A 115,343-nucleotide genomic window follows, 5' to 3' on the forward strand; every position below is an offset into this window, starting at 1 on the left:
GTCGGGTTGTCACCGAGCCAGATGGAGTGTCCGAGTTCGTGGACAAATACGCTTTGAATGAAGTTGGATAAGTTGGTCGCGTCAGGGGTGATCGTGGATGCATTGAGTTCGATGCGGAAGCTTACGACTTGACTGCCGGATACGGAGGCGTAGTTGACACCATATGCTGTATTATTGAAGTTTCCTGCGGTGATGGTGTTTGGGGAGTTACTTGTTTTGGTGAATTTTACTTTGGCACCTGCATTGTTCCAGTTGGTAAGGGAAGCGTCCATGGGAGTCTGCCATGCGGCGGCGTAATTATACGTACGAATGGGGATGGTGGTGCTGGGATAACCGTAGGTCAGAAAGGTTGCCGCATAGATGGTACTGCCAAACATCGCAATCGCTGAGAACAACATGATGCTCATCAAAAATTTCCTTTTCATACTTAAAACCTCCAATAAATGTATTTTATTCTCTATTATAGTAACAAGTAATATTGGAGTTGAAATGAGTCCGAGGTCGTTGTTTTTGTCGTGAAAAACATGAAATATATCTTGATCCGACCATAATGGTGTCAAAATAAGTCATTTCCTGTTCAATGTTCATGAATAATTTCCCTAAAATTACAAACAATACGTTCAACTTCTCATAGGGAAAGGTAGTGCTTGAACATGTGCAACCGTTTTTCATTGGCAGCCGATTTGGACGATGTCAGAGATCATTTCAAGATTCAGCGAGTGATGTATTATTACAAAAACCGATACAATATCAGCCCAACCCAGCATACGCCGATTATTTTGCATCAGGATGGTGAGCGTGTATTGGATGAGTTCCGGTGGGGGTTCATTCCATTCTGGGGTCGTGATGCCGTTAACGCAAATCTCATGACAGTGCATGAGAATCCTTCCTATTACAAACTGGTAGAGACCAAGCGCTGCGTTATTCCCTGCAATGGATTATATTACTGGCGGCAAGAGGGCAAAAAAAGTTATGCGGTTCGTGTTGTTATGCCGGATCGTGGCCTGTTCGGTATTGCTGGGTTATATGAGGTGTGGAGAGATACACGGAAAGAGCCGCTTCGTACCTGCACGATGCTTATGACAGGCGCAAACATGGTTACACGCGAGTTTGGCAGTAAAATGCCAGCGATCCTTTCCGAAGAAGAGATCAACACCTGGCTTGACCCGGCAAATACACGGGTGACTCAGTTGTTACCGCTATTGAAATCGTATAACAGTACAGAGATGAATCTGTATCCAGTAACCCCAATGGTCGCCAACGATGAACACGATTGTTACGAATGCGTAGAAGAGATGGATCAGAAGCTGGCTTACGTTCGGAGTTTCTGAGTATCTTTTGGATGATGTGAAGAAAATGAAGAGGGCTGAGAGTCTGGAGACACTCTGCTCTTTTTTTCCTTTCTGAAAATGAAAAGTTGCAATTGCAGTGAAACGTAACTATAATCATTACAGTAAGTGAACGCATATATTCATATATCTATTAAAAGAGATATTTATAATCAGGAGGGAACCACGAATGAATCCAAAGTTTAACCAGATGTTTGAACAAGTTTCACTACCGACTGGCATTACACTGAAAAACCGAATCGTGCTCGCTCCCATGACTCATCTGTCCTCGAATGCTGATGGTACAATATCCGACGCTGAACTTGCTTATTATGCACGTCGCACCGGTGGTGCGGGCATGTCAATTACGGCTGTAGGGCATGTAACAGAGACAGGCATTGGTTTCCCAGCTCAATTTGGTGTTTATGACGACCGCTTCATTCCTGGTCTGAAAAAACTGGCTGAGACCATTAAAGAACAAGGCTCCGTAGCCGTATTGCAAATTTTCCATGCGGGCCGTCTGACGCCTGAACAAGCTGTACCTGCGGGTCAAGTGGTTGCTCCTAGTGCGGTTGCAAGTGAGCGTCCAGGATCTCCTGAACCAAGAGAATTGACGGATGCCGAGATTACTTCGATTATCAAAGACTTTGGTGAAGCGACACGTCGTGCAATCGAAGCCGGCTTTGATGGTGTTGAGATTCACGGTGCTAATGGTTATCTGATCCAGCAATTCTTCTCCCCGCATTCCAACCGACGTGAAGATCGTTGGGGCGGAAGTGTAGAGAAACGTCTGACATTCCCGCTTGCTGTAGTAGATGAGATTCAGAAAGTGGTTGCCAAACATACCAAACTGCCGTTCATCATTGGTTACCGTTTCTCTCCGGAAGAACCGGAAACACCGGGACTCACAATGGAAGATACGTACCTACTAGTGGATGCGCTGAAAGATAAAAACCTGGATTACCTTCATGTCTCTGTGAACGAGTTCTGGTCCAAGCCAAGACGTGGCGAAGCAGATACACGTTCTAGAATGGAATTCATCCTGGATCGTGTGAACGGCAAATTGCCTGTTATCGGCGTAGGTTCAATTCATACTGCTGATCAGGCCGCTGAGGCGCTCCAAACGGGAGTACCTCTGCTAGCCATTGGACGTGAACTGATTATCGAACCGGATTGGGTCGAGAAAATCGAGAGCGGACGTGAAGAAGATATTGAGACGATTCTGACCAAATCCGATCAGGAACGTCTGGTTATCCCTGACGGGTTGTGGAATGCAATCATCCACACACCGGGCTGGTTCCCTATGGCAGAAGATAAATAAGATACACTTCAGAACTGGAATGGAGGGGGCGAAAGCTCCCTCTTTTTGCACATGGTCCAAATTCTCCTTGTCATCGCTCTGTGGTATGATGGATGAACAGGATCAACTGGATAATCAACGGTTTGGAGTGAAGGAATATGCTCGTAGCTGAACGGTATGAGAAAATAGTGGAATGGGTGGATACGCAAGGCAGCATGCGTGTGACCGAACTTAGTGAGCGCTGCGGGGTGACGGAAGAGACGATTCGTCGTGATCTGGACAAGCTCGAACAGGCGGGCAGGCTCAGACGGTCCCATGGCGGGGCGGTCAGCGTAAAATATAAGGATGAGTTACAGTCGGAGATTCCGTATCCGGAACGGGCTGTAGCCCATGCAGAAGAGAAGCGCAGAATTGCAAGCGAAGCGGTGAAAATGGTGGAATCCGGCGACCGGATCGCCTTGGATGCAAGTACAACGGCGTGGTATATGGCGGCAGGATTGCCAAACATTCCACTGACGGTATTAACCAACTCGATTAAGGTCGCCGCTGAGCTGAGTAACAAGGAGCAGATTCGTGTGATTGCCACAGGTGGGCAATTGGCTTCGAAGTCACTGTCTTTTGTAGGACCGCTGGCGGAACGTTCGCTTGATGCCTATCATGTGGATAAAGTATTCCTGTCTTGCAAAGGAGTGCATCTGACCAAAGGCATCAGTGAATCCAATGAATTACAGGCCTTGGTGAAGCAGAAAATGATCCATATTGCGGATGAGGTCATTCTACTTGCAGATTCCAGCAAATTTAACATACAGGCGTTTACCAGAGTTGCTGCGATGAGCAGTGTGGGCAAAGTGATTACAGATCAGGGTGTAGATGAAGAGCACGTTAGCGCATTGATTGAGCAGAATATTACGTGTATACGTGTGTAAACAAGAAAGGAATGAATGTCATGAAACATCCTTTTCATCTGAAAGCGGTATGGAATGGTGGGCGTAACAGTGAGGGAACAATCGATGCAGGTGGATTAAAAACGGTCATATCGATTCCGCAGGAGATGGGCGGACCCGGTACGGGAACTAACCCGGACGAGATGCTGCTGGGTGCAGCCTCCACCTGTTACCTGATCACGCTGGCAGCGATGCTGGAGCGTTCGGATATTACGCCGGATGAATTAACGCTTGAATCGGAAGCAACGGTAGATGTTACGAATAACGTATTTACGTACGAACGGATCGTACATAGACCTCGGATTGTGCTCAGCGCAGATGCCTCTGAGGCGGATCTGACAAAGGCTGAGCGCTTGGCGCATAAGGCTGAATCCTCCTGTATGATCTCCCGAGCGGTGGCAGGTAATGTCCAGATGGAGACACAGCCAGTCATTGTTATCACTGGAGCTAACGCGGTGTGATATACTGAAGAATAGACGATTCAAGTCGTCATTTGTACAAAATAAGGAGAAATTCGGTATGAACACACAGAAGCGCAAGACTAACCTCTGGGTACGTTTAACACGTGCTATGAAGCTGAATTTCCTCAAATTGTTACGTGCTCCCGGAGGTGCTCATAAAGTATCCACCGGATTTGCAATAGGGTTCGGACTGGAGCTGATCGTGATCTCGACCGCATCCCTGATATATCTCATATTCTACCCAATTGTGCGACTGTCTGGGGGTTCGATGCCAGCAGCGATTGTTGGTAACGTGATTGGAAAACTTACGTTTTTGCCTATCATTCTGATGCCGCTCGCGAAGCAGATTGGTTCCTGGATTCTACCTGCTCACAGCATGGGACAAGGACCGGTACATGAGAGTGCATTCATGGAGCTGTTTCGCGGGAACTGGTCGGCCGTGAGTGAATTGTTGCTTGGTGGACTGGATATTCTGGCAGGGATGTCAGTGTTTGGTGTCATTCTGGGTGTGATTTCGTACTTTGTCGTAAAATTCTTCTACGTCAGAGCGCTCAACCGGCGTTATGAACGCCGGTTGGAGAAACGCCGACAAGCGGATCTAGCGTCGGTGTCGCCTCCGGTACTAATCAGGAAGCCATCACAATCATAATCGGCAGCATCAACATGGATGCAGCGGTTGTCCACAGGATGCAACGGGATACAAACTGCGGAGAAGCATTGAACTGTTCAGCCAAAATAACGGCGTTCACTGCGGTCGGCATCGATGCGAGGATCAGCAGCACACTGAACAACGTACCCTCGACCTGAAGCGCGGTCAGAATCACCCAGGAGAGGATGGGCGCAGCTGCGAGACGGACCACAAGTCCGGTCCAGAAGGCTCGGCGTACATTGGGCAGCCAGGGCACTGTAGCACCTTTTGGTCTGAGCATCTGTGCTCCCAGAATGGCGAGAACGACAGGAGAGTAACCCGCGGCCATCATGGAGATGCCTCCATCGAGTGCGTCAGGCAGGCTCAGATTGGACGCACGTAGCATAATGGCGATGCCAGCAGCATAGATGGATGGCATGCGGAAAACGGACAGAATCGCATCTTTTACCGTGAATTGGGATCTTGCGGCAAAAAAGATACCTACCGTATTAACAATGATCATCTGTCCAATGACATAGACGGAAGCCTTGTCCAGTCCAAGTTGACCAAAGGCAAGCAGTACAAGCGGGAGCCCGTAATTCACGCAGTTCGTAAACGTGGACACGAGGGTGAGACCCGCTTTTTCGCTTGCACCCAGACGGAAAACCCGGCTTAACAGCTCGGCGAGTGCCCAGAGGGCAATCAGATTAATAATAGAAAACCAGAACGTGCTGGTGACGTCCGTCCAGGTAATCTCTGCATGCAGCAATGTATTGAAGATGAGCGCAGGGCTCAAAATATAAAGGGAAAAGGTCGAGAGCGACCGGGTATCCCAATTTTTAAAGCGTTTTAACAGAATACCTCCGATCACGGGAAGTGATATCGGCAAGAACACATGGTATAAGGTGAGTAAAAATGAGTGAAGCAATGCAATTCAGTCCCTTCTGGATGAAAAACCTATCTTATCATAGCAGAAGATGCATCTCCTATGAATGGATTTCAGTATGATGATGTGTAGTAATCGCCTTGCTTAACTAAGGATTTCCCTAATGGGCAGCGACAGCGGATTGCTATTTTGATATGGCAGATTTATTATAGAAGAGGTGCAACAAGATTACATACACATAGAGGAGGAAACTGTAATGAGTGAATCAAAACGCTTGCTCGTACTTGCCGGCTCTTACGCCGAAGCGGAAAATGAGGGCATTTATGCATATGAATTGAATGAGGATACAGGCAGCTTGTCCAAGCTTGACGGCATCGCGGGCGTGAAAAACCCAACGTTTGTCAACGTGGATGCTGAGGGTAATAAACTGTATGCGATTGGTGAAACAGCGTCAGCTGAAGGCAATAAAATGTCTGAAGCTGTAGCTCTGAGCATTGATCCTTCTACAGGAAAATTAACGTTGCTGAACCGGAATAACTCCATTTCAGCTCCACCATGTCATATCCAGCGCGATCCTTCCGGGAAATACTTGATCCTGTCCAGCTACCACGGTGGTCTGGTAGGACTGCAAGCCTTGACGGATAACGGTGAAGTGGGAGCGCTCTTGGACGAGAAGAAACATGAAGGACAAGGTGCGCATCCTGAACGTCAGGACAAGCCACATGTTCACTCCGCATTCTTCAGCCCAGATGGTAAATACATGATGGTACAGGATCTGGGCGCAGATAACATCGCGATCTATTCCATTGACGCAGACAAAAATGAACTTGTGCTGCATAGTGAAACCAAAACACATCCGGGAGCAGGCCCACGTCACTTGGCGTTCCACCCGAATGGTCAGTTCGCATATGTCATCAATGAAGTGGATTCTTCCATTACTTCGTTCAAATATGATGCAGCAGCGGGCACGTTGACTGAATTGTCTACTGTATCCACACTGCCTGATGGATATGATGGCAAAGAGAATACAACAGCCGAAATCACGGTTTCCAATGATGGACGTTATGTATATGGTTCTAACCGTGGACATGACAGCATCGTTGTATTTGCAGTAGATGCAGACAAAGGTCACCTGACACTGGTTGAGCATGTATCTGCAGAAGGTGAGCACCCGCGTCACTTTGCGCTGACACCTAACGGCAAATTGCTGATTGCAGCTAACCGCGATACGAACAACCTCGTGACATTCACGGTAGATCAGGAGAGCGGACGTCTGAAATACACTGGTCACAGCACAGGTGTATCCAAGCCGGTATGCGTGAAACCTGTATATCTGTAAAATGATAAATTTCTAAACCAGCTTTGGCTGGATTGAAAATGAAACGATAAAGATAAAGACCCTGCCATGTGGCGGGGTCTTTTATATTGAATATCTAATTGGATGATTAGGCTGTTGTTCTGCTTTAAGCGTGTGGATTGGGATAGAGGATTAATTCTATATTTTATTCACCTAACAACGAATAATTATCAATAGTATCGTGCAAGTAACTACCCCACTTCAAAGTGCGTACTTCCTGAATGGATAGTCAGGGTCTACAATGAGTGAGTAGCCAAAACAAACACTCCATGCATCTGAACAGACCAATTGGTGCAGGCTAAATATCTGATTATTATTTTTACAGGAACGAATCATACTTGAACAACAAAGGAGAAATAAATGATGAAATTGCAATTGGCGCTTGACTTGGTAAATATCCCTGAAGGTATCGCACTGGTTAAAGAGGTTGAACAATATATTGATATCGTTGAGATTGGTACTCCAATCGTTATTAATGAAGGTTTGCACGCGGTAAAAGCGATGAAAGAAGCATTCCCTAATCTGCAAGTTCTTGCAGACCTTAAAATCATGGACGCTGGTGGTTATGAAATCATGAAAGCAGCTGAAGCTGGTGCGGATCTGATCACTGTGCTTGGGGCAACCAATGACAGTACGATCAAAGGTGCAGTAGCAGAAGCGAAGAAACAAAACAAACAAGTTCTTGTAGACATGATCAACGTGCCTAACCTGGAACAACGTGCTCGTGAAATTGATGCGCTTGGCGTAGATTACATCTGTGTACACACAGGTTATGACCTGCAAGCTGAAGGACAAAGCCCGTTCGAAGATCTGCAAACGATCAAAGCTGCTGTGAAAAATGCTAAAACGGCTGTCGCTGGTGGAATCAAGCTGGAAACATTGCCAGAAGTAATCAAAGCACAACCGGATCTGGTTATTGTAGGCGGCGGTATCACAGGACAAGCAGACAAAGCGGCAGTTGCAGCTGAAATGCAACGTCTCGTTAAACAAGGGTAAGCAGATGAGCAAAACACAGTACGCATCTGACATCTTGAAGGAGCTGGAACGTACGTTAAGCCAGATCGACGATGCAGAGATGCAAGCGATGGCTGAGCACATTCTGGCTGCGGAACAGATTTTTGTAGCAGGAGCAGGCCGGTCAGGACTTATGGGGAAGGCTTTTGCCATGAGACTGATGCAGATGGGGCTTCGTGTATATGTGGTGGGCGAAACCGTAACACCTGGGATCAGCTCGAAAGATTTCCTCTTGCTGTGCTCTGGCTCAGGAGAGACAGGCAGTCTGGTGGCCATGGCTCAAAAGGCTAATCAGGCTGGTGCGCCTGTAGGTCTCATTACGATTAAGCCAGAGTCCACGATTGGGAAATTGGCAACTACGGTAGTGCGTCTCCCGGCTTCAGCCAAAGAGGACACAGCAACTTCCGGAGCGGCAGTAACCATTCAGCCGATGGGCTCGTTGTTCGAACAAGGACTGTTAATCGGCATGGATGCTCTCATCCTTACGATGATGGAAATGAAGGGTATGACCGGAGCGGATATGTTTGGCCGCCACGCGAACCTGGAATAGTGAATAGATGAAAGACCGGAATCCTTTGATTATGAAGGGTTCTGGTCTTTTCTGCGATACATAATCATTCATCTGTATAGGTTTTATCCTTGATTTACAGTTAAACTTTGCATCCCGACCAGGCTGTAGTAGAATTAATAGATAGCTGTATCGAATGAATGTACTTATTACATCATGCATGGAGCGGAAAACTTACCTCGTGTGAAGTGTCCCCGTGATATGCGTATTATACGCGATATAAGATTGAAGATGAGGGGGCTCGGAGCCATGGCGTCCGAAGTGAAGGAACGGATTAATCTGAAAGAAATCAACTGTGAGAAGGAATTGACCCTTGCGGTGATCGGTGGCAAGTGGAAACTGATTATTTTGTGGCACTTGGGCCTGGAAGGCACCAAACGTTTCAGTGAGCTGAAACGCCTAATCCCTCATATTACCCAGAAGATGCTGACCAACCAGTTACGTGAGCTGGAGGAAGACAAACTGATTGAGCGCAAGGTGTATGCAGAGGTACCACCTCGGGTGGAATATACGTTGACAGATCACGGTCAAAGCCTGATGCCCGTCCTGCACGCAATGTATAACTGGGGTAAAAATTACGGTGAAAATGTAATCTGGAAAGAAAGCTAAATAAGTAAGTTCTATAATGAACCGCCGGGTAAATGGATTCTTCCATTACCTGGCGGTTTTTTTAGTTACTTTCAGAACATGGTCACATGAGCAAAAGCATATACTGGCCTTTATCCTAGATACCCCTTTTATATAGATGGAACTAAACATTCACACGAGAACGTAGAGGACAGAAAGAACCTGAAGAAGCGGAGCGTGCGCCTTTATCACCGGATTTTTACCTTTGAAAAAGGGGAATCAAAAAATCTGGGGATAACAGCGATCGGAAGGTTGTTCTGTCATCGAAGTGGTAAGTGAGAATAATCTTTAGTCCAATCTATACTCCCTTGAACTGGAATATGATACGATGAGAGATATTGGAAATGCAAGGAGGATGACAACTAAAGATGGAAAAAATACGTACACGTGCTGAGGTAAACCCAGAAACCACTTGGGATCTGAGAGACTTGTTTGTAACCGATGTAGAGTGGGAGCAGGAGCTTCGATCACTTCCGCTGGCTGCTGCCCAGATCGAAACGTTCAAAGGACGTCTGGGCGAAGGCGCTGAACAATTGCTGGCTTGTCTGGATGCGCGTGAAGCTTTGCAGGAGCGGATCGGCAAGACGGCTTCTTATGCTCGACTGAAGCAGTCAGAGGACAGTACCAATCCGGTCAATATTGAGAATTCAGCCAAGGCAGGAGATATCCTATCAAATCTGTCTTCGTCCTTGTCTTTTGTCAATTCGGAGATCGTTGATCTGCCGGAGGGAACCGTTGAACGTTACCTTGAAGAACTTCCGGGATTGGAGCCGTATGCGCGCAGTTTGGAGCGTTTGATTCGAGAAAAAGCACATCGGCTTACGCCTGAGACCGAAAAGGTACTCGCTTCATTAGGAGAGGTACTGGATTCGCCATACCGTATCTATCTGCGCGGTAAACTGGCAGACATGACGTTTGACGATGCTCTCGATGGAGAAGACAATAATCGTCCGTTATCCTGGTCATTCTATGAAAATAATTATGAGATGTCGTCTGATACAAAGCTGCGCCGTTCTGCTTATGCTGCATTCAGCTCGACATTAAATGATTACAAAAATACGTTTGCAGAAGGTTATGCAACCGAAGTGAAGAAACAGGTTGTTTTATCCAGGCTGCGTGGTTACGACGATGTTACAGATATGCTTCTCAGCCCACAGCAAGTGAGCAAAGAGATGTACAATAATATTCTGGATATTATCCAGCAGGAACTCGCACCTCATATGCGCAGACTGGCGGCTCTTAAGAAACGTGAGCTGGGTCTGGACAAACTGATGTTTTGTGATCTGAAGGCGCCGCTTGATCCTGAATTTAGCCCTGCCATTACATATGATGAGGCGTGCATACTCATTCGAGAAGCACTTGATGTGCTTGGGCCGGAATACGGCGAGATCGTAGAGCGCGCATTCAGTGATCGCTGGGTGGATTACGCAGATAACGCAGGCAAATCCACAGGGGCATTTTGCTCCTCTATATATGGTTCACACTCCTATATCTTAATTTCATGGGCGAACAATATGCGCGGAGCATTTACACTTGCCCATGAAGTGGGGCATGCGGGCCACTTCATGCTTGCGGGACGTTACCAACGTCTCACGAATACACGGCCATCTCTTTATTTCATTGAGGCACCGTCGACCATGAATGAAATGCTGCTGGCCGATCATCTATTGAAGCGTTCCGATAATCCGAGAATGCGTCGTTGGGTCATTTTGCAACTGTTGAACACGTATTACCATAACTTCGTTACACATCTGCTGGAAGGTGAATTACAGCGCAGGGTGTATGCACGCGCAACCAATGATGAGCCCATTACGGCGAAGACGTTAAGTCAGCTCAAAGGAGACATCCTTTCCGAATTCTGGGGACCCGATCTGGTAATTGATGAAGGGGCCAAACTCACGTGGATGAGACAACCCCATTATTATATGGGACTATATCCATATACCTATGCGGCAGGCTTGACGGCTTCTACAGCGGCAGCACAGCAGATTCGGGAAGAAGGACAGCCTGCGGTAGATCGCTGGCTTGATGCACTCAAAGCTGGTGGAAGTCTCACCCCACAGGAGTTAATGAAGCTTGCGGGTGTGGATATGTCCGGACCTGAGCCGATTCGTTCTGCGGTTGCTTATGTCGGCAGTCTGGTCGACGAACTTGAACGTCTGTATTCCTGATCTGGTTCATATAGTATACGGACAAGGCAGAACGGGTTGTCTGCATGCACCGCCTTCCTTGCGTGGGGGCGGTGCATCTTATTTTTGCAAGGGGAAAGGAACGATGATGAATGGCATTAACGAGCGTGTCCTCATCGATGGGCCGATTAAGCGTAGACGGCTTTGGTGTGTTTGACGACATGAATGGAGTACCAGGTTTTGAAGGCAATCAGGGTGGTTTTTTTTCGGGATTTAATGAGTTTGCTTCAATGAATGCATTTGCTTCGATTTTCATTGGCGGCATATTTCTCATCATTGCGGGAGTTATCGTTTATGTTATAATTTCAGGGGTACGCACGTGGTCATCGAATAACGCAGCGGCCTTGTTAACCCTGCACTCAACGGTGGTGGCCAAACGAACGGAAGTCTCAGGTGGCAGCGGCGATAGCAGTGCGACTACCCGGTATTATGTTACATTTGAATTCGACAATGGGGAGCGCACTGAACTGATCGTTGGTGGAAACCATTATGGCATGATGGTGGAAAATGATCGAGGGATGCTGACGTATCAGGGAACACGCTTCAAGCATTTTGAGAGAGATGTACAACCCCAGTCGGGGGTAAGCAAAGGTCAATTTTATACGTAAAAAAAAGAAATGCGGCTCCTCCCAGGTGGGAGAGAGTCGTTTTTGGTATACCCAAAAGAAAGAAAAATCGAAGGGTATTCAAACGCTTACAATGGTGATATACTCGTAAAATAAAGTAAAACAGTATTAAACAAAAACAAACAAACAATAAATACAGAATAAAGTACAGGGTTACGGACTGAATTCAAGAGATGCCGTTTGGAAAATAGGATGGGTTCGAAAGGTTGGTGAAGCGCGGTGAGTGTGCTGGCTTATGATTTGGGCGCTGGGAGCGGGAGAGCGCTACTGGGACATCTGAATGATCGAGGGATCGAAACGAGCGAAATTCATCGGTTCAAGAATGAACCAGTGAAGGTTGGCGAGCGGATGCACTGGGATATTCTGCGATTGCATCATGAATTGTTGCAGGGGCTTACCCTTGTGAAACAACAGAGAGAACAGCCGGAGAGCCTGGGGATCGATTCCTGGGGCGTTGATTTTGGTTTGCTTGGCAGTAATGGTGAGTTGCTTGGTAACCCGTATCATTACCGTGATACACAGTTTAACGGCATGATGGATCAGGTACGGCAAGAGCTGACCTCTCAGCGAATTTTCGAACGTACAGGGATACAGTTTCTTGGCTTTAATACCCTGTATCAATTGGCAACGCTTCAACGTAGCGGTTCCCCGTTACTTCATGAAGCAGAGCGTTTTCTCATGATTCCGGATTTGCTACGTTATTTCCTGACAGGGGAAGCGGTGAATGAGTTCACCAATGCAACCACAACACAATTATACAATCCATCGGCTGGTCAATGGGACAGTGAGTTGCTAGCGCATATTCGTATTTCGGAAAAACTGTTCGGTGAAGCCGTACTGCCAGGTACCCGTGTTGGACAGTTACGCAGCAGTATCTGTAACGATCTGGGTCTTACCCCGATTCCTGTGATCGCGGTTGCAGAGCATGATACGGGTTCAGCCGTTGTGGCTGTTCCTGCAACGGAACGTTCATTTGCTTATCTGAGCTGTGGAACCTGGTCCCTGATGGGTACGGAGATAGATCATCCTGCGATAAGTAGCCAGAGTCTGGCCTTGAATTTCACGAATGAAGGCGGGGCGGGCGGAACATTCCGTCTGCTGAAGAACATCATGGGACTATGGATTTTGCAGGAAAGCATGCGGGAGTGGGAGCGCCAGGGGCAGGGAATTAGCTATGATGCGTTATTGGCGCAGGCGGAACAAGCACCTCCATTTGCCAGTTTGTTTGATCCGGATGATGAACTATTCATGCCAGCAGGAGATATGACGACCCGTATACGTCAGTATTGCCGTGATACAGGGCAAGTGGTACCAGAGGATCAGGGGGCTATTGCCCGGGCAATTCTGGAGAGTCTTGCATTGAAGTATAGAAGAGTTCTGGAATGGACGGAGCAATTGTCGGGTCAGGCGTTCAACGGATTGCATATGGTCGGTGGAGGCATCCAGAACCGCCTGTTATGTCAGTGGACTGCAAATTCCATTGGTAAGCCGGTATGGGCAGGTCCAGCAGAGGGAAGTGCCATCGGGAATATGGCTGTGCAATGGATGGCGAGCGGAGCTTTTAAAGATATCTGGGAAGCTCGTAAGGCCATTCGTGATTCATTTCCGGTAACTGTGTATGAGCCGCAGGACGGATCAATCTGGGAAGATGCTTACGGCAGATTTCTGCGTGTGACGGCTTCATCTAATTCACAAGCGGGGAGTGAGGTGTAACATGCTGGCAGCCGAGCGGTATGACCGAATTGTGGAGATGGTGAATGTAAAGGGCAGTATGCGTGTATCCGAGCTTAGTGAGCGCTGCCGGGTGACGGAGGAAACCATCCGGCGGGACCTGGATCGGCTGGAACAGGCAGGCCGACTGCGACGATCTCACGGTGGTGCAGTAAGTGTGAAGGAAGATCAACCGGAGATCCCTTACCGGATCAGGGAGACAACCCATGCAGAAGAGAAAAAACGGATTGCACAAGCGGCTCTGGCGATGATTAATCCGGGTGATCGCATTCTGTTGGATGCGAGCACAACGGCAGGTTATATGGCAGCGAACATGCCGGATTTTCCGCTGACGGTCTTAACCAACTCGATCCAAATCGCTACTGAACTCAGCAACCGTGACAAGGTTGAGGTCATCTCAACAGGGGGCCAGTTGGCATCTCGCTCGTTGTCTTTTGTTGGGCCGCTGGCGGAGCGTTCTTTGGAAACGTATCACGTGGATAAAATGTTCATGTCGTGCAAAGGTGTACATCTCGAAGGCGGCGGAATCAGTGAATCCAATGAACTCCAGGCAAGGCTGAAGCAGAAGATGGTTGGCATATCCGATCAGGTCATCTTACTTGCAGATGCCAGTAAATTTGGTGTCCGTGCTTTTGCCCGAGTATCCGGGTTAAATGCAGTCCATATGATTGTTACCAATCAGCCATTGGAGGCTGAACAGACAGAACGTTTGAGCGGATACGATATTTGTATCATCACGGTTTAATCTTTTGGATTTTATCTATATAAAATGAACTAAACATTTACACGAAACGGAGTGTCCAGTGTAAATATTCTTAGTCAATTTATCTACTAATCAGTTAATAGGAGCGTGTAATTATGAAGGTCTCCTTATTCATTACCTGCCTCAGCGATGCCATCTATCCCCGAGTGGGGGAAGCCATGGTCAGATTGCTCGCCGCTCATGGCGTTCGGCTGGATTTTCCGCCGGTGCAGACCTGCTGCGGTCAGCCTTCCTACAATAGCGGGTACTGGGATGAGACTCGGGTAGCGGCCAAAACGATTCTTGAAGCGTTTGACGACAGTGATTTTGTGGTATGTCCTTCGGGATCGTGTACGTATATGATTCATCATTATCCCGAGCTGTTCGCGGATGAACCAGTATGGTTGGAGAAGGCAAAACGATTGGAAGCCAAAGCTTATGAGTTTACTCAATTCCTCGTTCAGGTACTCGGGATAACCGATCTGGGCGCACATTTTCCGCACAAAGTAACCTATCATCCATCCTGTCATGGCAGCCGTCTGCTGGGTGTAAAGGATGAACCGATGGCGCTGCTCTCTCAGGTGAAAGGACTGGAATTGGTTCCGCTTCCTTTCGCTGAGGATTGCTGTGGGTTCGGGGGTACGTTTGCCATTAAAATGTCCGATATTTCGGGAGCGATGGTGACGGAGAAAGTTGATCATGTCAAAGAGACACAAGCCGAAGTGCTGGTTGGTCTGGACATGGCCTGTCTGATGAATATCGCAGGTAATCTGCGTTATCGGAATGAACCGGTGCGTGTGATGCATCTGGCGGAACTACTGTATGAGGGGGTGCGAACAGGATGAGCCAACCGGGAGTTATGGATACTACGGTCAAAGAACGTGCCGGACTGGCCTTGAATGATGATTTTCTGCGTAAAGCAGTCAAATTCACGACAGAACGATTGCGTAACGGGAAGAAGTCTGCCTCAGAAGAACATGGAAATTGGGATGAGTGGCGGGAACGTGGCCGTCAGATTCGTTTGCATACAATTGCGTATCTGGATTATTATCTGAATGAATTTGTGAACAACGCCCGTGCGAACGGGGTTCATATTCATTTTGCAGATACATCGGTGGAAGCAGCGGCAATTGCGCTGGATATTGCGGCGCATAAGCAGGCTTCTACGGTGGTGAAGTCCAAATCGATGGTGTCGGAGGAAGTACATCTGAATCATGTGCTGGAGTCGGCGGGCATTGAAGCCATCGAGACCGATCTGGGTGAATACATCATACAGTTGGCAGGCGAAGCCCCATCTCATATTGTCATTCCAGCGATCCATAAGAACCGCTACCAGATTGCAGAGTTGTTATCCAAGGAAGCGGGTGAAATTCTGGAGCCGGACACAACGGTACTTGCTGGATTTGTTCGCAAAAAGCTGCGCGAGAAATTCCTCGAAGCAGATATCGGCATGACCGGCTGCAATTTTGCGATTGCAGAGACGGGTTCCATGGTTTTGTTTGAAAATGAAGGTAATGCCCGTATGGTATCCACTGTTCCGAAAACGCAGATTACACTGATGGGCATGGAGCGGATCATCCCGTCGTGGACGGATCTGGAGGTCATGGCAACCTTGTTGCCGCGTTCCGCAACAGGTCAGAAACTCACGATGTACATGTCAGGCATCACAGGTCCTCGCCGTACAGCGGATGCGGATGGACCAGATGAAATGCACATTATTATCGTGGATAACGGTCGATCCTTACAGCTCGGTGATCCCGAATTCCAAGAACTGCTGAATTGTATTCGCTGCGGCGCTTGTCTGAATGCTTGCCCGGTATATCGCCATATTGGAGGTCATGCCTATGGCGGAACATATAGTGGTCCGATTGGCGCGGTACTGACACCTGCGCTCAATGGCAACATTGATGAATGGAATGATATTGCTGGTGCCTCTAGTCTTTGCGGGGCCTGTTATGAAGCATGTCCGGTCAAAATTCCGCTACATGATATGCTCGTTTATCTACGTAGGCGTAAAGTGGAAGACGGCCATGGAAACAAAATGGAGAGCATGGGCATGAAGGGTTTTGCTGCCGTGGTTTCCAATTCCAAACGTTTCAGTGCGGCCATACGTCTGGGACAGATCGGGCAGAAGGCAGTTGTACGCAACAACGGCATTTCACTCAAATTGGGTCCACTTAAAGGCTGGAACAATTATCGGGTTGCGCCAAGCCTCGCCAAGAAATCCTTCCGGCAACAATGGAACAAGCTGGATCAGGAACTGAACCAGGAGCAACCGGCCATGGATTCTTCCGTTCGCAGCCGTATGGAGCAGATTATTCGTGAGCGAGAAGAAGGGGAGGGTACTAAGCATGGTCACTGAACATCAGCAATGGCTTGCACAATTGGAGAAGAAGTCCATTGAGAAACAGGAGCAGTTCATGAATGACATTGCTTCGAAATTGAGAAGACCAAGGCAACGCCATGCACCGACCCAACCCTTTCGGGGAGCACCCGACTTTTGGACTGAACTGGAATGGGATGAAGAGAAGCGTATTCAAGCATTTACGGATAACTTTGTGAGTGTAGGCGCACACATCGCCCGGGTTCAGAACATGGAAGAAGTATCTCAATTTATAGCCAACAAATCTCATGAACTGAGTGCCAGGTATATCATTCGTCAGAATGAACAGGCGTTACAGGATCTCGGATTGGAAGAGCAGCTTCCCGATGTGCAGATCTCAGTCTGGAATAGTCAGGCTGATGAGAATTGGAAGGCTCGGGCAGCTGAGGCGGATCTCGGTGTGGTTATGGCGGATTATGCAACAGCATACACAGGCTCGGTCACTGTGCTTTCTTCACCGGAAAAAGGTCGTTCAGTCAGTCTCTTGCCTACGGTACTCATCATCATTATTCCAGTAGATCGACTGTACACCAGACTGGGTGAGACGCTGGATCGATTTGACGAAGCGGGAAGAGAGAATCTTCCGGCAGGCATCCACTTTATTTCAGGGCCAAGCCGATCTTCCGATATTGAAAATGATTTAACCATTGGCGTTCACGGACCAGGCATTGTATATGGTTTAATTATGGGTTAACGGTGTGTTGAGTGTGATGGCACATCATGATTTTGATAACTGTCCGAGATGCAGTATTTGACTGCTGAGGGCAGTTTTTTGTTCACGATTTATAGTTAAAAGCTATTAAAATTATATTAATTATATATTTCACCTATTAATAATGGAGGTGTATAATCCATTTCAAGAGAGAATTCATATGAGATACAAAAGAGAAAGAGGAGGATGAATACAGATGAGTATATTTTCTTACCAAGTTCCGTTTATGGATGGACACAACGATGATTTTTCTGCTTTTAAAGGGAAGGTTCTGCTTATTGTGAATACAGCAAGTCGGTGTAGCTACTCCCGGCAATTCAGTGAACTTCAGCAGATGTATGAGAAATATGGTGATCAGGGGCTAGAGATTCTGGCGTTTCCATGCAACCAGTTTAACGACAAAGAACCTGGGAATAACACTGAGGTAGCCGAGTATTGCAGAAGTCAGTTTCAGATATCCTTTCCGATCTTGGAGAAAATTGAGGTCGTTGGGCGATCGATGCATCCGTTGTTCCGTTATCTGATTGAAGAAGCGCCATTTCAAGGTTATGATCTGAACACGAAGGAAGGACAGTGGATGGACACCTTTGTGAAGGAGAAACATCCAGAATTGTACCAAGGAGACGGGATCAAATGGAATTTCACCAAATTCCTGATTGACCGTAATGGGGACGTCCATGGCCGTTATGAAACGACAGTAGCTCCATTAGAGATGGAGTCAGCTATTCAGGTTCTGTTAAAGAATTCATAAGTATACCTTAATCCCTGTCCTGAGGTCCTATGACTTTGGGACTGTTGAAGATTAGAACTGGAAATGTTAGGGTAAAAGAAGATAACGAAGGCTTCCATTTTTTTTAATCAAAAATGACCAATATACCATTTCAGTCAGTTAGTTCTTTAAATGGTTTTATCGTTATCTGGATGAAATATGAAAATGTGCAAAAAATAACTTGAATCTGTTGATCTGAAGAGTAAGTGTAATCACGTCTGTAAATCAAGTCATTATTTTTTAGTTGTAGAACTCTTAACTTGGGAAGAAGGAGTGAGCGTCATGCCACCAATTTCAGTGCCTCAACCAAAAACATTTGGCCCACTAGGCAATTTGCCGCAATTGAACTTTGAAGAGCCGGTGCAATCCTTGGTGAAACTGGCTGAAGAATACGGACCGATCTTTCGTATGGAGTACCCTGGGCGAAGTGAATTGTATATTTCAGGTCACGAACTGGTCGCCGAGGTAACAGATGAATCCAAATTCGACAAACGGGTGTGGGCACCCCTTGCGAAGGTTCGTGCTTTTGCGGGAGATGGGCTATTTACGAGTTGGACCGAGGAGCCAAATTGGAAAAAAGCCCATAACGTACTGCTGCCAAGTTTCAGTCAACGTGCGATGCAGGGATATCACAACAAAATGATTGATCTGGCTGTGCAGCTGGTTCAGAAATGGTCACGATTGAACCCGGATGAGACGGTTAACGTTCCGGATGATATGACACGTCTTACGCTCGACACGATTGGCCTGTGTGGGTTTAACTATCGGTTTAACAGCTTCTATCGGGAAGAACCACATCCATTCATTACGAGTATGGTTCGTGCGTTGGATGAATCCATGAGTTCATTGCAACGACTGCGTCTGCAAGACAAGCTGATGATCACCAAAAAGAAACAGTTTGAACAGGATATCCGTTCCATGTTCTCTTTGGTGGATCACATCATTGCCGAGCGTAAAGAGAAACCGCAGGAAGGCGCAGATGATCTGTTGTCCCACATGCTTAGCGGCAAGGACCCGGAAACAGGAGAAACGCTGGATGATGAGAACATCCGTTATCAGATTATTACATTCCTGATCGCTGGACATGAGACCACAAGTGGACTGTTATCCTTCGCTGTTTATTATCTGATGAAGAATCCGGATACGCTGGCTAAAGCCCAAGCTGAGGTGGATCAGATTCTGAAAGATCCGGTTCCAACGTACAACCAGGTTCGCAATCTGAAGTACGTTCGTATGGTTTTGAATGAAGCATTGCGGTTATGGCCTACGGCCCCGGCATTTTCTCTGTATGCAAAAGAGGACACGGTACTTGCGGGTCAATATCCTTTGCAAAAAGGAGACAGTGTCAGTGTACTTATTCCCAAGCTGCATCGTGACCGCGAAGCATGGGGAGACGACGTAGAGGAATTCCGCCCGGAACGGTTCGAAGATCCGAGCAAAGTGCCGCATGATGCCTATAAACCTTTTGGTAATGGTCAACGGGCCTGTATTGGTCAGCAGTTTGCACTTCAGGAAGCAACGCTGGTACTGGGCATGGTGTTGAAGCATTTTGACTTCATAGATCATTCTGATTATCAGTTAAAAGTGAAAGAAACGCTGACGCTCAAACCGGATAACTTCACAATTCGTGTACGTGCGCGTGGCGGGCAGCCAGTCATGGCCGTTCCGGGTGTAGCGGTTGAAGAACCAAAGCCGGTTGCCAAAAGAACGGAGCCGGATGCAGCCAATGCCCACCACACACCGATGCTTGTTCTGTACGGTTCCAATCTGGGTACCGCTGAAGGCATTGCACGTGAAATTGCAGATACCGCCAGATATCAGGGTTTCCGGAGTGAGGTTGCTACGCTGGATGATCGTGTTGGCAAACTGCCAAAGGAGGGTGCCGTCATTATTGTCAGTGCATCCTATAATGGTCAGCCGCCAAGTAATGCCAAGATGTTTGTCGAGTGGATCGAACATGCAGATGCGAATGAATTCAAAGGTGTGCGTTTCGCCGTTCTTGGATGCGGTGACCACAACTGGGCCAGCACCTATCAGCGTATTCCGCGTTTAATAGATGAACAGTTATCTTCCAGAGGAGCAGAGCGGTTATCACCGCTGGGTGAGTCAGATGCCAGCGGAGATTTTGAGAAACAGGTGGGGGATTGGACAGAGCAATTATGGCCAGATCTCGCACGAACGATGGGACTGAAACTGAACACAAGCTCCAATAGCGAACGCAGTTCACTGTCTGTACAGTTTGTCAGCGGACTCGCCGTAACACCGCTTGCCGATACGTATGATGCACATGTGGCAGAAGTATTTGAGAACAGGGAGCTTCACGACGCGGGCAGTGAACGCAGCACACGTCACTTGGAGATCAAATTGCCTGAAGGCATAACCTACAAGGAAGGGGATCACCTGGGCATTCTGCCGCAGAACCCACCGGAGCTGGTGGAACGTGTACTTCGTCGTTATGGATTCACCGGAACGGAGCATCTGGTTCTGGATGCATCCGGTCGCAGTGCCGCGCATCTGCCGCTGCATCAACCGGTTAATCTGTATGATCTGCTCAGTCATAGCGTTGAGCTTCAGGAGGCGGCAACTCGTGCGCAGTTGAGAGAAATGGCAGCATACACCGTATGTCCACCGCATAAGAAAGAACTTGAAGCGCTGCTTGATGAATCTGTGTATATGGATGAAGTGCGGAATAAACGGATCTCCATGCTGGATTATCTGGTGAAATATGAGGCATGTGAACTGCCGTTTGAGCGTTTCCTTGAATTATTGCCTTCACTAAAAGCCAGATATTATTCGATCTCCAGTTCACCGCGTGTTCAGCCCGATCAAGCGAGTATTACGGTCAGTGTTGTGCGCGCCCCAGCATGGAGTGGACAGGGAGAATACAAAGGCATTGCGTCCAACTATCTGGCTAACCTGAAACCGGGTGACGAGATCGTCATGTTCACGCGGACACCGGAATCCGGGTTCCAACTGCCGGAGGATGCACAGGTTCCCGTTATCATGGTAGGTCCGGGTACAGGTGTTGCTCCATTCCGAGGTTTCTTGCAGGCAAGGCACGTATTGAAGGAACAAGGTCGTGAGGTTGGCGAAGCCCACCTGTACTTTGGATGCCGGAATCCCGAGCATGATTATCTGTACAAAAATGAATTGGAAGCAGCCCAGCAAGAAGGGCTTGTGAAACTTCATACGGCCTTCTCCCGTGTAGACGGGGAGGAGAAATGTTATGTACAGCATCTGATGAGAGACGATGCCCGTCATCTGATTCCTTTGTTTGAAGAGGGAGCGCATCTGTATATCTGCGGTGATGGCAGCAAGATGGCACCTGATGTGGAAGCCACACTCCAGCAGGCATACGCTGATATACATGGCAAATCCGCGAAGCAAGCAGAAGATTGGCTTAATCAACTTCAGCAGGATGGTCGTTATGCCAAGGATGTATGGACAGGCATCTGATGTACACATATGAAGGGTCAGCTTGATCCGTAACTGGCTGAGCGGTGAGATACAGAAGCAGTTCTGTTCTCACCGCTTTTTGACATAAAATGATTCTTCAGCAGATAAGTGGTTGCATGGGTTATAATTATATATTGGAAGGGAGCACCCGTATGCAGACATTTGGGAACCATTGTATGGCTTGCGAAAAGAACCAGCTTTACTTCCGCCTACAAGCCCGTTTCAGGTTTTTTCTTCCGGCGGTTGGCCGATAGATCGACTCGACGCTGGAGAGAGGAAATAAAATACGGGAAGGGACTCTGCCTTTTCCCTGGAGTTCAAGATAATCCAGTCCCACGCCCACAAGGCTGATATTGTTAAATGCATTCCTGGAAGGGAACGTCGTGCGGATTCCGACTCTGATGCCTCGCCGTGTTCGAGGAATATCGAATACCCGAATGGAATTCAGGCTGAGTGGAATGAATATCTGACGGTTTACTTTGATAAACTGCTTTGAAAAGACACGACGAATACGTCCCGGTTCCAACCCGGAGAGTGGAGTATTTAGTTCTGCAAGGTGCCCCTGGAGTTCTGCCAGACGCTGCTGAAGTGTTTTTCCAGTATGGAGATGCTGCCAGCTCATAAGTATTCCTCCGTTCGCCATTTGTACCTAGTATATGAAGGAACGGGGTAGGAAGGTGTACGTTTGATAGCCCATGTTCGTTAAGGCTAACGGGGTTTCTTTTATAATAGAGGAGTGATTCACATGATCGTAGAGATGTATAAAGACCTCATTAAGGATGAGCGTGGCAATTATTATATGGCAGTGCAGATCGAGGGCAATGAACTTACGCTCGTTAATGCTTTCGTCGAAGCGGCATTCACACCTGAACTGATCTACAATGAAGAGTTTCGTACCAAGCATAAGGAGACGGAAGGCGGATTTGTAGGCAAAATTGCGATGGACCTGCTAAGGCATGATGTGGTCATGGGGATGAAGCAAATCGACCGAAAACTGTTGAACCTGTCGGATGTGGAGCAGCAGTTCACGGTAAATTATATTGATACGATTGAATTTTATCGTCACCCGGCGTGGAACCGGAAGGTGTAGAAATAAAGAAATGTAAAAGCGCAAGTGCAGGGGCAGTAAACCTCCGCAACTTGCGCTTTTTGCATACAAACAATTAACGATACGTAGGATGGATGATGCCAATATCGCGCTCGGTGCTCAAATTTCCATCAGCATAACGCTGCATTTCATTTCCTTTGACCCGAATCGGAATGCGCTCTCCTTGATAGTAAAGCTCCCCCTCGACGGTGCGAACGCTCATTCCAATGATGCCTTTCAGATGTCCACTATGATCCGTCACCAGTCGAATCCCTGACGGGCCGTCCAGATGAACCTTGCCTTCCAGATATACCGTCATGCGATCAGGCGTGTTGACCAATTCATATCCTAATCCGTTGACTTTTCGGCTATAAGCCGTGTTACCAGATACGATCTCGCCATGATCCATATCGATGGGGAGCAGTCCGGTAAACCAGAGCTGATTCGATCCAACAGGCATAATTCCGCATAATCGCTCCACATAATCGAGGAGACAGAGGATGGAGGGGGAGTAAGTCTCGGTAAAACCTTGTTCTCCGGTCCACGGGCTTAGTACCTGACCAAATCGCTTATCTTTGGATAGAGCGGACAAGATAGGCTGCATTACCCAAGTTAGCTCCACATATCGATGATGATACTCGAATGCGTGTGGCGCCCGAATCAGACTCAGGAAATTGGATGCCCCTCCCCAGCTGTTATAGGAGGAAAAGGGATCAAATCTGGGATCATCCATTGAAATCGATGTAAACGGGTATTTAGCGAAAAACTTGCTTGTATTCAACAGGTACCGACGCAGTAGGTTATCGAATAATTCACGGTCACCCACCTCGCAGGCCATTACGCGGAGCAACACATCGGATTGGACTCTGACCAATTCGTCATTGCGATCCCGATCATAGAAGAACATATCCTGTTCGTCGTAACAATAACGGAAAAGACTTTCCAGGCTAGACTCGGCTTTTGCTTTCCAATCCGTTCCCGATTCTCCCAGTTCTTCAGCCATGCGGGAAAGATACAAGCGCTGACAATAGATATTGGCAGTCAGATCTGGTGCCAGAAAAGGCAGAATCGGAGAATCCGGGTGATAAGCAGAAGCATCATTCATGTAAGGTGTGTCCGGAACATGCCAGAATCGCGGGGATAAGTCATGTCCGGTGTCAAACGTACTGAAGGCCTCTACACAGCCAGTTCCTCGGGTATTACGGTTGCGTGCAATCCACTCATCGTAACGAACCATAGCCTTATACATCGTGTTCAGGAAAGGCGACTGCTTCCCATGATTGCTATGAAGCTGATAGTGGTTCCATACACTGCGTGCCAGCGGAGTGACCAACTGGATTTGCCGGAAAGAGGGTCCGTTTGCCGTGAGTTTATACGGGAGCAATCCATCTGCTCTTTGCTGCTTGGCAAATGCGAGGTACGTTGTTTCGGACACGGAAGGCAGCAGGCGAGACAGCAGCTGCGCATTGATGGTACCTGTGCTCTCTAACCAACATCCCAGATAGATGCCACCTTCTTGTAAAATAGGATCGTTGTCTCCCATGGGCAGGATACAAGCAAGCAACTTCTCCACCGCTGCATAATACGTAGCTTCCAGTTGTCCGCCCGATGCCGCAAACCGGATACCCGACGCATGCCATTCTTGTAATAACTGCTGATCTTCCGGTTTAACTGGCTGAACTTGATCCATAATCGAAATGTTGCGCAGCCGATTCAGTATCTCTTCTGTCATATGTTCCTCCTCACAGCGTCTGCTTATTGATTCGATTCAAAGATACGAACGGTCCCGTTATAGAAGTCGGAGACAGCTTGCTCCACACTTTTTCGTCCAAATCCGATCTCCTGATTCGTTGTCTGAGCTAACTTGGAGAACTCTGCAAATCCAGGAGGGTTGTAACTCACATCAAATGGTTCAGTCTTCGTTGCTTCAGAGACAAGATTTGTATAGTTATAGACAATCTCCTCCACAGGGCCTGCACCTTCCTGAAGAAGATTTCGATTGGCTTCCGTAACGGGCACGCCACGGTCATTACCAAGGATTTTGGTTGCTTCAGGATCATGAATCCAGAAGTCCATTAATATAGCTACTTCCTTCGGATGTTTGGTATTTGCATAACCCGATAATCCCTGACTGGATTCAAATACAACACCCGTTCCCTTAGGGCCTCGTGGTACAGGGAGTAGCACCAGAGGATCTTCCGTCAAGCTCTGGAATGCAGCAAGTTGGTTGGATGGTAGTAGAGTCATGGCTGCTTTGCCTGTGATTAACAGGGATTTACTGGTGTCATCATGCGGGTTGGACACCTGCAATTCCGGTGTGACTACACCGCCGGATGCCGAAGTCTTCTCCCAATACTGGAACCACTCCAGAATGTCTTCCTTGGTGAATCCGAGTGTGCCGTTTTTCATGTCATACAGTTGTTTACCCCTTTGTTTTAGAAAAATATCCATCCCGTCGACGGTAAAATTGTACGTCCCATAGAAGCCATCTCCGAGCTTGTCGGACAACTCTTTGCTGATGGCGGCATAGTCCGTCCAGTCCCAATCGGATGCTGGCAAAGGCACGCCGGCTTTCTCAAAGAGTGCCTTGTTAACAACAATTCCTCGTGCGTTCGCACCGGCAGAGATATGTTGCAGCTTCCCGTCGAGACGTCCGTATTCGATCATAGTTTCATCCATACCGTCCAAATTCAGTTCGTTGCCAACATACGGGTCCAGATTGAGCAGGACATCTTTTTTGGCATAGTCCACGACATTTCCGCCAAGGAAAAAGATATCTGGTGCTGTGCCTGATGCCAGCTGGGTATTCAGTTTGTCGAAATATCCGGAGGAGGGTGCAAATTCACCTACAATTTTAATATCCGGATGTTTCGCCTGAAAGATCTTCAGGGCTTCATTCGTAATATCTTCCCGTTTCTGGTCACCCCACCACATGATGCGAAGTTCGACCTGTCCGCCCTCGGTCGTTCCATTATCATTACCATTGCCTGCATTATCATTGGCACCTGTATGGTCTGTTCCAGAGCAAGCTGTTACGAGTAACAAAAGTGAAGTAATCATACCAATCATGAAACGTTTGAACATGGTAAATCCCCCTGTCTATTGATATGAGAAACGTGTTGTTACTTCAGACCTGTGGTTGCAATGCCCTCAAGGAAATATCGCTGAAACAATAAAAAGATGATAGTCACGGGAAGCAGTGACAGGGTGGACATGGCAAGTAATGCGCCCCAATCGGATTGTCCTGATGGATCGAAGAGAGAGCGAATGCCCAACTGCACGGTGAACAGATCAATTTTGCTCAGATAGATCATCTGACTGAAAAAATCATCCCAGCTCCACAGGAAGGTGAAGATCGCGGTTGTAATCAGTGCTGGAACGAGCAGTGGCACTACGATTCGGAAAAAGATCTGTGATTGCCCGCAACCGTCAATGGTTGCACTCTCGTCCAGCTCCCGCGGTATACCGCGTATGAATTGAACCATGAGCAAGATGAAGAAGGAATCCTGCGCAAGCCACTTAGGCAGAATCAGCGGGAAATACGTATTAATCCATTGAAGCTCATTATAGAGAATGTACTGAGGCACCAGGGTAACATGGTAAGGCAACATAATCGTAACCAACATCATGCTGAACCACAGGCCTTTGAATCTGAACTTTAATCTGGAGAAAGCAAAGGCTGCAAGGGAACAGGAGATCACATTACCTAACACACTCATGACCGAGATCAGCACGGAGTTGCCGAAGAAACGGCCGAAAGAGATGCCCTGCAGACCTTTCCAGCCATTAATATAGTGCTCCAGCGTGAAGCTGGTTGGGAATAGACTGCCACTGGTGAAAATGAGATGGTTTGGTTTAAACGAACTGAGAATCAACCATAGTACTGGATATAACATCAGTAGACCGAAGAGTATAATGGCGGCATGCCTCCCGGCCTGAACCAGTTGTCGTTTGATTGGCATATGCATTACCTCCCCTCCTGATTGTCCCCGTAGAACACCCAAAATCGGGATGTAACAAAGACGATTGCGGTGAATACCCCGATAATGACCAACATGATCCAAGCCAGAGCCGAAGCATAACCCATATCAAAGAATGAGAAACCTTTCAGATACAGATACAAGGTATAAAACATCGTTGCGTCGAGTGGACCCCCGCGGCCATCTCCGATCACGTAAGCTGGTGTAAACGCCTGAAATGAATTGATCATGCTCATGATCAGGTTAAAAAAGATAACGGGGGAGAGCATGGGCAGAGTGATTCCGAAAAATTGACGTATTTTTCCCGCTCCATCGACATCGGACGCTTCATATAAGTCTGCCGGGATCTGTTTCAGGCCAGCAAGAAAGATGACCATGGCAGACCCGAATTGCCACACGGATAGTGTAATGATGGTGTAGACCACATAATCTGGATGCGCAATCCAGGATGGTCCCGAGATACCAAACCAGCTTAAAAACTGATTGACCAATCCATTCCCCTCAAAGAGTTGCCGCCAGACGATTGCAATCGCAACGCTGCCGCCCAAGAGGGAAGGGATGTAATATACAGTCCGGTAGATGCCGAGGGCTCGAATACCTTTGTTCAGCGCCATCGCCACCAGTAAAGCAAAGGCGAGCCTTAGTGGAACGGATAAAAAGACATAATAAAACGTCAGCCCAAGGGACCTGCGAAAGGTATCGTCCTCGGTAAAGATGTGAACATAGTTGCTAAGTCCAGTCCAAGTCGGTGATGACAGTAGATTGAATTTGGTCATGGATAAGTATAGGGACGCAACCATCGGTCCCAGTGTCAGACAGAAGAGTCCGATCAGCCAGGGGAGAAGAAACAAGTAGGCTGTGGTATTGTGCTGACCGTATAAGGGCTTGGTCTGTTTTTTCATCATGTGCCTCCCTTCTGAATGGGTAAGAATAATAGTCACCAATTATGAATTCGCTTACAACATACGGCGTTCTCTTGGTAACCACATCATACCGGGGAAGGGGAGAAGCTTGAATCTCATTTCTTCGGATCATGGCTATCGATTTTTTCGGAATGCAGCAAGCGATAGTCTGACGGACTCATGTTGAACATTCTTTTGAATTTCGAACTGAAATAACTTGGCGAACTGAAACCGGTCAGTTCCGTAATATCCCACACGGCTAATTGGGTTTCCTTCAGCAGTTGCAAGGCGTGTTTCATCCGAACACCCGTCACATATTGAATAAAAGAGGTACCGGCACCTTCCTTAAACAATTCGGAGAAATAGGTAGGATAATAGTTAAATCGTTCAGCGAGTAACGTCAGCGTTAGCTCCTGCATGTAGTTCTCCTCGATATATCGCTTGGCTAAGTCTATAACCGTCCCATCCCCATCTTCTGAAGGAAGTTGTCGACCCAGGAAGTCTTGAGCCCATTGCATTAATAAGCGTTCTGCTTGATCTGGCGTCTTAAGCCACAGTATCCATTCCGGGGTCATAGGAAAATCCATCAACAGTGAAATTTGAAAAATACTTCGCGTCATTCGGGAGGGAGAAAGCTGGAATGCCTCGTGAAGTTCCTTGCGGATGATGCTGCGGAAGGAGTCCAGTTCCCCTCGAATGAGGTAACGATGCAGCTTGCGTGTTGTTTCTTCAGGCAGTAATGGACTATAGTCTGTTCCCGCCTGAAGGTTTGGCCCGCTGCCAGCCCGTTCAGCTGAATTCCATGCCAGAAGGGAATGGATATAACCTTCTTTCCAGTGCTCAAGTCCGGAACCAGAAAGTCCCACCCCAATCTTGAGTTCGATGGAAAAAAGGGATGCCGTATGTCCCGAGAGCAGTTGGATGAATTCATGCTGCATACCGTCTTGCACCATGAAATGCATGATGCCTGCGTGTGCCGAATCATGAAAAACCTGGACATTGTCTGAATCAGACTGGGCGATTTCGTAACATACCATTTCGAAAGGAAGATGCATCTGCTCGTGTAATCGATCTTTTCGAATATCCTGCTTGTCCGAGTGACTTATACTCGCGGTGATGAAACAGACCTTCTGATCCTGCCATGATTCGAGATGGAACAATCTGAGCCGTTCTGGCATGGAGGAAGGCGGTAGGCGATTGCCTTTGACGAGATCAAGAAGGAAACGTTCCTTCATTTCCCGGTAATACTGAGAGAGTCGCCATTGCATCAATTCGGAATCGCCTCGTATTTTACGTTTGTCATCCAGATCCGCTTTGATTTTGCCTAATGTGGCTTTCAATTCATCCCGGGTTACAGGTTTCAGTAAATAATCCATGACCTGGCTGCGGACCCCCGCTCTGGCATATTGAAAATCCTCATAACCCGTGATAATGATAATCTGAATAGAAGGGTTATAACTGCGGCAGACATCCAATAGTCTGATGCCATCCATGACAGGCATATTCATATCGGTAATCAGCAAGTCAAAATGTTCAGATTTCAAAAGTTCATCCGCTTCGATCCCATTAGAGGCTTCTCCTGTTATGACAAAACCCATGCCATGCCAATCGACTTTCAATTTTAATCCTTCGCGAACTTCGATCTCGTCATCTGCGATTAATACGTTGTACATCATATTCCTCCTGTACGGGTAGAGTCAGTTCAATGTAAGCTCCTCCGCGCTCATCGTTCTCCACATGGACCGTGAACAAGCCACCATAATGCAGACGACAACGAGCAATGACATTGCTCAGTCCAATATGCCAGCCTTCATTATGCAATATGGATTCCAATGAGGAGGGAGCAACCGGATGTTGCAACTTATTGATTATTTCTGCTGGGATACCCGGTCCGTTGTCTAAAACGCTGATGTGCAGACGATCATACATCCGGTTGATCCGTATCTGTACCTGAGCTGTCGTCTGATGTTGGAAGCTGTATTTCACTGCATTTTCAATAAGTGGTTGAAGAATAAACTTGATGATGACCACGTAGTTCAGTGTACCTTCCAACGTTACTGAAATGTCGAGTTTATGACCGAAACGAGTCTGCAAAATGGAGATATAACGCTGCACATAATCCAGCTCTTCGGTTAGCGGAACACGGTCGTCATTGGTATTGATAGAAAAGCGCATCATTTTACCCAGATCCTCAATGACCTGAACCGTATCATCCGTTCGGCGCTGAATGGCAAGGCTGCTAACCAGCTCCAGAGTATTAAACATAAAATGTGGATTAATCTGTATGAGAAGTGCCTTGTACTCTGCTTGCTGGCGAAGTAGTTTCAGTTCAAATTCATTCTGGATATGCTGCCGCAGCTGACTGATCATGTAACGGAAGGTGAAGATCACATAACTGATCTCGCTCTTTACATTTTTATCCGGAGGCAGAAGTGAATCCGCTTGGTCAAAAGCACCTCGTTGAACCTGTCTCATCGCCAGCACCAGTCTGGTCAAAGGTTTGGTTACGCCGTGGGATAACCATGCAGCAGCCAAGAGGGAGACCAGAATCAGGGCAATCGTCACCACCACAATTGTGCTTTGGAGCTTATGGAGAGAGAGGTACATTTCCTTTTCAGGTGCGATACCCGCCAACATCCAGCCGGTACGTCCCAGTTTCTTGAATACAAGAATGTCTCGCTGTCCTTCCTGGTTTTTGAGGTATGCCACACCGGATTTGAGCGGGCTGTTTCGAAAACGATCGATCTCTGCGGTAGCTACAGCACCCAACGTTTCTACCTGCTGTGACAGAATAGGATTTCCTTGCTCGCCCAGCAGAAAAATAGTGCTATTCTCCGCAAGATGTATGCGCCGGAGCGGCTCCAGAAAATAAGATTCACTGACATTCACCTTCATGACATTCTGCGCTGTAGCATGATGAAAGGTGCCGATGGGCATCAGCAGACTGACCACCGGATTACCATGATCTCTGACACGTTCATGTTGATCGGTGTGTGCAGGTAACCAGCGTTCTCCCAACGTGTAGAAATTCGTATACCAGGATTCTTTTACAAATGCAGGGTCATATGTTACCTGATTCTCGCTGCCAATTCGCAGTCCATTCCGACGATAGATGGATACATCCGAGATACTGGTGTAACTGTTGGTTGCCTGAGTAAGAAAACGGCTCATCGCAAGATTGGCCAGCATCTTTTCTCCTTCGGGCAGGTTCGGATCACCGATCGCGTTATCCCAGTTTTTGCCCATATCACTATTGAAAACAAGAGAGGCGACATCGTAGATCTGCATCTGCACCATGTCTACGTATGAACCGTATTCCTCCATTTTCTCAAGAGCAGAGGATTCGATGTAAGAGCGAATGACCGTGCGTGATTCCTTGAAGAGCAGGTAGGAGAGTGTGCCAAAAGCGAGGACAAACAGGACAACGATAAAGGCAATCAGACGGTTTTTTAAAGAGAAGAACATAGATTTCCTCCTTCTACCGAGTCAACTTGCGTGCAGATTAATTATAAAAATATAAAAAAGACTGCGTGATATGCGCAGCCTTTAAATGAAATTAATAATGTAGTGCAGACCTGGGGGACTTAGAAACGAACCAGATTATTGACGTTGACAGGCAAACCCGTCGCGATGGCGCGATTGGCAGCAATACCCGTCAGAATGGATCTGGCACCGTCCACATGGTTAGCAGCACGATGGAACGGATCTTCTACAGGCTCTCCAAACAGATCATTCAGCAGAACCGGGTCACCTCCGCCATGTCCACCTGCTTTCTCTTCCACTTCAACCTCATATGGCGCATCGAACATCGGGAGAACCCGCAACGTTTTACCGATTAAAGCACCTTCTTTACTTTTGTCACCCAATGAATTGACATAAGATTGCTCCACAATGTTCATTTCAATCCGGCCTTTGGTGCCATTAATGGCAATGCGATAACCCTCCCATGGCTGGTAGGCAACGAGGGAGTAGGTCAGAATGGCTTTGTTCCGATACTTCACAAGAACACCCATTGTATCCTCAATGTTGATGCCATCCCCAAATACACTCTGATCGCGCTGGTAACCATCTTCCGATTCGGCATCCAGATACATGTACTTCATATGTGCGTCTGAATCCAAATGCAGTGCAAAAGGGTCATCCTTTGCGATCGGGTTGCCGGTTGCCCGGTTGTAGAATTGCGTTACACCGCGTTCTTCTGCGTTTTCTCTGCCGTAATACATCAGATCACCAAATGCAAACACGGTATCCGGTTGCGAGCCAATCCAGAAATTCACCAAATCGAAGTGATGGGTGGATTTGTGCACGAGTAATCCGCCGCTATTACGCTTGTCCCGATGCCAACGGCGGAAATAATCTGCCCCGTGGCGGGTATTCAGCAGCCATTCAAAGTGAACGGAAGTGACTTTCCCGATGGTATCATTCAGAATAAGTTCTCGAATCTTAGTATGGTGCGGTGCATAACGGTAATTAAAGGTGACTCTTACGTTCTGACCAGTCCGCTTGACAGCATCCAGAATCTCCTGACATTTCTCCTCATCGATGGTCATCGGTTTTTCGGTGACAACGTCACAACCCAGTTCCATCGCACGAATGATGTACTTGTGATGGGTGCGGTCAACACTCGTTACGATGACATAGTCAGGTTTCTCGTTCTCAATCATCTGATCAAACTGATCTGCAGGATAAGTGGGTACCTCAGGATACTCGTACTTTTCCTTCAATAGTTGATTCGCGTAGTTCATACGGACTTGATTTATATCACAAAAGCCGACAAGCTCGGATGTATCCCTATAATCCCGGGTCAAAGCACCATAAAAAAATTCGGCGCGGCCGCCAGTTCCGACTAATACATAACGTTTCTTGTTACTCATGTCTATCGCCTCCTTGAATATAGCTCTAGACTATAACAAGGGAGTACTTCTTTCGCCGCATTTTATGCGTAACCGCTTTCAAATGCCGCATATTTTGCTATAATTTATGGAAAGGAGAGAGGGCGACATGACAGAACCTTTTCGTGCAGATTTTCATGATCCGACGGATTTGTTGCACATCGAATATGATCGTCGCATTGGATATTTCTCGATGACGGATGACCATCTGCATGATCATTATGAGTTGTATTATCTGTTGTCTGGCGAGCGTATTTATTTCATTAAGGACCGGACCTACCGGGTAAAGGCTGGTGATCTGGTGTTTGTTGACCGCAATACGGTTCATAAAACATTGGAGAGTGGCATGCCTGACCATGAACGGATGGTGCTGTATTTGAAGCCTGAGCTTTTTGCAACCATAGCTATTTCCGCGGAGTTAGTTGAAGGCTTGAAGGAACCCTTCTGTTGGGAGATTCCTATTGTAAGGTTTCCATCTCAAGTCACTGAGGTTCTAGAACGGATGGTTAGCGAAATGGTGGATGAAATGCTTCGTCCTCAACCTGGAAGCAACCTGTTGCTCCGTCACCGGGCTGTTGAATTGTTGCTCCATGCCTATCGTAATCAACACTTGGGCAGGTTAAGCTCCGATGATCGTGAGCCGATTCTTCATCCCAAGACACAGGCAGTTGTACGTTACCTGAATGAGAACTATCAGAAACCACTGACATTACCGGAGGTGGCGGGCATGTTTCGCATTAGTCCGCATTATCTGAGTCGATTGTTCAAACAAACGACGGGCTTTACCTTCAGTGATTATCTGAATCTGTTACGGGTGAAGGAAGCGCAGCGTTTACTGCGAGAAAGTGAAGAATCCATTACGGACATCGCCTGGCTTGCGGGGTTCAGTAACTTCTCTCATTTTGGCAAGATGTTCAAACGTACCGTTCAGGTATCACCAAGAGTTTATAGACAGGAATACAAGGAATCGGGTTCCGTGAGGACCATAAAAGAGGGAGAGAATATACGATGATTGAAGCGAGATTAAATGAACTGGGGATCATTTTGCCACAGGCCAGTGCCCCCGCAGCGAAATACGCCAATGCCGTTATTGTGAATGGAATTATGTATGTATCCGGGAAAGGACCGGATACCTCCGAACGCGGCAAACTGGGATCAGACTTCACAACAGAGCAGGGGTATGATTTTGCCCGGAATGCTGGACTGGAGGTGCTTGCTGTCGTTCGAGATGTGTTGGGTTCACTGGATCGGGTGAAGAGAGTGGTTAAAGTGCAGGGATTCATTAATGCGTCCGCTTCGTATCAGGAGCATCATAAAGTGCTAAATGGTTTCTCGGATCTGATGATGGAGGTATTTGGGGATCAGGGGGTACACGCCCGTTCGGTATTCGGTGCCGTATCTGTGAGGGATAATTTGCCGCTGATCATTGATTCCATATTTCAGGTAGAGGAGTAGGTATAACGATGACAGAATCGTCTTCATCTAATCCGATCATGCTAACGATTCCAGAGAGCTTCCATACGGAACGCCTCACGATTCGAGCACCGCAGTGGGGGGATGGCGCAGCCGTTAATGAAGCGGTCCGTGAGAGTGCGGAGCAGCTGCGGTTGTGGTTACCTTTTGCCGAGAAAATCCCTTCATTGGAAGAGTCTGAAGTGACTGTTCGCAAAGCAAGGCTGAAATATCTGGAACGTACCGACATGATGTTACATTTGCGTGATAGACATACGGATGAATTCGTAGGCAGCAGCGGGTTACATCGTATTGACTGGAATGCACGCTGTTTTGAGATCGGTTACTGGATTCGAACATCGCGAGCTGGTGAGGGTTTGATGACAGAAGCGGTGAGAGGCATTGAGCAATTTGCCATTACTCATCTGGAGGCGAACCGGCTGGAGATCCGCTGTGACGCCCGCAATGTGCGAAGTGCCAAAGTAGCCGAACGAGCGGGTTATACGCTGGAAGGTGTACTGCGCAAGATGAGACGTGACAGCACAGGTACGCTGGTCGATTGTATGGTTTTCTCCAAAATCAGAGGCAGTGAGTTCGAGTAAAGGGAGGGTAGATATGGAGCGAATCGGTCAAGGAAGAACTGCGGAAATCTATGCGTATTCGAACGAGCACATTATGAAGTTATATCGAATGGATTTTCCTCACGAAGCCGTCCAGAATGAATTTAGAATAAGTGAGTTGGCATTCAAAAAAGGACTCCCCGTCCCACAGGCAGTATCCTTAATAGAACATACTACATCGCGAGCAGGCATCGTTTTTGAGCGAATCCAGGGGATTACCCTGTTATCACTTATCATTCAGCAACCGGAGTTACTAGAGCAGCTGGCGTTTAAAATGGCTGACTGCCATTACAGACTTCATTGCGAGCGAGATGATGAAGGAACACTCCCCTTACAGAAGCAGATTTTATCGGGAGCGATTCGCAATGTTCGATTATTGTCGGAGGACGATCAAGCGCGAGTCCTTTCTTACTTAACAACATTGCCTGATCAACAACAGATCTGTCATGGCGATTTTCACCCTGATAATGTTATGCTCAGTGAGGCTGGCGATCAATACTGGGTCATTGATTGGATGACTGGTATGTCCGGTGATCCTGCGGGTGATGTGGCTCGAAGCTGGGTAATATTAATGAGTGCCACATTGCCGGAAGATACAGAGCCAGTTATACGAATGGTTTTTGAAAAGGCTCGTGAATCGCTGGTCGAATTTTACATCCATCATTATATGCAACTTTCCGGGATTACACGTGTAGCAATAGAGTCCTGGATGCTGCCAGTTGCTGCCGCGCGTCTTGACGAGGATTTGCCCGCTCAAGAGGTGGAACAGCTGCTCAAGTTTGTTCAGGAACGAATTCGTCTGTTATAAAAGTTGAATTACATATTATTTACACTGACACTACGATGACAGAATAACCTTTCAATCGCTGTTATCCCCAGATTTTTTTTGATTCCCTTTTCCGAAGGGGAAAATCCGGGGATAAAGGCGAAGCATATGCTTCCGAAGCAGCTTTCTTGCAGAAAGCTTTTAGCTTCGCTTTTTCAGGTTTTTTCTGTCCTCTTCGTTATAATGTTAATAATTAGTTCAACTTCTATAGACGAATCTAATGATTTTTTTATATAAGGGTAGAGAAAGAGGGGACATATTTATGCTGCATTCATTAAAGGCCATACAATCATACAAGTCAGGTAATACGCCGGAAGCCCAGCAGCTATGGCTGCAACTGCTGGCAGCAGCGGAGAAACCCCATATTAACCTCGAACGCATTCATTCCATTGCCGAACTTGAGGGAACTAATCCGGTACTGGACTATACCGAGCGTACACTTCACGTACTGGAGGAGCTTCAGGTTTCTTTTTGGGTGCGAGAAATTCTGGAAGACGTATTAATCTGGTCAGAGACGGCGAAGGCCGGATCACGGGAGCAACGGCGGGTATGGCAAAAGCAGGGCGTTAACTTGTTTGTACACAATGTGGGGTCCGCTCAGTTATATGACTTATACGCAGTGGCGGAGCACCTGGATAATGACATCGATAAGACCAAGGAGACGAGTATATATCAACTTGGTTCTCCGAGTGGTGCTCTGAGTAAGAATGCGGATATAAGCGAGCATGCTGCACTGACTTCACACACACCAAGGCATGAGATTATTCGTACTCTGATTGCTACGCATGGACTTATTGGTCAATACATACGGGGCGAGATTCCATTTGCCGAGAATGCTTCGCTCCACGCCTTGATCGTCAAAGGATGGCTTACTACAGATGAATTGCACACTATACTGATGGCATTAAATGAATGCATTATTGCAGGTGTTGATCCAGCGTTATGGAATCAGGTTCAGGCTGAGGTGCAGCGCATTGTAGGCTGGATTATCGTTGGACCGGATCATGAGGACTGGAGCGTGAAGGAACGGTTATCCCGCTTAAGAAGTTCATCCATTCGGCAGGGAGAAGCTATGGATACGGCTTACGCCAAGCTACAAACGGAACTGGATGTAGAACAGGCGCTGGCTCCGCTGGCTCATCGCACATTATGGTATGTGGAGTCGGCCATGCAGGATTTTTCGTTGCAGGAGATGGTAAAAGTGTTCCTGTTGACGCTTCGCAGCGAAAGTATGAATCCAACATCCATGGAGAGTCGATCTGAAATCGTTCGTCATATCAGCTTCGAACCATTGATGAATACGATGTATTACGACTACAAGGGTGTGAAGAAGCTCAATATTTACAAGAAACGAATGATTGAAAAATATTTGGAACAGTATGCATGGGAACAGATTACGGCTGGAGAGCAGATCGTCTATCCCCATCTAACCCATCGCATTGAACGTCATGCGGATCTGCCGGATACACTGTTTGTGACCTTTGAATTTTCTCCAGCGGCGGAGAAGCTGATTGCATTCTGTATTGAAGCGGAAAAGTCGCCGTTATACGAGAAGGCTGTACTGCTGTTATTTGACCTGTTCGGATTACGCCGGGATGCGTATGATCGTTTCCACAACGAAGAGACGTATTTGTCCGATATGAACAGCTCCGGTGATTACAAAAAAGTACTGCTCGACTATATCGTTGGTAAACGAGTACTGGATATTGGTCCAGGTGGAGGAATTCTGCTGGATCTGATTGAGCAGGAAAAACCGGAAGTGGAGCCGATTGGTATCGATATCTCAGCCAATGTCATTGAAGCGCTGGAACGCAAAAAACAACGTGAGGGACATCGCTGGCAAGTGATGAAGGGCGATGCCCTGCAACTGGAGCAATATGTGCAGCCGGGCACAGTGGATACGGTTATTTTTTCATCCATTCTGCATGAATTATATTCATATATTGAACTGGACGGTCGAAGATTTAATTCCGATACGGTTGTAGCAGCGCTGAGAAGTTCATTCCGTGTGCTGTCACCTGGAGGAAGAATCCTGATTCGGGATGGGATCATGAGTGAGCCGGAGGCGCAGAAGCGCCGGATTCGTTTCCAGGAACCGGATGGGATGCGCTGGCTGGAGCGGTATGCAGAGGATTTTCAGGGACGTGCAATTCAATATGAGCGGGTCTCAGACAATGAGGTCGTATTGCCGATCAACGATGCAATGGAGTTTCTCTACACCTATACGTGGGGCGAAGAGGCATACGTGCATGAAATTCAGGAACAGTTCGGTATATTCACGCCGACAGCCTATGAGAACTGTATTCGAGAAGCGCTGGGTGAACAAGCCGCGATGATTACGTTCCGACATTTTCTCCAGGAGGGGTACACGGAAGCACTTGGAGAACGAGTGATCTTCATGAAGGAAAATGGTGAGCCTGCGCCTTTGCCAGACAGTACCTGCCTGATTGTCATTGAGAAGAAAAAAGGGTTGGCGGATGAATGATGAGTGAGGCCAGTACGTTTTTGTATTTTGTCAGACATGCGGAGTCTCGATATGTTGAAGGACAGGAACGCGAGCGTGGACTGACAGAGCAAGGTCATCAAGATGCGGGAACGGTTGCCAGTCTGCTCCATGGGGAGCAGATTCAACTGTTTTATTCTAGCCCCTACAGGCGAGCGGTAGATACGATTCAGATTCTGGCAGATTGGTCAGATGGAATTGTGGTGACAGAGGAAGATTTGCGTGAACGCCAGTTGTCGAGTTCAGATGTGAAGCATGCTAATTTTCGTGAAGCCAAGCAGCAGTTGTACCGTGATCCTACGTATGCGTATTCAGGTGGGGAGTCTGGTGCACAGGCTCGCTCAAGGGCAGTAGCGGTAATCGAGAAAATTTTGGATAAACATATGGGTCACAAGGTAGTCATCGGAACCCATGGAGATGTAATGACACTTATTTTACAACACTATGATTCTTCCTACGGGTATGACTTTTGGGAGGGTACTACGATGCCGGATATTTTTAAATTGCAGTTTGATGGAACGCGCAAGTTGGTCCAGGTCACCCGATTGTGGGAGTGACAGAGTTATATATGAGAAATGCATTTGCCAGAATGATAGTGGGGAGGAGTGAGTTGGCGGATGAAAATTACGCTTTTGCCTGATACATACTTTATTGAAAATCTAAGCGTATCTCCATTACAGGATAGAATGTACTGCATATTTGATCTCGAAGGTACAGGCATTAATCCGTCTCTACGGATTTTCTGATTCGGTATTACGATCTGAATACAGATGGAATTCACAGGCACAATGCTTTGGCAGATTGTGGTGTGATCGCTGGTATCTTTGAAAGTATCCTTAGCGAATATGAGGAACTTCAATTGGATCATTTTACAGCCGATCCAAAGCAGATGATGAAACGTTTTGTTATACCAGAGATGTATCTGACTTGACGAGGAACTGGAGGAGAGATCAATGAGCAAAACGGATGTGGAGAAGCTACTGTTGGATCTTAACGAGGGACGGATTCTGACCCAGCAGACATTCGAAGGATTGGATGTGGAAATTTACTTGGATGAAAGGGATGCTTCTGCATTTGCTGACGAGTGGATGCAAGCTTTTGTACGATGGGCTCAAGATAAAGTGGTGGCTGAAGAAGAGGTGCTGCGCGCATGTAGGGAACAGGCGTTCAAACAGACCTTGGCTCTCACCGGCGAACCTGAGTTAGCGGGGTATGTGAGTGATGATATGGGTTTAATTGGTGCTGCATTGTTACAGGGTACGGCGAACGATTTCTTTGTGGATCAGTTGTTGGAAAGTTATCGTCAAGGCAGGTTGCCCCTGCGATAAGCGGGGGAGGACCAACAGGGTTGTTTTCGTTTGTATAAAAAAACAACATCAAATGTACATTGTGGGTCGGCTGAGGCATAAGGTACAATTCACCTAAGCAATCGATGAGAATGATAATCATTATATGTGAGATATTCTCACGGTTACATCAACAGATCACATAGGGGTGAAGGGTAACATGGTAGGTTTAGTTAAAGGTTTCAAAGGGTGGACGATTACATTACTGCTCATGGGTCTGGTTATTTCAGGATGTAGTACAAATACCGCTACGAATGCGGAACAGACTCCTGCAACTGAAAGTGGAGCTGCTGGAGAAAATACTTCTGGAAACGAGACAGAGCCTGCGACACGAGTTGTACAGGATGAATTTGGAGATGTGACGATTCCGGTTCAACCACAGCGGATTGCTGGAATATATGTAGAAGATTATCTGAAGGCGCTCGATATTACACCTGTAGTGCAGTGGTATCATCCATTGTGGGGTGTACAGGATTATTTAGGACTGGATGTTCCTCAATTTGATACTACGGGGAGTATTGAAGCTTTGTTGGAATATGATCCGGATCTCATCATTGTAGATGGTGGGGTAGATATGGAGAAATATGAGATGTACTCCAAGGTGGCACCGACATATCGTCTGCCTGAGAGCGTACTGCAGGATTCGAATCAAATTTTGAAAACCATTGCCGATGTTGTAGGGAAACCGGACAAGGGTGAAGAAGTTGCTGCGGCATTTAAGGCCAAGATTGCAGATGCTAAGGCGAAGTTGCAGGAAGCGGTTGGAGACGAGACTGTCGCAGTTGTCCGACTGAATGTTAACGATGATACACTGGCACTGTTCGGTGTGAAAAATCGGTTCACCGGATTTATTTATTCGGAGCTTGGCCTAACACCTCATCCTCTGGTTAACAAGATGGAAGAATACCAGGAAATTCTGTCTGAAGAGGCCGTGCCGCAACTTGATGCAGATCATCTTATTGTGTTCCCTTCCAATGGTGAATGGTCTTCTCCTGAGAACAAGGAAGCCTTGAAGGTACTTGACAGCAAATTGTGGAAATCTCTTCCGGCCGTTAAGAACAATCAGGTATATATTATGGAAAGATCACATTGGCAATCAGGTGCGATTACAGCAAATTCCATGAAAATTGATGATCTCTTGGAAAAATTGACTCCATAATTGAATCGATTACTTAAAGAAAGTTCTTCAGCCAGGGTTGAAGAGCTTTCTTTTTTCGTATACACTATTTTAAATGATAATAATTCTCAGTTAAGGACGATGAACATGTGCCCCACGATAATACAACTGATCCCCAAGCCCTGGCTATGCTCACTTCAGCATATGGAATACGTAGATCACCATCAATCTCATATCAATAAACGTTTGTTATACAGAATGTCGACTTCACACTCCATATTTGTTGTAACGTCTGGGAAAGGTTCAATAGTTTGCTCAGATCGGGAATCTCATCTGGAAAAAGGAATGATTATGTTTGTTCCGGCTGGAACATCCGTTAAAATAGAAGGTTCGCCTTGGACAGAAAGTGAATTGCAGTATTATAAGCTTGATCTTATGGTGGCTGAGTTGAAAGAAGAGACTTCGAACGCTTTGTCTAGAAGAAACACGGAGAAGCAGCAGGAACTTTCCCAAAGTCCAGATTCTCCGACATTATTACCGCTTATGCAACTCAGTTACAGTCCGTGGAGTTCCTGTCTGGAAGCCTTGGAACAAATACTGCGTCAACAGGTCACTGGCGATTGGCTGGAGCAATGGGAGGTACAGCTTCGTTTCCAGGAGTGGTTTCGTGCCTTGCTTCGCCATAGTGCCCTCGAAACAGAAGTACCCGATGACCGTGCCCGTCTTCAAAGTTCAATTCGTTATATTGGCGACCACTATGATCAGACCATAACCGTGGATGAGCTCGCAGCAGATATTGGTCTAACAAGAGCCAGCTACACTCGGCAATTCAAAAAAATTACGGGCAAGCTCCCGCTTGAATATGTAAATGCGGTTCGGCTGGAGCGCTCGAAGCAACTATTGCAGCTTACGGATGATCGCATCCATGAAATTGCACAGAATGTGGGATTTAGCAGCGAGTATTATTTTGGCCGCCGATTTAAGCAATACGCTGGTATTTCACCTGGGTTATACCGCCGTCATCACCGTCAAGAGGTTCGTGTCTTTGCTCCTTATCTGGAGGACTTTGTGTTGGCTCTTGGCGTAAAACCTGTACTGCAATGTTCGCATCATTCTTGGGGCAGGCAGCAATATTTGGGGTTGGATGACGTACCTGAATTTGATGTGAGCCAGATGGATGCGCAGTTTAATCTGGGTAATGTACCGGACTTTATCATGCTGGATAAGGGATATGATCGATGGAATCTGGACCGCTTCAAGCAGGTAGCACCTACATTTTACGTAGATCATTTGGGAGAGGACTGGCGCTCCATTTTAAGATCGACAGCCGATGTGTTAGGGAAGGTGAATCGGGTTCAAGATGTAATTGGTGCGTATGAGGACAAGGCAATGGAAGCTAAGAGTCGGTTAGCACGTTATATGCGTGGTCAAACAGTAGCTTTTTTGCGTATATCTGCTTCGGATATTACTCTCTATGGGGTTCAGCAGGGCTATGTCGGACCTGTAATTTATCAGGATCTTGGACTGACTCCGCACTCCCGTGTGCAGCAATGGACAAGACACGAGCGGAGGGTCTTCATTAGATTGGACCAGTTAAGTCAGCTTAATGCGGATCACTTGTTGATTACATTTGACACTGGAAATTCTGCTAAACCTGGAGAGGAGCGCGAACTGCTCGAAAGGGATGAATGGAAACGTCTGCCTGCGGTGAAGAACGGTAATGTGTATGAAGTAGATTTCATGTCGTGGATGAACTACGGTGTGATCTCTCATGGGAAGAAGATTGAGGATATATTGCGGTTTATGGCGTGATAATGAATGGTCTGTGAAATGTTTTTCGAAAAAATCAAGAAAATCATATAATTTTCAATAATATAAATTTGTGATGTAATTCACGGGCACTCTATTAATCTACTGGTATTATCCTTTTCGTTAATCTATAATCTGCTTGTTTAATAGACTAAATAAAGGAATTTTAATTAGATTGAGGAATATATTATATACAGATAGGATATAAACTAAAGGAGCAGATCAATGATAAAGGATAAAATTCCAATTTGGTTCTGGTGTACCTCGGTAGTAGTTGTCATTATGCTAGTATATAACTTGTTTCAAGTAGATTCTCGTATTAACATGCTTGCACTAGGCATACTAAATATTGCTAATGCCATTCGGATGTGGAAAAAATATCGGAACTCAGCAATTATATTTTTGATAATAGGTGTTCTTTGTGTAGTTTTATTTTTCAAATATCTATATCAATAATCATCTTGAAGCTTGACCGTCATATATCTGGCGGTCTTTTTCGTTTTTAAAAATCAAAACAGTGGAGGAATTACAATGAGCGACAAACTACAAAATAACAAACACGCTGGATTCAACATCAGAGAAAATATTATAACATTCCATTTTAATGTATAATATAGGAAAAATGAATTGGAGAATAGACATTCTATGCGAAAAAAAATCTGGGCCTCGCTTTTAGTAATAGCTGTTATTGGAATGACCCCTGTTACAGCAATATCAACGACTACGGTTGCCGAATCGCATGAAATTTCGGGTGAAGATCTTCCTGAAAGCTTAAGATATGATTCTAACCATCCAGATGTAATTTATGTGAAGGATTGTGGGATCTTCGAAAAAGTTGATTCGAGTTTAGTAGATTACGGCGAAGAAGAAGTTGTGTTCGATGATATACAAAAGGTAACAGATAAAACGAATGTAATTGTTGCTTATGATGCTATTTACATCAAAAAAGGTGAATGGGAATAGCTAATTCCTTAGATTTACAATCTGGAAGCGCAAGGAGAGATTGATTCTTCTTGGGCTTTTTCAATATCCAATAAAAAAATAAAAATTCAAGAATTTAGCTGAATTTTATAGATGAGCAAGTTTATGTTTAGACACATAAACATATATACACTAAAGTGTGCTTGTACATAAACACTTTAGGAGGATTCATGTGAAAACAACATTTTTTAAGAAAGTCGGATTATTTATTGGAGCATTTATTTTTACAATTGGTTTTGCATCTAATTCAGGGGTACATGCTGCGGTAGATTATAGCGGCGGGCTCATGGATAAGATGGTAATGACACTTAGCGATACTGAAAGCAAGGGGAGTAAATCTACATATGCATTAACAGATAATAATGAAGCTACAAGCGCGATTATAGAAAAATGGAACACGCCATCTACAGCGGTGGATCATGCAGTTGGAATCTTTAATGGAACAGTTACAGCGAATGCTATCCGTGTAAAAGCAGATTTTGATGTTTCAATTGGATTATTCGATTCCACTGGAAAGGCGATTTTACCGACGTATTGGTACACAGTAAAAGCAAATCAGGCTGATGGAAGATTAATTTATCTTCCTACAACGTACAAAGGAATAGCAAAAGTTAACTTGTTTAATTACTCCAATACACGGACAGTCAGTGTATCCGAGTTTCAGCTGTATAATATCACACCTCCAGCTAATCCATTAGATCTCGAAGCATCTGCAGATGAATCATCCATTGGATTGACATGGAATGAAGTAGCAACAGCAACCAGTTACACAATTAAAAGATCGACTACAGCAAATGGGCCATATACAACAGTGGCAACTGGCGTAAACAAGGCCAATTATACAGATCCAGATGTAACCTCAGGTACAACCTATTATTACATAGTGACTGCTGTTAATCCTATTGGTGAAAGTGTTAACTCAAACGAAGCATCAGCAATTATTGAGAGCAACGGTCAGGTTGATCCGGAACCAGAGCAACCAACCACACCAGAACCTGAAGAACCTACAACTCCGGAACAACCAGAGCAACCATCCACCAACCGTGCCATCTTTGTCGTCACCATGACAACGGGTTTGGAGAAAGAATTCGACCTAAGCATGAAAGAAGTAAATGATTTCATCAACTGGTATGAAGCCAAGCAAGCGGGAAGCGGAAAAGCTTCGTATGCCATCGATAAACACGACAACAACAAAGGGCCATTTAAGAGTCGGAAGGATTATATCCTGTTTGATCGGGTGCTGACGTTTGAGGTAAGTGAATACTAAAAATGTGAAGTTCCTTCAGCTTAGCTGAAGGGGCTTCTTTTTTGTTCACTACGATGAATTAGCGATATAAATCCATTGACATGTGTTGAGTGTGGCGACGAAGACCTAATGTTATGAATATATAAATACAGGTTAGAACAGCCGACACAGCACTACTGATCCAGATTCGTTCAAGCCCCGAAAAAGAGGAAAACAGCTGAAGCAAAAATTGAGCGATCCATCCCCCCAGTGTGATAAGGGGAAGTGCAATGCCCTGTGTACGCTTGTGAATTAAAGTCAGGAGTAGCATGGGACCAAGCATGCAACCATGCAATGATCCGAACAAATACAGGATTTGAATCGGCGTCATCGACACGGAAAGGGAAATGATGGTTGCTATAAACATGGCCATGCAAATGATGCTGTTCCGAGTACGTTTTTCACCAGAGTTGGCAAGGTTGAATTGTTCCATACATAATTTCAGAACGGCTTGAAACCGGCTCATATAGGACACCGTGAACATCAAAATTAGACATATAATCAACATTCCAAACAAAACGGGTGAATGGGTAATGGATAATAGCGGATAAATCAGAGACGGTATATTTGCCAGCCCACCAGAATGAATGGAGACCATCACGAGCAGTAGAAAAGCCATCAGCACGGTCGCATACATCATGCCGGACATCATAAATGCTGGCACAATTTTGGATCGTTCGATGTGAAATAGACGCTGCCAGGTAGCCGGATCAGCAATAACCTGTCCCAGTCCCACCAATATACCAGTTGCTATAAAAAGCAGGGCAGAATGGTTGTCGATCACAAGCATATAAGGATGATAGAGTCGAATTCCAGAGTAAACCGGGTCAACACCTTGCCGGATAAAATAAAACAAAGGAAACATGATGGCAACGCTGAAAGTCAGAATGACTTGGGGGATAGCCAATGCATAAAGTGTCTGTAATCCAATAAAACCTGCAAGCAAGGAGAAGATGACAATAAAAGCCGTTCGCCCAGCAACTTCGGGAAGATCAAATAATTGATGGAAGAAGAATCCGGACACCATTCCTTGCAGGAGCACCGTTTCCAGAAGTAATATCGCAAACAATCCTGTCATCAAACGAGCCCCTGAAGGTGTCAGTTTGGCTGTGAGCCATTGACTCATTGTTGCCGCATCACCGGAGTGGCTTCGCACATATTTACCCAACCACCCGAATAACATCAGCGCGAGGGCGGTAGCGAGAGAGTACCCCAAAGTGCCGTACAAGCCATAACGCATCAATGCTTCAGGCGAATCTACAATGTTGAGGCCGGTGAGCCATCTTCCAAGCAACGCAATAGTTCCAAGTCCAATACCCAGTTTGACAGGCGTCGCCAAATTTTCGTGGAAATGATTGTAACGCATCTTAATTCCTCTTCTCACGGAACTTTTTGGGTGGCATCCCCACATGTTTATGGAATTGTGTGCAGAAGTAGTGCTGGCTGTTAAAGCCACACCGTTCAGCAACGTCTGCAATATTCAAATCTGAATGGCGGTGAAGAAGCTGTTTGGCGTACTCCATTCGCAATTGATTCAGATATTCAGAGAAAGAGATGCCTACTTCTTCATGGAAGAGTCGGCTTAGATAGGTTGGATTCATGTGAACAGCTGAGGCGAGCCCGGAGAGATTGATTTTTCCTGAAAACTGTTTTTGCATAATCTGGAGTGCTTCCTGAATGACTTTGGACTGCACAGCTGGCGAGTCATTATGATCAAACTCATGCAGTACTTCAAGCAACTCCTGTTCAATAATGGGTTTGGTGATGTAATCCATAACTTTCAGCTTGATCGATTGACGAGCGTATTGAAAGTTGTGGTGTGCAGAGATCATGATAATATGAATTTCGGGGTGAAGACGGCGTAGGTCCTCGGCAACGAGCAGACCGGATTTGCCAGGGAGATTGATATCGAGCAGGGCGAGTTGAATCTGTACTTCTTGTCCAATCGAATTGGCTTGTGTTCCATCGGCAGCTTTGTAGAGACGCCAGAAAGGAAATTGAGGCTGAATTAGAAATTCCAGCTGCTCCAGTTCCAGAGGCTCGTCATCAACCAGCAATACATTCATGATGAAGTCCCCCTATTTGTGATGTATCGTTCTCTGTTTCTAATGAGCTTTCAATATCTCTTCTTGGGTATAGGGCCAACGGACCTCAACGACAGCTCCTCCTTGTGTTTCAGCGGATAAGCTGAGCGAACTCTCCTCACCAAAAAAGATATGCAGTCGTTTTCTGATATTTTCCAGCCCATGTCCTTGAATCATTTCATCTGAGGATATTGGTTTAAGACCCACACCATTATCGATTACGGTTAGCAACACTTGCTTTTGATTTCGAAGACAACGGATGGTTAACTCGACAGGGCCCATTTTTGGTTCAAGTCCATGTTTGAACGCATTTTCTACAATCGTTTGAAGCACAAAGGGAGGGATATAAGCATCAAGCACATTCTCATCGTAATCCGTTACAAGTCGCAAGCGTTCACCGAACCGCAGATGCTGAATCTCCAGATAATGACCGGTATAACGAATCTCTTCTTCCAGACGAATCATGGGCTCATCGGTATTGTACTTGAATTTGAGGAATTTGGAGAAAACCTCGAGTGCACCGACAACCTGTTCGGTACGACGTAGTCTGGCGAGACTGAGAATGACATTGAGGGTGTTAAACATAAAATGAGGCTGGATCTGTTGACTGAGCTGTACATACAGTGATTTTTGGAACTCTTTCTCCAGCTCGATCTGTCTTTTTTGCATCCGAAGCAAGTCCAGTTGTTTCTCGAAAAAAAACAAAATTAATAGCGCAATCGCCCCCACGATGGGAGCGATAATGAATATTAGGACGATGAGAGTAAATTGATCAAGATTAATCATGATGGTCCTCCATACTAGCATCGGGTGTATATTGAATCGGATAGAGCCATCCGTAAATCATAAAATTATTAAATTATGAAGTTGAAAGAGAAATGTATTGTCATATTAATTTATTTTGGTAAGTGATTCAATAGAGGGAAAGCATTTTGTAAATGGTGCCCAAAAAGGATTCATGATTTTAGGAAATCAGATGGCAGGCAGCCTGATGTCCCTCATGAATGGTGCGCAGTTCGGGAACTTCAGAAGAGCAACGATCAACTGCAAATGGACAACGTGTATGAAACCGGCATCCACTAGGTGGGTGAATGGGAGAAGGGATATCACCGGTTAAATGAACACGTTCTTTTGGCTGATTACGTTTCGTCGATGGAATGGAACTCAGCAGTGCGCGTGTATACGGATGTTGCGGGTGATCAAACAGCGATTTTTTATCAGCGATCTCGACGATTGTGCCCAAGTACATCACGATTACACGATCAGAGATGTGACGGACCACACCAAGATCATGGGAAATAAACAGGTAGGTCAGTTGATGTTGTTTCTGAAGTTTTTTAAGTAAATTAATAATCTGAGCCTGAATGGATACATCCAGTGCGGAGACGGCTTCGTCACAGATAATCAATCGAGGCTCCAGGGCAAGTGCTCGAGCGATACCAATCCGCTGGCGTTGCCCACCGCTAAATTCATGAGGCAAACGATCAATATGCTCCGGACGCAAACCAACATTGTCCATCAGTTCACGGATGCGTTCATCCTGTTTGCTGCGGGGGACGACTTTCTGAATCTCCAGTGCTTCCTTCAAAATATGCCGTACGGTCTGGCGTGGGTTTAAAGAGGCGAAGGGGTCTTGAAAAATAATCTGCATATCCTTGCGCATTCGCTTTAACTCAGCTTTATTTAACTCTAGAATGTTCTTACCCTGAAAATATATCTCTCCACTCGTTGGGTCATCGAGTCGCAGGATGGAACGGCCCGTCGTTGATTTGCCACAACCCGACTCCCCTACAATGCTGAGCGTTTCACCTGCATGAATCTGAAAGCTGATGTCATCCACAGCTTTGACATGGTGAACCACTCTGCCGAACAGGCCTCCTCGAATCGGAAAGTATTGTTTCAAATGCCTGATATCAGCAAGAACATCAGAACTCGAAAGTGCCGAAGATTTCATGTCCGTTGCGGATAATTGGTGCTTCACATGGATGTTTGTCATATCACTTTACTCCCTTCCTGATTCGAGATGTGCGGTTGGCCGCTTGCATCAGATCCACTCCAGTTTTCGTCATACATCCAACAGCGTACCGATTCTTCATCGGAATTCTTCAACAGCTCAGGCTGAGCCGTAGAACAGATATCTTTGCGGAAAGCACATCTGGGAGCGAATCGGCAACCTGAAGGCAGATCATAAGGACTCGGAATAGTTCCCGGGATGGCTAACAACTCATCCTGGTCTTCATCGATCCTTGGCAGTGACTGAAGCAGTCCCTGGGTATAGGGATGTTTGGGGTTATCAAATATGGAATCCACAGAGGCGTATTCAACAATCTGTCCTGCATATAGAACAGCCACGCGGTCACAGGTTTCTGCTACAACACCCAGATCATGTGTGATCAGGATGATGGACATGCCCATACGCTGCTGGAGTTGCTTCATCAGATCAAGAATTTGAGATTGTACGGTTACATCGAGCGCTGTCGTGGGTTCATCTGCGATTAACAGATCAGGTTGACAAGCCATAGCCATTGCAATCATGACGCGTTGGCGCATGCCACCACTAAGCCGAAAGGGTTCCTGATGCGCGCGTTCTTCAGGGGAGGGGATTCCTACCATGCGTAACAGTTCAACGGCTTTTGTCCAAGCTTCTTTCCGTCCCAGTTTCTCATGCAGCCTGAACACCTCAGCAACCTGTTCTCCGACTGTATAAACAGGATTCAGCGAGGTCATCGGCTCTTGAAAAATCATGGATATCTCTTTGCCACGAATGCGCCGCATCTGTTCTTCAGACTTGGTTAACAGATCCTCATTCTTGAACAAAATCTGACCTCCAACCGTTCGTCCCGGCCGACTTAGAAGCTGCATGATAGAGAGAGATGTCATGCTTTTTCCACAACCGGATTCTCCAACCAGACCTAGTGTTTCTCCGCGATATACACTGAAATCAATGCCATCAACGGCTTTGCTAATTCCTTCGTCCGTAAAAAAGTATGTTTGCAGTCCTTGTACTTCCAGCAACTTCTCCTGTGATACCATAGCCATGCGATTTCCTCCTCCTTAATCCATCTCAATCCTTTTGTTGAAGTACCGATATAACAGATCCACACCCAGATTCACGAATACAAAAATGACAGAAGCGACAAGTACGCCTCCTTGAACGACAGGTAGGTCTCTCATACGGATGGCATCAACGATCAATCGCCCCAGACCATTGATAGCAAAAACAGATTCGACCAGAACGGTCCCACCAAGCAGTGTTCCAAATTGCAATCCGATGACTGTGATTACGGGAATAAGTGCGTTTTTGAGGGCGTGTTTGTACACGATGAGTCTATTTTTCAGACCCTTTGCCCGTGCGGTACGGATGTAGTCCTGATGAATGACATCCAGCATACTGGAACGGGTCATGCGGGCAACGATGGCGGCTCCCGAAGCACCTAGCGTGATAGCAGGTAAGATGACGTGTTCCAGGCTTCCCCAGCCGGTAACGGGCAATAGATGATATTTGACGGAGAAAAAGGAGATTAACATCATGCCCAGCCAGAAGCTGGGGAGTGAGATGCCCAGCAGGGCAACCAGCATGATCAGGCGATCCGCTGTACTATGTTGGCGGGTGGCGGATACAATTCCCGCTATCATACCAAGTACAATCGTGATGACAATACTCGCGAGTGCCAATTGAATGGTGGTGGGCAAGCGAAGCATAATTTCGTCCATTACCGGATGGTCTGAGCGATACGAGGTTCCCAGATCTCCGCGAAACACATCGAGTACATATTGGATGTATTGCAGCAGAAGAGGTTGATCAAGTCCCAGATCATGGCGGATGGCTTGTACCGTTTCTTCAGATGCTCCGTCTCCGGCGATGAGAACGGCAGGGTCTCCGGGGACCATCTGCATAATGAGAAAGACGACTAGAATGACGCCGAATATAACAGGAACGGTCTGAATGAGGCGTCGCACAATGTAGGTCAGCATATATGATGTTCTCTTCCTTTCATGAGCAAAGTTATTTTAATTTGGGGTCAAGTGCATCCCGAAGTCCATCACCAAACAGATTGAAGCCGATCACAAGTGTAGAGATGGCAAGGCCGGGGAAAAGAGCCAAATATGGGGCACTGAACGTGTAATCACGTCCACTGCTTAACAGGGCGCCCCATTCTGCGGAAGGAGGCTGAGCACCCAGACCTAGAAAGGAAAGGCCTGCTGCGGACAGAATTGCAGTTGCGAGTCGCAACGTAATCTGCACGATAATAGGCGACATAATATTGGGCAATATGTGCACGAGAATGATTCGCAGATCACTTCCGCCAAGCGTGCGTATGGAATCAATGTATTCGAGCTTACGGACGGTCAGTGTTGAGCCTCTTACAATTCGTGCGAACATGGGAATGGAGAAGACGCCGACAGCAATCATGACATTGATCAGGCTTGCTCCCAGTGCACTAACAATAGCCAAAGCGAGCAAAATACCCGGAAAGGCTAGAAGGATATCCATGATTCTCATAATAATGGCATCCAGCCAGCCACCGTAGTAACCAGCTACCAGTCCCAGAAACACGCCGAAGATTGCACCAATACTTACAGCAGCAACACCGATTAATAGAGATAATTGTGTTCCGTAAATGATGCGGCTAAGCAGGTCGCGACCTTTATCATCCGTACCCATCCAATGATCCCAGGAGGGGAGAAGTAATTTGTCAGGCAGATGAATGTTATAAGGATCGTACGGAGCAATCCATGGGGCAAAAAGAGCAACAATAATATAGAAGAGAACAATGAGGCCTCCGGCAGAGGCTAGTTTGTTTGCTACCATACGGGTAAGAAACTTACGCAGTTGACCAGGTCTTATTACCGTGTGTGGAGCAGCAGGTGTGATCACAGATTGATTCATAGGAGCCTCCTTTATTGCTTATTATGTTAATAAAACTAACACACAATAATGAAAAATAAAGGATTTTTACTCATGAAGTAAAAATAACGAAAAATTAAGTAAAGATCATGTAAATAAACATGACAATTAATCGCTAGAATGGAATTCAAGGCAGGATTGATAGCCTCCAACTCTAAAACAAAGAAGCTAAGAAGGGGGAGATGCGAATTGGACTACATGAATTCAACAGACTACTGGCTGCTTAATGTTCAGATTGAACGCCGCTATGTCTATGACGGGGATGCTGTACGGGGTACGGAAACAGAACTTAGTCATGTACAGATTAGAGAAGGGGTGATTGTGCAAGTCATTGCGGCTGACAGGATGAATTCGGTCAACATGGACGGAGAACAGATTCTGGCGGAGCCTGCGTATGATGGCAGAGGAATGCTGATGTTACCTTCATTTACCGAGAAGCATGTTCATCTGGACAAAACGTTGCTGGGTGAACCGTGGCAAGCGGTTATACCCGCCAGCGGGGTGGCGGGCAGATGTGAAATCGAAAAAAGGCTTCTTCCGCAGCTTGTCACACCGCCGTTGCAAAGGGCTGAACTTCTGCTTCAACGTCTGATCGAATCAGGTTCTACTCATATACGGACCCATATCGATGTGTATCCTGAAGCAGGAACGAAACAACTGGAACCCGTATTGAACTTGTTCCATTCTTATCGTCATCAGATTACACATGAGGTTGTGGCGTTCCCTCAGCATGGTTTATTGCGTTCAGGCAGCAAGGCATTGGTTCGTGAGGCGCTTCAGCAAGGGGCTCATCTGGTTGGCGGGGTTGATCCTGCAACAATGGACACAGATCTGGAAGCGAGTTTGCAGCTGATGGTGGAGCTTGCAGTTGAAGCGGGTGCAGGTATTGACGTGCATCTCCATGATCCGGATTATTTGGGCACCTATACAATGAAGAGATTGGCAAGATTAACTGTGGAGGCAGGACTGCAGGGTAACGTATCGATCAGTCATGCATTTGCACTTGGTGAAGTCAGTGAGGCAGAAGCGCGATCTACAGCAGATCTGTTGGCAGAGGCGGGAATAACCATCATAACCAGTGCGCCTCATGGTCGAACACTGCCACCTTTGCCTCTGCTGTGGGAGCATGGAGTGAATGTGGAAGCAGGGTGTGACAACATTTATGATACGTGGCAACCCTTCGGAAACGGGGACATTCTGGAACGAGCTTCAAGACTCGCAGAACGGTTTGCCTGGATTGATGAACGTTCGTTAGCCCGGTCGCTGAGACTGATCACGGGAGGCAGAGAAACACTGGATGCTCAAGGTGAACGGGTGTGGCCAGTTCCGGGCGATTCGGCAGATTGGGTATTGGTCGATGCAAGCTGTGCAGCGGAAGCTGTAGCCCGCAGAGCACCAAGAAAAGCAGTTTTCTCCAAAGGACATCTCATCTGGGATGATCAGACGGGACACCGAATGGTGCATGAGTGAGCTTGTCTGACAAACCTACGGAAGTTCATTGGATTCGAATCATGTGACGAAGAAGGGGATGAGGGGCATTATACAGCATCAGCATACACCGTATTGGTTACGTAATGTGCGTTTGGAACAAGGGTATTGTTATGAGAATGATCATATAACCGGGACCATAAGTGAACTGTTTGATCTATGGATCGAGCATGGAAAAATCATGCGAATCGTTAAAACGGAAAATCGTAATATTTCAGATTCGTTAACAATTACTACAGAATTGATGAATGAAGAAGAAGCGGGGTTGGCCAAGCCATGCTCAGATCGGGATGCGGGAGGGATGCTGCTTTTACCCGGCTTCCGCGAAATGCATATTCACATTGATAAAACATATTACGGTGGACCTTGGATCGCGCCGACGCCGCCTGAAGGAATTTTCAAAAGAATTGCAGAGGAGTGTGAACTATTGCCACGGCAATTGCCGCATGCGCAGGAGAGGGCTGTGAAAGTATTGTCTCTTCTTCAATCCAGCGGGGTTACGCATGTGCAAACCCACTGCAATATTGATCCTCAGATTGGGCTTGCCAACCTTGAAGCAACCGTGTCAGCTGCGGCTCAATTTAGCGAGAGTCTCACGTGTGAGATCGTGGCGTTTCCACAACATGGTCTTCTACGAAGTGGCGTCGTTGCAGAAATGAAAGAGGCACTACGACGCGGTGCGCGCTGGGTAGGCGGGGTGGACCCGGCAACGGTGGATAATGATATTGAAAAATCACTCTTTACCATCATGGACTTGGCGGTGGAGGCCAATGCAGGAGTGGATATTCACATTCATGATCCGGGTCATTTGGGCACATTTACGATGAATCGTCTTGCGGCGATGACGGAGCAGGCCGGTTGGCAGGGGCGAGTGAATGTGAGCCATGCACTGGGTTTTGCAGACGTTACAGAAGCGATGCAGGTGCAACTGGCCGAACGGTTTGCGGAACTGGATATCTCGATAACGTCGACTGTACCGCTTAGCCGCTGGATGCCCTATTCTCTTCTGAAGAAATACGGAGTTCGAGTTGAATTGGGTGAAGATACCATTACGGATCACTGGGGACCTTTCGGCCGTGGTGACATATTGGAACGAGCCGGACGGTTGGCCGAGCGTGAGCGATGGAGTTCAGAACGGGGATTAGCCGAGACACTGGGATATATTACAGGGGGAATCACCCCGTTAGATGAACAGGGTGATGTTCAATGGCCTCTCATTGGTGATCCAGCGACAGCGGTTCTTGTGCAGGCTTCCTGCTCGGCTGAAGCGATCGCAAGGCGTTCAAGGCGAGGGGCATTCATATATCAGGGGAATCTTGTTAACGTGTAACATTCAGACATATTACATCATTCAATCCAATTCAATTCATAACGGAAGTAGGAGATTTATATGAAAAAAAGAGGGTTTGTCGGAAGCATGCTGGCATTGTCCATGACACTTGTAATTAGTGCCTGTTCATCGGGAGGAACATCTACAGCAGGTGGTGAAGCGGTCTCTCCGGGAGAACGCCAATCGGGAGGTACACTGGTCATAGCGAGACAGAGTGATGCAAATAATCTGGACCCTCAGTACAGTTCCCAGATTAATTCGATGGCGGTATACCATCATAAAATAACAGAAGGACTTGTCTTGATGGACAAGAACAGCAAGTATCAACCATTGCTGGCTACGGAATGGACGCAACGGAATGATATAACATGGGAGTTCAAACTGCGTGAGGGAGTGTCTTTCCATGATGGGACACCTTTTAATGCAGAGGCTGTGCAAAAAACGTTTGAACGTATTCCGACTACACCCAAAGCAGGCATGTTCTCCATGATCAAGGAAGTGAAGGCGGTGGACGAGCATACGATTCAGTTTATCCTGAATTATCCTTACGCTCCAATCATGTCGTTGCTTGCCAGTGCGGAAGGAAATATACTTAGCCCGGCTTCCATAGAATCTGCTGGAACAGATATGGTGAAGGAGCCTAGCGGAACAGGACCGTTTGTATTTGAATCATGGACGCCAGGAGACAAAATTGTACTTGCTAAAAATGATAATTATTGGGGTGACAAACCAAACATCGATAAAGTGGAATTTAAAACCGTCCCGGAAGATACGACTCGCTTAGCGATGGTTGAGACAGGAGAGGCTCAGGTAGCCGAACAGGTTCCCTCCACGGAGATTGCACGGATTGAAGCATCTTCAACCATGAAACTGGGGCGTTACGAGGCTTTTTCTACGGACCATATAGGGTTTAATACAAGCAAAGAGCCATTTAACAATCCGTTGGTTCGTCAGGCTGTAGCGTACGCGGTGGACAAGGAATCTATCGTCAGCGGCGTGTACAACAATATTGGCAAGGTAACGGACTCCACACTCGGAACCACGATGATCGGATACAGTTCCAATGTGAAGGGATACAGTTATGATCTGAACAAGGCTAAGTCCTTGCTTGCTGAGGCTGGGTATCCGGAGGGGTTCTCGGCCACGCTATATACCAGTGATAACAAAACAAGAGTGAACGTAGCAGAGGTGTTACAGTCTCAGTTGAAAGGTATCGGAATTAATCTTGAGGTGAAAGTACTGGAGTTTGGAGCTTACATTGATGCAGCGGCCAAAGGGGAAACCGAAATGTTCCTGAGTGGATGGGGTAATGCAACAGGCGATGCGGATTATAATCAGTTTAACCTGTTTCATAGCACCTCCAAAGGAGTCCCTGGTAATCATTCCTTCTATAATAATCCGGAAGTGGATCAGTTCATTGAAGATGCCCGGAAAGAAACGGACCCGGATAAACGCACTGCCATTTATGAAAAAGCCATTCAACTTGAGCTGAACGATGTTCCAATTCTACCGTTCCGTAATGGCGAGAATCTGGCAGCCCTCTCCAAAGATGTGGATGGGGTATGGATTAGTCCATCCGGTTTTGTTGAGATCAATAGCGCAAGCTTTCTGAAATAACGAACGGAGGAGTGGTCAACATGATCCGCCAACTCATTCAAAATTGCCGGATTCCCGGGAGTCATGGACTTCATAATATCGTATTGCATGGTACAACCATTGAGCAGATCCTGCCGTCTTCGGACGGTGGGGGTTCATCCATAAGTGACATGACAGGTATGATCCATGGAGAACTTGAAGAAAATCATGGGCAGTATGGATTTATATTTGATGCTAAGGGTGGTCTCGTACTGCCGGGATTAATTGAACCCCACATCCATCTGGAAAAGGCGCTTTTGCTTGATCGCATGCCTGGTGATGCTGCCTCATTGCAGGAAGCGATCTCGATGACAGCTGCGCTTAAGGCAGGGTTCACGGAGCACGATATGATCCAAAGATCCATAGAAGTCATCCGAAAACTTTCCCGTTACGGCGTAACCAGACTCCGTTGTCATGTTGAAGTGGACCCGATGCTGGGACTAAGGGCTATGAACAGTGCTTTGACTGTGAAAGAAAAAATGGAGCATATGATGGAGATCCAGATTGTGGTCTTTCCGCAAGAAGGGATTATTAGTGCCCCAGGTACCGCAGATCTTATGGAAGAGGCAGTAAGGATGGGAGCCGACGTAATTGGTGGAATTACTTATGTTGATCCCATACTGGATGATCATCTGAATTTTGCGTTTGAACTGGCTGCGCGGTACAATCGCCCCCTTGATTTTCATGCTGATTTCTCACTAAATCCTGATGATGAAGCTATACTTCACATAGCGAATAAGACCTTGGCTTATGGTTTCCAGGGCAGAGTTTCGGCTGGTCATGTAACTTCGCTTGCGGCTATGCCACGGGAAAAGGTGAAGTTATGTGCTAGAAAGATTGCAGAGGCAGATCTCCATCTCATGACCCTTCCTGCAACAGATCTGTACCTGAATGGTCGAGCGGATAACGATAACACCCGCAGAGGCATAACGCCGGTTGGTTTGTTGCGGGAGGAGGGGGTGAACGTAATTTACGGCACCAACAATATTCAAAATGCCTTTACACCTTTTGGTAATGGCAATCCGTTTGATATCGCTTGGTTGCTTGCCCATGCGGCCTACATGGGGAGTGAAGAGGATGCCGATACTTTGGTGGAGATGGCAACACTTGGTGCAGCACGGGCGCTCGGAATAGACAATTACGGTCTTCGAGCTGGAGCACAGGCCGATCTGGTCATATTTCCAGTGCAGTCAAGGCGTGAACTGATTATTGAACGACCGCGACCTGTTGGAGTATGGAAGGAAGGTCGCCTTCTGACTACAAGAGTGGAGGATGGAGAATGTTATGAAATTAGTTATCGATAATGTACTTTTGCCTACGGGAACACACACGTTGGTTATTGAAGAGGGGAAGATTACACAGGTTATAGCAGAATCCACTGATCAGGATCAAATCATACATGCTCGCCAGAGCGATGCCGATTCATGGAACGCTGCCGGGCTTGTGTACCTTCCGGCACTTGCAGACATGCATTGCCATCTGGATAAACATCATACCGGTGAACGCTGGATTCCCCTGAAGCCGTTCCAGACATTGGAGTCCCATCTTGCTTATGAAAAAAAACTGCTAAGTGAATTGACTCAAACGGTGGGAGAACGGGCGAAAGTTCTTGCGGAACAAATGATAGATTACGGTACAACGCGCATTCGTACACATGTTGATGTGGATCCTGAGGTGGGTCTCCGAAATCTGGAGGCCATACTGCGAGTACGAGATGAGCTTTGTGATTACATGGACATTGAGATTGTGGCATTTCCTCAGCAAGGGCTCATTCGTTCATCTTCTGAACAGATCGTGAAGGAGGCGCTGGCACTGGGGGCCGATCTGGTTGGTGGTGTCGACCCGGCAGGTCTGGATGGGGATATGGAACGCAGTTTACAGATGATGTTTGATATCGCTACAACTGCAGATAAGGGGATCGATCTTCATCTTCATGATGGAGGTGAAACCGGTTTAGCCACCTTACGGCGATTTGCTGAACTGACAATGGAGGCAGGACTTCAGCATCGAACAGCGGTTAGCCATGCCTATTGCTTGGGGGAGCAAACGGAATCCGGCGTACAGCCTACCCTTGATGTGTTAAAACAAGCCGGAGTAACACTTGTATCTAGTGTACCTATAGATCGTCCAATGCCGCGAGGAAGCCAGGTTCTCGATACAGGTGTTAACTTTATGCTTGGTTCCGATAACATCCGTGATGCCTGGTCACCATTTGGCAACGGCGATATGTTGCAGCGAGCTTCCCGAATGGCTGAACGTGAAAATTGGGTCAGTGATGACAGGTTGTTAGGCACCTATTCGTGGGTGAGTAATGGCAAGTTAACCCCAAGCGTTGGTGATCCGGCTGACTTCATGTTAGTACGGGCATTGAACGCCCAACACGCTCTAGCTTCTGTACCTGCGCGCACGGCGGTATTCAAAAAGGGCAAACGTATACGTTAAGATAGAAAATACGTTTTACATTCCGAACACAAATGTCGAAGCAAATGTCCTTGACTGCCTCATTGCAACATACCATTAACTAAAGGGCAATTCGAAAGGTTGAGTTGCCTTTGAAGCATAGCCATGTAATGGCAGATGGGAGCGCTGTAATGACGAAACGGGTAGTTCTGTTGGAAGAAGGTACGGCAGAGATGAAAGGGCTGATGGGTAGTAAAGGGGCTGGACTTGCAGTGTTGCTTCAGGCAGGTTGGCCCGTTCCGGCCGGGTTCATTGTAACAAGGGAAGGCTGTCGCGCGTTCTGTACCCGTCTTGGACATCTTTCCACAGAAGAAGTTCAAGAGATTGGCAGCGCAGTTCGGCACTTGGAAGGGCAAACAGGAAAATTCTTCGGCGATGCTTTAGCACCGTTGCTACTTGCCGTGAGGTCAAGTGAAGCGAGTTCCCATGATATGGAATCCCTTGCTTTGCTTCATGTGGGATTGAATGATGTGACGGTTGAAGGGTTCGCCAGGCAGACCAATGATCGACAGTATGCGCTTAATTGTTATCGAATTTTATTGCAGGATTATGGTCAGCTAGTACATGGCATCTCGTATTCCCTATTTGAAGAGAAATTGGGTGACTTCTCGATCCTCGATGAAGCGAAGCTGGAATTCGCCATTGCAGAATATAAGCAATTAATAGAAGATATAGGGTTTCATCCATTCCCTCAAGATGTTCAATTACAATTAAAAGAAGCGATTCGTGCGGTTTCTCATACACAACGTGCACCACGACTTAACTCCCAGCAAGAACTTCTTCTCCAATCTACTCGACACTCAGGGGATCATCAAGGAGCTCCGGCTCTTATTCAGGTGATGGTTAATGGTGAGCAAGGTGAACGTAGCGGCAGCGGCACGGTATATTCCCGTCATCCGGGTACGGGCGAAAGAGGCATGACAGGCGAGTACTCTGCATCTGCTTTTTCCCAATCTCAGGATGAAGGACTGGATCAGTTGCGGAGAGAAGAACCTGGATTATATGGTCTTCTGTTGGATGCTTGCAGTTATCTGGAGCGCTATCTGGGGAAAGTTCAAAAAATCCAATTCATTATCGATTCAGGGGAGCTGTATCTTCTGCATGTCAGTCCAGCGTGCTTGAGTGCTAAGGCCGCCTTGCAGAGTACTATTGATTTTGTGCATGAAGGGGTAATCACCAAAGCGGATGCGCTGTTACGTATCGAGCCGTGGCATGTGACGGAGATGTTGAAAGGGTTCTCAAGTGGTACACCGGAACTACAGCTTCTGCTCGAATGGTCTGATGAAATAAAGGAACTGACGATACTGTCCAATATAGATCATCCACAGGATGCCATGACAGCACGGCTACAAGGGGCCGAGGGAATAGGTCTATGCCGGACGGAGAACATGCTGTTATCACCTGCGCGGTTACCATTTGTACAAAAAATGATCCTGGCAGACAGTGAGTCCGAACGCAGGCGTGGGTTGGAGCGTCTGTTGCCAATGCAGCAGTCTGATTTTGAACAAATATTCGAAGCGATGGATGGATACCCGGTAACGATACGTTTGCTCGATTCGCCGTTGCATGAACTGTTACCGGATCTGGGAGTGTTGGAGAAACGACGTGAGTGGTTACAAGCAGAGGAGTGGCAGGAGCAAAAAGACCATCAGAATGAACTGGAGGAACTGGAGCGTGTCATTCGCAGAGTCTGTGAATTGCATGAACATAATCCGACATTGGGGCAACAGGCTTGTCGGCTGAGTACGGTGTTCCCGGAGATCGTTGATATGCAGCTGGAAGCGATATTCCGCGCAGCGGTGAAAGGCATCCGGCAAGGCTGGTGGGTACGTCCCGAGATTATGATCCCGCAGATCGGTCATGTGCATGAACTTCAGGTGATGAGAGATCTGGTGGATCATGTGGCGGACCAAGTGCTTGGTGAGGAGAAGCGGCATTGTCTCTATAGAGTGGGGGCGATGATCGAAGCTCCGAGAACGGCGCTGACGGCGACTCACATTGCTCGCCAGGCTGACTTTTTCTCGTTTGGCACGGATGAGCTGACAGAGATGACATTTGGATATAGTCGCCATGAAGCTGAGAAGCGGCTCCTTCTCCTTCAACGTGATACGGACTCTCGTACGGTAACGAATAATCCATTTCATGTGTTGGACATTGAGGGAGTCGGACAACTGATTGAGATGGCGGTAGTCCAAGGTCGAATTCGAAAACCTCATCTGAAGACAGGGATCTGTGGGGAAAATGTTGTGGACCTGGAGTCGATTACGTTCTGCCACCGCATTGGACTGGATTACGTAAGCTGTTTGCCTGAACAGATCCCTTATGCACGAATTGCTGCTGCACAAGCAGCCATTAAGGCACAGAGAGAGGGAGCAGACACGCAGAACACGGATATTTCTACAATTGCGTAACGCTCACCCTGTCCTACACGGAACTTCCATGGAATAGCAACCAGAAAACTGTTATACTGAAATATGCGTTTTGTAAAATGAACGTAAAATTTCAGGGTAAGGGTTGAAAGCGACCATGTATAATTCCAAAAATGAACGAACTTCATCACGGACCTTATTCGCCGTGTTATTCATTCTTATGCTGCTGAAGCTGTCACTGCTACGGTATTTCTTTTTCCAGGGTCTGTCCGGCATCGGTCTGTTAACTGACGCATTAGGCGCACTAACCGTGGTATGCCTGCTGGATCTGATCGTGCCCAAAGGCTGGAAGCGAGCAGTATACGGAGGATTCAATATTCTGTTTTCTCTGGTGTTGTTCGCGGCTACGCTGTATAACGTTCATTTCAGTTCGGTACCCACATATACCGCGCTAAGTGAGTTGGGGCAAGTTGCCCAAGTACGGGGAAGTATCGGACCACTGGTACGACCGGAGCACTTTCTGTTTTTTGCAGACATCGTACTGGCATTGCCAATATGGTTGATTATGCGCAAACGTGCTGGCGGGCGTAACCGCAGCAGTTACCGCGATAGCGGTTTGACTTTTGGCAGAATTCGTAGACGTTACTGGGGCAAGCTCGGCGTTGCGCTTACGGCTGCATTCTGCATCGTGCTGTCTGGCAGTTTTATTGTCAAAGGTGAAACGATTGATAACGAGTTGGTGCGAGCCGAGAATCTCGGTTTCCTGAACTACCAGGTATCGTCTGCCATTCTGACGAGCAAAGAAAATGAGGCCATTGCGAATGGCAACATTAACGAAACGATTGCCAAGATCAATGAGCTGGTTAGCCAGTATCCGTATCAGGATAAACCAAGTGACGGTACAGCCGTGAAAGCCAAATATTTTGGTCAGGCCAAAGGCAGCAATCTGATCGTACTGCAACTGGAGTCCTTTCAGAATTTTCCGATTAATGCTTCATTAGACGGTCAGGAGTTAACACCGGTACTGAATGATCTGGCCAAAGAAAGCTATTATTTCTCTCATTTTTTCCAACAGATCGGACAGGGAAACACATCAGATGCGGAGTTCATGTCGAACACGTCTATCTATCCAACCGGAGTTGTGCCCATGTCAGCAGGGTATAGTGACCGCGAACTTCCAAGTCTTCCTAAGTTATTAGGAAAAGAGGGATATGAGTCCGAGACGTACCACGTCAATGACGTCACCTTCTGGAACCGGAACAAGATGTATCCGGCACTCGGATTCACTCGTTACTTCGACAAGCCCAGCTTCGAGAATGACAGATTCAATGACTTTGGACCATCGGATGAAGAGTTGTACCGTGTAGGTGTGGAAAAAATGACTGCGCATCAGGCTGCGACTCAGCCGTTCTATGCTCAGTTCATTACGGCATCGAGCCACTCGCCGTTTACGGTTCCCGCTGATCGTGCACGCATCACGATTCCTGCGACTATTACGAACAAACTGCTTCACGATTATCTGCAAGCGATCAATTATACGGACTATGCCATCGGTCAACTCATTAATGAGTTGAAGGCGAACGGATTATGGGATAACACAACGTTAGTGCTCTACGGAGACCACTTTGGTCTGCCTGCTGACGAAGAGATTACACAGCAGATTCAGGCCAATCTGGGCGTCCCTTATGACGGTAAAGTAAGTCGATTCAACATCCCGTTCATGATCCACACGCCGAAACAGACCAAAGGACAATTGATCGAGCAGCCTGGCGGTCAGCTGGATATGCTGCCAACGATCATGAATCTGATGGGAGTTTCGCTCCAGGATGAGAAATTCACTGCCTTCGGACATGATCTGCTCAACATGGACCACAATGCCTTTGGTATCCGGTATTACTTGCCGACGGGTTCATTTGTCAACGATGACATTATGTTTATCCCGGGTGCGGGCTTTGACGATGGAACAGCCTATTCGCTGAAGACATACGAGACGGTAACGGATTTGGAACCGTATCGTGCCGATTATGAACATGTGCTCAGCCTGATGAAACTGTCTGACGAGTATGTGAAGTTGTTACCAAAACGTGCACCATAAATCAATTTTCTGCAATAGGTCAGTCAAAAACGTCACCAGTTCAAAAGCTGGTGGCGTTTTTTTGCATGTTTCTTGCACAAGTGTGGTAATAAAGAGAATAACTAAAGTTTGAAACTGTAATAATTAATGTTACAATGGAATGAGCAAGAATGAAGTGAGCAAAAGCGCGTAATATTCGCAGATCTCATATTCACAGTACTTATGAACCTAACAGACGAGAGGATTGAATATATATGAAACTGAGTGTACTCGAACATGGACATATCAATGAAGGACGAAGTGTACAGGATACGTTGCAGGAAACGGTGAAACTCGCACAACATGCAGATCAATTGGGGTACTCCCGGTTCTGGATGTCGGAGCATCACGGTAGTGGTGCGCTGTCATTCTCCAGTCCTGAAGTTATGATTGCACATGTGGCTGCACATACGGATCGAATTCGCGTAGGTTCCGGTGGCGTTATGCTTCCTCATTATAGTGCCTATAAGGTTGCAGAGAATTTCCGCCTGCTGGAAGCTTTGCATCCGGGGCGGATTGACCTGGGGATTGGCAGAGCACCAGGTGGCATGCCGATTGCCAGCAGAGCTCTGAATGAGGGGAAATCATCGAATGTACAATTCTTTCCGCAACAGATCGCGGATCTGGGCGGATACTTCCACGAGCAGTTGCCCGAGGATCATCGGTTTGCATCTCTGGTAGCCGGACCATCGGTTCCCACGGTACCAGAAGTGTGGTTGCTGGGTTCCAGCTCCGAAGGTGCGAGAATTGCTGCAGCGCAAGGGACATCGTATGCGTTTGCCCAATTCTTCGGAACACCAGGCGGCGAAGAAGCGATGAAACATTACCGCAGACATTTCAAGCCGTCCATCCTGAATGACAAACCACATTCAATGATTTCTGTCTCGGCATTCTGCGCGGAGACAGAGGAAGAAGCCGCTGAACTTGCGCGCAGCAATGAACTTTTCTTCTTACGCCTTGGACGAGGTCTTGAACAAAGTTCATTCCCATCTCTGGAGACGGTGAACAACTATCCATACACAGCTATGGAGATGGAACAGATTCGTCAACGTCGTTCTTTTTCCATCGTGGGAACACCGGATCAGGTGAAAGATAAAATTACCGCAATGGCTGAACGCCATGAAGCAGATGAAGTCATTATCGCATCAGCGGTCCATTCGTTTGAAGCACGTCTGCGCTCATTCGGCTTGATTGCAGAAGCCTTTGGACTCAAGCAGGACTAATGGTAAGCAAGCGGGAATAACTACTCTGAACAGACTGGAATCTTGCTCATGCAAGGTTCCGGTTATACTCTTGCGTGATCAGGGAGAGGAGAGATTCACATGCGCAGATGTGTCATTAGTGATATTCATGGCTGTTACGATGAATTTAATGCACTGCTTAAGCTTGCAGATTATAATCCGCAGCAGGATGAATTGATTTTACTCGGTGATTATGTGGATCGAGGTCCAAGCAGCAAACAGGTGATCGAACAGATTATGCAGCTTCAGCAACAGCACGATATTATGGTGATCAAAGGCAATCACGATGCCATGATGGTCAAGGCGTTAACCCAGGATGTTGAGCAATATGATCAACACTGGATTCGTAATGGCGGATTACAGACGATGGCAAGTTATCTGGATCTGGAGCTTACTTATGATGAGCAACAGATAGATTGGGAAGCTTATGCTGAAGCCAAAAAGTGGATACGTACACACTATGAACACCATCTTCGTTTTCTGGAACAGCTTCCGCTGGTGTACGAGATTCCGGGTTATATTTTTGTGCATGCCGGGATCAACCCGGATATCGAGGATTGGAGAAGCCAGTCCGAGCGGGACTTCATCTGGATTCGTGAATCATTCTATTCCAAACCAACGACGATTAGAGAGACGGTCGTATTTGGACACACCCCCGTGAAGCATTTGCATGATGAGACAGGCATATGGTTTGACCCGAGCGGAGACAAAATTGGCATTGATGGTGGATGTGCCTACGGAGCACAATTGAACCTGCTGGAGATTAGCGAAGACGGCAGTCTACAGACCTTTTTTGTACGGCAAGGGCAGAGCGCGGAAGAGCCTGAGATTTAATGTTTTCGTTGCGTATCAGAGTTTCGTATGCTAATTTATAAGGTTGTACGATGGAGTAAATAGGATACATACCATATCGACTTGAGGGTAATGAACCAAGCTTGGCTATTTTCCAAAATGACTTGCCTGAGAATGATTTGCAATTAATTCGCTGTAAAGGGATTGGAATTAAGCCTTATTAGCGCTATAATCAGTAGGGTATGATTGAAATATGACATATATTTTCTATATAAGTTCAACAAAATTTTTTACACGAGAACGGAGAGGACAGAAAAAAGCTGGAGAAGCGGAGCGTTCGCCTTTATCACCGGATTTTCCCTTTAAAAGGGAATCAAAAAATCTGGGGATAACAGCGATCGGAAGGTTATTCTGTCATCGGAGTGGCAAGTGTAAACATTCTTTGGTTAAACTTATATAAATCAGAATTGACGGAGGGCTATGAATATGGAAAAAGCGTTAATCTTCGGTCACAAAAATCCCGACACGGATACGATCTGTTCGGCAATCGCCTATGCGGATCTCAAAACAAAATTGGGTCAAGATGTTGAAGCTGTTCGCCTCGGCGAAGTCAATGGTGAAACCCAGTTTGCACTGGATCAATTCAAAATTGCAGCACCACGTCTGATTAAAACAGCTGCAAATGAAGTAAACAAAGTTATTCTGGTTGACCACAACGAGCGTCAGCAAAGTGTAAGCGATATTGAGGAAGTGACTGTTGTTGAAGTTATCGACCATCATCGTATCGCTAACTTTGAGACAAGCGGACCTCTGTATTTCCGTGCAGAGCCTGTAGGTTGTACAGCAACCATTTTGAATAAAATGTACAAAGAAAATGGCATCGAAGTGAGTGCACCGATTGCTGGCCTGATGCTGTCTGCGATTATCTCCGATTCCCTGTTGTTCAAATCCCCGACTTGCACAGAGCAGGACGTAGCCACTGCGCGTGAACTGGCTGCCATTGCTGGTGTAGATGCAGACAGCTATGGTCTGGACATGCTGAAAGCTGGCGCGGATCTGAGCCAAAAAACAATTGCTGAACTAATTTCCCTGGATGCCAAAGAATTCGTAATGGGTCAATCCAAAGTGGAAATTGCACAGGTTAATGCTGTTGACGTGAATGATGTTCTCGTGAAGCAACCTGAGCTTGAAGCAGCTATTGATGCGATCATTTCCAGCAAAGGTCTCGACCTGTTTGTATTTGTCGTAACAGACATTCTGAACAACGATTCCGTAGCTTTGGCATATGGTACATCCACTAAAGCAGTGGAGAAAGCCTACAATGTGACGCTGTCTGATAGCAGAGCTATCTTGAAAGGCGTAGTATCACGCAAATCACAAATTGTACCGGTTCTGACGGAAGCATTCAACACGCTGTAAATCAAACCGATTGGCGTATTTGTACGCTGATAAGTATTACAAATAAGTAGCAACACCATCCTAGCCTGCTCTGATCCGTAAATGGTCAGGACAGGCTTTTGATGTAGAGGAGGAAGAATCATGATCAAAAATGAAAAGATCAAAGCAGCCGAAGTGCAGCTGACCGACCTGAATGGTGAAGATCTGGGTGTGATGTCCACGCAGGAAGCACTTCTACTTGCAAAGCAGCATAAAGTAGATCTAGTATGCTTGTCCTTGATGACAAGTCCACCGCCATGCAAGCTGATTGGAGCTGGAGCGGCCAAAGCAGAAGCGCAGCAGGCGAAGAAAAAAGCCAGTAAATCTCCCGATAAACGTAAAGTCAAGGAAATTCGCTTGAACCTTGCGATGGAAGATCATGACCGGGAGACGAAGCAGTCTCAGGCGGAGCGCATTCTGAAGAAGGGTGATTCGGTAAAACTCGTCATCCAGGTGCATGGAGCCAAAGAAGGAGTTGCAGGCAAGGAGTGGGCTGAGCAACTGAGCAAATCGCTGGCTGAATTCGGTAGCAAAACGACAGGTGTTCAGGTAAGTGGTAAACAGGTTGTTGTGCAACTGGACCCGAATGCGTAAACTGCCAGAAGCGATCCTCGATGTAGCACAAAGGTAAAGCGAATGTCGATATAGTAATGATTTTTTTTTGGATGTAAAAAAGCCCAATGAGGTGGCAGGTTAACTGCTACTGTATTGGGCTTGTTTGTCATCACTTGGATTGAGGTATTGTTCGCAATTTAATGCAAAATCCGTTTCCGTTTCAGTAGTTCAGCTGCGTAAATAACGGCTGCCACCAAGTCGTACATATAACTGTCCGGGTAATACGGGCGTAGAACCAGCGGCAATATTATTCTGGCTGTTTTTGGCGAATCGGGATAAATAAAAGAAGTCCGGATAGATCACCATATCCATTAAGTAGGCGGAGACTCGGCTACCTGGAACGCGGAACTGATTCAGGGTGCGTATAATCTCTTCGCCACTTGCAATACCAATGCCATGACCATAATACAAGTTCTCGCGCAGCATGAACGTATTCTCTCCCTGCCACTCGGGGGTTTCCGGAGAAACATCCGGATTTTTGAAATACAGCACATCTCCTGGCAGGGCGGTTTCGCTACCGTTTTTTTCGGTTAATCGCAGGTCACTGTCATAATGCCAGTCAAAGAGTAACAGATTGCGAAACAGGGAATTAAAGGCGTCTTCGCGAATGCTTCCCAGCACGCCACCATACAGCACAATAACGGTAGCTGTTGCACATTCAAAAGCATATAAGTGTCCATTCCTCCAGATATCCCGGATGCCGTCGGCAGGGGTCACGTTTGATCTTAGCTCAAACCCACCTTCCGCATTACGATTCCAGTAGGCAGGATTACATCTGGATTTTTCAAAGGATGCAAAACTCACACCGCTTCGATCCAGCCCTTCCGCGGCTTCCACGAGAGAGCCCCTCAAGTCCCATTCAAATCGAAGATGATCCATGGATTGGTACACATACCTCGTTGGACGATTCTGGAGTTGCTGTAACCAATACCATTCAAAATCAGACCATTCCGAGCGGTTCAGCTGGACGGGTTGATTAGCAACAATGATCATGATCCATAACCTCCGTTCCTATTCGAATATTCAACATTGTATAATCGGGAGAGCACGGGTATTGTGTAGTATATGTCGATTCATGCAGGGATTTTGCCCGATCTCGTTTATAAATCATGGCATTTGGGGTAGTACTCTATAGATGAAGTTATGTTCAGGTCGATCTATTCATACGGAATACATTCAGATTCTCATAAAGGAGGACATGTAATGTCGAAATCCATTACAGAGAGCCGATCTCTGTTCGAACAATTGTATACGCACGCACCAATCGGCATTGCTGTCGCATCGCATGTAAATGGACGGTGGTTGCAGCTTAATCCTGCATTTTGCGAGATGCTTGCATACAGTGAAGATGAACTGATCGATACTTCGGTCATACATATGATCTACGAAGAAGATCTGCATATGGAGGAATTCCGCAGCAAGTTCTGGGAAATGACTCATGAAACAAGTCCGATGTACGAGACGGAGGTTCGTCTGAAACGAAAGGACGGTTCGTTATTGTGGGCAACCATTAGAGCTTGCATTGTTAGGGATGAAACGAATGGTGAGCCATTGTATCTGTTGGTACAGGCTGCTGACATTACGAAACAAAAAGATGCAGAGGAAATCCTCATTGTGCAACGTAAGCAATTGGAAGAGAGCAGTCGCATCTCTCGCCTGCTGGCGGAGTCTTCACTAGACCTGATTGCAATACATGATGCCGATTCAAGTCGTACATTTAAATATGTATCAAATGCATGTAAAAGCATGTTGGGCTATGAGTTGGAAGAAGTTATAGGTAAGCCGGGAACATTTGTTATCTATCCGGAGGATGTGCCTTTGGTTGAAGCGTACGTAGAAGAGCAGAGAAAGGGTCTGGCTCCCAAACGGCTCAATTATCGCCTGTTACATAAGGATGGATCTACGGTATGGGCAGATACGATTACGCACTATGTATATGACGATTCAGGTGAATTAATGGAGATGGTCGCCGTAACCCGGGATATCACAGCCAGCCAGCAACAACAGTTAAGCATGCAGGAGTACAGATCGTTATTTGACTGTAATCCCCTAGGTGTGGCTTCTCTTGATCTGGAAGGCAATCTGCTGAAAGCCAATATGGGTCAGGAACAGTTGACAGGACACACCAAGGAGGAGCTGCTGAGTCGGCCTTTTGATCACCTCATTGATCCTGTGGATCTGGAGAAGACTCGATATCATTTTGAGGAAACGGTGAAGGGCAATGCACAGAGCTACGAGATAGGTTTAATTCACAAAAATGGGCAGCGGATTGAAACAAATGTGATTAATGTTCCTATTATACTTGAGGACAAAGTTGTTGGGGTCTACGGGATTACAAGTGACATCACAGAGTCCAAACGTTACGTCGAGGAAATCGAGAATCTTAGTTATGAACGGGCATTGATTTTGAATGGCATGTCTGAAGGTGTTATTGGACTGGACCTGGAAGGGAATCTGAACTTTGCCAATCCGGCCGCTGCGGAGATCATGAACTTCTGTCCAAGTGAATTGAATGGCAGACCATTAGAGCAGATGATGATCCAAATGCAGAGCGAAGGCATCCCCTACCCATCCAAGGATACACCAATTCTACAGGCTGTTCGTGAGGGACGAGGTCTGCCACGTACCGAATCCGTATTCTGGAGACAGGATGGGTCCAGTTTCCTGGCGGAGTTCCAATTGAAGCCGATTATGGATCAGGGTAGAACCCGCGGAGCAGTGTTGGTTTTCCGTGATATGACATCTGTTAAGGACATCATACGTGCCAAGGAAGCAGCAGAGCATGCAGACCGGGCAAAGTCCGAGTTTCTCGCCATCATGAGTCATGAGCTTCGTACGCCATTAAACGGCATCATGGGCATGGCCCATCTGTTAATGGAAACCGAGCTGGATGATGAACAGAAAGGTTTTGCGGAAATCATGATTGATAGCGGCGAATCCCTTTTGTACATTTTGAACGAAATTTTAGATTTCAGCAAAATCGAAGCAGGCAAAATGGATCTTGAGCGCGCACCTGTAGATATTAAGGCGATGCTGGGTGGGGTGATCGAGCTGTTTGCACTGAAGGCATCAGAGAAAAATATTGAACTCTATTGTGAAGTGTCGGATCATATTCCTGAACGCATTCGAGGGGATGAGACACGAATCCGGCAGATTTTGATTAATCTGGTGGGTAACGCCGTTAAATTCACAGAGAAGGGCCGTATTATGGTGAGCGTAGGTGCTGATTTTTCAGATGAGCATGGTCAGGATAACCTGATGTTGACCTTTAAGGTGAGAGATACGGGGATTGGCATTCCAATAGAAAAGCAGCATCAGTTGTTCCAATCCTTCTCACAGCTTGATCCGGCCATCAATCGTAAGTTTGGCGGGACAGGTCTAGGCCTTGCGATCAGCAAAAAACTGGTAGAATTAATGGGCGGCGCGATTGGCGTACAGAGTGAGATCGGTGAGGGGGCAGAATTCCAGTTCACCCTCGTAGTGGAGCGGTGGTTAGAGGAGAGTAATGACCCAATCGAAATCACCACGAATGATGAACTGCAATTGGATCGAGCGAATCTAGCCCATGACATCAAAATTTTGATTGCTGAGGATCAAGCGGTCAACAGTCATCTGTTGGAGGAGATGCTGCGAAAGTTTGGCGGAGTATGTGATATCGTTGAGAATGGTGCACAGGCCGTTGATTCATTGAACAAGGTTCAATATGACCTGGTGTTTATGGATATTCAAATGCCAGTTATGGATGGGATTGAAGCGACCTGCCACATCAGACAGAGCCACCCAGACATACCGGTTATTGCAGCGATTACAGCTTTTGCAGGCGCCGGTGACCGTGAGGAGTGTCTGAAATGCGGGATGCAGGATTTTATCAGCAAACCGTTTCATTCCACGGAGATTAGCCGCGTACTGAATACATGGGTTCCATATATTCGCTCTCAAAGGGTGACGTAACAGAAAAATAACCTGTACCTTGAATTCAAGGTACAGGTTATTCTGTCATTTACGACCAGCCTCCGATTAAACCGGAGAGGGTTACGCATTCGTCATCTTCCAAATCTGCAATCAGAGTGAGTTCTTCGTTGTCTTGTGGATCAACGGAGAATAATTCACGGCGTCCGTCCTCATGCACAATAATGACTAACTGATGGCCGCCCTTTGTATCAAACTGGTACTTAACTCCGATACCAGGTAGTGGGCATTCGCGGATATTCATGAAACCTGTCACCTCTTTAGCTTTGCTTAATAAAAAATTAACCGTTCACACAGTACGGATGTATTCTACTATCCATAACACCGTTTGGCAAGTCACAAATAAAATTGGTGTGAAGAATTAATTTTTTCCCCGATGTGATCTTGCACTATGGCGCTGTCTGGCCCGTCTGCGACGAACAAAAAACCAAATGAGCAGAGCAGCGATACATAATAGGCCAATGACTGCAATTATGATGATATTCCGGATATTTGGGACCTGTACAGTCAGATCCAGTTTATTCATCTGGAGGGGTGAAACGTGCCAAATGAGCGTTTTTCCGCCATCCTCCACTTGATCCGCATTCGAATCGGCTGCCTTGATGGGCAAAGACAACTTGAAGTCAAAGTTAACATCTTTTAACAAGAGGTTTTTAAGAAAGCTAGGCACCTTGTTAATTTGATTTTTGATCTCACCATCGGGCATGGACTCCATGAGATCGGCTTCTGCTGTAATGTGCATCTTGGAAGTGAAGAAGCCGGGGGAAGTTGTTTGTTCAACCTTGATCCCTTGTGGTAACTTGGACGTATCAAAGCTGGTATTATTGCTTTTTTCATAATGGGTGGTCGCTGTGAGCTGCTTCTGATCTCCCTGTTCCGAAACCTCTGCCTGGAAGTTATTTCGATTCAATGCATCTGCGATCAGAGGCATGAGATTGTCTTGTCCAATTTTTCCAAGAGCGGAGTTCTTTACGTTGAGATTGAGATCCAGATCCGTTGATCCATCCATATTTACCGTTAGATGGGCTTCTCCATCAGCACAGGCGGTCAAAACAGATAACATAAGGGCTAATAAAACAGTAAGAAATAGCTGACGTAAGGGAATGCGAGTTGACATGTCTTTCAACCTTTCTGCGTAAAAATCCAAATTCCATTTCATAGAAGTATAGTATACACCGTAAGTATGGCGGATGAAACTTTGCACCGTGCAGCGAGGTACGTATGATTTAGTGTGATCGGGGAAATAATCCATTTATTAAAATTAAAGATTTCGTATTTTTGTCAATGTTCGGTCAATTCAAACGGCGCTTCAACGTGTACACTAGTAGTAGTGTGATGAATATACGGAAGCAGGGAGGTTACATTCATGACATATATCATTATTATGGCCATTATTATGGTCGTGGGCATGGTCGGAATGGGCTGGTTCTATCAGATTATGGATAAAGACCAAAGCTAGTATTGTTTAAATGTGAAAAGAAGAGAGACAACCTATAAGCTGGCTTCGCTAACGCGAGGCGGGCTTATTTGTGTGGGGAAAAATTTTGAGGCACTGACCTTACATAAGTAAGTAATATTTGTAACCATTCATGTTGCACAATTTGACCGATGGACAAATATTTTTCGTAATTATGGGATTTTTTAGCTGCTCTTTTGTATAATAGGGGGTAGTTTAACTCGGGATACTCCCGAAATTCTGCCAAACAGGAAAGGGTGTACATAAATGAAATTTAGTGAGTATACGTATACACGTCCGAATCTGGAACACATCAAGACATCTTTCCGTGAGCTGTTGAGCGGTTTTGAAGCTGCGGCAACGGTTGAAGAACAGAGTGGGTTCATGGATCAGATTAACGCGCTGCGCAGTGATTTTGAGACACAAGCCCAATTGGTCTACATCCGTCATTCCATTGATACCAATGATGAGTTTTACAAGGCGGAGAACGAATTTCTGGATGAGAATGCACCAATTGTGCAGGAATATATCACGGATTTTTACCGTGCATTGGTTAACTCCAAATTCCGCAACGAGTTGGAACAAAAATGGGGTTCACAGCTGTTCCAACTGGCGGATCTTTCACTGAAAACATTCAGCCCGGAAATTATTGAAGAACTCCAGAAGGAGAACAAACTTTCCACAGAATACAATCAGTTGATCGCATCGGCCAAAATTCCGTTCGAAGGTGAAGAGCGCACGTTGCCACAGCTTCATCCATTTGAACTGTCCACGGATCGCTCCATGCGGGAGCGTGCTTCGGAAGCCAGATACACGTTCATGGCTGAACATGAAGCTGAATTCGATCGCATTTACGATGAACTGGTTAAAGTACGTACACAGATCGCGAAGAAACTGGGTTATCCAAGCTATGTGGAACTCGGCTATGATCGCATGAACCGTACGGATTACAACGCCGAGATGGTTGCTAATTTCCGGGCACAAGTTCGTGATTATATCGTGCCTGTGGCGACCAAGCTCAGAGAGCGTCAGCGTAATCGGATTGATGTGGAGACGCTGTATTATTACGATCAGGGCTTCAGCTTCAAGACGGGTAACCCGACACCTAAGGGTGACGCGGACTGGATTATCGATAATGGTAAAAAAATGTACGCTGAATTATCACCAGAGACGGATGCATTTTTCCAGATGATGACGGAGAACGAGCTTATGGATCTGGTAAGCAAAAAAGGTAAACAGGGCGGCGGATATTGTACGTTCCTGAACGATTACAAAGTGCCGTTTATCTTCTCCAACTTCAACGGTACCTCCGGTGATATTGATGTATTGACACATGAAGCAGGTCATGCTTTCCAGGTGTATGAGAGCCGTGATTTTGCAGTGCCTGAATACAACTGGCCGACATATGAATCGGCTGAGATTCATTCCATGAGTATGGAGTTCTTCACATGGCCGTGGATGCAGTTGTTCTTCAAGGAAGATACGGACAAGTACAAGTTTGATCACCTGTCTTCCGGTCTGTTGTTCATTCCGTATGGTGTAGCTGTGGATGAATTCCAGCATTTTGTGTATGCGAACCCGGATGCAACTCCAACGGAGCGTAAGCAGGCATGGCGCAACATTGAGAAGACCTATCTGCCACACATCAATTACAAAGATAATGCGTATTTGGAGCAGGGTGGTTTCTGGCATAAGCAAGGTCACATTTTCTCATCGCCATTCTATTACATTGACTATACGTTGGCACAAATCTGTGCATTCCAGTTCTGGAAACGCAGCAATGAGGACATGAAGTCCGCATGGGCCGACTATCTGACATTGTGCAAAGCGGGAGGAAGCCTGTCCTTCACTGGATTGGTTGAACTGGCTGGATTGAACTCTCCATTCGAGGATGGCTGTGTATCCTCCGTAATTGGTGAGATTGAGGCATGGCTTGACGGCGTGAACGATAAGGCGCTGTAAGCCTTCGTCAGGATGCTTTTAGTGTAAGTACCTTCGGTAAGGTATAGGTAGTGGATAAAGCTTTAAGATAGATAAGTAAGACGGCTTGGAGACCTTCGGGTGTCTGGGTCGTCTTTTTCATTACGGGGAAAAATCAACCTCAAGTGTAACATTTATCGGATTCATTGTGATTTATTTCACTATATCTGAAAACGGATTCAGTTACAATGAAGATAGTAAATCAGGGGTTACAGGAGGCTGGTTCAAATGGCAACACATGCATATTATGTTCCGCCCGTGAACTTGATGGGTAGAGGCTGTTTACAGGAAGCAGGTCAGATGATTGAACAGATGGGTATCCGCAAAGCGCTGGTTGTAAGTGATCGTCAATTGATTACTTCAGGTGTTGCTGAACAGGTACTGTCTATACTAAGAAAATCAGGGTTAGACTATGTAGTATATGATGAGGTTCAGCCTAATCCAACATGTCAGAATGTACATGATGGACTTCAAGTATTCCAGGATCATGGCTGTGACGCCATTATATCAATAGGCGGAGGTTCACCGCAAGATGCTGCCAAAGGCATTGGTATTGTAGCTACGAACGGTGGGCATATCCGCGAATATGAAGGATTTCATCAATCAAAACATAAGTCCGTGCCACTTGTGGCGGTTAACACAACGGCTGGCACATCGAGTGAGGTGACAATTAACTACGTGATTACAGATGAGGAACGTAAAGTGAAGATGGTGATGGTGGACCGCAACAGTCTGGTCTCCCTGTCGGTTAATGATCCTGAGCTGATGCTCAGCAAACCTGCAAGTCTCACAGCGGCCACAGGAATGGATGCGTTGACACATGCCGTAGAAGCGATGGTTACACCAGGTGGATTTACAGTGACAAGTGCGACAGCTGCAGCAGCTGTTGAACTGATCTTTGAATACTTGCCAAGAGCTGTGAGAGACGGCAGTGATCTGGAAGCGCGGGAACATATGACGTATGCGTGTTTCCTTGGCGGGATTGCTTTTAATAATGCGGGCCTGGGTTATGTCCATGCGATGGCGCATCAACTGGGTGGCGTATATGATCTGCCGCATGGTGTCTGTAACGCAATGTTACTCCCCTATGTGGAAGAGTTGAACGCCAAGCATGTACCCGGCAAATTCCGTCATATTGCTAAGGCAATTGGTATGGATGTGAAGGGTAGAAGTGATGAGGAGTGTTCCGATTACGTCATTGAGGCCATACGTCAGCTATCGAAGGAAGTCGGCATTCCTGAGAAACTGTCTGAACTGGGTGTAAAAGATCCCGATGTGGAACTGCTTGCCGATAACGCGATGAAAGATGCCTGTGCACCAGGCAATCCCTATCAACCGTCCAAGGATGAGGTGATGGAGCTGTTCCGCAAAATTATATAGACTGTTTCAGGAACGGATACACCAAAATAACAGACAAAATGAGCCGGGATCGAAAGTCGGCTTTTTTGTCATGTGAACTCATTCTTTTTACTTATTTTTCCACTTAATGTTTGCACAAAAACTAAAGGATTTTGCTTCTCTATTATCGAATACAATATGAATAACAGCGGCACGAGAAAGGGTAATCTTACCCGCAACTTGATGTCGATGTTTTCCAGTAAGATTCCCCAGTCCGTTTCGTGTTTAATGTTAAATAGGAGTAGACTATTTCATTGTTCACGAGCTACACCTTAAGTTCTGCATCTAACATTCACCTCTGTAAGACAGTAAAGCAATTCTACACCAGCATCATCTCTATTTCAGGCTTTACAATCCAAGAAGTTAAACTGCAACAAAGATTCACCGGTTACACATCTGTACAGCAAGCTCCTAATCAAGACAACAGTGTCCACACAACAGAATATCGATTATGGGCTCTGAAATGAATCAGAACGAATGCACGTGGAGGAGGCTGTAATGATGGCGAAAAAAGAAGTTGTAGCGATGCTACTTGCCGGAGGGCAAGGTAAGAGGTTAAAAGGATTGACCAAATCACTGGCTAAGCCAGCTGTATATTTTGGGGGCACGTACCGAATCATTGATTTCCCGCTGAGTAACTGCTCTAATTCTGGTATTGATACAGTGGGTGTATTGACCCAATATGAACCACTTGTCTTACATTCCTATATTGGCATTGGCAGTGACTGGGATCTGGATCGGAAAAACGGCGGGGTATATGTACTTCCTCCACATGAACGTGAAGACGGTAGCAACTGGTACCGGGGTACAGCGGATGCGATCTTCCGGAACCTGAACTTTATTGAACAATTCGATCCTGAGCATGTGCTCATTCTGTCAGGGGATCATATCTATAAGATGGACTACGAAAAAATGCTCCAGTATCACAAAGAAAAAGATGCGGATTGCACCATATCGGTCATTGATGTCTCATTGGAAGAAGCCAGCCGGTTCGGAGTGCTGAACACCAACGATGACTATAGCATCTATGAATTTGAAGAAAAACCTCCTGAGCCCAAGAGCACACTGGCTTCCATGGGTATCTATCTCTTCAAGTGGGATGTACTGAAACGTTTCCTGATCCAAGATGAACAACAGGCATCCACCTCCTATGATTTTGGTAAAGATATTATTCCTTTATTGCTTCAAAATGAAAAATCCTTATATGCGTATCCATTTGAAGGTTATTGGAAAGACGTTGGTACCATTCGCAGTCTGTGGGAATCCAATATGGACCTTTTGGACGAAGACACACCGTTTAATCTGAATGATCCGGACTGGCGTATTTTCACACGTAATCCAAACCAACCTGCACAATATATCTCACCTTCGGGAAAGGTGCGGAATTGTATTATTAGTGAAGGTACTGTAGTGCATGGTGAGGTCAATCATTCTGTTCTGTTCTATGGAATTGAAGTTGGCGAGAACAGTGCGGTCATCGATTCGGTGATCATGCCAAGAGTGAAAATCGGTCAAAATGTGCGCATTTACCGAGCTATTATCGCAGAAGGATTGGTTATTCCGGATGGAACACAGATTTCGCCTGCACCGGAAGATGAGAGTGATATATTGCTCGTGGATCAGGAAGAACTGGAACGTCAGCTTCGCCAAGGAATAACTAGCAAGGCCTAATTGAAGTCAAAAGGACGGTGCATGCGATGAAACAATTGATCGGAGTTATTAACCTTGACCATGAACTTGAAGAATTGAAGGAATTGACGTATTTCCGCTGCGGAGCCGCGGTGCCTTATGCCGGGCGTTACCGTCTGATCGATTTTGTTTTATCCAATATGATGAATGCCGGAATTGAGAGTATTGGTGTATTTGTACGGCGAAAATATCGCTCGTTGATGGATCATCTTGGTGACGGTAAACCTTGGGATTTGGATCGCAAGCATGGTGGCATGTTTATTTTGCCACCAGACTGGAACGATCCAACAGATACATCACAAGGGGATTTGCAACATTTCCATAACAATTTGGACTTTTTCCACAGAGGGGCAGGACAATATGTTGTGCATGCGGGCAGTCGCCATGTGACCAAAGCAGACCTCCAGGATGTCTACAGGTATCACATCAGTAAAGGAGCGGACGTTACACTGGTCTGCAAAAAAGTAGATCAGCTGCTGCCTGAGCATGACGCCTGTGTCAAAGTTGAACATGACGGGGACGGTAACGTGGTGGACATTCACCAAAGCGCTAATCACCCGAATATATATACAGAAATTTTCATCATGGAAAAAGAATTGTTCTTGCGCCAGGTGCAACGCTGCATCGATCATGGCGAGAGCCATTTCTTCCGGGATGTGATTCAAAAAAATCCGGATGGATTGAATATCGCTGCGTATGCATATGATGGCTATCACGCAGTCATCAATTCCATTGACAGTTATTATCGCAACAGTATGGATCTGCTGAACACAGGGCAATATGAACAACTTTTCAAGGAAGATCCGATCCAGACCAAAATTAAATACGAAGCGCCTGCCAAATACCTGGATACCGCCGATGTTAAACATTCACTTCTTGCGAATGGCTGCATCGTAGGTGGAGAGGTGGAGGACAGCATTTTGTTCCGTGGTGTACAGGTGGCCAAGGGTGCCAAAATAAAAGGTTCCATCATCATGCAGAAATGCTACATTGGTGAGGGGACGGTCCTTGAGAATGTCATTCTCGATAAAGACGTGAAGCTGACCGGAGGACAGACGCTGATCGGCGACCCGTCGAATCCATACATTTTAGCGAAAAGTACTATTATCTAATGCCCCCACGTAACCGATATCTTCTATAAATATATATAAAATAAAAATCCTGTAGGATGGATTTAAGGTTCATACACTTTCGACGCATGAATTGCATCTTCGAAAGTTCTCACCAGCATGCAAACGTAGTGGAGGGGACGAAATCGATTCTGAAGAAGCGAAGCGCTCGCCTTTATCACTGTATTTTAACATCTAATTAATAAATTCAAGAAAATACAGGGGTAACAGCGATCATAAGAACGATTCGTAACCGTAACGGCCACTTTGCACAATGTTGAGCAATTGAGTATATGAACCGCCACCATCCTGCAGGATTTCCCCGGGAGGAACCTACTTTTGTTTGACAACAAGGAAACGTTCAAGAGTATATTTACACGGAATCTGGTCAGCAAATTGGGCAAACCGATTGAAGAAGCAACACAGGAAGACGTGTACCATGTACTGGGAAGCATGATTCGTGAATATGCAGGCCAGGATTGGGCAGCGTCGAATCAGGGGTTCAAGCAGCGCCAGGATAAACAGGTCTATTACTTCTCGCTGGAATTCCTGATTGGACGTCTGCTCGGCAACAATCTGTTGAATGTGAATGAATTGGAATTGGTGCGTGACAGTTTAGCTGAGCTGGGCTTCTCCTTGGAGGAGATAGAAGAACAGGAGGCGGATGCAGGACTCGGTAACGGAGGTCTGGGACGGCTCGCTGCTTGTTTCCTGGATTCACTCGCATCACTACGATATGCAGGACATGGTTGCGGGATTCGATATAAATACGGGTTGTTTGAGCAAAAAATCATCAATGGGAATCAGGTAGAGTTACCCGACAATTGGCTGGATAAGGGCAATGAATGGGAAGTCCGCCGTCCAGACAAAAAGGTGGAAGTACAGTTCTGGGGCCGAGTAGAAGCTCATGAGCAGGATGGAGAATATCAGTTTGTTACAAAAGATGCCGAATCGGTTGTCGCCATTCCCTATGACGTGCCTGTCATCGGTTATGGTCAAACTCATGTGAATACATTGCGTCTATGGAGTGCCGAGCCAAAGCGCGAGACTTCACTCGACACCCCTTCGAACTATTACGGCTATCTGGATTATAGCCGATCGGTTGAATCAATCTCGGAATTCCTGTATCCGGATGATTCCCAGTACGAAGGAAAGCTGCTGCGATTGAAGCAGCAATACTTCATGTGCTCAGCAGGTGTACAGAGCGCCTTGCGTACGTTCAACAAGCTGGAGCTACCGTATGATCGTTTGCCTGATAAAGTGGCCTTCCACATTAATGACACGCATCCAACCTTGGTTATTCCAGAACTGATGCGCATCCTGATTGATGTGAAGGGGTATGGCTGGGATGAAGCGTGGGATATCACAACCCGTACTGTATCGTATACCAATCATACAACGCTTAGTGAGGCGCTTGAGAAGTGGCCTGTATCCATGATCAGCAGGCTGCTGCCACGAATCTACATGATCATTGAAGAGATCAACAAACGATTCTGTGGCATGCTGCTGGACCGGTATCCGGGAGATCAGGATCGCATAGGGCATTTGGCGATTGTTGCAAACGATCAGGTACGGATGGCACATTTGGCGATTGTAGGCAGTCATAGCGTGAATGGTGTTGCTGCTCTGCATACCGAGATTTTGAAAGAGCGCGAGATGGCTCCGTTCTATGAACTGTATCCAGAGCGTTTCAATAACAAAACCAATGGTATCACCCATCGCCGCTGGTTGATGCATGCCAATCCGAAACTGTCGGATCTCATCACGGATACAATCGGTAACGAATGGATAACAGAGCCGGGCAAGCTGGACCAGTTGGCTGGTTTTGCGGATAATACATCATTCCAGGAGCAGTTCCGTTCAATTAAGCGGGATAACAAAGAGCGGCTTGCTGCGTATATTCTGGATCATACCGGGACAGCAGTGAATCCGGATTCCATCTTTGATGTACAGGTGAAGAGACTACACGGGTACAAACGTCAACTGTTGAACATTCTGCATGTTATGCATCTGTATAACCGGCTTAAGAATGATGCTTCGTTTGATATGGTACCACGTACGTTCATCTTTGGTGCCAAGGCAGCGCCGAGTTATTATTTTGCCAAGAAAATTATCAAGCTGATTAACAACGTGGCTGACACGGTGAATCGGGATGCGGCCGTGAATGACCGCTTGAAGGTATTTTTCCTCGAAAATTATTCCGTCTCTCTTGCAGAGAAGATCATCCCCGCTGCGGATGTTAGTGAACAGATCTCAACCGCAGGTAAGGAAGCTTCCGGTACGGGCAACATGAAATTTATGATGAACGGGGCTTTAACGATTGGCACGATGGATGGAGCCAACGTGGAGATGGCGGAGCAGGTTGGGGAAGAAAATATGTTCATCTATGGTCTGCGTGCAGACGAAGTACTTGAGTATTATCGTTCCGGCAGCTATCGTCCAAATGAGATTGTGCAGCACGATGAACGCATTCGCGAGGTCGTGGAGCAACTGGTGCATCCAGGTGCATTCTGTTATCGTGACGGGGAGTTCTGGGATATTTATGACTCCTTGCTGGCCCATGGTGACGAATACTTTGTATTGCGTGATTTTGCTGCTTATGCCGACGCGCATGCTGCGATTGACCAGGCGTATCGGGATATTCCGGGCTGGACTCGGAAAGCGATATTAAACACGGCACATTCCGGCATATTCTCCAGTGATCGTACCATTAGTGAGTATGCGACAGATATCTGGGGTATTCATCCCGTGTCAGGGAACTGGAAAGGTTAAGAATAGATTGTTAAACAAACAAGTCCCCTTGTTCACAAGAGCTATCTCTGCTGGTAAATCAACCAGCGTAGAGAGCATCTCCTTGTAGAACGAGGGGATTTTGGCATACAGTGTATCATAGTGTCATTCAACTTGAAGATAAGCGAAACTTGCGTATTTTTAATCATACAAGTTCGCACACAAAATCAAAAAAAAGATCTGGATCTCAGTCATACTACATAAGAAATTGTTTGATATTTTGAATTAGATAGGGGAGCCGTCACTATGGATCATTACACACGAATTCAGCTTGCTATTGAGTATTTGGAACAGCATTTGCAAGATGATTTTAATATCAGAGAGACGTCCGCTGCTGCGAGCTTTTCGGCGTTTCATTTTCAGCGTTTATTTCAGGCGATCACGGGATTCACGGTACTGGAGTACGTGCGCAGACGCAGATTAACGGAAGCTGTAGGGATGCTGCGAGGCACATCGGAAGGCATACTGGACATTGCGATGAGCTTTGGCTATCAATCTCAAGAGGCATTTACCCGTGCATTTTCAGCCTACTTTGGAATGACACCGGCGAAGCTACGTAAGCTGGAAGTGGATCAGTTGTCTCTTCTGAAGATGCAACAGAGCATTGATTTTAACGATTATCGAACTTCGCTTGGTGGAACTTTTCACATGAACACACCCCGTCTGGTCACACGGGAACCGAACTGGATTGTCGGCTATGAATATAAGACCAACCTGAATGACAATCAGCATTATGCTGAAATACCCGGATTTTATCACGATTTTGGCATGGAACAGAAATTCATGGCGATCCCGGAGAGGACACGCCCTGATATGGCTTATGGTGTGGCCTGTCATTTTGAAGAGGATGGAGCATTTTCTTTTATTGTGGGTGAAGAAAGCAGTGGAGCATCGCAGGTACTTGAACCCGGTTTTACCTCGATTGAAATTCCCGGCGGCTTGTATGCAGAATTCACCGTGGAAGGCTCTGGGCAGGATATTCGGAAAATGATCTATGGCAGCTGGCTGCCGCAGTCTAACTATGAACGGAGGGAAGGGCCTGACTTTGAAGTGACGGATGTCTGGAAATCGACCCCTGAACAACTGGACATGAAGATCTATATCCCGTTAAAATAGACCTTACCGCTTCGCGGAATTCAAGGTCGGAGGACGGGATGAATGAGCGAAAAGTCGTGGCTCCACTCCAAGTGGATACTGACCATTGTTGCTTGCATGGCAGTGCTTTACCTACTGATTATGGGCATTTTACTGTTTGTCAGTGGACGAACACCTAGCATGTATTATCAATATAATCTCGTACCCTTCGAGACGATTCGTCCACTTCTTATGGAGAGGGAGAGGTACAACACAGATACCTGGGTCAAAAACCTGTTTGGCAATATCGTATTGTTCATTCCGCTGGGCATCTGGATTCCATGGTTGTTTCGGAGGTGTCGTACGTTCCTGACCTTTACATCTACAGTTGTTTTGCTTCTGCTGGGTGTTGAGGTCACACAATTGATTACACGTGTAGGTTCGTTTGATGTGGATGACATTATTCTGAACACGATCGGTGCCTGGATCGGATACGCCGGATTTAAGTTAGTCTTATATTCACAAAAAAAGACTCGGAATTGAACCGCAGATTGCGGTCCATGACCGGGTCTTTTTGCATAAGATACCTTTCAAATGTTTACAAGGGAATCATTTCGGATAAAACATATTAACGGCTTAATACAGTGAGCAGAGATTATATATAAATTTAACTAAACATTTACACGAAACGGAGAGGACAGAAATAACCTGAAGAAGCGAAAGCGTTCGCCTTTATCACCGGATTTTCCCCTTATAAGGGGAATTCATAAAATCTGGGGATAACAGCGATCGGAAGGTTGTTCTGTCATCGGAGTGTCCAGTGTAAATATTCTTTCGTTCAATTTATATAGTGAACAATGATGAGAGCGAGGTGGGCGATATCGTTTGGTGGAAAGAGAGTGTGGTATACCAGATTTACCCGAGCAGCTTTAAAGATTCGGACGGGGATGGATATGGCGACTTGCAGGGGATCTATGAGAAGCTCGATTATTTGGAGAATTTGGGCGTAGATGTGATCTGGCTCTGTCCCATTTACGATTCACCAGGACATGATAACGGATATGATATCCGGGATTACTACGGCATTTTACGCAAGTATGGCACGATGGAGGATTTTGATCGATTATTGGCAGAGGCCCACAAGCGTGGTCTCAAGATCATGATGGACCTGGTGCTGAATCATACGTCAGATGAACATGCGTGGTTTGCCGAATCACGTTCATCAAAGATGAATCCGAAGCGGGACTATTATATTTGGCGTTCAGGCAAAAATGGGCAGGTGCCGAATAATTGGGAGTCCTATTTTGGGGGTTCGGTGTGGAAGCATGATCCCGAGACAAATGAATATTATCTGCATCTGTATTCCGAACAGCAACCGGATCTCAACTGGAACAATGCACAGATGGCAGAAGAGATGTATGAGATGGTGCATTGGTGGCTGGAAAAAGGGGTCGACGGATTCCGTTTCGATGCAGTGGCGCATATCGCCAAGGCAGAGGGTCTGCCAAGTGCCCACAACCCTCATAATCTGCCGGTGGTTCCAGCGTATCAGCTCTTTTCCAACCTGGAACAGGTACACTCCATCCTGAAGAAACTGAATAACATGATCCTGAAACCCTATGGACCCATGACAGTTGGCGAGACTTCAGGACTTGGACCTGAGCAGGCCTTGGCTTATGTGGGGACGGATCGTGATGAGCTTAATATGGTATTCCAGTTTGAGCATATGTTTATCGATGCCAAATCCTCCGGAATTGGTAAGTGGAACTATAAGGAGTGGAAATTGACCGATCTCAAAGAAATCATGAGCCGATGGCAAACGGTTTTGCATGGTAGAGGCTGGAACGCCAATTATATGGGGAACCATGATCAGCCACGTCCGGTTTCCCGTTTTGGTGATGATGGTAAATATCGGGTGCGTTCTGCTCAGATGCTGGCGACATGGATGCTTACACTCGAAGGGACCCCCTACATCTATCAAGGGGAAGAGATCGGCATGACCAATGTCGCTTTTCCGAATATCGAACAATACCGGGACATCGAGACCAAAAATTATTTCAATCATTACATTGGTCAAGGTAAATCAAAGCATGAAGTTATGCAGGCGATTTGGCTGAAGAGTCGTGATAATGCTCGCACGCCGATGCAATGGGATGAGACGGAACACGCAGGTTTTACTCAGGGTCAGCCGTGGATTCAGGTGAATGATAATTATCCTGAGATTAATGTGGCTGATGCCGAAAGTGATCCGCAATCCATTTTGCATTATTACCGTAAGTTAATTGCACTTCGCAAACAACATAAAGTACTTATCTATGGCGCGTATGAATTGCTGTTGCCGGATGATCCGGATATCTATGCCTATACACGAACGCTGGATGATGAGCAGATGCTGGTCATTCTGAATTTCCGTGGGCATGAACCTGAGATGCACTGGCCGGAAGGTTGGACTTCCGAGCATGCCAAGCTGATCATCAGCAATGTGAGCAGACGTTATTCTACCGATGAAGGTGCGATTCAGCTTCAGCCGTATGAAGCAAGAGTATATCGTAAGCAGCGGTGACACGGAGGCTAGCGTGATTTTGCGTTGGTGAAGAGGTATGATTTATAATATATAGTGGTTTTCAAAATAATAAAACATATGTCGGGAGGAATCCAAATTGTTGAATATTACGTTCCACGGTCACTCCAGTGTACAGCTGGGCACAGAAGAAAAGTCTCTGATCATTGATCCCTTCCTGCGTGGCAACGAGCTTGCCGTCACGAAGCCTGAAGATATTAAGACAGATGTTGTGTTGCTGACACATGCACATATGGATCACATCCTCGATGCTGAACCTATTGCCAAAGCAAATAACGCCAAAGTTGTGGCTATTGTTGAATTGGCTACATATATGTCTTGGAAGGGTCTGGATACACTCGGCATGAACATGGGCGGAACGGTAGATCTTGAATTTGCTCAAGCTAAAATGATTCAGGCGTTCCATACTTCCGGGATTGTGCTCGAAGAAGAACAACGGATCATGTATGCAGGGTTGCCTGCTGGATATATCATTAATATTGGTGGTAAAACGATTTTGCATGCCGGAGACACAAGTCTCTTCGGGGATATGAAAATGATTGGTGATCGTCATGATATTGATGTAGCTTTCTTGCCGATTGGTGGACATTTCACCATGGGACCTGAGGATGCGCTGCAAGCGGCCGAATGGTTTAATGCCAAACTGACGATTCCGGTTCATTATGATACGTTCCCGGTAATTCGTCAGGATGCAGAACACTTCGTGCAACAACTGGCTGCAAAAGGGTTGGAAGGACGTGTGCTAGCCCCGGGAGAATCGATTACCCTGTGATGCACATTTAACCCCTGTTCAATAATAAATGGATTTATGGATAAAGACGAATATCACGTCAAGATAACTGACGCGATATTCGTCTTTTTTCGGTTTCAGGTTCAATTTTCACCGATAGAGTTGGTACAAATGACAAAAACATTGAAATTCCATTGTTGAACTCCCTTTTAGAATGATATAAAAAGTTACACGGAAACCAAACGGAAATCCGAATTGACCGCAAACAGGGGGAGCGTTCATGTCATTTATGAAATCATTATTTTTTCAAATTATTGTAGCGGTAATCATCGGGATTGGTGTAGGCATTCTGTGGCCGGATCTGGGTAGCTTGCTGCAACCGCTCGGAACAGGTTTCATCAAATTGATCAAGATGATCATCGCACCACTGATTTTCATGGTGATTGTGACAGGTATTGCCAAGATCGGTGATCTGAAGTCAGTAGGTCGCATCGGACTGAAAGCCATCGTGTGGTTCGAGATTGCAACTACAGTGGCGCTGGTACTTGGATTGGGAACAGCCAATCTGCTTCGCCCCGGTGCCGGAATGAATGTGGACCCTTCAACCATAGATGCAAGTGGCATTGAAGCGAAAACCAATGGTTCCGAGTTGCCACATACGGTAGATTTTATCATGAATATTATTCCGACGAGTGTTGTGGATGCCTTTGCACAAAATGCACTTCTGCAAGTATTGCTCGTGGCATGCCTGTTCGGGGTTGCCCTGGCAGCAACAGAGAGTAAGGCAAAAGAGAATGTACTGACGCTGATTGAGAACTTGCTCGGCATTGTGTTTCGTATCATCGGTTATATCATGAAACTCGCGCCAATTGGTGCATTTGGAGCCATGGCTTACACGGTAGGTGCCTATGGGGCATCCACATTGTCGTCCTTTGGTCTGCTGATTCTGGCCTGTTACGGCGCAGCACTGCTGTTTCTGGTCATGCTGGCATTGGCTGCATGGTGGATTACCGGGCTGAATTTCCTGCAATTTGTGAAATATACCCGTTCTGAAGTGATGCTGGCGATTGGAACCGGGTCATCAGAAGTGGTGATGCCACGCATGATGGACAAACTAACCAAGGCGGGTTGTGATCGTGCGGTTGTGGGTCTTGTGGTGCCGACGGGGTACTCGTTTAATCTGGATGGTGCTTCAATCTATTTATCGTTGGCCACGGTTTTTGTTGCTCAAGCCGTAGGGATTGAACTGACATTGATGCAGCAAATTACGATTTTGCTGGTGTTGATGTTAAGTTCCAAAGGCATGGCAGGAGTACCTGGCTCCGCATTCTTGGCCCTGTCCGCAACGGCAGTGGCTGTTAATGCTTTTCCGGTAGCAGCGGTTGCTCTGCTGCTTGGTGCAGATCGATTCATGGATACAATGCGTGTATTCACCAACCTGATGGGCAACTGTGTCGCAGCATTTGTGGTGGCAAAATGGGAAGGTCTGCTGGATCAAAAGCGAATGCGTGCCGTACTCTCTGGTGAGATCAGTGCCGCTGAACTGGAAAGGGAAGAGCAAGCTGCACTATCTTTATTGATGTTGAATATGCAGGAAAAACAGGGTAAAGCCGCAGTTTCACCGGAGATGTCGTAGGAGGCAATGTGCCTACTAGAGTGACTTAGTCAAGTGAAAGTAACCGTATCATTTAAATCAACGAAATCATTGACTGACGAACAGCAAATTCAACCAAGTTCAACCCAATTAGACCGTCTGTTGCCCGCACCAATGGTGGGAAGAACAGACGGTTTCTTGTTGTCCCAATACAGATATCATGGAGTTCACGAACGCAGGTTCCAAAATAAATGTTACAGAGGAAAGATTTATGGGGAATGTGTAGAAGAGGCGGAGAATATACATATTATAGTTTCAACTTGTATATACATGTTTACTTATGTAATATAGATATGAAGTTAGCCGAGAACATCACATAAGAGCATTACAATTTATTGGAGGCGTTAACATGAGTTCTAATAACACAACTCCGTCATCTTGGTGGAAGACATCAACGGTGTATCAGGTATATCCGAAGAGCTTTAATGATACTACCGGATCGGGGACTGGAGACATTCGTGGATTAACCGAGAAGCTTGATTATTTGCAGCATCTGGGTATCGATATTGTGTGGTTGCAGCCGGTATATGTATCTCCGCAGCATGATAATGGGTATGACGTAGCGGACTATTATCGGATTAATCCGGATTATGGAACGATGGAGGATTTTGACGAATTGCTGAAAGGTCTGAAGGCCCGTGATATGAAACTGATGATTGATATCGTGGTGAATCACTCCTCGACCGATCATGAGTGGTTCCAGCAATCCCGTTCTTCCAAGGATAATCCGTATCGGGATTATTATATTTGGAAAGATCCTGCTCCGGATGGCGGTGTGCCAAACAACTGGCAATCCAAGTTCGGTGGGCCTGCTTGGCAGTTCGATGAACAGACGGGACAATATTTCCTGACTTTATTTGATAAAACGCAGGCAGATCTGAATTGGGAGAATGAAGAAGTACGCAAAGCTGTACGGGATATGATCAAGTTCTGGGCGGAAAAGGGTGTGGATGGTTTCCGTATGGACGTGATTAACCTGATCTCCAAAGACCAGCGTTTCCCTGATGATGATGGTAGCGTGTCACCCGGTGATGGACGCAAGTACTACACGGATGGACCGCGTGTGCATGAGTACATTACCGAGATGTACGAAGAAGTATTCGGGCCTTACAACATGGTGACTGTAGGGGAAATGTCCTCCACAACACTCGAACATTGTATCCAATATTCGAACCCGGCTTCCCGCGAGTTTTCAATGACGTTTAACTTCCATCACCTGAAAGTGGATTATCCGAATGGTCAGAAGTGGGAACTGATGCCGTATGATTTTGAAGCGATGAAGCAGCTCTTTAGTGAGTGGCAGACAGGCATGCAGGCCGGTGGAGGGTGGAACGCACTGTTCCTGAATAACCATGATCAGCCGCGGGCGCTATCCCGATTCGCCGATGATGGTGACTATCGTGCCGAGAGTGCCAAGATGCTTGCAACAACGATACACGGCATGCAAGGTACGCCTTATGTCTACCAGGGTGAAGAGATCGGAATGCCGAATCCAGTCTGGAATGACGTTAGCGAGTTCCGCGATATCGAATCAACGAACATGTACCGCTTGCTTCAGGAAGAACGAGGCAAATCCGCTGAAGAAGCTTTCAACATCGTAAAAGAGCGTTCCCGGGACAACTCCCGCACACCGATGCAGTGGAATGGAAGTAAGAACGCCGGATTTACTACCGGAACACCTTGGCTGAAGGTGGATGAGCGGTATCCGTCCATTCACGTGGAACAGCAACTAGCTGATCCGGATTCGATCTACTATCACTACCGCAAATTGATTGCCCTGCGTAAAAAGCTTAACGTGCTGATCGACGGTCTGTATGAACGATTGGACGATGCACACCCGAATGTATTCGCGTACGCACGGACCAATGGAAGTGAAACTCTGATTGTTGTATCCAACTTCAGTAAACGAGACGTCACGTTCTCGCTTCCGGAAGCGGTCTGGAATGATCACATTGCAGGCAAATCAGTAGAGTTACTCATAGGAAATACGGAGGCAGCCCCTGCGCTGACGCAGGAAATCTCTCTCAGTCCGTATGCATCCTATATGTGGCTTGTGCCACAACAGGACTAATCACATTTTATAAATAGGAAGTGACACTATGGCAATCGATAAAAAACAGGTTGAGGAGATCGTCCGGGCAGTCGGTGGCAAAGAGAATATTGAAGCTGCTACGCACTGTGTTACACGACTCCGGTTTGCCTTGTACGATGAGAGTAAAGTGGATACTGAAAGTCTGGATCAGAATGATCTGGTTAAAGGACAATTCTCTTCCCAAGGACAATTCCAGGTCGTTATTGGGCCTGGTCTGGTAGATAAAGTCTATGATGAGATGATTCAGATTACCGGGGGAGATCGTTCTTCCAAGGATGATGTGAAGGCGGTTGCTGGTAAAAAGCAAAATCCAATCCAGCGAGCGATCAAAACACTCTCGGATATTTTCATTCCGATCTTGCCTGCAATCATTACGGCAGGTCTTTTGCTCGGGATTAACAATATTCTGACAGGTCCAGGCATTTTCTTTGATGGAAAATCACTGGTGGATGTCTATCCAGCCTGGAAGGATCTTGCGTCCATCATTAATACAATCGCGAGTACAGCCTTTACGTTCCTGCCGGCTCTAATTGGTTGGGCAGCTGTAAAAAGGTTCGGCGGCAGTCCGTTGCTCGGGATTGTGCTTGGTCTCATTCTGGTACATCCCGATCTGCTGAGTGCATATGGTTATGCTGATGCCGTGAATAATGGCACGGTGCCAACATGGAATCTGTTCGGTTGGGAGATTGAGAAGATCGGTTATCAAGGGCAGGTTCTGCCGGTACTGGTATCGGCGTATCTGCTTGCAAAGATGGAGATTTTCCTGAACAAAAGGGTACATGATTCAATTAAACTGCTGGTCGTTGCACCGGTCACGTTGCTGATTACCGGATTCCTGGCCTTCACGATCATTGGACCAGTTACATTTGCCATTGCGAATGCAATTACTTCCGGCTTGATCTATGTTTATGATTCATACGCGGCGCTGGGTGGTCTGATCTACGGTGGTCTATACGCTTTGTTGGTTATCACCGGTATGCATCACACGTTCCTCGCGGTCGATGTTCAGCTCATTGGTAGTCAAGGCGGTACGTTCCTGTGGCCGATGCTGGCATTGTCCAATATCGCACAAGGTTCGGCGGCACTTGCGATGATGCTTGTCCTGCGTGAAAAGAAAATGAGAGGACTTGCGGCAACGTCTTCGGTGTCGGCCTTCCTCGGGGTAACTGAGCCGGCGATCTTCGGAGTGAATATCCGTTACCGTTATCCGTTTATCTTTGGTATGGTCGGTTCCGCAATTGGTGGTGTGCTGCTGACGATGAATAATGTTCAGGCAACCTCCATCGGTGTAGGTGGCGTACCGGGATTCCTGTCGATTTTCCCTAACAAATGGGGTGTCTTCTTCATCGGCATGGCGATTGTCCTGGTTGTACCATTTGTACTGACCGTCCTTTTTGGAAGAGCCAAACTGAAAAAAGAAGATCGTAGTGCAAGCAATGAAACTGTTAATGAGCCTAAAGCGGCTACATCGCAGTCTGCTTCGGGTGTTACCTCTTCAACTGCAAAAACAGATCCAAACCAGCGCACACGTAGTGCAGCTCAAGTAGGGGACGAAGCCGTGAATACACTGGAAATCATGGCGCCATTAACAGGCCAGGCCGTATCACTGGAGCAAGTACCTGATCCGGCTTTTGCCGAGAAACAGATGGGTGAAGGTGTAGCGATTGAACCTTCCGGCAACCTGGTTGTTGCCCCGTTTGATGCTCAGGTAGCTCATGTGATCAAAAGTAAACATGCGGTGATTCTTGAACACGCGAGTGGATTACAAGTTCTGATTCATGTCGGGATTAATACAGTATCCCTCAAAGGTGAAGGCTTCAACATGCATGTGGAAGCTGGCGAGCATGTAAAAGCTGGACAAAAGCTGTTGGAGTTTGATCGTAAGGTAATTGAAGATGCGGGATACCCGCTGATTACACCGATTATCATTCCAGATGGTCAGGATATGGTTGAACGGGTGGAAGTCACGACAGGTGATGTTACATCTAATCAAAATGGTGTGTTGAAGGTTCATCTGAAAGGTTAATTGAATACAACAACAAGAAGGGGCTGCATGATGCGCAGCTCCTTTTTGCTGTATGGTCGTTATTTTCATGACGATCATGGTAAACTGTATATAAAATGGAAGAATCACATTTTTAAAATAATGGTGGTTGGAAAGGTTCTTCTGACAAAGCAAGCTTCAGGCATGTTCGAGTCGTGGTGTTCATATGGTGGAGAAAGAGTTCCTAGATCGATGAGGAGGAGAGCCATGACACGTATTGCGGTGATGGTCATTCATGGGCTGGGTATGCGGAAGGATGGGTACGCGGACAAGCTGATTGCTTGTTTGCATAAGGAATTGGACAAGGTAATGGTCTTGCCTGGAGCCTCCAAACAGATGCTCGATATCGAACCTGTATATTGGGCGGATGTATTTGAGGAGCGGGAAGAGGCGCTTTTTCAACAGCTCGTCAGCTCACCGGGATTGAACTTTCAGGCGTTGCGCCGATTTGTCATCCATTACCTGGCTGATGCGGTTGCTTATCAACCGGTGGAAAATCAAGGCCATAACTACGATGCCGTACATCGAACGTTGAATCAGGCGATGCATACCCTTGCACAGCGTAATGGACCGGAAGCTCCGCTCTGTGTGGTTGCCCATAGTTTGGGCGCCGTAATCGCCAGTAACTTCTTCTACGATCTGCAATATCCGTCCAGTCGTGTTCCTGAGGTTGTGGATGTTAACTCGGCTCTGGAGCGGGGGGATACGCTGACCAATTTTTACTCCTTTGGTACAACCCTGCCCTTATGGAGTTTACGTTACCATGACTTTAGTTGCCCAATTCAGGTGCCCTCTTCCCATGTGAATCAGTATTATGCCGGACTGGAAGGGGAGTGGGTGAACTTCTACGATCGGGATGATATTCTGGGTTATCCGTTACGCCCCATTGATCCCGCTTATGAGAAAGCGGTCAAAGAAGATATTGAAGTGAACTCTGGCGGCGTGGCTATGAGTTGGAACCCGCTAAGTCATGGGGGGTATTTTTCCAATCGAAGTATGAATCGGAGAATGGCTCAGGGACTGGCACGAACCTGGACCTGGATAAATCGCTCATAATTAAGAGGTAGTTCAAAAAGTCCGCTTTTGATTACGAAGGATGCCTAATGGCATCATCAGCATCGAATATGGAATTCAGCCGAAATGTCCGTTGCTCACGTAGCTCTATCTACGCTCCGCTACTCCATTTCTAGCTTCATCCCATCTTCTTGGTACTGAAAACCGATCTTTTTGAACATGTAGTGTAAGTCTATTGAAATTAGGAGGGAATATGTATGGAATGCAGGACAGGCTGTGCCGCATGTTGCATCGCGATCTCCATATCGTCACCCATACCGGGCATGGCTCATGGCAAGCCGGCAGGTGTACGTTGTGTGCAGCTTACGGATGATAATCGCTGCGGAATTTTTGGCCAAAAAGAGCGTCCTGCGGTATGCAGTGGATTGCAAGCTGAGGAAGAGATGTGTGGTAGCACCGATCAGGAAGCATTTGATATTCTAACCTGGTTGGAGCAAGAAACTGCACCGAAGGTAATATGAGTAGGTTGTTTTAATGAATTGGGATAATTATACTTAATAGGGAAGAAGGTCGATCAGAGAGAGGAGACGCGAATACATTGGGGCTTGTTAAACGTTTTGTATTGGTTGTTGTGAATATGATCGGAGAGTTATGGATGGGGTTTTACCGACGTAACTCGGATTATTATGACCATCAGACTTCGGAGTCCAAAAGTAAGATTGGCTATTATGCATTTATTATTGGGGCAACAGTGGTTACGGTGGGCATTGTAGGCTGGATGTACAACCGAATTTATTCATAAGTAGTCATTATGCTTAAAATTGAATGAGGCCAAATGTTGAAGATGAGTCTGTACAAATAAAAGAGAGTATCCGCAGGATGTGACATCAAATGGATACTCTCTTTGGCATGGGATCAGACAAAATATGATCATTGAAGTGAGGGCTCTGCTTTCTTTTCTTTTAACATATGTACAAGAATCATCTTCAGTACGGAAGAGACGATGAAAAAGATAAACAGGATGCGGAACAATTGATACCCGGATACAACCGAAAGATCGGCATTCACTTCATGTGCCATGATACTCATCTGATCCATCCCGCCAGGGGCCATGCTGAGTAGTGAGGTAGCCGCCGAGAGGGAGAATACATTCATTAACAGATAACTCAATCCAAGCGCACCAGCAATGAGAAGTACACTGCTAATCACGGCTAGGGTCACTGTCTGTGTCTTACGTTGCAACTGTTCCGGCTTGAGCATCAGTCCAACGTGACTGCCAATCATCAATTGCGATACGTTTAAGAGTGAGGTTGGCAGACTGGGCGTATGCATCGTTGTGCTTAATTGAACGACACACATGACAATCATGGGACCCAGCATAAAGGCCGTCGGAAATCGGAGTTTGCGTGCAACCCATGCACCAGCTACACAGAGCGGAGCATAGAGAAGAATCTCGGGAAAAAGGGTACCCCACGTTGCTACGTCAATGAACGGATGATCCAAACTTCCACCTGCGGTACCTTCAAACCACGGACTGAATAGCAGGAACGGAACACAGAAGACAATCATGATCAGCCGAGTCACCTGCAAAAAGGTAACCAGCGTCAGATTGATAGATTTCATCTCTTCTGCGAGGGACACCATCTGGGATAGTCCTCCTGGAATACTGCCAACCAGCAGGGAGGGGAAGTCAAAGTCGGTTATCTTTGAAGCGATGTAGGCCGTAATTACACACAATCCGATTAACAGCAAGGTCATCAGAAGCATCATGGGAAGTTGTAGCAAAATGCCGTGCAGTGCCTCTTTAGTTAAGGTGAGTCCAATCGAATAACCAACAATCAGAATGCCATAGTCCCGAATGAAGGCAGGCCACATGAGCGGCCATTTGGCGACTTGGGAGCCAAGCAGCATAAATACCATTGGCCCGAGCAACCACGGGATCGGTGTATGAATGACTGTGAACAGCAATCCGCCAAGAACAGAGACACCCAGACTAAGAAAAAACCGAAAGACAACGTGGGAACCAAGCTTGCGCATCAGTTCCATCCGTTTAGCCTACCGGTTGAATGAGGTGGTATGAGATTCAGGTATGCATTCAGGTTTAATGAAGGATTCATGTTCATGTGTGATCACTCCTGATGATGAGATACGTTGCGTTATCTGCGGAACAACCAGACTGCTAGTGTTCAACTCATTAAGATCCTGCGAGAGCCGTAGCGGAAGGTTTGGGTTCTCTGAACATTACAAAGTACATCAGTGATGAAATAACGTATAGACAGCCTGTGATGCTGAAAGTGATCGCATAACCCCAATACGTTCCGTACGTGGTGACCAGATAGGATTGAACGGGTCCCATGGTCGCCCAACCAATCATGAACGAGGTCTGCATCAGTGAATTGGCAATGCCGCGGCGTTTGTCCGAGATCCGATCCACCAGTATGGCTGAATGAATGGGATTGGCGGCGTTCATCAATGCTTGTCTGAACAAGAAACTGAGCGAAGCGATGAACAACAGATTGGTGAAGCCTGTTAATAGAAGGAAGGGCAGCGACATGACCTGGAAAATGACAACGGCTCTTACGCTTCCGACCTTTGCCGCCAAGGTAGGACCAATCAGCATGGATACAATCGTCATAATCTGACCAAGTGCAATTAGTAAGCTCATGCCGCTCAGAGAAACCGAGAATCGATTGGTGAAATACAGATTCAGATACGGTACAACCAGTCCGGAACCTAATCCAATTAACAACTGAGTCACTATAAACTGACCAATCAGTAGGGAATCTTTTTTCTTCGTGATCGAATCGTCCGTGCTTGGGGTATTTGTTGAGCTTTCTTTTAGATCCGCATTGGGTTGAAGAACGGGTTGCCCCGGAATTGTTGTCTGCGGAGCAGCCTTGCCTTCGGTTACAAATAACAGTGGAATAAATGCAGCCAGTGTTGCTGCACCACCGATAAATAAAACCGTCTGCAATCCGGTCACTTTGGCGAGTCCTACTGTATGTAACAAATCTGCGAATACGCCGCCACCCAGGCTACCAAGAACCTGGGAAGCGAGCACAAGGGATGAATAATAACTGAACATCTTCAGCCGCTGGCTTTTCTTGACGTTTTCCGCCAGATAAGGAATGGCCAATACTTGGAATACCCCAGCGAAAAGGCCAGAGAATACCGCGAACCAAATCAGTCCTGTAGCCGAATAATCGAAGGAGCGTCCGATCAGAAAGATTCCGCTGAATAACGCCCCGGTAATGAGTAATCGCTTGCGGCTGAATAGATCACCGCATAGACCGATAGGAACAAACATAATGGCTGTTGCGAGTGATTGAATACTTACAATCTGGCCGTTCATTGTATCATTATAGCCCAGACCCTGAATGTACAGATTGTACAAGACAGAGAACATGCCATTTCCGATCTGATACAGAATGCTAGCCAGGAAAAACAGTTGAATATTGCGGGACCAGCCGCGAATTTCATCATTAATATGTTGTAAAACTCTCAAGTGGTTCCCCCCAGTCTGCCTGTGCAGTGATTCCAGTTTAACAGGAAAGGGGAATTTGCGGAAGAATTGACCACTGTTTATTTTGGTTCAGAGGCATCAATTACACGAGCAATGACGAATCCATCGTAACCTTTGCTACCGACCGTTTGCAGTGCTGTAGCTTCAAGCCGAGGGTGATCCGCGATCAACTGCAGGAATGATCGAACGCCTTGAACTCTGGGGTCTGTGCTGTCTGTGCGGATCACTTCACCGTCCCTGACGATATTATCACCAATAATAAGACTCCCCGGCCGAGTCAGTCGCAGGGCCCATCTCAGATAATCGGGATTACTCGGTTTGTCAGCATCGATGAAGATCATATCAAACGGTTCCCTGTATTCTTCCTGAACATCGGGAAGGGTGGTTAGGGCAGGACCAACTCTCAGGTCAACCTTGTGCATCAGTCCTGCTCGTGTGAGATTGGCTCGGGCCAAGTCTGCATGGTGTGATTCCGATTCCAGTGAGACGATGCGTCCGTGTTCAGGCAGCGCTCTTGCCATCCAGATGGTACTGTATCCACCCAATGTGCCGATTTCAAGTACACGGGATGCGCCTTGGATTTGCAGCAGGAGCTGAAGTAACTTTCCTTGATTTGGTGTTACGTCATGAGCAGGGAGTCCAGCTTCGGCATTGCTTTGCAGTGTATGTTCCAGTAGGGAATCTGATGGAATCAGCAGATCATTCATGTAGTAGTCGACTTGAGTCCAGGTATGCTGTAGGTTGGTCGTATTTATATTTTTCATGTTCACATGTTCCTTTCCTTGTTCCTTGTATTGGATTTCATATTTCAACTATAAATGGAGCAGATATATAAATAAAATATATATTATGTATGATAATATAACTTTAGATTATGTATTTGACGTGGAAGAGGTGTAAACATGAATCTGCATGGATTACGATTATTTCATGCCATCGTGAGATATGGCGGGGTCACTCGTGCCGCAGAGGAACTAAATATTAGTCAACCTGCGGTATCTTCTCAGGTGAAGAAGTTTGAACGTGAATTGGGAATCCAGCTTTTTGTTTCGGAGGGAAGAAGACTGGTGCTCACGGATGCGGGGATACAGTTGACAGGTTATGCGGAACGTCTGTTCATGCTGGAGCAGGATGTCGAGAATTTTGTGCAGGATTTTCGGGAAGGCAAGAAAGGACTGATCCGTCTTACGGCAACCTACTTGCCTTCAAATTTTCTGTTGCCGGGCTGGATTGCTCGGTTTAAGCAAATGCACGAGGATGTGGAGATTGTTGTGAGCACAACCAACACCCGGATGGCTTTTGACCAATTACTTCGTTATGAGGCAGAGATTGCAGTGTATGGTGGAAGTGGCATTACACATGCAGGTGTCCAATGGGATGAATTGTTTGACGATGAGATGTGGTTTGTTGTGCACCCTGACCATCCGTATGCGGGAAAAGAAATCGAGCTGCATGAGATGATGGCAGAACCGTTCATCATGCGCGAAGAAGGCAGTGCTACACGTGAGCGACTCGTTTCCCTTTGCACAACAAATAACCTGGCCGCTCCCCGCATTGCGCTTCAGTTCAACGGGCTGAACGAAACGATTAGTGCGGTGATGGCAGGTTATGGGGCCAACTTTATATCTTCTTTGGTTGTGAACGAAGATGTGCAGCAAGGCAGGCTGGCACGTGTGTTTGTTCGAGGTGTACAGCTGAGAAATACGGTTGCCGTATGTACACGAGCCGGGGAGGTATTATCACCTGCTGCACAGCATCTGGTCAAGCTTATCCGCCAAGAAGCTGCTTTGATGAAATAAATAGCGTGATTGTACTTAAAATAACTTAAAGTCCATGTTCACAAAGACCATTTTTCAGTATCCTAAAGTGGACTTTTGAACAGCCACTTGAACATGGACAGGGTACTTCTTCTATTATTAACTTTCGCTTTGTTGTGAAGTTCCCCATGCATGTAATCGGGCGTATAGGGTTACGCCGCCAATGATCAGGACAGGAATCCAGACTGCAATCATGGGCACACGGTGGAATAACAATGCGGCTGCAATGACGCCGATCAAATAGATGACAACAGCACCTGCACGAAGGTAGGAGTCTGTGGACAAGGCTTTGGTTAACGATCGGATATTGGCATGTCGCAGCTTTTTGAGGATGTTTACGGTATCCTCGACCACAGCGGCCAAATTATTGGTGAGCACGGTTGTTGAGATGCCAGCAATGCCAATGCGGCGTGCCGCAGTTGTTTGCATCCCCATTGCAACGGCTAGGATGACAATTAACAGATAGGACAGTTGTTCTGAAAATGGACTAATCATGGCGATCGCGAACAGCAGGAGCAATATGCTTTCAACAGTAAATACGGCTGTGACCTTAGAGGACCAGCCATTTTTGGTCTGCACATGTCCAACCATATGTGCTGCAATGGCATTGCCGGCTATAAAACCAATGAGAGCAAGCAGTGACCGCAGCACGACAAATTCCTGCGCACGGGCAATAGCAATACCGAGTAGTACAATATTTCCCGTCATATTAGCTGTGAGCACATGCCCTAGTCCCAGATATCCGATCAGGTCCACCATTCCGGCAGACATGCAGAGAAGCAACATGGCGTATTTTTGGAGGGTGCTTTGATTCATCATATCCGTCCTTTCAAAAAAACGTAGCCCCTCCAGTATACAGCCATAACCCATGCATCTTCAAAATGAAATTCATTCGCGCAAGACTTAAGGTGCAGCGAGCCAATCAAACATATTGTTCACCGCTGACTGATGTATTTTCTCGTGAAAATGATGATCCTGCCCGCCATAAGCGTGAAATGTGACGTCTGCACCTCGCCGCTTAAGCCAGTGATACATTCGGGTTCCGTGACTATAATTCACTTGTGTATCTGATGTACCATGCATGATTAGCACGGGACAAGATAGTTTGTTCGCTTTCGACAAGGGAGAACGGGCGAGATAAGCTTCTGGAACCGTGCGTGGGGAACCACCTAGCACCCGTTTCAATGTGCGCCTCAGGTCGGTTCGCTCATGGTAAGTGCGTTCCACATCGGAGACACCGCTCCAAAGAACTAACTTATGTACTTTGTCCGGTCCCTCATTATAGGCAGTTGCGGTATGTACAGCATTAATGGCTCCACGGGAGAACCCCATTAACGATATGCGAGTTGGGTCAACAAAGGGTAAACGCTGTATCAACCGGTAAGCGGCATGCACATCTTCGGCATCTTTCCCGCCATACTCGTCACGACCTTCACCGCCTTCGTTGCCACGATAGGATGGGGCGAACACGATATAACCTTTATGTACAAATTGCTCAAGCCAAACGGTATTTACCCCGCCATAGCTGCCAAGTCCGCCGCGACAATAGATCAGCACAGGCCACTGTTCCTGTGTGTGAGCGATATCATGCATTCTGGCAGAAGGGTAGTGGCTGGCGAGTGGTTGCAAATGTAGAGATGTATGTATTGAAGCGAATTCCGGAAAGGCAGAGGAGACAGAGCCGGAATGAGAAGTTTCATATGTCGTGATATCAGGTAATGAACAACCTTGTGGCAGGTATAAATAAGCTTTAACCCGAAGTGTATCGGATGAATATGTCACTTGATAGAGCAGTAAAATCCACCTCTTTTATTAATAATTGCGGGCCAAATGAAAGGGATGCTTCTATAGGATGCGCGTAAAATAAGTTCCCATACCTTCCAGGCTGAATCGCCAGCCCAAATGTGAGAAATTCGTTTATTGGCTCCATATGATTTATAATGGTTCAGGAGACATGTGGATTGACCGCTTGTTCTCATATTCATAAAACTAATTTTAGTGTGCAGAAAGAAAGGGAGAAAGCCATGATGAACGCTCCACATCCAATCGATCAATTCAAGAAATTCAAATATGAAATTACCAGATTTATGATGATCTATAAATTTGCTCTGGATCAAATGGAGACCAAGATTGAAGTCCTGAAGGAAGAATTCCAGTCTTTGCATGATTACAGTCCAATTGAGCATACAAAGTCCAGACTGAAATCTCCTGAGAGCATTATGAACAAGATGTTCCGCAAAAATCATGAGTTAACGTTTGAGAGCATCAAGCAAAATATCAAGGATATCGCCGGGGTACGGATTACATGTTCCTTTATCTCGGATATCTATCGCATTAAGGATATGCTGTGCAACCAGAGTGATCTGCGTGTACTGGAGGTCAAAGACTACATCGAGAATCCAAAGCCAAACGGCTACCAAAGCCTTCACCTTCTGGTGGAAGTGCCTGTGTACATGTCCAATGGTGAGGAACGAGCATGTGTGGAGATCCAGATCCGTACAATCGCGATGGATTTCTGGGCGAGTCTGGAGCATAAGATTTTTTATAAATACAATAAGGATGTTCCCGAGCATTTGACGAGAGAGTTAAAGAGTGCGGCAGATTCGGCAAATGCGCTGGATCAACAGATGGAGCGACTTCACCGGGAAATTCAGGAGATTAAGGACGCCGATAATGAGCGGGATGAAGAAGAACTGCGCCGTATTATTATTAACAATCAGCAGTTCACACTGCCGTCCAACCTGCTCAAGCTGCTGGGTAGCGGGGAGTAGTATTTGATGAAAAGTACAACAGCTTCATTGAACACAAACTCCACATCTCGTGTACGGATGGCTTTAATTCTGGGGACATTGTCGGCCTTCGGGCCGTTGTCCCTGGATATGTATTTACCCGCATTGCCCACGCTGGCTGATGAGTTTGGTTCATCTACATCGTATGCTCAACTCAGTCTGACGGCGTGTATGATTGGACTTGCGGTTGGACAGTTGCTTGCTGGACCTCTAAGTGATGTGCGTGGTCGGCGAACACCGCTCATTGCAGGGCTTGTGCTCTATACTATCGCCTCCATACTTTGCCTAGTCAGCCCGACGATGGGCTCTTTTGTTGTGCTGCGGTTCATTCAAGGTGTAGCTGGAGCAGCAGGGATTGTCATCTCACGCGCAATCGTCAGAGACGTATATTCGGGCCCGGAACTGACACGGTTCTTCTCTCTGTTAATGCTGATTAACGGCGTAGCCCCGATTGCTGCACCAATCATTGGTGGACAATTGTTGACGTATACGTCGTGGCGCGGCGTATTTATTTTGCTTAGCCTCATCGGAATACTGACGCTGTTGGCTGTCATTTTCGGTCTTGGAGAGACCTTGCCTTCCAACCGCAGATCAAGCGGAGGATTGAAGCAGACATTAATTACGTTTCGCCAAATCGCAGGGGATCGTCAGTTTATGGGTTATGCGTTAACTCAGGGTTTCGTAGCGGCTGGCATGTTTGCGTACATATCCGGTTCGCCGTTTGTGCTTCAGAAAATATACGGGGTATCCCCGCAAATGTTCAGTGTATGCTTCGCCATTAACGGGTTAGGCATTATTCTGGCCAGTCAGATTGCCGGCAGACTTGCAGGAAAGGTATCAGAGACTCGCCTGTTAATCGCGGGTCTACTAACCGCGGCGCTCGGAGGAACATCTCTGCTCATCGCCATTCTGGCTGGAGGTAATCTAATCTCTGTACTGATTCCGTTATTTCTGGTGGTATCCAGTGTTGGGTTGGTCAATACCGCGTCCTTCGCCTTGGCGATGGCCGATCAGGAGAAGTCGGCAGGCAGTGCTTCTGCGCTTATTGGTGTGATGACGTTCCTGTTCGGAGGTATTGTCGCTCCCCTCGTAGGTCTCGGGGGAGAAGGCACAGCTGTGCCAATGGGAATCGTTATTGCGTGTGCGGATCTCGGTGCCTTGGTGATTTACTTCCTAATGGTCAGTAAAGGCAGGAAGCGCCAGAACGATCAAGTGTTGAGTTAAATGTACTGATTCTGTACACCTTGCGTTTATGGAGCCTTAGTAATGTAAAGGTGCATCTGGATAAAAGGACGAAAAAGAGCCTCACTTGGAAGGAATTATGCTTCCAAGTGGGGCTCTTGCTGTAGGTAAGGACAGGTTTAGCAGAGCGCAAACAAAATCTGTGTATTGGACAGTATACCTGGCGTGAGGAATGGATAGAAGTACCCCACCACAAAACCAAACAGATTAATCGCAGGCCACATCAGGTAGACATCATTATATGTGAAGACAAGGGACCATCGGTTGTAGCAAAAGTTGGGCAGCGCACGTTCTTCGTTATCTCGTGGTGCCGCTGCACCAGTCTGTGCAAATTGCACAGCTTGAGTGAGACTTTGCGGCTGTTGCTGGAGGAAGAGCGGGAGCAGACCCGGGCTGCTTTTGATCAGGTTATACAGAAAAAGCATTTCTGCCGGAGGCTGACCTACCGGACGAGGATAGGCACTAAGCAGGCTGGGCAGATTGCCTTGAGTCAATTGCGCAGGTACGCCCGGTGCTGTACCCGGGATTGTACCTGGAATGCCTCCGGGGATATATGGACCGGGTCCTCCGCCTGGAATGTATGGAGGATAGGGGCCTTGACCGCCAGGTATACCAGGAAACGTCGGACCACCCGGTGTGCCGCCACCGCCTGGGAACAGTGGAGGCAATTGAAAGGAACGGTCTTCTCCATAACTTAGATAAGGGTTATATTCGTAATACATGTACAGAACATCCTTCCTGTCGTCGTATTCTGCATTCAGCATATGGCGGCATCCGCCTATATGTGAGTGCGCCAAGAAGATTTTATATGATCTATATAGTTGAACTAATCATTTACACCAAACGGAGAAGATAAAAAAAAACTGAAAAAGCGAAGCGGTCGCTTAAAAGCTTTCTGAAAGAAAGCTGCATCGGAAGCATACGCTATCACCGGATTTTCCCTTAGAGAAAAGGGAATCGAAAAAATCTGGGGATAACAGCGATTGGAAGGTTGTTTTATCATCGTAGTGTCAGTGTAAACAATCTGTAGTTCAACTTTATAGCGCAGAGCAAAATCGAATTGACAACTGAACTGATAACAATTATCATTGTCAATGGAATCGGACAAATGTACATACGGATATTATATGTATCAATAATAGTGTCAATATTTTTGAACGTTGATATCTGTCACAATAGCGCCGAATAAGGTTTTCATAATGAATTGAAAGGGGATATATCAAGTGTTTAAGAGAAATAAAAAGATGATCATGATTCTAATTACGGTGATGGTTATGTCCATCTGGTTGGCCGCGTGTGGAGCGAAGCCTGCAGAGAATGGAGCAGCAGGAGAGAACGATACAACAACGGAGACTGAGACACAAACAGAAGTCGCTACAGAGCGCACATTAACAGATGCAATGGGACACGAAGTAACCATCCCGGCTAACCCTGAACGTGTCATCGCGTCTTATCTGGAAGACCATCTCGTTACACTCGGTGTTAAGCCAGCGGCACAGTGGTCCATCAACAACGGCAATGGTTTGCAGGATTATCTGCAAAATGATCTGAATGGCATACCTGGTATTGCAAGTGATCTACCTTTTGAAGCCATGGCCAGTTTCTCACCAGACCTGATTATTATGGGTTCTGAAAGTACAGTGGAAGGGGAGAAATACGAACAGTACAACAAAATTGCCCCTACTTATGTACTCGGAGATGAGGTCAACAAGGACTCGCGTCAGGCTCTGCTCAAGATCGGCGAGCTTCTGAACAAATCGGATGTAGCGCAGAAGGCGCTTGACGATTATGATGCCAAGGCAAAGGAAATCAAAGAAAAAGTAACTGCTGTTACTGGAGGAACAAAGTCGGCCGCAGCGTTGTGGTTGTTCAATAACAAGTTTTATGTTGTAAGCAACAATGTTTCCAGTGGTGAAGTGATGTACAACGAACTTGGACTTGCAGAGCCTAATGTTGTGAAGGAAGCATCTGCGAAGGCAACGGGTAACTGGTCTGAGATTTCATTGGAGAAGATCGCGGAAATGGACACAGACTATCTATTCCTGGTGAACAGTGACAAGGGAGCAGGCTCAGAAGCGCTGAAAGATGCCGTATGGCAGAGCATTCCTGCTGTAAAGACAGGTAATGTCTTTGAATTCACCCGGTCCAGTAGCTGGTTGTACAGCGGAGTTCAAGCGAACCTTCAAATTATGGAAGACATTCAGAACAGCATCGTTAAATAAGAAATAGCCAATACGAAATGGCATGTTCAAACTCCTTGGTGCAGGGCACCAGGGAGTTTTTTTTGTTAATTTAGCATTTTACGATATATAATAAATATGAGTGTGTTATCGTGTCCTGAAGTGAAATTGACACTTGTTACACGAGCATGGAAGGGGATATTTACATATGTATACATTGGATCCACGTGAAATAACGGGAAGAGACAACTATAAACTGATGAGTGGTTCGGTGGTACCACGTCCAATTGCTTTTGTGACGACACTTTCAGATAAGAATGGTGTAATTAATGCAGCGCCTTTTAGTTTCTTTAATGTGGTTAGTTCGGACCCACCGCTGTTATCCATATCCATTGCACGTAAAGACGGTATCATGAAAGATACTGCACGTAATGTGCTTGCTCATCAAGAACTGGTCGTGCATATCTGTGATGAAGCAATCATAACAGAAGTGAATGAGACAGCAGCCATACTGGAACCCCACGAAAGTGAGCTTGAGCGGACAAAACTGACTACAGTGCCAAGTACCAAGGTTGCTGTGCCAGGAATTCAGGAAGCACTCATTCGGATGGAGTGTGAGCTGTATCAGCACATTCCCATCACGAATGATGAGGGCAAACCGGTGAGTGACCTGCTGCTGGTACGTATTGTACAGTATCATTTCAGCGAACAAGTCTACAATCCGGACAAGGGCTATATCCTGATGGATCATTTGAAACCAGTCAGCCGACTGGCGGGTAATGATTATGCCAAGCTTGGGGAGAGATTCACGATAATTCGGCCTGAGTAGTTCTGACAGATCGAATATGTAATATAGGAACGGGTTTAATCCGGTAGCAAAGGCGGACAGCACGTGCGAAACTCGCATATGTTGTCCGCCTTTGCTTGTTAATATGAACATAAACAGGACAGGTAGTGAATAGACTTGTACTATATCCTGCACACATGTCATATGAACCTATTTTATATATAGGTTGTTTAAAAAGCCTACTTTTGAACAGGTACTATAAGGGGGTTAAGCCGATGAACCAGCTTGAGGCAACTACTGGGGCAAGTATTATGGGAATAGGAACGGCGTGGCCTGCCCACCGTATTGAGCAAAAGGATGTATCTGCCCGTCTCGCGCAAGCGCTGGAACATGAGCCAGATGCGAGAAGATGGGCCAAACGGATCTTTAATCAGTGCGGTGTGGAGACTCGGTATACGTGTGAACCGAATCTGCTTGAGCCTGTTGATTCTTGCCGATATTTACCCTTTACCAATGCGGACGAGGTTCCGACTACATCCGAGCGTATGGGCAAATACAAAGCCGTTGCTGTTCCACTTGGTCTCGAGGCGGCCGGACAGGCCCTTCAGGATGCAGACGTAACCTCCTCGGAACTTACACATCTCATTACGGTGAGTTGCACGGGGCAATTCCTGCCCGGACTTGATGTTCGGCTGATCCAACAGCTTGAACTGTCACCGCAGATCAACCGGATTCCACTGGTGTTTCAGGGATGTGCAGCCGGTCTGAAGGCGATTCAACTGGCGAATTCCATTGTAACGGCAGATCAGAAGGCTACAGTTCTCATCGTGTGTGTGGAACTATGTACACTTCACTTTCAGCCATCTGCCAAACGGGACGACCTGTATGCTGCATCGTTCTTCGGAGACGGCGCCTCTGCCTGTGTTATTGGTGCGTCCGGAACAGACCGCAATGAATGTTTTCGACTAGGCCGAGGGCACTCAACGCTGCTCCCGGATTGTGCAGAAGAAATGATCTGGGAAGTCGGCAATACAGGCTTTGATCTCTACCTGTCACCACAGATTCCGAAGCTGCTTGGTTTGCATCTCGGTCCAGAGGTAGAACGGTTGCTGGAGGGGAGCGGTTTACCGGAAATATGGGCGATCCATCCGGGAGGCAGAGGCATCGTGGATGCCGTTCAGAAGCTGTATCAGTTGACAGATGAGCAGGTCTCCTACAGCCGAAACATCCTGCGGGATTATGGCAACCTGTCGTCCGTGACGATTCTTTTTGTTCTTCAAGCCATCCGTGAGGATTACAGACAGAAGGAAGAGCATTCCAGTGGGATAGCGCTGGCCTTTGGCCCGGGACTGACGGCAGAGTTACTTCCTTTTACATACATCCCTGCCCCCATTGCGAACAGAACACCTGTGAATCATGGCATTCAATAGTTCGCGAACCCGAGTGAAGGAGATATACACCGTAAGTGTATGAATGTGCTTACGATCTTACCGATGAACATAATCGAATGACTAATCTGATCGCAGAGGAGCTTAGGTATGGGTTATCGCAGACTTGCTGCCTTCATCAGCCGATATCCGCGGTTCATTATTCTCTGCTGGGTATTTATCATCGGGATGTCAGCGGTCTGGGCATGGAAGTTACCTGACATTGTTCAAGATCACGGATTAAAACGGGTTCACGGGGATGCGCAAGCGGTTGAACTTGTTCTGGAGGATGAATTCGGATCTCCCGCTGATCCGGTTATTCTGGTGTTTGAGAAAAAGGAAAATACCTCGCCGTTACAGTTCCGGCAGTGGATCAAGGATCGTTTGACACAGGTTCAAGTGTTGCCTGCGGTAACCTCTATCACGTCCCCTCTGGATGTTAGCGAAAGGGTGACGCTGCAAGACCAAAGGGCATATGCCCTTGTGAAAATGGATGTGCCCGCGCATCAGATGGGTCCCCCACTGGAGCAGCTGCGCGCCGTGTTGGCAACAGACGGTCCAGGTACGGTGCAATTGACGGGAAAGGCAGTCGTGCAGCAGGATGTCAATCATCTGAGCTTTCGTGATCTGGAACGGGCAGAGATGGTGGGCCTGCCGATTGCCCTGATCGTTTTGTGTTTTGCATTCAGGGGGCTATATGCCGCGTTGATTGCTGTCATGATGGGGATCAGTGCTGTGATTACCGCGATGGGAGTCACGTCACTCCTTGGTTATCATCTGGAATTGTCCAACTTTATCATTAATGTGATTCCCATGGTGGGCATGGCACTGAGTATAGACTTTGCCCTGATCATCCTGAGCAGGTACAGGGAAGAAGTTCAGCGGGCCTATGAAGATGAAGGCGAAGTTAACTTTACAGGCAGCAGTCTGGATATGCAGAGCGAGGTTCTTCGGAGCGAGATTCTTCAGCGAACATTACGTACAGCAGGCAGAGCGGTGTTGTTCTCGACAGCTTGCGTGCTCCTTGGGCTGCTGGGTCTGCTCTGGATCAGACTGCCGATGTTTCTGAGTGTCTCCTTGGGGGCCATTATTGTTCTGCTCCTGTCGCTACTGTTAAATGTTACGCTGCTGCCAGCTCTGCTGTCACTGTCTGCGGATCGGGTATTCAGGCGAAAGTTAGTCCATTGGTTACCCAGACGCTCGGTCTGGCATCGATGGTCAGCAATGGTCATGAAACGACCCGTCCGTATGGCCATTGGAGGTACGGTTGTGCTTCTCCTGTGTGTTTATCCAGTAACCCGGCTGGAACTGTCCGTCCCGGATGCCTCTTCACTGCCAGAGAGAATGGACTCCCGCCAGGCAGCAGAGCAGTTGCAACATGATTTGGGGCAAAAGAATACCTCCGCCATCGAGATTGTGATTGGCGGACAGCAGGAACGGTTGACTTCCTCTCACTGGCAGATGGCCCACAACAAAGCCCGTCAACTACTGCAGGACTCAGACGTATTGAGCATTGTTTCACCATGGGGCCTATTACAGCCGAATCAAACGGACTCGCAGAGCCTTTTTCAAATTCCACCGTCGGCGCTAACTCCTTCCATAGAAGGCAAGGAGTCAACAAGGACGACATGGCTGCGTTCAACCGTCTCTGACCATTCCATACGATTGATAGCCACCGTGCACGGGGAGCCTGGTTCGGAACAGGTTGCAGGTTGGCTTGAACGAATAAGGAATAGCGATCATACACGGGGTTTCAACAACGTAAAACTACGTTATGGTGGGGAAGCTGCCAAGCAGTATGAAATAATGCAGGAAGTCACAAGTCAACTGCCCAAAGTGCTGGTATTTGTAGTGGTCACCAATTATCTTGTGTTACTGGCGGCATTCCGATCGATGCTCATTCCAATCAAGGCAATTCTGATGAATCTGCTCAGCTTAGCCGCTTCATTTGGCATATTGGTGTGGGTGTTCAATGAAGGACATCTGGGCATGGAGCCGTCAGCCATTGCCATTATGATTCCGGTATTCATTGCAGGATTGGTGTTTGGCATATCCATGGATTATGGTGTGTTTATGCTGAGCCGTATCCAGGAAGTGTATAGACGAACCGGAGACAGCGATGTGGCTGTCCAACAGGGATTGGCTTCTACAGGCCGTCTGGTCACCTCCGCAGCGGCAATTCTACTTGCAGTGACTGTGCCGTTTGCTTTTGCTGAAGTCGCAGGTGTGAGGCAGTTAGGGATCGGAATCACGGCAGCGGTGTTGATTGACGTTACATTAATCCGTCTAATACTGGTACCTGCATTGATGAAATTAATGGGCAGGTGGAACTGGTGGTTGCCAGGTCAGATGAAATGAAGGGTATTTCCGTAACCTGTCTTCAGGTTGGAGATATCCTTTTTTTGGCTAGAAATCATGTGATTCCATTCAAAACAGGCAAACATGTTCAATTCATGGGTGACCTAGATGTTCTATAATGGATGGGATTAATTCCATATAACAGTCTTATATCTACGTTATCCTACGAAAAACAGGAGGGACACAGGCCCATGTCTGATATTGAAGCCTATCTACAACAACAAACGAATCTTCGTGGTCGTTCCGCGTATAATGCAGATCACCCCCTGGATTTATGGCGCAGTCAGTTACGTACACGTGTGAAAGAACGGCTGGGCGGTTTTCCCACGATGGCGGCCGCACTGAATCCTGTCTTACTGGAGCGCATTACCTGTGACGGATATATTCGGGAGCGGATTGAAATCACGACCTATGCAGGACTTCGCATGCCTGTATATTTATTAATTCCTGGTGATGGAAGCGTTACTGATACAAAGAGACCTGCTATCGTTGCTTGTCATGGGCATGGCTATGGTAGCCGAGAGATATCGGGCATGGAACCGGATGGGTCACTACGGACAGGAGAGCCCGGATTACACAAGGACTTTGCAGTAGCTCTTGTGAAGCGTGGTTATGTGGTTGCGGCTCCAGAGTTGCTCGGATTTGGTGATCGAAGACTGGAAGAGGACCGCGATGCGCCACCAGGGGTAAGCTCCTGTACGAAGATTGCTACGCATCTGCTCATGGTGGGGAAGACCCTCGCCGGTCATAGGGTGTATGAAACAACACGTGTATTGGATTATGTATCGACTCGGCCAGAAGTGGATTTGGAGCGAATTGGAAGCATGGGTATCTCGGGCGGTGGGCTGGTGACCGCATTTACAGCCGCGTTGGATGAACGGTTCAGGGCAACTGTGGTAAGCGGTTATGCAAATACATTCCAGGGCAGCATATTGGATCGGAACCATTGTCTGGACAACTATGTGCCAGGTATCCTGCGTGAAGCGGAATTGCCGGATCTCATCGGCCTGATTGTGCCTAGGCCACTTTTTATTGAAGCCGGAAGTGATGATCAGGTGTTCCCAATCCATGCAGCGAGAGAGGCGTATGCCCGTTTGACACATATATATGAGCAGGCGGGAGCAGCAGAATCACTGGATGCGGATTTCTTTACCGGTGGACATGAGATTAGCGGAGCGAAGGCTTATGACTGGCTTGACCAAGTTCTGTGAAACTGAGGATCGTCAACTAATATAATTCTGATTCGAGAGGAGAATTCAGTGATGAAATGGTCAATATCGGTAAAGCTTCTGCTCTGTTTTGTTCTGTTTGCGAGTACAATGGGCATCGGTTTGGGAAGCAGTGGAGGGCAAGTCGCCGAAGCGGCAACGGACAATTACAGATTTGACTTTGGTTCGGGTGGTGTTGAGAGCGGTTACACAGGCGTGTCCGCAGGAGATGCTTATACGCCTACAAAAGGTTATGGCTTCAACACACCTGCACAGATGAGGAATGTGTCTGCCTCAGGAAGCGGGGTTAAGAGTGACGCTGTGCAGTTTCTGACTTACGGCACCAAGAGCACCAATACCTTCAATGTGAATCTGTCCAATGGCCTATATGAAGTTAAAGTGGTCCTGGGCAATACTGCCAGAGCGAGTGTGGCTGCAGAAGGTGTCTACCAGATCATTAATATGACGGGCAACGGGGCAACGGACCAGTTTCAAATTCCGGTGACTGACGGGCAATTAAACCTGCTGGTTACAGAAGGAAAGACAGGCACCGCCTTCACACTTAGTGCACTTGAAATCCGGAAGTTATCCAATCAAACCGTTACCAACCGCACGATCTACATTGGTGGTGACTCAACAGTTTGCAATTACTATCCGCTAGGTAGCAGTGTACAAGGAGGTTGGGGACAGTTGTTTCCGTCCTATGTGAACAATGCCACCTTCCAGGTTCGAAATATGGCGGCAAGTGGTCAATTTGCGAGAGGTTTCCGCGATGATGGTCAGATGGAAGCGATTCTGAAGTATATCAAGCCGGGAGATTATTTTATTTTGCAATTCGGAATTAACGATACCAATGCCAAGAACAATACAACGGAGGCGCAGTTCAAAGAGATTATGCGGGATATGGTACGTAAGGCGAAGAACAAAGGAGCAACGGTTATCCTCTCCACGCCTCAGGGCCGGGCAACAGATTTTAATACAGCCAATGTGCATCAAGCGGAGAACCGCTGGTACAATCAATCAACCCGTGCACTCGCTCAGGAAGAGGGAGTCACCCTGGTTGAACTGAATAAGTTAAGTTCTGCTTATTTCACGTCCATTGGTCCAGCAGCAACACTTGCTCTGTATATGACAGGGGATAGTCTGCATCCGAATCGTCAAGGGGCTGCGGAGCTTGCACGTATTGTGGCTGCGGACCTGAGAAGACAGGGACTGAATGGATTCTGACTTTACTACTTAATCAGTCTGCATAATCAGTGCTTGATATGATCCGTGTATGCAAAATAAACAAATACCCCCGGGAACATGCCGCGAAACGGGCGGCTGATCCTCGGGGGTATTTGTTATGCCTAGACTGGGGATTACTCCATCATATCCTTGGCTTCATGGTTCACTTTTTTCCCTTTTAACAAGGGTTCCAGTTCATCTTGCACGCTCTGCTCCCACAGCGGTACATCTGTGCGATAGGCGGCCCGTCCGTTCAGATGTCCGGCGACCGGAGCCGTGATGAATACAAACAGGATACCTAACAACAAGCGGGCACTGATATAGTTATCGAAATACCAGAAGTAGAAAAATGTAGCGCTTAATACACAGAACACTCCAAGTGTCATACTTTTGGTTGCGGCATGGGCACGTAGATATACATCAGGCAGACGAATAAGTCCGAATGCACTGAGTGCACTGAGTAGTGCACCGAGCAGTACGAGTAGACCTATAGCGGTTTCAGCGGCTACTTTAACGATCTCCATCATTTTTGAATACCGCCCCCCGTTCAATATAACGTGCAAATGCCACTGTACTTAGAAAAGCCAAGATGCCAATCAGCAAGATAATATCCAGATAGGCCTGAGTTTGCAGCATCATCGACAGAACGGCAACGATGGCAATCACATTGATACCGATGGTATCCAGTGCCGTGATCCGATCAGCCATGGATGGTCCCCGCAGCACCCTGTACAAGCAACCCAGAATGGCCAAGGAGAGAATGAGCAATGAGATGAACAACAGTGAGGATAACATTAACGCGTCACCTCCATAATTGCTTTTTCGAATGTATTTTGGATATCATCTCTCATTTTCTGTTCATCCTTGATATCCAGTGCGTGAATAAACAGTTTGCGTTGATTACCCGAGATCTCAAGCGGCAGAGAACCTGGTGTCAATGAGATGAGTAAGCAGAGCAGAGTAACTTCCCAATCCGAGGACAATTGAGTTTTATACGTAAAAATACCGGGCCTTATATCGAGCTTAGGCTTGATAATCTGGCGTATAACCTCAATGCTGGCTCGCACCAGTTCCTTGAACAGCAGAGTAATCAGTTTGAAGATGGCCCAGACTCGCACAACATAGAAGCGTTGGGGGAAGAATCTGCGCATCCCCCCGATGAGAAGCAGTCCGAGCAGGTAACCTATGAGAAAACCAACACCATTCCAGGCGTTGTTCAGAAACATCCATACAAAAGCAATGATAAGATTCAGTACAATCTGAAAGGCCATAGACATCTACTCCTTCAATACGGCATCAATATAAATATTGGGATGCAGTAGAATATCGCCTGCGCGGGAGGTCAATTGGAACATGCCTTCAGCCCCCACACCCATTACGATGATGAATACAAACAGAATTCCGGCAGGAATCAGAAGGCCGTTCACCGCGTAAGGGCGTCTTGTAACCCCGGCAGGTGGTTCGCCCCAGAACGCTTGTATGAAGATACGAAGTACTGAATATAACATCAACAAGCTTGAAAGCACCGCAATGCCGGTGAGACCATACAAGCCTGCCTGCAAGCCTCCTTCAAAGAGAAGCAACTTCCCTGGAAATCCACTAAATGGCGGCAAACCTGCCAAGGCAAGTGCGCTAATGAAGAACATCCAGCCTAGCAGCGGATAGCGATGGATTAGCCCGCCCATGTTATCAAGTTTGGATGTTCCGGCAACAGCGATCAAGGCACCGCCGAGCAGGAAGAGCAATGTTTTGATCAACATATCATGCAGCATATAGAAGAGCAGACCTTCCAGTGCAGGGCGACTGGCCGCAGCCATACCAAAAGCGACAAACCCTACACCTGCGACCACGTTGTAGATGAGAATCTTGTTTACATCGCGGTATGAGATCGCACCGATGACACCCAGGACCATCGTTGCTCCAGCCATCCATCCGATTAGTGCATGGAAGAAATCAGGATCATGATAGAAGATCAGTGTGAATGTTCGCACAATCGCGTACAAGCCAACCTTTGTAAGCAATCCTGCGAACAATGCAGTGACGACAGCAGGTGGTGCCGCATAAGAGCCCGACAACCAGAAGAACAGGAACAGTCCGGCCTTGATGCTAAATACGATCAGAAAGAGAACAGCAATTAAGGTAATGACTCCGCTCTGTCCCACTTCAGCAATTTTGACGGACAAATCTGCCATGTTCAGTGTGCCAGTTATGGAATAGAGGAAGCCGATGGAAGCGACAAAAAGAGCTGAAGAAACGATGTTAATCAAGACATATTTGATCGTTTCCCGAAGCTGTCTTTCCGTACCTCCCAATACGATCAGTGCATAGGAAGAGATGAGCATCAGTTCAAAGCTGACAAACAAATTGAACAGATCTCCGGTTAGGAATGAACCGTTAACTCCCGCGATTAGAAAATGAAAGAACGGATAGAAGTGGTGCTCTTCCCGCTCCTTGTTCACACTGCGGAACGCATACAGCAGACACGCCAGTGCAATGATGGAAGCGGCGACGACAAGTAGCGCCGATACCATGTCCGCAACAAGCACAATACCATAGGGAGGTGCCCATCCACCCATATTAAGCGTTAGAACTCCAGTCTGAGCTACCCGCGTAATGAGTATCGTTGAGACCGCTGCTGTAAACAAAAGTCCAATGACACTAATGATCCGCTGGATATTTATTTTTCGGAAAAATAGCAGAGCCAGAACACCTGTAATCAAAGGCAAGAGAATGGGCAGAACGACGAGATTATTCATATGGGCGCCCCCTTACTTCTTCCATATCGTCTGTTCTCAGCTTCAGATAAGAACGATAGGAGAGAACAAAGAAGAACGCAGTGAGTCCAAAATTGATAACAATCGAAGTTAGTATCAAAGCCTGAGGAAGAGGATCGACATAACGTTCAGCCATCTCCCCAAGCAGCGGTGGTGCCCCAGTTTTGAGACGTGACATGGTGATCAAGAGCAGATGCACGCCATGGGTTAGTATGGACATGCCAAGTACGATGCGGAGCAGGCTCCGCGACAAGATTAAAAAGACGGCAACCGCAAACAGAATGCCAACGGCTACACACATCAATATTTCCATATCAGCGATCCTCCCCGATCTGTAGAATGATGGTCATGGTGACACCCAGGACAGCGAGATACACGCCAAGATCAAACAGCATGGCTGTAGCGAGTTCTGTCTCTCCCAGCAAAGGAAGTTCGAAATAACCGAAGGTTTGACTTAGGAACGGGACTCCGAATATAAATGAACCCGCACCCGTGAGTAAAGCTATACCCAATCCGATTCCTGTTAGCATACGGAAGTCAACCGGTAACGCTTTGCGTATCGTATCTGTACTGAATGCCAGGGCAATCAATACGAGCGCTGCCGCTGTGACCAAGCCGCCGATGAAACCTCCGCCCGGATTGTGGTGACCTGCAAAGAAGAGGTGCATGGCAAACGTCAGTATGATGAACACAACAACTTTGGTGGTCGTTTGCAGCAATACATCATTACTCTGCAAGGGGACAGTATCCCACGAGGATGAGCTGCGTTCCCGGTTACCATACTTTTTCGTATTGTCCGCTTCATCATCCAGAGCAGGTTCGGAATCCTGACTTTCATCCTTCTTACGAAACTTCAAGCGGGCTCCGAGATCTTTTGCTTCAAGGTTCAGATTAATCATGGAGTAGATGGATAACGAAGCAACGCCAAGCACCATAATCTCCAATAATGTATCGAAGCCACGGAAATCTACTAACAACACGTTCACGACATTTTTACCACCAGCCGAGTCATACGCTTCCTGAAGGAAAAAGGTAGAAATACTGTCCAGTGAGGCTGTTCCGCTTGCAGCCAATGCAACAAAAGTCATCACGATCCCGACCGCAATCGCTACGATCATATTTACCGTGAGATAACTGCGGCTTGATTTGCCACGTTGAAGCTCAGGCAGATGGTAGAAGCATAGCAGGAACAGTGCAACAGATACCGTCTCGACTATCATCTGTGTTAACGCCAGATCCGGCGCCCGGAAGAGTACGAATAGCAGAGTTACGAGGTAACCAACCGCTCCGGTCATAATGACTGCCGACAGTCTGTTCTTGGCAAAAGGAATCGAAACTGCAGCACCGATGAGCGTGACTAGCAGTACCACCTCATAAAATGAGAAAGGTGCATTGCCCTGCAGATTCCAGCTAATATTTTCTCCTGAACGGAAGAAG

99 protein-coding genes (2 of these 99 cut by a window edge) are annotated in these 115,343 nt (G+C 46.8%); 67 read left to right on the forward strand and 32 right to left on the reverse strand.

All coding sequences use genetic code 11. From position 1 onward, the window contains the following. On the reverse strand, positions 1-425 hold the 5' portion of the coding sequence (locus V6668_RS12645; RefSeq protein ID WP_315372625.1) for a hypothetical protein. 97 nt of this gene lie to the left of the window's left edge; 425 of the gene's 522 nt are visible here — the first part of the coding sequence; the start codon lies at positions 423-425; its stop codon lies off the left edge, out of view. Positions 426-653: 228 nt separating this feature from the next. Here V6668_RS12645 and V6668_RS12650 point away from each other — a divergent pair, with 228 nt between their 5' ends. The 5 genes from V6668_RS12650 (at position 654) to V6668_RS12670 (ending at position 4,682) form a co-directional block, all read left to right on the forward strand. Further along, the gene (locus V6668_RS12650) at positions 654-1,331 is read left to right on the forward strand and encodes an SOS response-associated peptidase (protein ID WP_036608866.1); all 678 of its coding nucleotides are present in this window, start codon (positions 654-656) and stop codon (positions 1,329-1,331) included. A 187-nt stretch (positions 1,332-1,518) separates the two neighbouring features. Next, the gene (locus V6668_RS12655; protein ID WP_338708591.1) at positions 1,519-2,649 is read left to right on the forward strand and encodes an NADH-dependent flavin oxidoreductase; all 1,131 of its coding nucleotides are present in this window, start codon (positions 1,519-1,521) and stop codon (positions 2,647-2,649) included. Positions 2,650-2,786: 137 nt separating this feature from the next. After that, positions 2,787-3,554 carry a DeoR/GlpR family DNA-binding transcription regulator gene (locus V6668_RS12660; protein WP_047842629.1) on the forward strand — a complete coding sequence of 256 codons (768 nt, stop codon included), beginning with the start codon at positions 2,787-2,789 and terminating at the stop codon, positions 3,552-3,554. A gap of 20 nt (positions 3,555-3,574) precedes the next feature. Beyond that, on the forward strand, positions 3,575-4,033 hold the full coding sequence (locus tag V6668_RS12665; protein ID WP_036608858.1) for an OsmC family protein: 459 nt from the start codon (positions 3,575-3,577) through the stop codon (positions 4,031-4,033). A gap of 58 nt (positions 4,034-4,091) precedes the next feature. Then, the gene (locus V6668_RS12670; protein ID WP_036608856.1) at positions 4,092-4,682 is read left to right on the forward strand and encodes a DUF2062 domain-containing protein; all 591 of its coding nucleotides are present in this window, start codon (positions 4,092-4,094) and stop codon (positions 4,680-4,682) included. Here V6668_RS12670 and V6668_RS12675 read toward each other — a convergent pair. Continuing rightward, on the reverse strand, positions 4,660-5,589 hold the full coding sequence (locus V6668_RS12675; protein WP_036608854.1) for an AEC family transporter: 930 nt from the start codon (positions 5,587-5,589) through the stop codon (positions 4,660-4,662). The two genes, V6668_RS12670 and V6668_RS12675, sit on opposite strands and share 23 nt — an antisense overlap. Before the next feature lie 214 nt (positions 5,590-5,803). Between V6668_RS12675 and V6668_RS12680 the strand changes: the two genes are divergently transcribed. The 13 genes from V6668_RS12680 (at position 5,804) to V6668_RS12740 (ending at position 21,721) form a co-directional block, all read left to right on the forward strand. Beyond that, positions 5,804-6,886: a lactonase family protein gene (locus tag V6668_RS12680; protein ID WP_338708592.1), complete on the forward strand. Its 1,083-nt coding sequence runs from the start codon at positions 5,804-5,806 to the stop codon at positions 6,884-6,886. A gap of 381 nt (positions 6,887-7,267) precedes the next feature. After that, positions 7,268-7,900, forward strand: coding sequence for a 3-hexulose-6-phosphate synthase (hxlA, locus tag V6668_RS12685; protein ID WP_036670570.1), 633 nt, complete (start codon positions 7,268-7,270; stop codon positions 7,898-7,900). Between the two features lie 4 nt (positions 7,901-7,904). After that, on the forward strand, positions 7,905-8,468 hold the full coding sequence (gene hxlB / locus V6668_RS12690) for a 6-phospho-3-hexuloisomerase (RefSeq protein ID WP_076327806.1): 564 nt from the start codon (positions 7,905-7,907) through the stop codon (positions 8,466-8,468). 267 nt (positions 8,469-8,735) lie between these two features. Then, positions 8,736-9,095: a winged helix-turn-helix transcriptional regulator gene (locus V6668_RS12695; RefSeq protein ID WP_036608849.1), complete on the forward strand. Its 360-nt coding sequence runs from the start codon at positions 8,736-8,738 to the stop codon at positions 9,093-9,095. 386 nt (positions 9,096-9,481) lie between these two features. Further along, a complete protein-coding gene (pepF, locus tag V6668_RS12700) occupies positions 9,482-11,284 on the forward strand; it encodes an oligoendopeptidase F (RefSeq protein ID WP_338708593.1) in 1,803 nt (600 codons plus the stop codon). A 110-nt stretch (positions 11,285-11,394) separates the two neighbouring features. Next, positions 11,395-11,910, forward strand: coding sequence for a DUF2500 domain-containing protein (locus V6668_RS12705; RefSeq protein WP_338708594.1), 516 nt, complete (start codon positions 11,395-11,397; stop codon positions 11,908-11,910). Between the two features lie 237 nt (positions 11,911-12,147). Beyond that, on the forward strand, positions 12,148-13,641 hold the full coding sequence (locus V6668_RS12710) for a rhamnulokinase family protein (protein WP_338708595.1): 1,494 nt from the start codon (positions 12,148-12,150) through the stop codon (positions 13,639-13,641). Between the two features lies 1 nt (position 13,642). Beyond that, complete coding sequence (locus V6668_RS12715; protein WP_338708596.1) at positions 13,643-14,404, forward strand: DeoR/GlpR family DNA-binding transcription regulator; 762 nt, start codon at positions 13,643-13,645, stop codon at positions 14,402-14,404. Positions 14,405-14,517: 113 nt separating this feature from the next. Then, positions 14,518-15,246: a (Fe-S)-binding protein gene (locus tag V6668_RS12720; protein WP_017688927.1), complete on the forward strand. Its 729-nt coding sequence runs from the start codon at positions 14,518-14,520 to the stop codon at positions 15,244-15,246. After that, positions 15,243-16,763 carry a LutB/LldF family L-lactate oxidation iron-sulfur protein gene (locus V6668_RS12725; protein ID WP_076318672.1) on the forward strand — a complete coding sequence of 507 codons (1,521 nt, stop codon included), beginning with the start codon at positions 15,243-15,245 and terminating at the stop codon, positions 16,761-16,763. The genes V6668_RS12720 and V6668_RS12725 overlap by 4 nt, the downstream gene beginning before the upstream one ends. After that, positions 16,753-17,478 (forward strand): LutC/YkgG family protein, encoded by a 726-nt coding sequence (locus tag V6668_RS12730; protein WP_338708597.1) that lies wholly within the window; start codon positions 16,753-16,755, stop codon positions 17,476-17,478. Before V6668_RS12725 ends, V6668_RS12730 begins: the two co-directional genes overlap by 11 nt. A 214-nt stretch (positions 17,479-17,692) precedes the next feature. After that, positions 17,693-18,247 carry a glutathione peroxidase gene (locus tag V6668_RS12735; RefSeq protein ID WP_338708598.1) on the forward strand — a complete coding sequence of 185 codons (555 nt, stop codon included), beginning with the start codon at positions 17,693-17,695 and terminating at the stop codon, positions 18,245-18,247. A gap of 300 nt (positions 18,248-18,547) precedes the next feature. After that, positions 18,548-21,721, forward strand: coding sequence for a bifunctional cytochrome P450/NADPH--P450 reductase (locus tag V6668_RS12740; RefSeq protein ID WP_338708599.1), 3,174 nt, complete (start codon positions 18,548-18,550; stop codon positions 21,719-21,721). Positions 21,722-21,920: 199 nt separating this feature from the next. Here the strand turns inward: V6668_RS12740 and V6668_RS12745 are convergent, their stop codons facing one another. After that, entirely contained in the window at positions 21,921-22,343 is a 423-nt protein-coding gene (locus tag V6668_RS12745; RefSeq protein WP_338708600.1) for a hypothetical protein, read from the reverse strand. A gap of 123 nt (positions 22,344-22,466) precedes the next feature. Here V6668_RS12745 and V6668_RS12750 point away from each other — a divergent pair, with 123 nt between their 5' ends. Continuing rightward, on the forward strand, positions 22,467-22,811 hold the full coding sequence (locus tag V6668_RS12750) for a hypothetical protein (protein ID WP_338708601.1): 345 nt from the start codon (positions 22,467-22,469) through the stop codon (positions 22,809-22,811). A 73-nt stretch (positions 22,812-22,884) separates the two neighbouring features. On the opposite strand, the gene V6668_RS12755 is transcribed toward V6668_RS12750, so the two are convergent. From V6668_RS12755 to V6668_RS12785, 7 genes are all read right to left on the reverse strand, one after another. After that, positions 22,885-24,540: an MGH1-like glycoside hydrolase domain-containing protein gene (locus V6668_RS12755; protein ID WP_338708602.1), complete on the reverse strand. Its 1,656-nt coding sequence runs from the start codon at positions 24,538-24,540 to the stop codon at positions 22,885-22,887. A 23-nt stretch (positions 24,541-24,563) separates the two neighbouring features. Next, positions 24,564-25,892, reverse strand: a complete 1,329-nt coding sequence (locus tag V6668_RS12760) for an ABC transporter substrate-binding protein (RefSeq protein WP_338708603.1) — start codon at positions 25,890-25,892, stop codon at positions 24,564-24,566. 38 nt (positions 25,893-25,930) lie between these two features. After that, positions 25,931-26,770, reverse strand: coding sequence for a carbohydrate ABC transporter permease (locus V6668_RS12765; protein WP_047844271.1), 840 nt, complete (start codon positions 26,768-26,770; stop codon positions 25,931-25,933). 5 nt (positions 26,771-26,775) lie between these two features. Further along, the gene (locus tag V6668_RS12770) at positions 26,776-27,690 is read right to left on the reverse strand and encodes a carbohydrate ABC transporter permease (RefSeq protein ID WP_047842642.1); all 915 of its coding nucleotides are present in this window, start codon (positions 27,688-27,690) and stop codon (positions 26,776-26,778) included. Between the two features lie 116 nt (positions 27,691-27,806). Next, complete coding sequence (locus V6668_RS12775; RefSeq protein ID WP_338708604.1) at positions 27,807-29,366, reverse strand: response regulator; 1,560 nt, start codon at positions 29,364-29,366, stop codon at positions 27,807-27,809. Then, positions 29,338-31,155, reverse strand: a complete 1,818-nt coding sequence (locus tag V6668_RS12780; RefSeq protein ID WP_076327818.1) for a sensor histidine kinase — start codon at positions 31,153-31,155, stop codon at positions 29,338-29,340. The genes V6668_RS12775 and V6668_RS12780 overlap by 29 nt, the downstream gene beginning before the upstream one ends. A gap of 119 nt (positions 31,156-31,274) precedes the next feature. Continuing rightward, a complete protein-coding gene (locus V6668_RS12785) occupies positions 31,275-32,564 on the reverse strand; it encodes a Gfo/Idh/MocA family oxidoreductase (RefSeq protein ID WP_076327819.1) in 1,290 nt (429 codons plus the stop codon). Positions 32,565-32,691: 127 nt separating this feature from the next. On the opposite strand from V6668_RS12785, the gene V6668_RS12790 reads away from it, so the two are divergent. The 12 genes from V6668_RS12790 (at position 32,692) to V6668_RS12845 (ending at position 44,503) form a co-directional block, all read left to right on the forward strand. Further along, positions 32,692-33,594 carry an AraC family transcriptional regulator gene (locus V6668_RS12790; protein WP_338708605.1) on the forward strand — a complete coding sequence of 301 codons (903 nt, stop codon included), beginning with the start codon at positions 32,692-32,694 and terminating at the stop codon, positions 33,592-33,594. Beyond that, positions 33,591-34,037: a RidA family protein gene (locus V6668_RS12795; RefSeq protein WP_047842646.1), complete on the forward strand. Its 447-nt coding sequence runs from the start codon at positions 33,591-33,593 to the stop codon at positions 34,035-34,037. Before V6668_RS12790 ends, V6668_RS12795 begins: the two co-directional genes overlap by 4 nt. An 8-nt stretch (positions 34,038-34,045) precedes the next feature. Further along, positions 34,046-34,636, forward strand: a complete 591-nt coding sequence (locus V6668_RS12800; protein ID WP_076327821.1) for a GNAT family N-acetyltransferase — start codon at positions 34,046-34,048, stop codon at positions 34,634-34,636. Between the two features lie 13 nt (positions 34,637-34,649). Continuing rightward, a complete protein-coding gene (locus V6668_RS12805) occupies positions 34,650-35,462 on the forward strand; it encodes an aminoglycoside phosphotransferase family protein (protein WP_076327822.1) in 813 nt (270 codons plus the stop codon). A gap of 280 nt (positions 35,463-35,742) precedes the next feature. Beyond that, positions 35,743-37,965 (forward strand): class I SAM-dependent methyltransferase, encoded by a 2,223-nt coding sequence (locus tag V6668_RS12810; RefSeq protein WP_076327823.1) that lies wholly within the window; start codon positions 35,743-35,745, stop codon positions 37,963-37,965. Beyond that, positions 37,962-38,540 carry a histidine phosphatase family protein gene (locus tag V6668_RS12815; RefSeq protein ID WP_338708606.1) on the forward strand — a complete coding sequence of 193 codons (579 nt, stop codon included), beginning with the start codon at positions 37,962-37,964 and terminating at the stop codon, positions 38,538-38,540. Before V6668_RS12810 ends, V6668_RS12815 begins: the two co-directional genes overlap by 4 nt. Positions 38,541-38,600: 60 nt before the next feature. Next, entirely contained in the window at positions 38,601-38,729 is a 129-nt protein-coding gene (locus V6668_RS12820) for a hypothetical protein (protein WP_282615749.1), read from the forward strand. A 207-nt stretch (positions 38,730-38,936) separates the two neighbouring features. Then, positions 38,937-39,311: a hypothetical protein gene (locus V6668_RS12825; protein ID WP_051449706.1), complete on the forward strand. Its 375-nt coding sequence runs from the start codon at positions 38,937-38,939 to the stop codon at positions 39,309-39,311. Between the two features lie 178 nt (positions 39,312-39,489). Continuing rightward, positions 39,490-40,488: an ABC transporter substrate-binding protein gene (locus tag V6668_RS12830; RefSeq protein WP_338708607.1), complete on the forward strand. Its 999-nt coding sequence runs from the start codon at positions 39,490-39,492 to the stop codon at positions 40,486-40,488. 216 nt (positions 40,489-40,704) lie between these two features. Further along, entirely contained in the window at positions 40,705-42,258 is a 1,554-nt protein-coding gene (locus tag V6668_RS12835; protein WP_338708608.1) for a helix-turn-helix domain-containing protein, read from the forward strand. A gap of 642 nt (positions 42,259-42,900) precedes the next feature. Then, complete coding sequence (locus V6668_RS12840) at positions 42,901-43,218, forward strand: hypothetical protein (protein ID WP_338708609.1); 318 nt, start codon at positions 42,901-42,903, stop codon at positions 43,216-43,218. Between the two features lie 190 nt (positions 43,219-43,408). After that, entirely contained in the window at positions 43,409-44,503 is a 1,095-nt protein-coding gene (locus V6668_RS12845; protein WP_051449708.1) for a fibronectin type III domain-containing protein, read from the forward strand. A 58-nt stretch (positions 44,504-44,561) separates the two neighbouring features. Here the strand turns inward: V6668_RS12845 and V6668_RS12850 are convergent, their stop codons facing one another. From V6668_RS12850 to V6668_RS12880, 7 genes are all read right to left on the reverse strand, one after another. After that, positions 44,562-45,887, reverse strand: coding sequence for a hypothetical protein (locus V6668_RS12850; RefSeq protein ID WP_036670596.1), 1,326 nt, complete (start codon positions 45,885-45,887; stop codon positions 44,562-44,564). A gap of 1 nt (position 45,888) precedes the next feature. Further along, complete coding sequence (locus V6668_RS12855; protein ID WP_338708610.1) at positions 45,889-46,587, reverse strand: response regulator transcription factor; 699 nt, start codon at positions 46,585-46,587, stop codon at positions 45,889-45,891. A gap of 39 nt (positions 46,588-46,626) precedes the next feature. Continuing rightward, the gene (locus V6668_RS12860; RefSeq protein ID WP_036670598.1) at positions 46,627-47,391 is read right to left on the reverse strand and encodes a sensor histidine kinase; all 765 of its coding nucleotides are present in this window, start codon (positions 47,389-47,391) and stop codon (positions 46,627-46,629) included. A gap of 178 nt (positions 47,392-47,569) precedes the next feature. After that, positions 47,570-48,559, reverse strand: a complete 990-nt coding sequence (locus V6668_RS12865; RefSeq protein ID WP_051449746.1) for an ABC transporter ATP-binding protein — start codon at positions 48,557-48,559, stop codon at positions 47,570-47,572. Positions 48,560-48,597: 38 nt separating this feature from the next. After that, entirely contained in the window at positions 48,598-49,638 is a 1,041-nt protein-coding gene (locus V6668_RS12870) for an ABC transporter ATP-binding protein (protein ID WP_051449747.1), read from the reverse strand. Between the two features lie 21 nt (positions 49,639-49,659). Beyond that, positions 49,660-50,580 (reverse strand): nickel ABC transporter permease, encoded by a 921-nt coding sequence (gene nikB, locus V6668_RS12875; RefSeq protein WP_036670599.1) that lies wholly within the window; start codon positions 50,578-50,580, stop codon positions 49,660-49,662. A 31-nt stretch (positions 50,581-50,611) separates the two neighbouring features. Further along, positions 50,612-51,496 carry an ABC transporter permease gene (locus V6668_RS12880; RefSeq protein WP_338708611.1) on the reverse strand — a complete coding sequence of 295 codons (885 nt, stop codon included), beginning with the start codon at positions 51,494-51,496 and terminating at the stop codon, positions 50,612-50,614. A gap of 216 nt (positions 51,497-51,712) precedes the next feature. Between V6668_RS12880 and V6668_RS12885 the strand changes: the two genes are divergently transcribed. The 11 genes from V6668_RS12885 to infC all read left to right on the forward strand — a co-directional run bounded on the left by V6668_RS12885 (position 51,713) and on the right by infC (position 66,973). Continuing rightward, a complete protein-coding gene (locus tag V6668_RS12885) occupies positions 51,713-52,984 on the forward strand; it encodes an amidohydrolase (protein ID WP_036671053.1) in 1,272 nt (423 codons plus the stop codon). A 58-nt stretch (positions 52,985-53,042) separates the two neighbouring features. Then, positions 53,043-54,332: an amidohydrolase gene (locus V6668_RS12890; RefSeq protein WP_036670600.1), complete on the forward strand. Its 1,290-nt coding sequence runs from the start codon at positions 53,043-53,045 to the stop codon at positions 54,330-54,332. A 60-nt stretch (positions 54,333-54,392) separates the two neighbouring features. Further along, the gene (locus V6668_RS12895; protein ID WP_036670601.1) at positions 54,393-55,949 is read left to right on the forward strand and encodes a glutathione ABC transporter substrate-binding protein; all 1,557 of its coding nucleotides are present in this window, start codon (positions 54,393-54,395) and stop codon (positions 55,947-55,949) included. A gap of 20 nt (positions 55,950-55,969) precedes the next feature. Beyond that, the gene (locus V6668_RS12900) at positions 55,970-57,271 is read left to right on the forward strand and encodes an amidohydrolase family protein (protein ID WP_036670603.1); all 1,302 of its coding nucleotides are present in this window, start codon (positions 55,970-55,972) and stop codon (positions 57,269-57,271) included. Continuing rightward, a complete protein-coding gene (locus tag V6668_RS12905; protein WP_051449710.1) occupies positions 57,252-58,409 on the forward strand; it encodes an amidohydrolase family protein in 1,158 nt (385 codons plus the stop codon). Before V6668_RS12900 ends, V6668_RS12905 begins: the two co-directional genes overlap by 20 nt. Before the next feature lie 149 nt (positions 58,410-58,558). Next, the gene (locus V6668_RS12910; RefSeq protein ID WP_051449711.1) at positions 58,559-60,838 is read left to right on the forward strand and encodes a putative PEP-binding protein; all 2,280 of its coding nucleotides are present in this window, start codon (positions 58,559-58,561) and stop codon (positions 60,836-60,838) included. A 115-nt stretch (positions 60,839-60,953) separates the two neighbouring features. Continuing rightward, the gene (locus tag V6668_RS12915) at positions 60,954-62,891 is read left to right on the forward strand and encodes an LTA synthase family protein (RefSeq protein ID WP_338708612.1); all 1,938 of its coding nucleotides are present in this window, start codon (positions 60,954-60,956) and stop codon (positions 62,889-62,891) included. Between the two features lie 233 nt (positions 62,892-63,124). Further along, positions 63,125-64,132: an LLM class flavin-dependent oxidoreductase gene (locus V6668_RS12920; protein WP_338708613.1), complete on the forward strand. Its 1,008-nt coding sequence runs from the start codon at positions 63,125-63,127 to the stop codon at positions 64,130-64,132. Positions 64,133-64,231: 99 nt separating this feature from the next. After that, positions 64,232-64,984 carry a metallophosphoesterase family protein gene (locus tag V6668_RS12925; protein WP_338708614.1) on the forward strand — a complete coding sequence of 251 codons (753 nt, stop codon included), beginning with the start codon at positions 64,232-64,234 and terminating at the stop codon, positions 64,982-64,984. Between the two features lie 444 nt (positions 64,985-65,428). Next, on the forward strand, positions 65,429-66,361 hold the full coding sequence (locus tag V6668_RS12930) for a manganese-dependent inorganic pyrophosphatase (RefSeq protein WP_338708615.1): 933 nt from the start codon (positions 65,429-65,431) through the stop codon (positions 66,359-66,361). Between the two features lie 120 nt (positions 66,362-66,481). Continuing rightward, positions 66,482-66,973, forward strand: coding sequence for a translation initiation factor IF-3 (infC, locus tag V6668_RS12935; protein ID WP_338708616.1), 492 nt, complete (start codon positions 66,482-66,484; stop codon positions 66,971-66,973). Between the two features lie 189 nt (positions 66,974-67,162). Here the strand turns inward: infC and V6668_RS12940 are convergent, their stop codons facing one another. Then, on the reverse strand, positions 67,163-67,987 hold the full coding sequence (locus tag V6668_RS12940; protein WP_076327827.1) for a protein-glutamine gamma-glutamyltransferase: 825 nt from the start codon (positions 67,985-67,987) through the stop codon (positions 67,163-67,165). 210 nt (positions 67,988-68,197) lie between these two features. Between V6668_RS12940 and V6668_RS12945 the strand changes: the two genes are divergently transcribed. Further along, entirely contained in the window at positions 68,198-70,945 is a 2,748-nt protein-coding gene (locus V6668_RS12945) for a PAS domain S-box protein (RefSeq protein WP_338708617.1), read from the forward strand. Positions 70,946-70,994: 49 nt separating this feature from the next. Here V6668_RS12945 and V6668_RS12950 read toward each other — a convergent pair whose 3' ends face one another. Continuing rightward, positions 70,995-71,207, reverse strand: coding sequence for a hypothetical protein (locus tag V6668_RS12950; RefSeq protein WP_017688899.1), 213 nt, complete (start codon positions 71,205-71,207; stop codon positions 70,995-70,997). A gap of 117 nt (positions 71,208-71,324) precedes the next feature. Continuing rightward, positions 71,325-72,080 (reverse strand): hypothetical protein, encoded by a 756-nt coding sequence (locus tag V6668_RS12955; protein WP_338708618.1) that lies wholly within the window; start codon positions 72,078-72,080, stop codon positions 71,325-71,327. A gap of 606 nt (positions 72,081-72,686) precedes the next feature. Between V6668_RS12955 and V6668_RS12960 the strand changes: the two genes are divergently transcribed. The 15 genes from V6668_RS12960 to V6668_RS13030 all read left to right on the forward strand — a co-directional run bounded on the left by V6668_RS12960 (position 72,687) and on the right by V6668_RS13030 (position 93,376). Beyond that, positions 72,687-74,381, forward strand: coding sequence for a M3 family oligoendopeptidase (locus V6668_RS12960; protein WP_127551573.1), 1,695 nt, complete (start codon positions 72,687-72,689; stop codon positions 74,379-74,381). A gap of 246 nt (positions 74,382-74,627) precedes the next feature. Then, positions 74,628-75,779 carry an iron-containing alcohol dehydrogenase gene (locus tag V6668_RS12965; protein WP_036608771.1) on the forward strand — a complete coding sequence of 384 codons (1,152 nt, stop codon included), beginning with the start codon at positions 74,628-74,630 and terminating at the stop codon, positions 75,777-75,779. 519 nt (positions 75,780-76,298) lie between these two features. Continuing rightward, a complete protein-coding gene (locus tag V6668_RS12970; protein ID WP_338708935.1) occupies positions 76,299-77,468 on the forward strand; it encodes a glucose-1-phosphate adenylyltransferase in 1,170 nt (389 codons plus the stop codon). Positions 77,469-77,494: 26 nt separating this feature from the next. Beyond that, on the forward strand, positions 77,495-78,598 hold the full coding sequence (gene glgD / locus V6668_RS12975; RefSeq protein ID WP_036608765.1) for a glucose-1-phosphate adenylyltransferase subunit GlgD: 1,104 nt from the start codon (positions 77,495-77,497) through the stop codon (positions 78,596-78,598). A 336-nt stretch (positions 78,599-78,934) separates the two neighbouring features. Next, on the forward strand, positions 78,935-81,367 hold the full coding sequence (locus tag V6668_RS12980) for a glycogen/starch/alpha-glucan phosphorylase (protein ID WP_036608763.1): 2,433 nt from the start codon (positions 78,935-78,937) through the stop codon (positions 81,365-81,367). A 264-nt stretch (positions 81,368-81,631) separates the two neighbouring features. Continuing rightward, a complete protein-coding gene (locus tag V6668_RS12985; protein WP_338708619.1) occupies positions 81,632-82,501 on the forward strand; it encodes an AraC family transcriptional regulator in 870 nt (289 codons plus the stop codon). Positions 82,502-82,543: 42 nt separating this feature from the next. Further along, on the forward strand, positions 82,544-83,002 hold the full coding sequence (locus V6668_RS12990) for a VanZ family protein (RefSeq protein ID WP_338708620.1): 459 nt from the start codon (positions 82,544-82,546) through the stop codon (positions 83,000-83,002). Positions 83,003-83,309: 307 nt separating this feature from the next. Then, positions 83,310-85,022, forward strand: a complete 1,713-nt coding sequence (locus V6668_RS12995; RefSeq protein ID WP_422395256.1) for a glycoside hydrolase family 13 protein — start codon at positions 83,310-83,312, stop codon at positions 85,020-85,022. Positions 85,023-85,119: 97 nt separating this feature from the next. Next, entirely contained in the window at positions 85,120-85,812 is a 693-nt protein-coding gene (locus tag V6668_RS13000; protein ID WP_338708621.1) for a metal-dependent hydrolase, read from the forward strand. Between the two features lie 238 nt (positions 85,813-86,050). Further along, entirely contained in the window at positions 86,051-87,406 is a 1,356-nt protein-coding gene (gene dctA, locus V6668_RS13005; RefSeq protein ID WP_307413350.1) for a C4-dicarboxylate transporter DctA, read from the forward strand. Positions 87,407-87,773: 367 nt separating this feature from the next. Continuing rightward, positions 87,774-89,495 carry an alpha,alpha-phosphotrehalase gene (gene treC, locus V6668_RS13010; protein WP_338708622.1) on the forward strand — a complete coding sequence of 574 codons (1,722 nt, stop codon included), beginning with the start codon at positions 87,774-87,776 and terminating at the stop codon, positions 89,493-89,495. A gap of 28 nt (positions 89,496-89,523) precedes the next feature. Beyond that, on the forward strand, positions 89,524-91,542 hold the full coding sequence (gene treP / locus V6668_RS13015; protein WP_338708623.1) for a PTS system trehalose-specific EIIBC component: 2,019 nt from the start codon (positions 89,524-89,526) through the stop codon (positions 91,540-91,542). Between the two features lie 225 nt (positions 91,543-91,767). After that, a complete protein-coding gene (locus V6668_RS13020; protein WP_338708624.1) occupies positions 91,768-92,616 on the forward strand; it encodes a chemotaxis protein in 849 nt (282 codons plus the stop codon). Between the two features lie 215 nt (positions 92,617-92,831). Continuing rightward, a complete protein-coding gene (locus V6668_RS13025; RefSeq protein ID WP_076217045.1) occupies positions 92,832-93,095 on the forward strand; it encodes a YkgJ family cysteine cluster protein in 264 nt (87 codons plus the stop codon). Between the two features lie 77 nt (positions 93,096-93,172). Further along, on the forward strand, positions 93,173-93,376 hold the full coding sequence (locus V6668_RS13030) for a hypothetical protein (RefSeq protein WP_017688872.1): 204 nt from the start codon (positions 93,173-93,175) through the stop codon (positions 93,374-93,376). A gap of 128 nt (positions 93,377-93,504) precedes the next feature. Here V6668_RS13030 and V6668_RS13035 read toward each other — a convergent pair whose 3' ends face one another. The 3 genes from V6668_RS13035 to V6668_RS13045 form a co-directional block, all read right to left on the reverse strand. Then, positions 93,505-94,620 carry an AbrB family transcriptional regulator gene (locus V6668_RS13035; RefSeq protein WP_338708625.1) on the reverse strand — a complete coding sequence of 372 codons (1,116 nt, stop codon included), beginning with the start codon at positions 94,618-94,620 and terminating at the stop codon, positions 93,505-93,507. A 148-nt stretch (positions 94,621-94,768) separates the two neighbouring features. Beyond that, positions 94,769-96,079, reverse strand: a complete 1,311-nt coding sequence (locus tag V6668_RS13040; protein ID WP_338708626.1) for an MFS transporter — start codon at positions 96,077-96,079, stop codon at positions 94,769-94,771. Between the two features lie 77 nt (positions 96,080-96,156). Continuing rightward, entirely contained in the window at positions 96,157-96,861 is a 705-nt protein-coding gene (locus tag V6668_RS13045) for an O-methyltransferase (protein ID WP_076249577.1), read from the reverse strand. A gap of 138 nt (positions 96,862-96,999) precedes the next feature. On the opposite strand from V6668_RS13045, the gene V6668_RS13050 reads away from it, so the two are divergent. Further along, positions 97,000-97,896: a LysR family transcriptional regulator gene (locus tag V6668_RS13050; RefSeq protein WP_338708627.1), complete on the forward strand. Its 897-nt coding sequence runs from the start codon at positions 97,000-97,002 to the stop codon at positions 97,894-97,896. A 117-nt stretch (positions 97,897-98,013) separates the two neighbouring features. On the opposite strand, the gene V6668_RS13055 is transcribed toward V6668_RS13050, so the two are convergent. Continuing rightward, the gene (locus V6668_RS13055) at positions 98,014-98,733 is read right to left on the reverse strand and encodes a YoaK family protein (protein WP_338708628.1); all 720 of its coding nucleotides are present in this window, start codon (positions 98,731-98,733) and stop codon (positions 98,014-98,016) included. An 84-nt stretch (positions 98,734-98,817) separates the two neighbouring features. Next, entirely contained in the window at positions 98,818-99,696 is an 879-nt protein-coding gene (locus V6668_RS13060; RefSeq protein ID WP_338708629.1) for an alpha/beta hydrolase family protein, read from the reverse strand. Between the two features lie 245 nt (positions 99,697-99,941). Here V6668_RS13060 and V6668_RS13065 point away from each other — a divergent pair, with 245 nt between their 5' ends. Both V6668_RS13065 and V6668_RS13070 read left to right on the forward strand, forming a co-directional pair. Further along, entirely contained in the window at positions 99,942-100,685 is a 744-nt protein-coding gene (locus V6668_RS13065; RefSeq protein WP_036608962.1) for a GTP pyrophosphokinase, read from the forward strand. Between the two features lie 6 nt (positions 100,686-100,691). Further along, on the forward strand, positions 100,692-101,927 hold the full coding sequence (locus V6668_RS13070) for a multidrug effflux MFS transporter (RefSeq protein WP_338708630.1): 1,236 nt from the start codon (positions 100,692-100,694) through the stop codon (positions 101,925-101,927). A gap of 137 nt (positions 101,928-102,064) precedes the next feature. Here V6668_RS13070 and V6668_RS13075 read toward each other — a convergent pair whose 3' ends face one another. Then, positions 102,065-102,709 carry a hypothetical protein gene (locus V6668_RS13075; RefSeq protein WP_338708631.1) on the reverse strand — a complete coding sequence of 215 codons (645 nt, stop codon included), beginning with the start codon at positions 102,707-102,709 and terminating at the stop codon, positions 102,065-102,067. Positions 102,710-103,168: 459 nt separating this feature from the next. On the opposite strand from V6668_RS13075, the gene V6668_RS13080 reads away from it, so the two are divergent. The 6 genes from V6668_RS13080 to V6668_RS13105 all read left to right on the forward strand — a co-directional run bounded on the left by V6668_RS13080 (position 103,169) and on the right by V6668_RS13105 (position 111,132). After that, positions 103,169-104,167, forward strand: a complete 999-nt coding sequence (locus V6668_RS13080) for an ABC transporter substrate-binding protein (protein WP_338708632.1) — start codon at positions 103,169-103,171, stop codon at positions 104,165-104,167. A gap of 166 nt (positions 104,168-104,333) precedes the next feature. After that, positions 104,334-104,954, forward strand: a complete 621-nt coding sequence (locus tag V6668_RS13085; protein ID WP_036608732.1) for a flavin reductase family protein — start codon at positions 104,334-104,336, stop codon at positions 104,952-104,954. 233 nt (positions 104,955-105,187) lie between these two features. Further along, positions 105,188-106,342, forward strand: coding sequence for a type III polyketide synthase (locus V6668_RS13090; protein WP_338708633.1), 1,155 nt, complete (start codon positions 105,188-105,190; stop codon positions 106,340-106,342). Between the two features lie 108 nt (positions 106,343-106,450). After that, positions 106,451-108,697 (forward strand): MMPL family transporter, encoded by a 2,247-nt coding sequence (locus V6668_RS13095; RefSeq protein ID WP_338708634.1) that lies wholly within the window; start codon positions 106,451-106,453, stop codon positions 108,695-108,697. A gap of 191 nt (positions 108,698-108,888) precedes the next feature. Beyond that, complete coding sequence (locus V6668_RS13100) at positions 108,889-109,908, forward strand: dienelactone hydrolase family protein (RefSeq protein WP_338708635.1); 1,020 nt, start codon at positions 108,889-108,891, stop codon at positions 109,906-109,908. 108 nt (positions 109,909-110,016) lie between these two features. After that, positions 110,017-111,132, forward strand: a complete 1,116-nt coding sequence (locus V6668_RS13105) for a rhamnogalacturonan acetylesterase (RefSeq protein ID WP_338708938.1) — start codon at positions 110,017-110,019, stop codon at positions 111,130-111,132. Between the two features lie 134 nt (positions 111,133-111,266). Here the strand turns inward: V6668_RS13105 and mnhG are convergent, their stop codons facing one another. The 6 genes in view from mnhG to V6668_RS13135 are tightly spaced (at most 6 nt apart) and all read right to left on the reverse strand, a layout consistent with a single transcriptional unit that may run on beyond the window. Further along, on the reverse strand, positions 111,267-111,659 hold the full coding sequence (gene mnhG / locus V6668_RS13110) for a monovalent cation/H(+) antiporter subunit G (RefSeq protein WP_017688856.1): 393 nt from the start codon (positions 111,657-111,659) through the stop codon (positions 111,267-111,269). Then, positions 111,643-111,927 carry a Na(+)/H(+) antiporter subunit F1 gene (locus V6668_RS13115; protein ID WP_017688855.1) on the reverse strand — a complete coding sequence of 95 codons (285 nt, stop codon included), beginning with the start codon at positions 111,925-111,927 and terminating at the stop codon, positions 111,643-111,645. Before V6668_RS13115 ends, mnhG begins: the two co-directional genes overlap by 17 nt. After that, on the reverse strand, positions 111,927-112,403 hold the full coding sequence (locus tag V6668_RS13120; RefSeq protein WP_047842677.1) for a Na+/H+ antiporter subunit E: 477 nt from the start codon (positions 112,401-112,403) through the stop codon (positions 111,927-111,929). Before V6668_RS13120 ends, V6668_RS13115 begins: the two co-directional genes overlap by 1 nt. A 6-nt stretch (positions 112,404-112,409) precedes the next feature. Beyond that, a complete protein-coding gene (locus V6668_RS13125; RefSeq protein WP_047842678.1) occupies positions 112,410-113,888 on the reverse strand; it encodes a Na+/H+ antiporter subunit D in 1,479 nt (492 codons plus the stop codon). After that, positions 113,881-114,219 (reverse strand): Na(+)/H(+) antiporter subunit C, encoded by a 339-nt coding sequence (locus V6668_RS13130; RefSeq protein ID WP_036608715.1) that lies wholly within the window; start codon positions 114,217-114,219, stop codon positions 113,881-113,883. Before V6668_RS13130 ends, V6668_RS13125 begins: the two co-directional genes overlap by 8 nt. A gap of 1 nt (position 114,220) precedes the next feature. Next, positions 114,221-115,343: the 3' end of a Na+/H+ antiporter subunit A gene (locus tag V6668_RS13135; RefSeq protein WP_338708940.1), read on the reverse strand. Its footprint extends 1,832 nt past the window's final position; the window shows 1,123 of its 2,955 coding nt (coding positions 1,833-2,955); the start codon falls outside the window, past its right edge; its stop codon occupies positions 114,221-114,223.

This window comes from Paenibacillus amylolyticus, assembly GCF_036894225.1.
In the GTDB taxonomy this organism is placed as follows: Bacteria; Bacillota; Bacilli; order Paenibacillales; family Paenibacillaceae; genus Paenibacillus; species Paenibacillus amylolyticus.

Coding starts and splice junctions, on each gene's coding strand:
- V6668_RS12925 (WP_338708614.1), top strand. CDS start 64,232: ATGCGCAGATGTGTCATTAGTGATATTCATGGCTGTTACGATGAATTT.
- V6668_RS12780 (WP_076327818.1), bottom strand. CDS start 31,155: ATGTTCTTCTCTTTAAAAAACCGTCTGATTGCCTTTATCGTTGTCCTG.
- V6668_RS12880 (WP_338708611.1), bottom strand. CDS start 51,496: ATGAATCAATCTGTGATCACACCTGCTGCTCCACACACGGTAATAAGA.
- V6668_RS12955 (WP_338708618.1), bottom strand. CDS start 72,080: ATGTCAACTCGCATTCCCTTACGTCAGCTATTTCTTACTGTTTTATTA.
- V6668_RS12725 (WP_076318672.1), top strand. CDS start 15,243: ATGAGCCAACCGGGAGTTATGGATACTACGGTCAAAGAACGTGCCGGA.
- V6668_RS12810 (WP_076327823.1), top strand. CDS start 35,743: ATGCTGCATTCATTAAAGGCCATACAATCATACAAGTCAGGTAATACG.
- V6668_RS12750 (WP_338708601.1), top strand. CDS start 22,467: ATGATCGTAGAGATGTATAAAGACCTCATTAAGGATGAGCGTGGCAAT.
- V6668_RS12895 (WP_036670601.1), top strand. CDS start 54,393: ATGAAAAAAAGAGGGTTTGTCGGAAGCATGCTGGCATTGTCCATGACA.
- V6668_RS12705 (WP_338708594.1), top strand. CDS start 11,395: ATGGCATTAACGAGCGTGTCCTCATCGATGGGCCGATTAAGCGTAGAC.
- V6668_RS12785 (WP_076327819.1), bottom strand. CDS start 32,564: ATGAGTAACAAGAAACGTTATGTATTAGTCGGAACTGGCGGCCGCGCC.
- V6668_RS12840 (WP_338708609.1), top strand. CDS start 42,901: ATGCGAAAAAAAATCTGGGCCTCGCTTTTAGTAATAGCTGTTATTGGA.
- V6668_RS13035 (WP_338708625.1), bottom strand. CDS start 94,620: ATGGAACTGATGCGCAAGCTTGGTTCCCACGTTGTCTTTCGGTTTTTT.
- V6668_RS12695 (WP_036608849.1), top strand. CDS start 8,736: ATGGCGTCCGAAGTGAAGGAACGGATTAATCTGAAAGAAATCAACTGT.
- V6668_RS12680 (WP_338708592.1), top strand. CDS start 5,804: ATGAGTGAATCAAAACGCTTGCTCGTACTTGCCGGCTCTTACGCCGAA.
- V6668_RS12790 (WP_338708605.1), top strand. CDS start 32,692: ATGACAGAACCTTTTCGTGCAGATTTTCATGATCCGACGGATTTGTTG.
- V6668_RS13120 (WP_047842677.1), bottom strand. CDS start 112,403: ATGGCCTTTCAGATTGTACTGAATCTTATCATTGCTTTTGTATGGATG.
- V6668_RS12970 (WP_338708935.1), top strand. CDS start 76,299: ATGGCGAAAAAAGAAGTTGTAGCGATGCTACTTGCCGGAGGGCAAGGT.
- V6668_RS12665 (WP_036608858.1), top strand. CDS start 3,575: ATGAAACATCCTTTTCATCTGAAAGCGGTATGGAATGGTGGGCGTAAC.
- V6668_RS13100 (WP_338708635.1), top strand. CDS start 108,889: ATGTCTGATATTGAAGCCTATCTACAACAACAAACGAATCTTCGTGGT.
- V6668_RS12715 (WP_338708596.1), top strand. CDS start 13,643: ATGCTGGCAGCCGAGCGGTATGACCGAATTGTGGAGATGGTGAATGTA.
- V6668_RS12740 (WP_338708599.1), top strand. CDS start 18,548: ATGCCACCAATTTCAGTGCCTCAACCAAAAACATTTGGCCCACTAGGC.
- V6668_RS12985 (WP_338708619.1), top strand. CDS start 81,632: ATGGATCATTACACACGAATTCAGCTTGCTATTGAGTATTTGGAACAG.
- treP (WP_338708623.1), top strand. CDS start 89,524: ATGGCAATCGATAAAAAACAGGTTGAGGAGATCGTCCGGGCAGTCGGT.
- V6668_RS12775 (WP_338708604.1), bottom strand. CDS start 29,366: ATGATGTACAACGTATTAATCGCAGATGACGAGATCGAAGTTCGCGAA.
- V6668_RS13020 (WP_338708624.1), top strand. CDS start 91,768: ATGACACGTATTGCGGTGATGGTCATTCATGGGCTGGGTATGCGGAAG.
- V6668_RS13105 (WP_338708938.1), top strand. CDS start 110,017: ATGGGCATCGGTTTGGGAAGCAGTGGAGGGCAAGTCGCCGAAGCGGCA.
- V6668_RS13075 (WP_338708631.1), bottom strand. CDS start 102,709: ATGCTGAATGCAGAATACGACGACAGGAAGGATGTTCTGTACATGTAT.
- V6668_RS12770 (WP_047842642.1), bottom strand. CDS start 27,690: ATGAAAAAACAGACCAAGCCCTTATACGGTCAGCACAATACCACAGCC.
- V6668_RS12815 (WP_338708606.1), top strand. CDS start 37,962: ATGATGAGTGAGGCCAGTACGTTTTTGTATTTTGTCAGACATGCGGAG.
- V6668_RS12855 (WP_338708610.1), bottom strand. CDS start 46,587: ATGAATGTATTGCTGGTTGATGACGAGCCTCTGGAACTGGAGCAGCTG.
- V6668_RS12825 (WP_051449706.1), top strand. CDS start 38,937: ATGAGCAAAACGGATGTGGAGAAGCTACTGTTGGATCTTAACGAGGGA.
- V6668_RS12795 (WP_047842646.1), top strand. CDS start 33,591: ATGATTGAAGCGAGATTAAATGAACTGGGGATCATTTTGCCACAGGCC.
- V6668_RS12830 (WP_338708607.1), top strand. CDS start 39,490: ATGGTAGGTTTAGTTAAAGGTTTCAAAGGGTGGACGATTACATTACTG.
- treC (WP_338708622.1), top strand. CDS start 87,774: ATGAGTTCTAATAACACAACTCCGTCATCTTGGTGGAAGACATCAACG.
- V6668_RS12890 (WP_036670600.1), top strand. CDS start 53,043: ATGAGGGGCATTATACAGCATCAGCATACACCGTATTGGTTACGTAAT.
- V6668_RS12835 (WP_338708608.1), top strand. CDS start 40,705: ATGTCGACTTCACACTCCATATTTGTTGTAACGTCTGGGAAAGGTTCA.
- V6668_RS12885 (WP_036671053.1), top strand. CDS start 51,713: ATGAATTCAACAGACTACTGGCTGCTTAATGTTCAGATTGAACGCCGC.
- infC (WP_338708616.1), top strand. CDS start 66,482: ATGATCAAAAATGAAAAGATCAAAGCAGCCGAAGTGCAGCTGACCGAC.
- V6668_RS12915 (WP_338708612.1), top strand. CDS start 60,954: ATGTATAATTCCAAAAATGAACGAACTTCATCACGGACCTTATTCGCC.
- V6668_RS12930 (WP_338708615.1), top strand. CDS start 65,429: ATGGAAAAAGCGTTAATCTTCGGTCACAAAAATCCCGACACGGATACG.
- V6668_RS12850 (WP_036670596.1), bottom strand. CDS start 45,887: ATGCGTTACAATCATTTCCACGAAAATTTGGCGACGCCTGTCAAACTG.
- glgD (WP_036608765.1), top strand. CDS start 77,495: ATGAAACAATTGATCGGAGTTATTAACCTTGACCATGAACTTGAAGAA.
- V6668_RS12650 (WP_036608866.1), top strand. CDS start 654: ATGTGCAACCGTTTTTCATTGGCAGCCGATTTGGACGATGTCAGAGAT.
- V6668_RS13025 (WP_076217045.1), top strand. CDS start 92,832: ATGGAATGCAGGACAGGCTGTGCCGCATGTTGCATCGCGATCTCCATA.
- V6668_RS13050 (WP_338708627.1), top strand. CDS start 97,000: ATGAATCTGCATGGATTACGATTATTTCATGCCATCGTGAGATATGGC.
- V6668_RS12905 (WP_051449710.1), top strand. CDS start 57,252: ATGAAATTAGTTATCGATAATGTACTTTTGCCTACGGGAACACACACG.
- hxlB (WP_076327806.1), top strand. CDS start 7,905: ATGAGCAAAACACAGTACGCATCTGACATCTTGAAGGAGCTGGAACGT.
- V6668_RS13085 (WP_036608732.1), top strand. CDS start 104,334: ATGTATACATTGGATCCACGTGAAATAACGGGAAGAGACAACTATAAA.
- V6668_RS12870 (WP_051449747.1), bottom strand. CDS start 49,638: ATGGTATCACAGGAGAAGTTGCTGGAAGTACAAGGACTGCAAACATAC.
- V6668_RS12670 (WP_036608856.1), top strand. CDS start 4,092: ATGAACACACAGAAGCGCAAGACTAACCTCTGGGTACGTTTAACACGT.
- V6668_RS12910 (WP_051449711.1), top strand. CDS start 58,559: ATGACGAAACGGGTAGTTCTGTTGGAAGAAGGTACGGCAGAGATGAAA.
- V6668_RS12900 (WP_036670603.1), top strand. CDS start 55,970: ATGATCCGCCAACTCATTCAAAATTGCCGGATTCCCGGGAGTCATGGA.
- V6668_RS12755 (WP_338708602.1), bottom strand. CDS start 24,540: ATGACAGAAGAGATACTGAATCGGCTGCGCAACATTTCGATTATGGAT.
- hxlA (WP_036670570.1), top strand. CDS start 7,268: ATGAAATTGCAATTGGCGCTTGACTTGGTAAATATCCCTGAAGGTATC.
- V6668_RS12820 (WP_282615749.1), top strand. CDS start 38,601: ATGAAAATTACGCTTTTGCCTGATACATACTTTATTGAAAATCTAAGC.
- V6668_RS13130 (WP_036608715.1), bottom strand. CDS start 114,219: ATGGAAATATTGATGTGTGTAGCCGTTGGCATTCTGTTTGCGGTTGCC.
- V6668_RS13065 (WP_036608962.1), top strand. CDS start 99,942: ATGAACGCTCCACATCCAATCGATCAATTCAAGAAATTCAAATATGAA.
- V6668_RS12950 (WP_017688899.1), bottom strand. CDS start 71,207: ATGAATATCCGCGAATGCCCACTACCTGGTATCGGAGTTAAGTACCAG.
- V6668_RS12960 (WP_127551573.1), top strand. CDS start 72,687: ATGAAATTTAGTGAGTATACGTATACACGTCCGAATCTGGAACACATC.
- V6668_RS12945 (WP_338708617.1), top strand. CDS start 68,198: ATGTCGAAATCCATTACAGAGAGCCGATCTCTGTTCGAACAATTGTAT.
- V6668_RS12730 (WP_338708597.1), top strand. CDS start 16,753: ATGGTCACTGAACATCAGCAATGGCTTGCACAATTGGAGAAGAAGTCC.
- V6668_RS13095 (WP_338708634.1), top strand. CDS start 106,451: ATGGGTTATCGCAGACTTGCTGCCTTCATCAGCCGATATCCGCGGTTC.
- V6668_RS13115 (WP_017688855.1), bottom strand. CDS start 111,927: ATGTTATCCTCACTGTTGTTCATCTCATTGCTCATTCTCTCCTTGGCC.
- V6668_RS13090 (WP_338708633.1), top strand. CDS start 105,188: ATGAACCAGCTTGAGGCAACTACTGGGGCAAGTATTATGGGAATAGGA.
- V6668_RS13045 (WP_076249577.1), bottom strand. CDS start 96,861: ATGAAAAATATAAATACGACCAACCTACAGCATACCTGGACTCAAGTC.
- V6668_RS12745 (WP_338708600.1), bottom strand. CDS start 22,343: ATGAGCTGGCAGCATCTCCATACTGGAAAAACACTTCAGCAGCGTCTG.
- V6668_RS12800 (WP_076327821.1), top strand. CDS start 34,046: ATGACAGAATCGTCTTCATCTAATCCGATCATGCTAACGATTCCAGAG.
- pepF (WP_338708593.1), top strand. CDS start 9,482: ATGGAAAAAATACGTACACGTGCTGAGGTAAACCCAGAAACCACTTGG.
- nikB (WP_036670599.1), bottom strand. CDS start 50,580: ATGCTGACCTACATTGTGCGACGCCTCATTCAGACCGTTCCTGTTATA.
- V6668_RS12805 (WP_076327822.1), top strand. CDS start 34,650: ATGGAGCGAATCGGTCAAGGAAGAACTGCGGAAATCTATGCGTATTCG.
- V6668_RS12860 (WP_036670598.1), bottom strand. CDS start 47,391: ATGATTAATCTTGATCAATTTACTCTCATCGTCCTAATATTCATTATC.
- V6668_RS12865 (WP_051449746.1), bottom strand. CDS start 48,559: ATGAAATCTTCGGCACTTTCGAGTTCTGATGTTCTTGCTGATATCAGG.
- V6668_RS12920 (WP_338708613.1), top strand. CDS start 63,125: ATGAAACTGAGTGTACTCGAACATGGACATATCAATGAAGGACGAAGT.
- V6668_RS13125 (WP_047842678.1), bottom strand. CDS start 113,888: ATGAATAATCTCGTCGTTCTGCCCATTCTCTTGCCTTTGATTACAGGT.
- V6668_RS12965 (WP_036608771.1), top strand. CDS start 74,628: ATGGCAACACATGCATATTATGTTCCGCCCGTGAACTTGATGGGTAGA.
- V6668_RS12990 (WP_338708620.1), top strand. CDS start 82,544: ATGAGCGAAAAGTCGTGGCTCCACTCCAAGTGGATACTGACCATTGTT.
- V6668_RS12940 (WP_076327827.1), bottom strand. CDS start 67,987: ATGATCATTGTTGCTAATCAACCCGTCCAGCTGAACCGCTCGGAATGG.
- V6668_RS12765 (WP_047844271.1), bottom strand. CDS start 26,770: ATGCCAATCAAACGACAACTGGTTCAGGCCGGGAGGCATGCCGCCATT.
- V6668_RS12735 (WP_338708598.1), top strand. CDS start 17,693: ATGAGTATATTTTCTTACCAAGTTCCGTTTATGGATGGACACAACGAT.
- V6668_RS12655 (WP_338708591.1), top strand. CDS start 1,519: ATGAATCCAAAGTTTAACCAGATGTTTGAACAAGTTTCACTACCGACT.
- mnhG (WP_017688856.1), bottom strand. CDS start 111,659: ATGATGGAGATCGTTAAAGTAGCCGCTGAAACCGCTATAGGTCTACTC.
- V6668_RS12720 (WP_017688927.1), top strand. CDS start 14,518: ATGAAGGTCTCCTTATTCATTACCTGCCTCAGCGATGCCATCTATCCC.
- V6668_RS12760 (WP_338708603.1), bottom strand. CDS start 25,892: ATGTTCAAACGTTTCATGATTGGTATGATTACTTCACTTTTGTTACTC.
- V6668_RS13070 (WP_338708630.1), top strand. CDS start 100,692: ATGAAAAGTACAACAGCTTCATTGAACACAAACTCCACATCTCGTGTA.
- V6668_RS13055 (WP_338708628.1), bottom strand. CDS start 98,733: ATGATGAATCAAAGCACCCTCCAAAAATACGCCATGTTGCTTCTCTGC.
- V6668_RS12660 (WP_047842629.1), top strand. CDS start 2,787: ATGCTCGTAGCTGAACGGTATGAGAAAATAGTGGAATGGGTGGATACG.
- dctA (WP_307413350.1), top strand. CDS start 86,051: ATGTCATTTATGAAATCATTATTTTTTCAAATTATTGTAGCGGTAATC.